Origin of the sequence: Siccirubricoccus sp. G192, from assembly GCF_019084075.1 — a bacterium.
In the GTDB taxonomy this organism is placed as follows: domain Bacteria; phylum Pseudomonadota; class Alphaproteobacteria; order Acetobacterales; family Acetobacteraceae; genus G192.
Genome location: NZ_JAHREN010000001.1, coordinates 3,760,721 through 3,870,385, shown reverse-complemented (window position 1 = coordinate 3,870,385; position 109,665 = coordinate 3,760,721). Strand labels below are relative to the sequence as shown.

Here is a 109,665-nt window from a genome sequence, read left to right as displayed (position 1 = left end):
CAGAGGCTGTCTTCGGGATTGGCTTACGAGGTGGCCCGCAACGCAGGGCGGCGCCGCCCAACAACAGCCGATGGCTTTTTTTCCGGAACAGCGGGCGAAGGTCGGTAGGGCTGCCCGCCCCCAGAATGGAGGCGAGAATGCGTGTCTTACGCGCGGCGCTGGCAGCCGCCGCCTTGCCGCCGCCCGCCCGTCCGCAGGATTGAGCCGGACCGAAGGCCCAGAGCTCAGGGCGGGTACGATCCCGGTTCTCGTTGTCGCTCGCCCAAGCGCAAGCAGCCGCTCCGCAGTGGCGTCAGGGCGGCCGGGCTCGGAGCACCGACTACCTCCAGCAACTCCTCCGCGGCACCGCGTAACAAACTCACCCGATTGCCCTGGGTATCAGACATATGCGCGCCTTCGTGCTCCCGAGGGAGCGCTCCTTTTCGCTGTGCGGGAACGCAGCCATGAGCAGGCAGGTCGGGCCTGTGCGCGGCGGCGATGCCAGGGGAGTGGCACCGATGGTGTGTAAGCGCGGCGTCGAGGCCCGTCTTCCTGCGGGGTGGGTAGATGTGCTGGTTCGGCGTGGAGCATGGAGCTTCGGGCCGACATTATGGTCGACATTAACGATGGCGCGAAGGACGGCGGCTATCGGCGTGTAGAGGTTCTGACCGGGCCTGGCCGACGGCGGAAGTGGTCTGAGGACGACAAGGCGCGGATCGTGGCGGAGACGCTGCGGCCGGGCACGGTGGTGGCCGATGTGGCGCGACGCTGGCAGGTCAGTTCGCAGCAGGTGTTCACGTGGCGTCGGGAGATGCGGCGCGCGGCGGTGGCGCCGCTGAGCTTCGTGCCGGTCGTGGCGGAGACGCCGGTGCGTGCGCCCGAGGCGGCTCTGCCATTGCCTGCGCCACCATCAATCGAGGTGGGGGTGGCCGGCGCGGTTCTGCGCGTCACGCCCGGCACTGACGTCGACCTGCTGACGGCGGTGTTGCGGGCCATTCGAGCGTCAGCGGCATGATCGCGCCGCCCGCCGGGGCGCGGATCCTGCTGGCCACCAAGCCGGTCGACTTCTGCAAGGGCGCGCACAGCCTGGCCGCGCTCGCCGTCGAGGTGCTGGGCGCCGATCCCTTTACGGGCGCGGTGCTGGTGTTCCGGTCGCGGCGCGCCGACCGGATCAAGATCCTGCTTTGGGACGGCAGCGGCCTGGTCCTCGTCTGGAAGCAACTGGAGGCCTCCACGTTCCGCTGGCCGGTGATCGTGGACGGCGTGGTCCGCCTGACGCCGGTGGAGTTCGCCGCGCTGTTCGACGGCATTGATTGGCGACGCGTCCAGGCCACGCGGGAGATTCCCACGCCGAGCGTCCCTGCATAGAATCGGCGGCACGATGCGCGCCGCGGATGACGACACGCCGAGCCTGCCGGAGGATGCTGCGACGCTGCGCGCGCTGCTGATCGAGGCGCTGGCGAGGTGCGACACGCTCAGCACCGAGCTTGGGAGCATTACCGCCGAGCGTGATGCACTGGCGAGCCAGAATGAGCGCCTGCAGCACCTGCTGCTGAAGCTCAAGCGCCGTCAGTTCGGCACGAAGTCCGAGCGTCTCCCGGAGGAGCAGTTGCTGTTCGCGTTCGAGGAGATCGAGGCGACGCTGGCTGGCAACGCGGCCGAGGCGGGCAAGCGGTCTCCGACGCTGCGCGATAACCAGACCAAGCGTCGCCGCGAGGGCCGCGGCGGCCTGCCGGCGCATCTGCCACGGGTCGAGCAGGTGCTGGCGCCGGAGGCGACGACCTGCCCCTGCTGCCAGGGCCCGCTGGTCGAGATCGGCAGCGACACCGCCAGGCGGCTGGACGTGATCCCCGCCCAGTTCCGCGTCGTCGTGACGAAGCGGCCGAAGCTGGCGTGTCGCGCCTGCCCCGGCGTGGTCATGCAGGAGCCCGCGCCGGCCCGCCTGATTGAGGGTAAGCGGCGGCTACGGACCCTTGGCGCCCTCAGCTGAGGAGGGCGGCTCCTGCGAGTCGGCCTAGCACCAGGGCATCAGCTCGTCGATACGGTCGTTGGGCCAGCCATTGACCAGGCGGGTAAGCAGGTCGGTGAAGTAGCGCTGCGGGTCGACGCCATTCAGTTTGCATGTCTCGACGAGCGAGGCTGCCGCGCACCACCGCGTTCCGCCGTCATCGCCGGACGCAAAGAGTGAGTTCTTTCTGCTCAGGCACACGGGCCGGATGGCGCGCTCGACCACATTGGTGTCGAGCTCGATCCTGCCATCGTCGAGGAACTGGATCAGGCCCTCGCGGTGGTTCAGCGGATAGCGGATCGCCTTGGCGGTCGGGCTGCCGCCGGGCAGGCGCGCGAGCTGGTCCTCGAACCAGGCGAACAGCGCATCGACCAGTGGCTTGGTCTTTGCCCGGCGGACGGCCTGCCGGGTCTCCGGCGGCTTGCCGCGGATTTCGGCCTCGATGGCGTAGAGCGCGGCGATGCGCTGCAGCGTCTCGGTGGCGATCGGCGCGGTGTTGCCCTTGGCCAGCTCGATGAACCCCCTTCGTACATGCGACCAGCAGAACGCGAGGGTGATGCCCTCCTTGGCCGCGGCCAGCGTCTTGTAGGCGGCGTAGCCATCGCATTGCAGGATGCCCTGGTAATCGGCCAGCAGCGCCTTCGGATGCTTGGCGCCGCGGCCTGGCGCGTAGTGGAACACGACAGCCGGTGGATCGGTGCCGCCCCAGGGCCGGTCATCGCGGGCGATTGCCCAGGCATAGCCCTTCTTCGTCTGACCGCGCCCCGGGTCGAGCACCGGCATCGTGGTCTCGTCCGCAAACAGGCGTGGCGAGGTCTGCAGGAGCTCGTGCATACGTCGCGCCACGGGCGCGATCTCGCGGGCTGCCGTGCCGAGCCAGTCGGCAAGCACCGCGCGGCCGATCTCGATCCCCTGGCGCGCCAGGATCTGCGCCTGCCGATACAGGGGCAGGTGATCCGCGTAGCGCGACACCAGGACATGCGCGACCGTCGCCTCGGTCGGCATGCCGCCCTCGACCAGGCGGGCGGGTGCTGGCGCCTGCAGCACGACGCCGGGACAGGCCCTGCAGGCCAGCTTCGGGCGCCTGGTCACGAGGACCCGGAACTGGGCGGGGATCACGTCCAGCCGCCTGGCGGTGTCGCTGCCGATCTCGACCAGCGGGCCCTGGCAGCAGGGGCAGGTCGTCGCCTCCGGCGCCAGCACCTGCTCGATCTCCGGCAGGTGCGCGGGCAGGCGGCCGCGGCCGGCCCGGCGGCGCTGCTTCTGCTGCTCGCGGGTCGCCGGCGACTGCTTGCCCGCCTCCGCGGCATTCTCGGCCAGCGTCGCCTCGATCTCCTCGAAGGCGAACTGCAGTTGCTCGTCGGTCAGCTGCTCCGACTTCCGCCCGAACTGCCGGCGCTGCAGCTTCAGCAGCAGGTGGCGGAGACGCTCGTTCCGCTCGACCAGCGCGTCGCGTTCGGCGGTCACGCTGCCGCATCTGGATGACAGCGTGTTGCGCTCGGCAGTCAGCGTGTCGACCAGCACCCGTGTCTCGACCAGCAGCGCGCGCAGTGCTGCGGGATCCTCCGGCAGTGTCGGCGTGTCGTTGTCCGCGGCGCGCATCGTACCGCCGATTCTATGCGGGCACGCTCGGTTTGGGAATCTCCCGTGTCGCCTGCACGCGTCGCCAATCGATCCCGGAGAACAGCGCGGCGAACTCGACCGCGGTCAGGCGCAGCGTGCCATCCACGATCGGCGGCCAGCGAAAGGTGTTTGCCTCCAGCTGCTTCCAGATCAGCACCAGGCCGCTGTCATCCCAGGTCAGGATCTTCACCCGGTCGGATCGCTTCGAGCGGAACACCAGCACCACGCCCGAGAATGGATCGGTGCCGAGTTCCGCGGCTGCCAGCGCTGCCAGGGAGTGGGCGCCCTTCCGGAAATCCACCGGCTTGCTCGCCAGCAGGATCCGCACACCGGCCGGCAGCGCGATCATGCCGCCGAGGCCCGGATCGCGCGCAGCACCGTCGTCAGCAGAGCCTCATCGGTGTCAGGCGCAATGCGCAGCACCACGCCGGCCAGCTGCAACTCGATCGAGGGCGCCTGGCGCACCGTTGCACCCCCCGCTTCAAGAGTTGGGGCCGGTGGTCCGGAGACGACCGGCACGAAGCTCGGTGTCACCGGCGCAGTGGCCTCCGCCAGCGCACGACGCGCTTGCCGGCGCCAATCGAAGACCTGCTGCGGGCTTACCTGCCAACGACGGGCAACCTCGGTCACCTTCGCGCCGGACTCCGCCGTCTCAGCGACGATCCTCGCTTTCTCGTCGTCAGACCAACTCCGCCGCCGGCCAGGCCCCGTCAGAACTTCGACCCGCCGATAACCGACACCCTTCGCGTCGTCCTTAACGCTATCCATAACGTCACCCGGAAGCCTGCTGCTCCAGACTGACCCAGCACATTCACCCACATCGCGGGAAGACGGGCCTCAAACGGCCGCTTACGATTGAGGGGGGCATGCCGACCGAGGCAACGGTCGCGCATGTGCTGGTCTCCCGCTACGCCGACCACCTGCCGCTTTATCGCCAGTCGCAGATCCTGGCGCGGCAGGGGATCGAGATCGGCCGCGAGGTGCTCGCCGACTGGGCCGGCACGGGTGCGACGGAGATCGTCCCCGTGGTCCGGCGGATGCGCGAGATCCTGCTCGGCTCGTTGCGGCTGTTCGCCGACGAGACCACCATGCCGGTCCTCGACCCAGGGCGCGGTCAGACGAAGAAGGGCTATGCCTGGGCAATCGCCCGCGATAACCGGCCCTGGGGCGGCACCGATCCACCGGCGGTGGTGTTCCACTACGCGCCGGGCCGCGGCGCCGAGCATGCAAAAGCACTGCTGGCCGGCTACCAGGGCATCCTACAATGCGACGGCTACGGTGCGTACAAAACGCTGGCCGCGGCGGATGGCGGCATCACGCTGGCATTCTGCTGGAGCCATGTGCGGCGGGAATTCATCGAACTGGCGAGGGGCAAGACCGCGCCGATCGCCCAGGAGACGTTGAAGCGCATCGCTGCCCTCTACGCGGTCGAGACGGAGCTGCGCGGCAAGCCACCTGACCTCCGTCGAGTGGGCCGGCAGGAACAGAGCCGTCCCCTCGTCGAGGCGCTGTTCGCCTGGCTCTCGGAGCAACTGGCACGCCTGCCCGGCGGCAGCCCCACCGCGGGGGCCATCCGCTACGCGCTGAACCATCGCGACGGCTTGGTGCGGTTCCTGGATGACGGCAGGATCGAGCTCGACAACAACACCGTGGAACGCGCCATTCGGCCGATCTGTCTCAGCCGAAAGAACGCGTTATTCGCCTCCGGCGACGATGGCGGGGCAAGATGGGCGGCCGTGGCCTCCCTGGTCGAGACCTGCAAGCTGAACGGCGTCGACCCGCAGCGCTACTTCACTGACGTGCTGACCCGCCTCGTGAACGGCTGGCCCAACGGCCACATCGACGAGCTCATGCCGTGGTGCTGGGCGCCCAACCACAACGGCTGACCGTCAAACGCGAGCCACACGGGCCTCGTCGCCGCGCTTACGATGGTGTAGCCGGGCGCGAGCGTAGGCCTTCAACGCCTTCGTTGCCCGCGGAAGGACACACAACGTCGCGGCCCGATTGCCACAGGAACCAGGCAAACGGGCCGAGCCTAGCTGTCGTTGCTATGGAGGTTGTCCCTCCGGGGCTGGGCTGGGAAGCTGCGGTTGCGAAGCCAGCAACCCCCAGCCCGGAGCCCCGGATGGACGCGCATGAGAATGCCCGGGCGACGCCGCATAGTCGAATGCTCATCGTGGCCCGGCTGCGCGGTGGCCAAAGCGTGGCACAGGTGGCCGCCAGTTTCGGCATTACTCCGCGCACCGTCCGCAAATGGCGCGATCGGCATGCCGCCGAGGGCGAGGCTGGCCTGCGGGACCGCTCCTCCCGCCCCAGCACCAGCCCGCCCCGCCTGAGCGCCGAGCGCACCGCCCAGATCGAGGCGCTGCGCCGCCAGCGCCGCTCCGGCCCGGCCATCGCCCGTCAGCTTGGCCTGCCTGGTTCCACGGTCGGGCTCGCGCTCCGCCGCCTCGGCCTCAACCGCCTGGCCGCGCTCGACCTCAAGCCCGAGGTCATCCGCTACGAGCGCGCGCACCCCGGCGAACTGATCCACATCGATATCAAGAAGCTCGGCCGCATCGATGGCATTGGCCACCGCATCACCGGCGACCGCACCGGCCAGAGCAATGGTCGCGGCAAGGGCTGGGAATACCTCCACGTCGCCATCGACGACGCCTCTCGCCTCGCCTTCACCGCCATGATGCCCGATGAGCGCAAGGACAGCGCCGTGGCCTTCCTCGATGCCGCCCTGGGCTGGTTCACCGCCCATGGCGTCACCGTCCAGCGGGTCATGACCGACAACGGCTCCGCCTACAAAAGCCACGCTTTCGCCAAGGCTATCGCCAGCCACGCCCTGAAGCACAAGCGCACCCGGCCCTATACGCCCAAGACCAACGGCAAGGCCGAGCGCTTCATCCAGACCAGCATCCGCGAATGGGCCTACGCCACGCCCTTCCAGACCTCAGCCGATCGAACCAAGGCCATGCACCCCTGGCTGCACGGCTACAACACCGCCAGGCCGCACGCCGCCATCAAGGGCAAACCGCCCCTCAGCCGGATCCCCAAGGACAACCTCCTTGGCAATGACAGCTAGAGCGGATCGCGGCACGCTGGGCTATGGCGCCGGTCCATGCGTGCGCCAGTTTGGAAGGTACTGCGGCAGGGCAAGGTGGTGTCGGCCGGGCGAGCTGCGGCCTCGGGCGGCCGGGGCCCCTGCGCCTGGCTGGCGCAGGGGCAGGCGCTCACCGGGAGAGCGGTTCGACGGCGATGGCGAGGGACTCCGTGTAGGCGAGGTCAACGCGGTCGCCGACCTTCAGCGTGTCCACGAAGCGCTGCATCTCCGGGTCGCGCACCGCGACGGTTTGCGCGCGGTTCGCCGCCCCACTGAAGGTGACCGTATGCGCCGCCTTGTCGATCGCGTCGATCGTCACGGTGGAGCGGACCTGGCCACCGACCGTGCCCGTGGGCGCCGAAGCGCCCGGCGCATGCCGGGCGACGCCGGCCTGCCCGGTCGCGGTGCCGCCGCCACCCTGCCCGGGCCGGGCGAGGCTCGCCGCGAGCGCCTCGACATAGCGCACGACGACGCGGTCGCCCTGCTTCACCCGCGCGAGGTTCTCCACAGCGGGCCCGGCGTGCACCTCGAAGGTGTTCCCCCCCGGGGCCACGTAGCACGACCTTGCGCGCCTGCTGGTCGATCGACTCCACGGTCGCGACCGCCTCTGTGGTGTAGGCCACCGTGGCGCCCTGCGGCTGCCGCGCCTGGGCCAGCGCGTCCGAGGGCACTGCCTGGGCGACGAGGAGCGCCCCTCCGACGGCCAGCACGGGAATCAGTCGGGCGGTGTTCATCTGCATCCCTCCTCCGGGGCTTGGGTGTGTCGCGAGCGAGGCCAGGTCCTGTCCTCGCGCGAGGTCATCCGTTCGCGTGGCGTCCTGCCCTGGCTGGATCGCCGGATGGTCCAAGTGGAACGCTGGGCCTCGCGCTTCGCCCAGCCGCCGCCAGGCCCCCGCGCATCGCCCGGCCAGACGGTATATCGACCCCGACCTGCGGCACATCCCACTACGCTATCGATAATCCGCTCTTCTCCGCGGCAGGGATCCGATGTGCGCCCGGGAAGGGCACGCCTGGGGCGGTTGCATGAGGGTCGTCCTCGGCCTGCGGATCGGGCCGCCAAACGCCGCCGCTCCTGGCCTTCGCCGACCCGCTTGCGCCAATGCCCGGCATTCGCCGCGCCCCTCGATCGTGGCACTGGCGCGTGGTCGAGGCTGCCGGCGGGCGTGGCGCGGGCAGCGATCCGCATCGTCCCGGCGGGAAATGGCTTCAACGTGGTTTATTGACACCGTCTGCACTTCGCGTGGCGCTCGAGCATGCGTAGCCTCGGGAATGGGCACGCGCCTGGCCGGCGCAGGAGCACCGGTGCCGGCCACGGACCGCGACGGGGATCTCGAGCGGTGTCGGTGGGCGCGGGGCTGGGTTTCTTCGTCGGCCGGGCCCGGGCCCATGCGTGGAACACAAACGACAAGGGGAGCGAGCAATGAAGCGGAGGCTCGTGGCGCTGGGCGCCTGCGCGGCCCTTATCCTACCGGCCACGGCCGGCGCCGCGGTGACGGAGGAGAACTTCCACCTGCGGACGACCAGCGACCTGGTGGCGCTGTGCTCGGCGGACGCCTCCGACCCCCTGGCGGCCGCAGCGGTCAACTTCTGCCACGGCTTCGGGGTAGGGGTCTACCAGGTACTGCGCGAGGAGGCCGCGGCACGCCCGCAAGGTCCGCAGCTCTTCTGTGTCCCGAACCCCACGCCGAGCCGGAACAGCGTCGTCGTCGCCTTCGTGCGCTGGGCGGGGGCGAACTCCGGCGAGATGAGGCAGCCGCCGGCCGAGGGCTTCGTCCGCTTCCTGGCGCAGCAGTACCCGTGCCGTGCTGGCAGCCGGTAGCGGAAAGGGAGGTCGAAGCATGAGGTCCCTGACAGCCGCGATTCTCTGCACGGCGGTGCTACTCGGCGGGTGCGCCGGGATGTCTGACACACAGCAGCGGGCGCTGACCGGCACCACCGGCGGCGCAGCGGCAGGCGCCGTGCTCGGCGCGATCGGCGGCAACGCTGGCCTCGGCGCGGCGGCGGGTGCCGCGGCGGGCTTGGCCGGCGGGCTGCTCTACGACCACAGCAAGAAGTCGCAGGAGGCAGCCTACCAGCAAGGCTACGCCACCGGACGCCAGCAGCGCTAGGCCGCCCCCGGCGCGCGATTTCTCCGCGCCGGGCGGCGCAGCCGCGGCACGATTACGGCGGGGCATCTTGCGCCGGTTGCGACACGCCCTGGATCAGGGACAGCGTGCCCGTCCAAGGAAGGAGTGGAACGACGGCGCCGGACGGGGCCGCACCTCTGTGCCCGATCACCCAGGCATGCCTTCTCCGACGATGGCGGCCATCCGGCACGCAACCGGCGCCGGAACGCGCGCCCGGTACACGCAGGGCATTCCGCCTGCCTGTAAGGACGGGACGCACGCACGCCGGAGACCTGACGGACCGCCGGACGGCGGAGATTATTGACATCATCCGGCCTTGCCGCGCGATAGCGGCGAACCGATGCTGTGCCCCGGCTGGATCGAAGGCCCTTCCTTTGGTGGGCCGACACCGAAGTGCGGAGGACCGGCGAACTCGGCGGCAGGCCGATGGCCGAATACGCGGGCTGCCGGCCCGGTCGCCAGGTCAACCGCCGGCTTGGCAGGGGCATACCGCGGCCGGGCCACGAAGCGTCACCACGTCGAACCAGGCGTGGCATCCAGGAAGAGGGCAGAGCTCATGGGCACCAGGAATGACCCGGCCGAGCAGCTCGTCGGCCTCTCGCGCGACCAGGCCTTCGTCGGCCTGACGACCTCCGCCGAGCACACGCTTCAGGAGCGCGCATTCGACCTGGTCGCGGCGCTGTCGGGTACCCCCGACCTGGAGCGGGACCGCCTCCCCGACGCAGCCTATGCGCTCCTCATCCAGGGCATGATCCTGGACTTCACCGCCCGCCGGCTGCCCGGCCCCGGTTGCGAGGTGCTGTCCGAGGAACTGCACTTCGTGTCCGACCCCACTCCGGGGGACCGGATCACCATCACCGGGACGGTGATCTCGCGGCCGAGCGAAGACACCGCGACGGTCGCGCTCATGCTGGACTCCCAGCGGGGCCGTCTTGCCGAAGGCGCCGTAACGGTGCGCCTGCCGGCAGATCCTGTGACGCTGCGGCCCGAAGCGCGGCCGGACATCATCATGCATCGCCACCGCCACCTGGAGCGCCTGCTGGCACGCAGCAACGATGCGCCGCCGCTGACCGCGGCGGTGGCCTGGCCGTGCGACCGCGACAGCCTTCTGGGCCCGATCGAGGCCCGGGCGCAGGGTGCGATGCGGCCGATCCTGGTGGGCCCGCGGGAAACGCTCGAGTCCATCGCCGCCGCGGCCGGGGCGTCCCTTGTGGGGTGCGAGGTGGTCGAGGCCGACACGCCGCACGCGGCCGCGGCCGCGGCCGTCCGGCTCTGCCGCGAGGGTCGCGCCGGGGCGCTGATGAAGGGCAGCCTGCACACAGACGAGCTGATGGCCGCGGTGGTCGCACGTGACGGTGGACTCCGCAGCACGCGGCGCATCAGCCACGTCTTCGCCATGGACGTGCCCTCGTACCCGAAGCCGCTGTTCATCACGGATGCCGCCATCAATATCGCGCCCGACCTGGCGACCAAGGCGGACATCATCCAGAACGCGGTCGACATGCTCAGGGCGCTGGGCGTGGCAGAGCCGAAAGTTGCGATCCTCTCGGCCGTCGAGACCGTGAACCCCAAGATACCCAGTACGCTCGACGCCGCCGCGCTCTGCAAGATGGCTGACCGGGGGGCAGATCACCGGCGCGGTCCTGGACGGCCCCCTGGCCTTCGACAACGCCATCAGCCGCGCGGCCGCGGCAGTCAAGAAGATCGTGTCGCCGGTAGCCGGCGATGCCGACATCCTCCTCGCCCCGGACCTCGAGGCCGGGAACATGGTTGCCAAGCAGCTCAGCTATCTCGCCGGTGCGGACAGCGCGGGGATCGTCCTCGGCGCCCGAGTCCCGATCATCCTGACCAGCCGCGCCGATAGCGTGACCTCGCGCCTTGCCTCGGTCGCGGTGGCGCGGCTCCTGGCGGAGGCGCGCGCATGAGCGATGGCGGTCCCCTGGTCGGTGTCATCAACGCCGGCTCCTCCTCGCTGAAGTTCTCCATCTTTGAGGAGGACGGATGCGTTCTCGCCGGCCAGGTGGACGGCATCGGGGTGAGGCCGGGCATGAGGATGAAAGATGCCGCAGGCAACCCGGTCCCCGGCCCCGATCTGGCGCAGGCGCCGCCGCAATCCCCGGCCGAGGCGCTGCTGATGCTGCTGCCCTGGCTCCGCGAGTGGCTGGGCGGGAGGGTGCTCGCGGGCCTCGGGCACCGGGTCGTGCATGGCGGCCCCCGGTACGACCGGCCGGAGCGAGCGTCCTTGTCCCTCCTGGACGAACTCGAGACCCTCTCGCCGCTCGCGCCGCTGCACCAGCCCCACAACCTGGCGCCGATCCGTGCCGCGCTCGAGAAGGCGCCCCACCTGCCGCAGGTGGCCTGCTTCGATACCGCCTTTCACCACACCATGCCGGAGGTCGTCCAAGCCTTCGCCATCCCGCTCGCGCTCGCCGAGAAGGGTATTCGCCGCTACGGCTTCCACGGCCTCTCCTACGAATACATCGCCTCCGTCCTGCCCACGGCCGCCCCGGAGATCGCGGACGGGCGCGTGGTGGTCGCGCATCTCGGCAACGGCGCCTCGCTCTGCGGCATGCGCGCCGGGCGGAGCGTCGCGACCACCATGGGCTTCTCCGCGCTCGACGGGCTACCGATGGGGACGCGGTGCGGCGAGCTCGATCCCGCCGTCGTGCTGCATCTGCTGCGGCAGGAGGGCATGGACCCGGCCGCGGTGGAAGACATGCTGTACCGCCGCTCCGGCATGCTCGGCCTCTCTGGTGTCTCCTCGGACTTCCGGGATCTGTTGGCGAGCTCCGATCCCCGTGCCCGCTTCGCCATCGACGTCTTCGTGCACCGCGTGGCGCGCGGCGTGGGTTCGCTCGCCGCGGCCCTCGGGGGCCTCGATGGTCTGGTCTTCACCGCCGGCGTCGGCGAGAACGCTGCCCCGATCCGCGCCGCGGTGTGCGAGGCCTGCGCCTGGCTGGGCGTGGAGCTCGACCCCGTGGCGAATGCCGCGCACGGCCCGCGGATCACCGGCGGAGCCAGCCGCGTGCCCGCCCATGTCATACCGACGGACGAGAACCGGATGATCGCGCGCCACACGCGCGCCGTCATCGCCAAATGAGGAGGTCGCCATGGCCGACCGTTCGCCGACAGATCGCCTGCCGCCGGTCCTGACCGGGCGAAAGGCGCTCGTCGTCGGCGTCGCCAATGACCGGTCCATTGCCTGGGGCTGTGCGCAGGCCATGCGCCGTGCTGGCGCCGAGATGGCTATGACCTATCTGAACGAGAGGGCGCGACCGCATGTCGAGCCGCTCGCAAGGGCGGTTGGGGCACCGATCTTCATGCCGCTCGAGGTGCGCGACCCGGCGCAGGTCGACGCCCTGTTCGAGGCGGTGGCGGCGACCTGGGGCGAGCTCGACATACTGGTCCACTCGATCGCCTTTGCGCCGCGCGAAGCGCTCCAGGGGCGCGTGACGGACTGCCCCCGGGACGGGTTCCTGGCCGCGATGGAGGTCTCCTGCTGGTCCTTCATCGACCTGGCGCGCCGCGCCGAGCCGCTGATGCGGAACGGCGGCACGATGCTCACGATGTCCTATCTCGGCGCCTCGGAGGTGGTGGAGAACTACGGCATCATGGGGCCGGTCAAGGCCGCCCTCGAGGCCTCCGTCCGCTACATGGCGACCGAGCTTGGGCCAAAGGGCATCCGCGTGCATGCCGTGAGCCCCGGTCCACTTGCGACGCGTGCGGCCTCGGGCATCCGCGACTTCGACGAGTTGATGGAGAAGGTCTCGGCGCGGGCGCCGGCGCGGCGGCTGGTGACGATCGAGGAGGTCGGCGCGGCCTGCGTGTTCCTGGCGAGCGACTACGGGACCGCGATGACGGGAGAGACACTCTACATCGACGGCGGCTACCACATCCTCGGGTGACAGCCCGGGGCTGGATCGGGAGATCTTGGCATGAGCTTCACCGGCAACACCCTGAGCGCGGATGCCGTGCGCGCCTACCTCCGTTCCAGGAAGGAGGAAGAAGCGGCCAAGCAGCGGGCCCACGAGGGAGTGGTCAAGGCCGAGCGCGAAAAGCTGCACCAGGCCTTCCTGGAGCGGGAGGTGCAGCCCGAGGCCATGGACCGGATCGCCACCCTGGTGCGGAAGACGGTCGAAATCGGCGAGAAGCAGGCCCTCGTTCTCCAGTTCCCTTCGGACTGGCTGCCCGACCAGGGCCGCGCCATCACCAACCACGACAAGAACTGGCAGCAGAAGCTCGATGGCTTCCCGAAGAGGGCCTATGATTTCTTCGCCCGCGAGCTGGAACCGCGCGGATTCCAGATCCGGGCGGAGATCGTGAGCTGGCCCGGCGGCATGCCGGGCGACGTTGGGTTCTATCTCACCTGGAAGCGGCCGGACGAGGCGTAACCGATGATCCGCATACCGGTCTTCTCCGACTTCGCCGACTACCTCGTCGACGCGGCGCAGCGTAATGCCCTGTTCTGGGACACGCTGCGCGAGCGGGGCAACGAGTACCTCCGGCACGAGGCTGCCGGCAGTCCGCCGCTCCTCAAGTTCGGGCACGAACTGCTGCTCGACGGGCGCTCCCTCGAGAGACCCTGCAACTACGCACTGCTGCGCATCCTCCCGGGCAGGGGAGACCTGCCCACCGACCCGGCCATGCGCCCCTTCGTGGTGGTGGACCCGCGCGCCGGCCACGGGCCGGGCATCGGCGGCTTCAAGGAGGACAGCGAGATCGGCAATGCGCTCAGGCTCGGCCACCCCGTCTACTTCGTGACGTTCTTCCCGGAGCCGGTGCAGGGGCAGCGCCTGGTGGACGTGATGCTTGCCGAGGCGCGCTTCCTGGAGCTGGTCCGCGAGCGGCACCCGGAAGCGCCGGGTGGCCCTTGCGTGATAGGCAACTGTCAGGCGGGTTGGGCCATCATGGGCCTGGCCGCTGTGCGGCCGGATCTGCCCGGGCCGATCCTGATCGCCGGCTCGCCGCTTTCCTACTGGGCCGGCGCGCCCGGCCTGAACCCGATGCGCTACGCCGGCGGCCTGCTCGGCGGCAGCTGGCTCTCGTACCTCGCCGGCGATCTTGGCAACGGCCGCTTCGACGGCGCGAACCTGGTCCTGAACTTCGAGGCGCTGAATCCGGCCAACACCTGGTGGTCGAAATACTACAACCTGCTCGACAAGGCCGACACGGAGCCGCCCCGCTTCCTCGAGTTCGAGCGCTGGTGGGGCGGGTACTTCCTGATGAACCGGGAGGAGATGACGGCGATCGTCGACCAGCTCTTCGTGGGGAACAAGCTCGCCCGGGGCGAGGTCGTGTCCCATGACGGTTCGCTCCGCGTCGATCTCCGCAACATCCGCTCGCCGATCTGCGTGCTCTGCTCCTGGGGCGACGACATCACGCCGCCGCAGCAGGCGCTCAACTGGATCCTGGACCTCTACGCATCCGATGACGACCTGATCACGCAGGGTCAGACCATCGTCTACTCGGTGCACCCGAGGGTCGGGCACCTTGGGATCTTCGTCTCGGGGGCCGTCGCGCGGAAGGAGCACGCCGGCTTTGTCGAACTGCTCGACCTGATCGAGGCGCTGCCGCCCGGCCTCTATGAGATGCTCATCGAGGACAAGCAGCCCGAGATGCGGGCAGTCGAGCTCGTCCCGGACCGCTACGTGACGCGGTTCGAGCAACGGAGCGTGGTCGATATCGCCGCGCTCTGCGGCGACCGCGAGGGGGAGCGCCCGTTCGAAGTCGTCCGCCGCGTCTCGGAGGTCAATGCCGGCCTGTACGAGCGGCTGGCGGCCCCGACGGTGCGCGCCATGGCGAATGAGCCGGCGGCGGAGGCGATGCGGCGGCTGCACCCCCTGCGGGCGCAGCGCTGGGCGCTGTCGGACCTGAACCCGATGCTCCGGCCCGTCGAGGCGCTCGCGTCGGCCGTCAGGGTCAACCGGCAGGCCTGCAGCGCAGATAATCCCTTCCGCGCGATGGAGCGCAATTCGCGAAGGCAACCGAGCAGGCGATCGAGGCCTGGTCCGAGGCCAGCCACAAGGCAGCGGAGCAGGTCTTCGGCGCCCTCTACGGAACGCCGCTCGCGCGCGCGGCCGCGGGGCTGGCCTCTGACCCGTCCCACCACCCGCTCGGTGCCGACCCCGCCCGGCACGAGCTCGCCCGGCGCGAGGTCCAGGACCTCCTGGCCAGCGCGGGGACGGGGACCCTGCGGGACGGGATCGTGCGCATACTGCTGCTGTTGATGAACGAGCAGGGGGCCGTCGACGAGCGGACCTACCGCGCCCTCCTGGCCGTCCGGGAGGAGTTGCCGATGCGGCAACGGCCGACGCCGGCCGAGGTACGCGAGATCGCCCGCAGGCAGGCCCTGCTGCTGCGGGCCGACCGCGCCGCCGCCGTGCGCGGCCTGGCCATCATCTTTGCGGCGCCGAAGGACCGTGCGATGGCCGAGGCGGTGCTCCGCAAGGCGGCCGAGATGGTGGGGTTCCGCATCGACCCGAGCCCGAGGGGGCCGCTTGCCAGGCTGCTGAGTCCGGAGGAGGAGGCCGCCGGGGTCGCCTAGGCCCGGCATCCGCAGGTGGCGAAGCGGCATGCTCCGGCGGGCGATCCTCGTTCAGTCGCGCATCCACGAATGGGCCGTCCACCTCAGCAGGGAACATTCGGTCCTGCGCGGCTCCGGCACCGCCGGCAACCTTGGGCTCCAGAGCCTGCCTTGCCAGTAGTACGGGCGGAGGCCGTAGGTGTCGCCAAGGCAAACCGCTACCGTGCGGCTTTCAGCGGCCCGGGTGCCCACGGTGTTTGCCTGGTCGCCGCCTGGCCCAGGCGGCGAACCGGCGGCGCATGCGCTCAGGGCGCCTGCCGCCAGGCAAGTGGCCAGGACCACCGAGGTGTTCCGCAGCGGTACTCCCCAGCTCCGCTCAAAGGTCATCGCGTCCTCCGGTCAGAGATCCGTCTGCTGCACGGGGTTAGGTGCGCCCGGCGGACGACTTCGGGCGCTGCCGTCGCCCCCGCTAGAGCGTGATCGCTTGAGGTGCTCGCACCGAAAAGCGCGAATCACGCGATCAAACAAAGGCCTGGAGCATGATGCGTGAACGAAGGTGAATGCATCATGCTCTAGGCGGCTGTTCGCGACCGACTGGGCGTCGGTTTGGCGCTGGCTTCCGGCGCTTCCGTGCCGTGGGCACTGGAGCCGAAGGTCCGCATCGCCGCCGTCATGCTTTGCATGACGGTTTCCATGCCCATGCGCGTGAGATCCGCGAAGCCGGCCTCTGGTGGCGGGCGCGGCGCCGCATTGGAGGCCAAGCCCCGGAGCAGCGCGGCGATGGCCTCGTCCTGCGCCCGCCGGACCACCTCCCTGCCGATGTCGTTCAGGCTGCGGTTCAGCTCCAGCGCCGCCCTCATCGCCTCCAGGATGGCGCGCGCGCCCACCGCATACCAGAGCATCATGATGTCCGGCGCGCCGGGGACGGGCAGGAAGTCGCTCTCCACCGCCGGCCCGGATTTCGTTTGCGTGGCCTCGTTCATTCCTCGTCTCCTGGCACCCTATCCCACGGGTCCCGACACCGCGTCCGGCATGAGGCGCATCTCGGGCACCGGGCCTTCGACGCGCAGCGGCGCGCCGGTCGCCGCGAGAATCTGCTCGACGGTCACGCCCGGGGCGCACTCGCGCAGCACAAGGCCACCTTCCGTCGGCTCGACGACCGCCATGTCGGTCACCACGAGCGTGACCGGGCGCGCGGCCGTCGGAGGCAGCGTCAGGTCCCGTACGATCTTCGCCCCGCGCCGTGTGCTGCATCGCCACGGCCACGCGCCGTGCGCCGGTGACGAGGTCCATGGCGCCGCCCATGCCCGCAACCATCCGGCCCGGCACCATCCAGTTCGCCAGCCACCCGCGCGCGTCCACCTGCAGCCCGCCGAGCACGGTCATGTCAAGGTGTTGCCCAGCCTAGACGCGGTGGTCGCCAGGCGTCGCCGGGAAACGCTATCGGAAATTGCCGGGCTTCCGGCGCGTCCCGGACGGGCCGGTGTGGAAATCCGATAGCGTCCGTCGGCGCGAGGCCTCGCCACTGGTCTATGTTTCTCCGCAACGGCGCCATCGGCCGGGGCGGGTGCCCCGGCGTCCGGCTCGGGGCCGCCGTTGGGAGGGGTGACATGGCACAGACGGCCGAGCATCGGCGGCTTGCCGAGTGCCGCGATCAAGGGGCGCCATGGCGGCGCTGGGGCCCCTACCTTTCCGAGCGCCAATGGGGAACGGTGCGTGAGGACTACAGCGGCGGCGGCGATGCCTGGGATTACTTCACCCACGACCAGGCCCGTTCCCGTGCCTACCGCTGGGGTGAGGACGGTCTGGCTGGCATCAGTGACGACAGGCAGGTTCTTTGCTTCGCCCTCGCGCTCTGGAATGGCCAGGACCCGATCCTGAAAGAGCGTCTGTTTGGCCTGACCAACACCGAGGGCAACCACGGCGAGGACGTGAAGGAGTACTACTTCTACCTCGACAGCACGCCTACGCACTCGTACATGCGCTACCTCTACAAGTATCCGCAGCAGGCATATCCCTACTCGCGGCTGGTGATGGAGAACCGCTGGCGCGGGCGGCGGGATCTCGAGTTCGAGCTGATCGATACGGGCATATTCGACGAGAACCGCTACTTCGACGTCTTCGTCGAGTATGCGAAGGCGGATCCCGAGGACGTGCTGATCCGGCTGACGGTCTGCAACCGCGGGCCTGAGCCGGCCAGCCTGCACCTCCTCCCTACGCTGTGGTTCCGCAACACCTGGTCCTGGCCCGACGGCACGCCGAAGCCCGTGCTGCGCGGGGCGCGGGGCGATCGCCGGGACGGCGTCCTCGTCGAAGCGTTCCATGAGGAGCTCGGCCGGGCGGCCCTGCAGTGCGAGCGCCCCGAGCTGCCGGTGCTCGTCGTCGAGAACGAGACCAACGAAGCCAGGATCTTCGGCCGCCAGGGTGGTTCCCCCTACCCGAAGGACGGCATCAACGACTACCTGCTGCACGGCCGGCACGACGGGGTGAACCCGAACATGACGGGCACCAAGGCAGCCGCGCTATGGCAACCGACCGTGCCGGCGGGCGGCGAGGTTGCCCTCCGCCTGCGGCTCCGCATGGGCGATGGCGCGGTTGCCGGCGGCTTCGGCCTCGACTTCGACCGCATCTTCGCGGCGCGCCGCGCCGAGGCCGACGAGTTCTACAAGGCGGTCGCGCCCGCCTCTTTCACCGAGGACGAGGCGCGCGTCTACCGCCAGGCCCTCTCCGGCATGCTCTGGAGCAAGCAGTACTACCTGTACGATGTGCGCCGCTGGACGCGGGAGCGGGGCGGCAGCGCGCCACGCAATGGCGACTGGTCGCACATGTACAACGCCGATGTATTCTCCATGCCGGACAAGTGGGAATACCCCTGGTACGCGGCCTGGGATCTCGCCTTCCACACGCTCGCGCTCGGCCTGGTGGATGAGGACTTCGCCAAGGAACAGCTCGCGCTCACGCTGCGCGACCGCTACCTCCACCCCAACGGCCAGATGCCGGCCTACGAGTGGGATTTCGGCGACGTGAACCCGCCGGTCCACGCCTGGGCGACCGCCTTCCTCTACCAGCTCGACCGGACGCGGCGGGGCGGGACCGGGGACCGGCGCTGGCTCGCCCAACAGTTCAGCAAGCTCCTCCTCAACTTCAGCTGGTGGATCAACCGCAAGGACCGCTCCGGGCGGAACCTGTACGAGGGCGGATTCCTCGGCCTCGACAACATCGGCGTCTTCGACCGCTCCGCCCCGCTGCCGACGGGCGGGTATCTCGAGCAGGCCGACGGCACCGCCTGGATGGCGGTGTTCTGCCAGCACATGGTGGAGATCGCGACGGAGCTCGCACGCGAGGATCCGCTGTACGAGGACATGGTGCTGCGCTTCGTGCAGCAGTTCCTGTCCATCGGCTCGGCCATGGTGCGCTCGGGTGACGACGGGATGTGGGACGAGCAGGACGGCTTCTTCTACGACGTGCTGCGCCGGCCCGACGGGCGTGCGGAACGCCTCAAGGTGCGCTCCGTGGTGGGCCTGCTCCCGATCTGCGCCTGCGCCGTCTTCGAGCCGCAGTTCCGCGAGAGGCTGCCGGAGGTCGTGGACCGGGTACGCTGGTTGCTGCAGGACCGTCCCGAGCTTCGGCGCTTCGTCCACCCGCTCGACAAGCCGGGCCACAACGGCCGCAGGCTGCTCTCGATCGTGAACGAGGAAAAGCTCCGCCGTATCCTGGCCGTTATGCTGGACGAGGACGAGTTCCTCGGGCCATACGGCATCCGCTCAGTGTCGCGGCGGCACGCCGACCAACCCTACGTCTTCCGCACCGAAGGCCAGGAATTCCGGGTGGCGTATGTGCCGGCTGAGTCCGACTCCGGCATGTTCGGGGGCAACTCGAACTGGCGCGGGCCGGTCTGGATGCCGGTCAACGCCATCCTCATCCGGGCGCTGCTGATGCAGTACCTCTACTTCGGTGACGAGTTCCGGGTGGAATGCCCGACCGGCTCGGGCCGGATGATGACGCTGTTCGGGGTGGCACAGGAGATCGCGCGGCGGCTTGAGGCCACCTTCCTGCGGGACGCGAATGGCCGCCGGCCGGTGTTTGGAGGCACGCGCAAGTTCGCGGAGGACCCGCACTGGCGCGATTGCCTGCTCTTCTACGAGTACTTCCACGGCGACAACGGCGCCGGGCTCGGCGCCAGCCACCAGACCGGCTGGACCGGCGTCGTCGCGACGCTCATGCAATTCTTCGCGTCGGTCTCTCCCGAGAGCCTGCTGGAGGGCGGGCGAGGGACGGTCTTCGGCGACATGGCGGGCCGCCGCGGGCCGTCGGCACCGGAAGGCGGCGCAGCAGCAACGGGCGGGCCGCAGCGGCCGGTCGTGGAGCCCGCCGCTTCCACACCGGCGGCCTGATCCGCGCCGCAGGGGTGCGGAAAGCACCGGCGACCCGTGAGCGGGCCGCCCAGCGAAAGGGATGAAAGATGCCTACCGTCGCGCCGCCCGTCCCAGCCGGTGAGTTGGCCGCGGGCGAGGAATTGGCCCGCGAATTGCCGCGCCTGCCGGCCTATCCTGCACTCTTCCAGCTCAACACGCGCGTGCGCCTGCGTGCCCTTGAGGGCGAACTCGGCCGGACGGCGATGCTGGACGACATCCCGGATGCCGAGCTCGACGGCATCGCCGCGCAGGGTTTCGACTGGGTGTACTTCCTCGGTGTCTGGAGCACCGGCGAAGCGGGACGGAATGTGTCGCGCACGAATCCCGACTGGCACCACGGCTTCGAGGCACTCCTGCCCGACCTCGATGAGCGGGACATCTGCGGATCGAGCTTCGCCATCACCGCCTATGCCGCGCATCCAGCCATGGGCGGCAACGAGGCGCTGGCGCGGCTCCGGCGCCGGCTGCACGCCCGCGGCCTGCGGCTGATGCTCGATTTCGTCCCCAACCACATGGCGCCGGACCACCCTTGGGCCTGGGAGCGGCCGGAGCTGTTCGTGCGCGGGAGCGAGGCGCAGCTGGAGCGGGAACCGGGGAACTACCTCCGGATCGAGACCGCGCGCGGCACCATGGTGCTGGCGCATGGGCGCGATCCCTACTTCCCGGGCTGGCCCGACACGCTGCAGCTCGACTACGGCAATCCGGCGACCGGGGAGGCCATGCGCGGGGAACTCCTGGCCGCGGCTTCGCTCTGCGACGGGCTCCGCTGCGACATGGCCATGCTGATCCTGCCCGATGTGTTCCAGCGCACCTGGGGCATCGCGGCGGAGCCATTCTGGCCCGGTGCGACCCGCGCCGTCCGCGACCGCAGCCCAGGTTTCGTCTTCGCGGCCGAGGTGTACTGGGACCTCGAATGGACGATGCTGCAGCAGGGGTTCGACTACGCCTACGACAAGAGCCTCTATGACCGCCTGGCTGCCCGCAACGGCCGGGCCGTGCGCGAGCACCTGCTGGCCGGCCTCGACTACCAGCGCCACCTCGTCCGGTTCCTCGAGAACCACGACGAGCCCCGCGCGGCGGGCACCTTCCCGTGGGACGTGCACCAGGCCGCGGCGGCCGTGGCGTTCCTGTCCCCGGGGCTGCGCTTCTTCCACCAGGGCCAGTTCGAGGGCCGCCGCGAGCACGTTTCGATCCACCTCAACCGCGCCCCTGTCGAGCTGCCCGATTCGGCCGTGGGAGAGTTCTATCGCCGGCTGCTGGAGGTGCTCCGGACCCCGGTGCTGCGCAATGGCGACTGGCGCCTGCTCGCGCCGATCGAGGCCTGGCCGGGGAACTGGACCTGGGCCGGCTTCGTCCCCGCCCTGTGGGAGGGCAATAACGGCGAATGCCTGATGGTGGTCGTCAACTTCCAGCCGAACCAGGCCCAATGCTACATCCGTCTCCCCGTAGGCGAGTTGGCTGGGCGTCCGCTCGACCTGATCGACCTGCTCGGCCCGGCCCGCTATCGGCGCGAAGGTGACGACCTGATGGGGCGTGGCCTCTACCTCGACCTTCCGCCCTGGGGCTTCCACCTGTTCCGCATTGAGGCGGCGGAGTGAGTGCCACAGCCGCCTCGGTGCGACGGAGGTGGCCGCCGGCAACCACTGGACCGATGGCCGTCGGCGGTCCTGGCCCGATCCAAGCGGTGCGTGGCCGCCTCATCGCCCCGGCGGCGGTCGCGCCAGCCGCCCGAGCGGCGGCGACCGCAGGACGGGTCGGGCGCGCCGCCAACCCCGGACAACGGACCGACGGAGAGATCACGTGTCCCTGCTCGCCGAGATCGCGCGCCAGAGCCTCCTGGCCTTCGCCGCGGTCCTCTTCGTGCTCCAGATCGCCGCGCGCGAGGCCGGCTACGTCATCGGGCGCCGCCAGGCGCGCCCTGAGGCACCCCTGGAGGGTGTCGGTGTCGTGGTCACCAGCATGCTCGGCCTGCTCGCCTTCGTGCTGGGGCTCACGCTGGCCTACGCGAACACGCGATTCCAGGAGCGACGCCTGGGTACCCTGTCCGAGGCGCAGTCCATCGGGACGTCCTGGCTTCGCGCACAGGCGGTCGGGCAGCACCAGGGGCAGGAGATCGCCAGGCTGCTCGAAGACTACACGCGCGTCCGCATCGAGTTCATCCGGCTGCCCGCCGACGGTGATGCCGCCGGGGTCGAGCGGCGGACCGGCGCGCTTCAGTCCCGGATCTGGGAGCAGGTCGTGGACCTGGCCCGGGACAGGAAGGACCCGGTGCTGGCCTCGCTGGCGGCCTCGCTCAACGAGACCTTCGACCTCGCGATGGCGCAGCGCTTCGCCTTCACCTCGGGGCCCGCGGCCCAACTGGTGATGCTTCTGCTCCTCATGACGATGGCGAGCATGGGCGGGCTGGGCTACCAGTTCGGACTGCGCGGGCGGCCGCTGAGGGCGTTGACCCTCATCCTGCTGTCCATGTGGACCGCCGTCCTGGTCGTCATCATCGACCTTGGCGCCCCGAGGCTCGGGCGGATACTAAGGGCTCGTCCGCCGATAAGTGAATCGGCTCGGGGCTGGGATTGCGAGACGGGGATTCTCCTCTCGGGCGTGGCGCCGTAGCGTTCTGGGATGGTTGATGTTGAGGCGATCCGGGCGCGCTTCCTGGAGTTGTCGGTACATTTGGACGAGCGTGGTCGTCGGCTGTTAGCGGCATCGGAAGCCCGCGCTTCGGGCTATGGCGGGATCGCGGCGGTGTCGCGGGCAACAGGACTGGCGGCGAGCACGATTGGCCGTGGCCTGAAGGATTTGGCAGACGAGTTACCGCCGGGACGGGTGCGCCGGCAGGGCGGTGGCGGCAAGTCGGCAGTGAAGCGCGACCCTGGGCTGCTGCCCGCGCTGTTGTCGCTGGTGGAACCCGAGGCTCGGGGCGACCCGATGTCGCCCTTGCGCTGGACCTGTAAGAGCTTGCGGCGGCTGGCGGCGGAGCTGACGAAGCGTGGCCATCCGGTCAGCCGCACGGTGGTGGGCGAGTTGCTGGCGCAGGAGAAGTTCAGCCTGCAGGCCAACCGCAAGACGCGCGAAGGCAGCGAGCATCCCGACCGGGATGCGCAGTTCGCCCATATCAACGCCAGCGTGGCAGCGGCGCTGAGGGAGCAGCAGCCGGTGATCTCGGTCGACACCAAGAAAAAGGAGCTTGTCGGCGACTTCAAGAACGCGGGCCGCGAATGGCGGCCGCAGGGCGACCCGGAGGAAGTGCGGGTACACGACTTCCTGCAGCCCGAACTCGGCCGCGCGGTGCCCTACGGCCTCTACGACCTGGCAGCCAACGCAGGCTGGGTGGGTGTCGGGATGAACCACGACACGGCCGCTTTCGCGGTGCAGACCATCCGCCGCTGGTGGCACGACCTTGGCCAGGTACGCTATCCCGCCGCCGAGCGTCTGGTGATCACCGCCGATGGTGGCGGCAGCAACGGCTGGCGCCTGCGGCTGTGGAAGACCGAGTTGCAGAGCCTGGCCGACGAGATCGGGCTTGCCATCGAGGTGCACCACCTGCCACCCGGCACCAGCAAATGGAATGCCATTGAGCACCGCCTGTTCTCGTTCATCAGCATGAACTGGCGGGCCAGGCCGCTGGTCAGCTACCGAGTCATCGTTGACCTGATCAGCGCCACCACTACGCGCACCGGCCTGACCGTGCATTGCGAGCTCGACGCGAGCCATTACCCCAAAGGCATCGTCGTCTCCGACGAGCAGATGGCGTCCCTCAACATCACCCGCCACAACTTTCATGGCGAATGGAACTACACCATCCACCCTCGCAACAACTCAGATCGAGCGGTTATCCCCTGACGGGTCCTAACCGACCCCGGGCCGCTGCTGTGGACGTTGGAGGGCTTCGCCGCTCCAGCGGCGGCGCCCCGTTGAGCCTGGGCCGGCCGGCGCGGTTCCCGTCGGCGCCGATACCGGCCCGACGGCTGCCGTATCCGAGGGCAGCCTGGCCGCCGATTTCCGATACAGGTTGGCCTTCCGTTTGTCGCCGCGGCCGCGCATCACCGTTGCAGGACGGCCGCCGGGGCGGCCGCGGGTCTAGGCCGGCGTCCGTTTCCGGGCGCGGGGCGGACCCGACCGTCCATCCCGCCGCGTCGTGAGGTTTGCGATGTCCCAATTCCGCCCGGAGCCCCACCCGGCACCGCGATCCCGGCGCTCCCTGCTGGCACTCGCGGGCTGTGGCGCGCTGGCCTCCGCTCTGCCGGCCTGCTCTCTCCCAACGCGGCTCGCGGCCGTACCGCGCGGGCGCACCAGCGCCGCAACGGTGCTCGGCGTCCCGAACGAGCGGTTCTACCCGACCGAAGCCGCGGGCCAGGCGGCGCTGCAGCGGGAGTTCGTCGCCGCCGTCCAGCGCCAGCTCGTGTCGCGCGGCCTGCCCCCGGACGTGCCGGACCTGGAGCTGGACCTGCTCGGCATCTCGGGCGGCGGCGAGAACGGGGCTTTCGGCGCCGGGCTGCTCAACGGCTGGACGGAGCGGGGCGGCCGGCCCACCTTCTTCCTGGTCACCGGCATCAGCACCGGCGCGCTGAGCGCCCCCTTCGCCTTCCTCGGCAGCGCCTGGGACGCGAAGCTGAAGAGCGTCTACACCGACATCACCCTGGCGGACGTGCTGATCCGGCGCGGCTACACCGCGGCGATCTGGGACGACGCCATGGCGGACAACAGCCCTCTGTTCCGCACCATCTCCCGCTATCTCGACGAGGCGATGCTGGCGGAGATCGCCCGCGCCTATGACGGCGGCCGGCTGCTGCTGATCGCCAGCTCCAACCTGGACGCGCAGGTGCCGGTGGTCTGGAACATCGGCGCCATCGCGCGGAGCGGCCATCCGAAGGCGCTGGAGACGGTGCGGCGGATCCTGCTGGCCTCCTCGGCCATCCCTGGCGCCTTCGCCCCGGTGCTGTTCGACGCGACGCTGGATGGGCAGCCTTACCAGGAATTGCACGTGGACGGCGGCGCCTTCGCCCAGGTCTTCCTCTACCCCGCCAGTGTCTCCCGGTTCCGCCGAGAGCGGATGACGCGGCGCCTGCCCGTTGCGCCGGCCCGCGCCTGGGTGATCCGCAACAGTCGACTGGACCCCGAATGGGCATCAGTGGACCGCCGCACGCTCGGCATCACCGGCCGGGCAATCACCTCCATGATCTCCGCCAGCGGGCTCAATGACGTGCTGCGGATCCACAATGCCACCGAGCGCGACGGGGTGGACTTCAACCTGGCCTATATTGGGCGGGACTTCACGGTGGAGTACGACAAGCCCTTCGAGCAGTCCTACATGCGCCCGCTGTATGAATACGGGCGGGAGCGCGCGCTGCGGGGCGACGCCTGGGTGAAGCGGCCACCGGTCTGAGGGCGGACGGAGGCAAGCCGGTTCCCACCGGCGCGGGGTAGGGCACCGGATTTCCGTGGGGAGGGAGCCCGGGGCCTGCCGCCTGGGCTGGAGGGAAGCACCATGGAGGCGGCGAACTATTCTGCGGCGGAGGTGCTCCGCGACGGGCGCCGGATCGAGATCCGTGCCCTCAGGCCGGCCGATCGCGACGGCCTCCTGGCGGCCGTGGGCCGCACCAGTGCCGAATCGCTCTACCGGCGCTTCTTCTCGATGCGCAAAAGCTTTTCCGAGCGGGAGATCGCGGGCTTCCTCGACATCGATTTCGGCGATCATGTTGCCCTGGTCGCGATGATCCGGGAAGGCGAGCAGGCCGTGATCGCCGGTGGGGGACGCTACGCCGTGATCCGGCCCGGGACGGCCGAGGTGGCGTTCGTGGTCGTCGATCAGTATCAGGGACAGGGCATCGGCGCCACGCTGATGCGGCACCTCGTAGTGATCGCCCGTAGCGCCGGGCTTCGGGAGCTGGTCGCCGAGGTCCTTGCGGGCAACGCCGCAATGCTGAAGGTGCTGCGGAAGAGCGGGTTGCCCCAGACCACCGAAACCGAGTCCGGGGTCGTGCACGTGACGCTCCGGCTTTGAGCCCCGGGGGCCTGGTGCTGCCTTTCTTGCGTTCCGGCGTCGGCATAGGTGACCAGCCGCGGCGCCACAGGCAGCACTGCTGCCTCCCTCGAATGTCATAACGGACACGGGCGGCATTGGCGGCACGATGGGCACGAGGACCGGATCCAGGCCAATGCCCGATGTCAGCGAGAGCCCGCGGTTGCGCACCAGTCCATCCAGACCGAATGTGCGGCGCTGCCGACTGCGGCGGCTCCCCTGTGAGCATGTCCGCCAACCGAGCGCCTTGTGATCCGCCGGGCTCCCCCGGTCGCGCGGGAACGCCCGTCGTGCCGCCCCGCTTGGCCATCGCCACCATGCTCGTCGTGCTCGCCGTCACCGCCTGCACTCGGCCAGACTATACGTCGGTGCGGGACTGGGCCAGCACCGCGAACCTTGCCGTGGGCTACCCGGTTGCCACGGAGCCTTGCCAATTGCCATCGGGGTACGTCGCCGCGCCGAGGCCGCCGGACCCGCGGGGCGACGGCGTGCGTGCCATGCAGGAGGCGCTGGCGACCTACCTCTCGGCCCTGTCCACCCTCGCGGCGGACGGCGTCCTGCCCTACCGCGAGGATCCCTTTGCCGAGCTGGCGTCGCAGGCCGCAGGGGCGAACCAAGCCGGCGCCCAGGCCGTCACGGGACTCGGCGCCCTGCTGCGGAAAGCGACAATTGACAACGCCCAGGCGCCACAACTGGCTGGCACGATCAAGCAGGCGGACGGAAACCTGCAGGCACTGGTCGCTGCCCTCGTTGCGGCAGTGCCGGAGACCGATGCAGGCCTGACGGAGGACCGCCGGACGATGGCGGCCACCTACGCAGCGCTCGAGCAGGAGGCCCGCGACCCGGCGGCGCGGCAGGCCGCCCGCGATGTCGCAGCGCTACGCGACCGGGAGTTTGCGGCGCGCGTGGCCGCGCGCCATACCTATCTCAGCATCCTGGCGCAGGTCGCGGTGGGCCATGTCCTGCTCAAGGAGCGCGCCTCCCACCTCTCGCAGGAGGAGACGGCGCGACAGGTCCGCACTGCGCGGGATCGGCTGCTCCGCGCGGCGGCACCGCTGCCGGCCCTCCTCGTCGTCGCCCCGGGTGGCATTGCTTGCCCATCGACGCCCATACCCGAGCTCCCGTGGCGGACCGGCGTCGGCGGCCAGTCCTCCGTGACCTCTCCCCGGTAATGCGGCCGCCCCACCGCCGGCTGGTCGCTCTGTGGCTGGCCGTGGTGCTGGCCTGCGTCGGCCGGAGCGAGCCCGCGGCGGGGCAGGCAGCCCCGGGCGAGGCCGCGGTCCGCCTTCAGGCGGCCGCCGACCTGCAACCGCGGCGGGGCGCCCTGCTTGGCCTCATGGGCTACAACATGACCCCAGACGGGTCCGCCAATGCGATCACTGTGAACCGCGGCTCAACCAGCCCAGGCCACGGCGAGGCCGCCCCGACGCTCACCCTCGGCCAGTTCGGCTTCGGCTTCACCCTGAGCGAGTCCTTCCCCCTCTTCCTCGAGAGCTACCTCGGCTATGCCCGCTACGACCCGCGCACGCTCCTCACCGGCTCCGGCGCGCGTCAACTGCCGCTGCGGTGGAACAACGTCGCTGCGACCATCGGCATCGGCTGGGACATCCGCCTGACGGACTACTTAGTCCTGCGGCCGATCCTGAACGGCGCGGCCGGCTACGCGGCCGGTGACTCAGCGCTGTTCGGGGCGTTCGTCAAACACCGCACCGACGTCGAGCTTTCGACGCTGACAGACTTGCACGCCAACGTCGCAGGCTATGGTGGCTCGCTGATGCTCGCCTATTACGACCACCGCCCAGCGCGGGACATCGACGTCGAACTTCGGTACACGCAGATTCGACTGGAGACCTTCGGCGATACCCTCCAGGCCGTGCGCGGTGGCGCGACGGCGCGGACCCTGGGACTGTGGGCACGGTACCGCTGGCCGACCGGGCGGGAGGCCTTTGGCCGCCCGATCCGTTGGGTGCTGGACGGGTCGGCGACGAGCTACCTGGGCGACCAGCGCGAGGCGCTCGGCTTCGCCTGGGCACTGAAGATGGGCGGCGGGATCGAGTTCGACGTGGGCCGCCACGAGGTCGGAGCGGCCGGCATCAATCTGTCGCGGGTGCGCCTGATCGGCCGCTATATGGTCGGCGACCGCGGCGTGACCGGCGCCTCCTTCGGCATCGGCATCAGCTTCTGAGCTCAAGTTTGGCCATTCATGCAGCGTGGCAGGGCGTGTGGGCGATGCCTTCGCGGAGTGCCGGGTGACGGATTCCTCGCCTGAGGTGTCCCCCGGATTTTGGACAGGCGGTTGAGCTTGGTCTGCCTGCGACAAGAACGGACCCGGATGACGGGCAAGCGGAAGCGATACACGGCGGAGTTCAAAGTGAAGGTGGCGTTGGATGCGCTGCGGGGTGAGCTGACGACGGCGCAGCTGGCTGCCAAGCACGGCATTCACCAGACGATGGTCGGTGAGTGGAAGCGGCAGGCCATGGAGGGGCTGACGGCGGTGTTCTCCGGCAAGGCAGCGGCGCAGGAGAGCGCGAAAGCGGCCGAGGCGGATGTCGAGAAGCTGCACGCCAAGATCGGGCAGCTGGTGGTGGAACGGGATTTTTTGGCGAAAATGTCCGGTCGATGAGCCTCGATCAGCGCCGCCAGATGATCGAGCCGGAGCACCCGCGGCTGTCGGTGGTGCGGCAGTGCGAGTTGGTCTCGATCAGCCGGTCGGGGCTCCACCATCGGCCCGCGGGCGAGACGGCGCTGAACCTCGAGCTGATGCGGCTGATCGACGCGCAGTTCCTGGAGACGCCCTGGTATGGCTCGCGGCAGATGGCGCGGCATCTGTGCCGGGAAGGTTATGGGGTCGGCCGCAAGCGCATCCGGCGGCTGATGGCGAAGATGGGCCTGGCGCCGATCTACCAGCGGCCGCGGACGAGCACGCCGCAGCCCGACCACCAGGTGTTTCCCTACCTGCTGCGGGAGCTGGTGACCGGCCGCCCGAACCACGTCTGGTGCGCCGACATCACCTATCTGCCGATGCGGCGCGGCTTCCTCTCCCTGGTCGCGGTGATGGACTGGGTGACGCGGAAGGTGCTGTCTTGGCGGGTGTCGAACACCCTGGATGTGGAGTTCTGCCTCGAAGCCCTGGAAGAGGCGCTGGCGCGGTTCGGGCGGCCGGAGATCTTCAATACCGACCAGGGCAGCCAGTTCACCTCGCCGCGCTTCACCGGCCTGCTGCAGCAGGCTGGGGTGCGCGTCTCGATGGACGGCTGCGGCCGCTGGATGGACAACGTGTTCATCGAACGGCTGTGGCGTAGCCTGAAGTACGAGTGCGTCTACCTGCATGCCTTCAAGACCGGCTCGGAGCGGCGGGCCGGACTGGCGAAGCGGATCGGCTACTACAACGCCGGACGCCGACACAGCACCCTGGCGGGGCAGACCCCCGACGAGGCGTATGGGATGGGTGAGATGGAAAGATGGGCGGCCTGACGACAACCAGGACCGAGTTTACCCAGGCCGTCAAACTGTCCGGAGAATGGGGACCACCGCAGAGTAAGCGGCGGTTTTCAGTTGAGTGAATCCACCTACTCAACGAACTCTCCTCGATGTCATCGCTTCGTCATCTCGGGATAGCGAACAGCAGCCGGGAGCGGGGGCGCGCTGCGCAGAACAAAGGGCTGCGCATGGATGTGCTTGTGGTCGAAGACGAGGTGCTCCTGCGGGAGGTCCTCACCGAAAGCCTTGAAGCTGCCGGTCTACAAGTCGCTGGGGCTGCCAGCGCTGAAGCCGCGCTCGAGGCCATGCTGGCACATCCTGGTCAGCCACCTCCGCCAGTGCTGGTAACGGATGTGAACCTTGGCCGCGGATGCATGGATGGTTTCGCGCTCGTGGCCGAGCTGCGCCATCGGTGGCCTGCGCTGGGTGTCGTAGTCATGAGCGGCTACGCGCCGAATCTGGCCCGCTGTGTCGCTCTGGCACCTCACGAACGACACCTGCTGAAGCCCTTTGCGCCAGGCGCGCTCGTCCGAGCCGTCCACGAGCTCGTATCCCCAGTGATCGCATCATCACGTTAGCTGTCCGTCTTGGAGGTGTCCCGATGAACAAGCTCCAAATGGACCCGCCCCTTGGAGGCGGAACGCCGCCGCAGTTCATTGTCAGGGCGCAGCGCGTGGCTCGACCGCTTGGGAAGGCCCAGCGTTGGCATTGTGCCGGAACGTCAGCCAGGCGCGGACCCAGATCGCGGGGTTGGATTGCACCGACTCATTACCCGCTGGCCGGTGTTGGGTTGGTAGAGTGGTTCTCCCTGCAGCCGGCGGCTGCCGCTAGGGTGCCGCGGATTTCCTCCGAGGGTTGGTCGCGGTGGCCTATCCTGCCGGCGTCGGAGGACGGGGCAGGGCACCCAGGCCTTCCTGTCGTGCAAACGCCGGAGCGCATCGAGCAGGAACCCAGTGAAGTGCCGGCACGAAGCTGGTGTGGAGGAAATCGATGACCGATTCCGTGACCAACACTCCCGAGGTGCAGCAGTTGCTGAACCATGCCGCCGGGCTTGATCAGCCAGGCGGGAACGAGCGCCTGAAGCACATTGTGCATCGCATTGCGACCGACATGTGCCGCGTGATCGAGGAGTTCGACATCACCCCCACCGAGTTCTGGACGACGGTGAGCTACATCACCCGACTCGGCCAGGCCAATGAGGCCGGGCTGCTCGTCGCCGGGCTGGGCATTGAAGCCTTTCTCGACATGGTGATGGACGAAAAGGAACGCCGCGCCGGTCTGCAGGGCGGCACACCGCGCACCATCGAGGGGCCGCTCTACATCACCAACGCGCCGCTCTCGAAGGGCGAGGCCCGGCTGGACCAGGACCCGGAGAAAGGCGAGGTGCTGTTCATGGAGGGGCAGGTCAGGGACACGGAGGGCAAGCCCATCCCCGGTGCCATCGTGGACGTCTGGCACGCCAATACCAAGGGCGGCTACTCATTCTTCGATCCATCGCAGAGCCCCTACAACCTGCGCCGGCGCATCGAGACCGACGCCGAGGGCCGCTACCGCTTCCGTACCATCATGCCCTCGGGCTACGGCTGCCCACCGGAGGGGCCGACGCAGCAACTGCTCGACGCACTCGGCCGGCATGGCAAGCGCCCCGCGCACATCCACTTCTTCGTCGAGGCGCCGGGCTACCGGAAGCTGACCACGCAGATCAACATCGCGGACGACCCGTACCTGCACGACGACTTCGCTTTCGCCACCCGCGAGGGGCTAATCCCGGAGCTGATCCGCCACACCGATCCGGCGGAGATCAAGGCCCTCGGCCTAAAAGAGCCCTTCGCCACGATCCACTTCGATTTCGAGCTGAACCGGGAGGCCGCGAACCTGCCGGAGGCGGTGGTCGTGCGCGAGCACGCCAAGGCCGCGTAACCCGGGGAAGCAGTGCTGCCCTGCGGGGCGGCGCGACCCTAGCCACATCCAAGCCGGAGGCTTCCATGCCAGCCCCCTGTCCCGAGGCAAACAGCCCCACCCGCGACCTCGCCGTCGCCTCCGTTCGCAGCACCATCGTGGACGTGCCGACGGTGCGCCGGCACAAGCTGTCCCAGACCTCCGTCACCGCCCAAAGCTACGTCATCGTGCAGCTTCGTCTCGCCAACGGCGCCGAGGGCATCGGCGAGGCGGCCACGCTGGGCGGCCCGCGCTGGAGTGAGGAAAGCGTCGAGGCCATGAAGGCCAACATCGACGCCTACCTCGCCCCTGCCATCCTGGGCCAGCGTGCCGACCGCTTCGAGGCGGCCGGCATCCGCCTGGACCAGGCGGCCAAGCGCAATAATGCCGCCAAGGCCGCCATCGAGACAGCGCTGTTCGACGCCGTGGGCAAGACCCTCGACCTGCCCGCCGCTGCCCTGCTCGGCGGCGCGGTGCGGGACCGCTTTCCCGTGCTCTGGACGCTGGCCTCCGGCGACCCGGCGCAGGAGGTGGAGGAGGCCGAGCGCAAGCTGGAGGCCCGCCTGCACCGTACCTTCAAGGTCAAGATCGGCGCGCAGCCGCCCGAGGCCGACATGGCCCGGATGCGCCAGCTCGCCCGCGCGCTGGAAGGCCGCGCCGAGCTGATCGTGGACGCCAACCAGGCCTGGGACGAGACGGTGGCGGCGCGCTGCCTGCCCCAGCTCGCGGAGATGGACATACGCCTGGTGGAGCAGCCCGTGCCGGCCTGGAACATCGGCGCCATGGCCCGGCTGCGCGCGCGGTCCGGCACGCCGCCGCTGCTGGCGGACGAATGCGTGTTCGACGCGCACGACATGCTGGCGGTGGCGCAGGCGGCTGCGGCCGATGCGGTGTCGCTCAAGCTGGTGAAGCATGCCGGGTTGCTCGGGGTGCGCAAGGTGGCGGCGGTGGCGGAGGCGGCCGGCATCGGCCTCTATGGCGGCTGCCTGCTGGAGAGTTCGGTGGGGGCTGCGGCGCACCTGCAGGTCTTCGCCACCTTCCGCGAGCTGGAATGGGGCTGCGAGCACTTCGGGCCGCAGATCCTGACCGGCGAGTACGTGGCGGAGCCGCTGCGCTTCGAGGATTTCCATGTCCACCTGCCGACCGGACCCGGCATCGGCGTCGTCCTGGATGAGGACAAGCTGCGCCACTACGCGCGGCGATAGGAGAGACACCATGCTCTACCATGTCAGGATGGACGTGCGGCCGCCGCACGGCATCGACCCGGCGGAGTTCGAGCGGCTGAAGGCGGAGGAGAAGGCCCGCGCCCAGGATCTGCAGCGCCAGGGCAAATGGGTGCACCTGTGGCGGATCGCCGGGCAGTACTCGAATATCTCGGTGTTCGACGTGACGGATCACGACGAGCTCCACGGCATCCTCTCCTCGCTGCCTCTTTTCCCCTTCATGGAGGTCGCCGTCACCCCGCTCGCCCGGCATCCCTCGGCGGTCGCGTAGGGGCCCGGTGCCGTCGGGAGCATAGGCAGGCAGCATCATCTGGATCATTGGTGATGCGCGTTGACAGTGGCATCGGGCGGCCTGCCGTGCCTCTATGCAACCCGCTGGGCGGCTGCGCAGGCACCCAGGGAGGCAGTGTCCCGCCCCCAGCCAGCCGGTGCGCCAGCCTTCGGGAGGTGACCCATGCAGCGACGTTTCCTGGTCTTCGGCCTCGCCGCAGGACTGCCGGCGGTGGCTGCGATTTCGCCTGTGACGGGCAGGGCCCAGTCCGCCTCCTGGCCCGACCGGCCGTTGCGGATCATTGTGCCCTTCCCGCCGGGCGGTGCGATCGACGCCATGACCCGGCTGCTCGCACCACGTCTGTCGGATGCCTTGGGGCAGCCTGCGGTGGTGGAGAACCGCACCGGCGCGGGCGGCACCATCGGCAGTGCCGCCGCCGCCCAGAGCACGGACGGCCACACGCTGTTGATGGTGTCGATCGCGCACGCCGTGAACCCCGCGCTCTACCCCCGGCTGCCCTACGACAGCATCGCCGACTTCGCTGCTGTGGCGCCGGTCGCGATCGTGCCGAACCTGCTGGCAGTGCCGGCGGCCCGACCCTGGCGCAGCCAGGCCGATCTGGTCGAGGCCGCCCGCAAGCAGCCCGGCGAGTTGACCTATGGCTCGGCCGGCAGCGGCACCTCGATCCATCTGGCCGGGGCGCTGTTCTGCGCAATGGCAGGGATCGAGATGATCCATGTGCCCTATCGCGGCTCGGGCCCGGCGGTCGCCGACCTGGTTTCCGGACGGCTGGATGCGATGTTCGACAGCGTCACCTCCGCCTCGCCACACATTGCTTCGGGCCGGCTGCGGGCGCTGGCGGTCACCACCGGGCGACGCATCGCCGCCTTTCCGGAACTGCCCACCGTGGCCGAGGCAGGGGTGCCCGGCTACGCCGTGGATCCGTGGTTTGTGATGCTGGCGCCACGGTCGCTGCCAACCGCTGCGCGGGAGCGCGTCGGCGGCATCGTAGGGCAGGCGCTGCAGGATCCCCCCGATCCGCGAACGCTTCGCGGCGATCGGTGCGGAGCCGATGACGGGAGACGCGGCTTCGCTGGAGAGCCTGATTGCCAGCGAGACCGCGAAATGGGGCGACCTCATCCGCCGGCTCGGTATTCAGCCTGACTAGGTGTTTGGTCCTGGGATGAGATGGTGTGGGTTGATCCCGAAGATGGTGGGCTTCATTGCCCAGGCATCGCAGATCGCCTGGAAGGCGTCCGCCGTAATCGGGGCGGATTCCCGGGCTGATCAGGCCGGTGCGGCGGGTGAAGATCCGGTCAAACCGCGCCCGCAGCGCCGCCGCCTGGCTGGGGCAGGGCTCGTGCTGCCAGGCCTTCAGGTCGGTGTAGAGCCACCAGATCAGGGTTCGGGTGAGTTCGATGGCGCGGCGTTGCTCGTCGGTGGTGGGCACCAGCTTGTGCACCAACCGCTCGGCATGGATCCAGCAGAGCGCATGGATGCCGCTTGGGCCAGTCCCGCCGCCGTCGGTTGCCTGCTCCATCCCGGAAGGCCGCGACGGTGGCCGCGGCGGAAGCCCCGTAAGCCGAGCTACCTCGCCCCGCAAGGCTTGGTTCTCAGCCTTCAGGCTCGTCATCGTCGCTTGCTGCGCCTCACTGGCGACCTTCAACCGTGCGACCTCCGACGCCAGCCCACCGATGAGGTCCCGCAGTTCAGCGAGCGAGAGGGTCTCCAGCGACGCGGCATCCGGCGGTGACATGCTCAGCGTGAATCACGCCGCCGCCCCTAGCGCAACCACCATGCCCAGTGATTTGCCCCGGTTACCCAGTGGTGATGACGCCGAGCGTGTAGCCATCGGCCGGCGATTTCGCCATCTGCTCGGTGCCGATATTGCCGCCCGCGCCGGGCCGGTTGTCGATGACGATCTGCGGTGCCCCCGGCAGTTCCTGGATGGCGGACACCAGCAGCCGCGCAACCATGTCGGCGCCGCCGCCGGGCGGGTAGGGCACGATCAGCCGCGCCGGCCGGGCCGGTCAATTGGGATCGGCGCGCAGGGGTTGCGGCAACGCTGCGCCGGCCAGCAGGCTGAGTGCAGCGCGGCGGGTGGTCCTGACGCATTCTGTCATGTTGTTCCGCCTCGCGGCTTCCATCCCCGGGATGCAGCATGTATCCGTCCGGCTTCGGGCTCAATGGAGAGGAACAGACCCATGCCGGCCGCCCCCAAGATCAGCAGCTTCCCCATCCCGACGTTGGAGGAGGTGCCCGAGGATATCCGCGCCCGCATGCTGGCGGTGCAGGAGAAGGCCGGCTTCATCCCCAATGTCTTCCTGCTGCTGGCCCGCCGGCCGGAGGAATTCCGCGCCTTTCTGGCCTATCACGACGCCCTGATGGACAAGCGCGAGGGGCTTACCGCGGCGGAGCGGGAGATGATCGTGGTGGCGATCAGCAGCGCCAATCAGTGCCAGTACTGCGTAGTGGCGCATGGCGCCATCCTGCGCATCCGGGCCAAGGAGCCGGCCATTTCGGAACAGGTTGCGGCGAATTGGCGCAAGGCCGACATCACCCCCAGGCAGAAGGCGATGCTCGGCTTCGCCATGAAGGTGTCAGAGGCAGCGCATCTGGTGGGCGAGCCGGATCGCCAGGCGCTGCGCGAGGCCGGCTTCGAGGAGGAGGAAATCTGGGACATCGCCGCCATCACCGCTTTCTTCTCGATGTCGAACCGCCTGGCGAATGCGACCGACCTGCGTCCCAACCGCGAGTTCCACGCCATGGGCCGAGGTTGAGCGGGGGCCAATTTGGCGCCGCGCGCGGCCCGCGCTAAGACCGGAAGCCCGCCAGGAGGTCCAGGATGCCCAATCATAGGGGCGCGCCCGCCGCATGAGTGCCGCTTTCCACGAATTGCTCCATTCCATCGAGGCGACGGAGCGCGGGCTGGAGGATGCCGGCTATATCGCCAGCCGGCCGATCTCCACCGCCGTCTACCTGGCGCATCACCTGCGCAAGCCGATCCTGGTGGAAGGGCCGGCCGGGGTCGGCAAGACGGAACTGGCCAAGGCGGTCTCCGCCTGGCTCGGCATCCCGCTGGTGCGAATGCAGTGCTATGAGGGGCTGGACGAGTCCAAGGCCCTCTATGAGTGGAAATACGGCAAGCAGCTTCTCTATACCCAGATCCTGAAGGATCGGCTGGGCGCCGTGCTGGGCGAGGAGCCGGGGCTGGAGGCGGCATTGAGCCGGCTGCACGGATTCAGCGACCTGTTCTTCTCCGAGCATTTCCTGGAGCCGAGGCCCCTGTTGCGGGCGCTGCGGGAGCCTGGCGGCGCGGTGCTGCTGGTCGATGAGGTGGACAAGGCCGACCAGGAATTCGAGGCCTTCCTGCTGGAGATCCTCTCCGACTACCAGGTGAGCATCCCGGAAATCGGCACCGTGCACGCCACCGTGCCGCCGATTGTGCTGCTGACCTCGAACAGCATGCGCGACCTCGGGGATGCGCTGAAGCGCCGCTGCCTGCACCTGCATATCGGCCTACCCGATGCGAAGCTGGAGGGCCGCATCGTCGCCACCCGCGTGCCGGGGATCGAGGCCGGGTTGCGTCGGCAATTGGTGAGCTTCGTGCAGCAATTGCGCACCCTGGACCTGAAGAAACTCCCCTCGGTCAGCGAAACCATCGACTGGGCCCGCGTGCTGGTGCTGCTGCATGCCCATGATCTGGACCCCGACCTGGTGCGGAATACGCTGAACGTGCTGCTGAAATTCGAGAACGACATCGAGGTGGCGGAACCTCAACTCGGCGCCATGCTGCAGAAGGCGCGGCGCGAGGTGGAGTCGGTGCGCTAGAGCCGGGCCATGCGCGGTCCCCTCCTTGACTTCTTCCGTGCCGCGCGCAGTGCCGGGCTGCGCATCTCTCCGGCCGAGAGCATCGATGCGGTGCGCGCGGTGGAGGTGGTGGGCTTCGACGAGCGCGAAAGGCTGCGCGACACGCTCGGCCTGGTGCTCGCCAAGACGCTGGAGGAGAAGCGGCAGTTCGAGTCCTGCTTCGATCTGTTCTTCAGCCGCGACAGCTTCCGCGCCGAGGTGCCAGCCGGGCCCGACAGCTCGCCACCTGCGCTGCCAGGCCAGTCCGGCGGCGAGAGCGCCGGCGGAGGTGGCGGCGGCGCGCTGGCGCGGATGCTGCTGGAAGGCGACCAGGCCGGCCTTGCCGCGGTGATGGAACGCGCTGCGGTGGCCATCGGCCTTTCCAACATCACGCTGTTCACCCAGGTGAACCTGTTCACCCGCCGCATCCTGGAACAGATGGGGCTGCAGGCGCTGGAGCAGGAGATCGCCCGGCAGGGCGAGGCCGCCGGCCGCCTGCGCCAGGGGCGCGACTGGCTGCGGGGGCAGGTGCGCGACTTCGTGCAACAGAACCTGCAACTCTTCGCCGAGGGCGAGAACCAGCAATACCGTGAACGCCGCTTGCAGCAGACCCGCCTCACCGCCATCGACCGCCGCGACCATGCGCGGATGCGCCTGCTGGTGCGCGCCATGGCGCGTCGCCTGGCCACGCAATATGGCCGCAACCGCAAGCGCGAGCGGCGCGGCGTGCTCGATACCCGCCGCACCCTTCGCCGCAACATGGGCTGGGACGCGGTGCCCTTCCTGACCGTATGGAAGCAGGAGCGGATCGAGAAGCCACGTCTGGTGGTGCTCTGCGATGTCAGCGGCTCGGTCGCTGCGCTGTCGCAATTCCTGCTGCTGTTCCTCTATTCGCTGAACGAAGCCCTGTCGGGTCTGCGCTCCTTCGCCTTCGCCGGAGAGCTGATCGAGGTCAGCAACATCCTGGAGCGGGAGCCGATCGAGCGCGCCATCCCTGCGGTGCTGGAAAAGATCGGCTTCGGCTCCTCCAATTACGGCAATGCGCTGGCGGATTTCGAGCGTGGCTGGATGCAGATCCTGGACAGCCGCACCACCGTCATCATCCTCGGCGACGGCCGCGGCAACCGCAACGATCCGCGCGTCGAGATCCTGAAGCGCATGGCGGACCGGGCGAAGCAGATCATCTGGCTCAATCCGGAGGTCCGCACCGTCTGGGGCACTGGCGATTCCGACATGCCTCGCTACGCGCCACATTGCCGCATCACCGCCGTCTGTAACACATTGCAGCATCTGGAGCGGATCATCAGCGACCTGCTGCGCGACGGCGCCTGAGCTACCTCAACCTGAATCCCATCCCGTCCAGCGCGGCACGCATCCGGTCGCGCCCGGTCAGCGCCGCGGTGGTGCCGATGCGAGCCATGACGCGCGGCGTCCAGGCCTGGTCGCCCATGCCGTTGCGCTGCGAGAACTCGCGCATCGCGGCATCATAGGATTCCACCGCCCCGGCCTCCGCAGTCGCGTCATACTGCTCGCGATGCAGCACGGCGGCTTGCGGAAGCCGCGGCTTCACCTCCGCCTGCACCGCGGGATCGGGCCAGCCGATGCAGAGACCGAAGACCGCCATGACATTGGGCGGCAGGCCGAGCTCCGCCGCGACCTCCTCCGGCTTGTTGCGCATGGCGCCGATATAGACGCCGCCGAGGCCGAGCGATTCCAGCGCCACCACCGCATTCTGCGCCGCCAGCGCGGCATCCAGCGCGGCGACCAGGAAGGCCTCCATGTAGTCCAGTCCTTCCAGCGTCTTCCCGCGCGCCTCGCCGAGCCGGGCCAGGCGCGAAAGATCGGCCAGCCAGACCAGCAGCAGCGGGCATTGCGCCACGAATTTCTGCCCTGCCGCCAGCGCCGAGAGCCGCGCCTTGCGCTCCGGGTCCTCCACCGCCAGCACGCTCCAGGTTTGCAGGTTGGAGGAGGTGGCGGCGGACTGCGCGGCCGCCACCACCATCTCCAGCGCCCCCGGCGGCAATGGCCGCGGCAGGAAGGCGCGCACGGAGCGGTGCGAGAGCAGCAATTCCAGCACTGCGTTCAGCGGCCCCTCCGCTGGTGGCGCATCCGCCCCGTAGCGGGCGCGCAGCAGATCGGTGGCGGGGGTCTCAAGCAAGGCGGTTCTCCGAAGGGCAGGCGTCATGGGGTCATGCCTCGGCCAGGCGCCGCCGCGGCGCTTCCGGCAGCGCGGCATTGCCTGGCGGGTCGAAGTGAATCGCGTTGGGATGCAGCACGGTGGCGCGCATCGCCTCCTCGACCGAGCGCACGCCGCCCTGGCCGAAGGTGCCGCGGATCTCCTCCTGGAAGGCCGCCATGGCATGGTCGCCGCCCGCCGTACCGAGCGCAGCGACGGACCACATGAAGGCGCGGCCGGAGAAGGTGAAATCGGCCCCCACCGCCAGCGAGCGGAATACATCGAGCCCGGAGCGGATGGAACCGTCCAGCAGCACCTTCGCCCGCCCGCCGAGTGCCGCGGCGATGGCCGGCACGGTATCGATCGCCGCCGGCGCGGCATCGAATTGCCTGCCGCCATGATTCGACACCCAGATGCCGTCCACCCCCAACGCTGCGGCGCGCTCGGCATCCTCCGGGTGCTGGATGCCTTTCAGAACCAGGGCGCGCGGCCAGATTTCGCGGAACCGCGCGATGTCCTCCCAGGTGATGCCGGTGGTCATGCGCGCATGCACGAAGCCGGCAAGCTCCGCATTGCTGGCGCTCTCGCCCACATATTTGCGCAGGTTTTCGAAGCGCGGCTGGCCCTTCTGCAGCATCGACAGCGCCCAGAGCGGGGCACGCGCGATGTCGAAGACGGTACGCGGGCGGAAGCGGAAGGGTACCACCAGCCCGTTGCGCACATCATGCACGCGCTTCTGCCGCAGCGGCACGTCCAGCGTCAGCACCAGCGCATGGGCACCCGCCGCTTCCGCCCGTTGGATCAGGTCCACCGAGACCGCGTGGCTGTTGCCCGGCAGGCCGTAGAGCTGGAACCAGAAGACATCCGGCGCGAGTTGCGCCAGCCGCTCCATCCCGACATTGGCGACGGTGGAGCTGACATAGGGGACGCGCGCCGCCTGCGCCGCCGCCGCCAGGATCGCATCCGCCTCCGGCCAGATCATGCCGATATTGCCCATGGGCGCGACGCCGACCGGCATGGCGTAGTCCCGCCCGAAGAGCGAGGTGGCGGTGGAGACCTGGCTCACATCCAGCGCGTAGCGGGGCACGATCCGCACCGCATCCATCGCGGCGCGGTTATGCGCGACATTCGGCGCGCCGTCGCCGACGCCACCTTCGACGAAATCATAGGCGAAGCGGGCGACGCGCAGCTTCGCGTGGCGCTGAAGGTCGCCGAAAGCGGGGAAGCGCCGGCGCATCCGGGCCGCCGGTGTCTCGGTGGCGCCGGCGCCCCAGCCCTGCGGCTTTCCCGTGTTCCCCGTGCTGCTGCCACTCATGCTTCGCTCCCCAATGCCTCGCGCCACGCCGTGCCCGCCACCGGGTCCAGCACATCCTGCAAGCGGATGGCGATCTGGCCAGGCACGGAGATGCGCTTGAACCGCATCTCCGGCGCATTCAATGGCCGTGTCGCATCCAGCCCCATCTTGGCGCCGAACCCATCTTCCGTGGAGGGATCGAGGCGCGAGCCCTGCGCGCCCGGGATCACCAGCAGGTCGCGATCCGCCTGGAACCGCGTCGCCACCGCCCATTCCACCTCGTTGGGGTCGTGGATATCCACATCCTCGTCCACCACCACCACCTGCTTGATGTCGTAATGCCCGCCGAAGGCGCCAAGGATGACGTTCTTCGCCTCGCCCTCGGAGCGCTTCCGCATCTGCACCGTCAGGTGGTAGCGCATCACGCCGCCACGCCCGAGATGCACATCGGTCACGCCTGGGAAACTGCGTTGCAGATGCGTGAGCAGGGTCGCCTCGCGCGGGATGCCGCCCAGCAATAGATGCTCGAGCCCGCCGCCCACGATGGTGTGGAAGATCGGCCGCCTGCGCGTCGTCACCGCATCCACCTGCACCACATGGCGCTTCGCCCGCTCGCCGTAATACTGCGGGAATTCGCCGAAGGGGCCTTCCTCCTCCCGCGTATCGCGCAGGATGCGACCCTCGATGACGATCTCCGCCTCGGCCGGAACGCGCACGGCATTGGTTACGCATTGCACCACCGGCAGTGCCGCGCCATGTAGCGCGCCGGCGATCTCCAGCTCATCCGCATCGAGCGGTGCAATGGCCTGGGAGGCCAGCAGGGTCAGCGGGTCGATCCCGACCACGATCGCCACCTCCAGATCCTGCCCCATCTCCTCCGCCATGTGCAGATAGGCGAGGGTGTGGCGCGGCAGCAGCAGCACGCCGAGCCGGTCCGGCGCATTCAACTGCAACCGGTGGATCGTCACGTTCTGCACGCCGCTGCGCGGATTGCGGGAGATCAGCAGGCCGGCGGTGATGTAGGGGCCACTGTCATGCTCGTTATGGGTCGGTATCGGCAACAGCCGGGCCAGGTCCACCGGCCGGTGGACCACCTCCTGCACCGGTGCTGCGCTCACTTCCCGCCAGGGCAGGGGCGTGGCGGCGGCGTCCTGGAAGCGGCGGAGCAGTTGCGCGGGCGGCACGCCCATCGCCTCCGCCATCCAGCCGCGGTCGGAGATCAGCCCGGAGACCACGGGAACCGCATGGCCACCGGGATTCGGGAAGACCGTGGCCTTGCGCCCATCCAGCCGATTCGCCACTGCGGCGATCTCATGCACCAGCGACAGGCCGCGCCGCGCCACGGCCAGCCTCTCCCGCGCCGCGAGATGGTCCAGCCAGTCGCGCAGCCGCGTGACGGGCTTCGCGGCCTCCTGCTGGCTGCTCTCCGCTGGCATCCGATCCTCCATGCTCTGGCGCGGCCTGGGATTATGCACCCTCTGCGCCGGACGCATAGCTTGCCCACGGCCGTACCCTGATCCAGACTCGCGGCATGGAAGGGGACACGCTGCAGCCGGAGAATGCCTTCTGGCATTTTTCCCTCGCGGTCTATGCCGCACCGGGGGTCCAGGACGCCTGCCTCGCATTGCAGGACCGCTTCGGGCTGGACGTGAACCTGGCGCTGTTCTGCGCCTGGGCCGGTGCCGGGCGGGGCATGGCGCTGGCGCCGGCGGATGTAGCGGAGGCGGCCGCACTGGTGCAAGACTGGCGGGAGGAGGTCGTGGCGCCGCTCCGTAACCTGCGCCGCCGGCTGAAGCCGCGGCCGGAGGCACCGGTCAAGGCGCTCCGCCAGCGTGTGGCGGCGCTGGAACTGGAAGCGGAGCAACTGCAACAGGCGATGCTGTTCCGCATGGCGGCAGGCTGGCTGGCGGCGGCGCCAAGCCGCGGACTGGCGCTGCGCAACCTACATGCGCTGCTGGCCTGGTCCGGCGCCGGGGAGGGGACCGCCGCGGCCACAGCCCTGCTGGCCACGGCGGCCGAGGCCGCTAACGCCCCTTGAACAGCGGCGCACGCTTCTCGTGGAACGCGCGCACCCCCTCCGCGAAGTCCTCCGAGGTGCGGAGCCGGCTGTAGCAATGCCCCTCCAGCTCGATGGCGGTATTGAGCAGCGCATCCTCGGTATCATTCAGCAGCTTCTTCGCGGTGCGCTGCGCCAACGGGGCAAAGCCGATTAACTCCTGTACCAGCGCCTCCACCGTGGCTTCCAGCCTGTCGTCCGGCACCACCTCGGTGGCGATGCCCCAGTCCAGCGCCTGCTTCGCCGGAATCCGGCGGGAGCGCATGACGATATCCTTGGTGCGGGTGATGCCGACGATCTTCTGCAGCCGCGCCGAACCGCCCGAACCCGGGATCTGCCCCAGCTTCTGCTCCGGCAGCGCATATTGCGTGGTCTCCGAACAGATGCGGAAATCACAGGCGAGGCTGATCTCGAAGCCGACCCCGAAGGTGAAGCCGCGATTGGCGGCAATGACCGGCTTCGAGCAGCGCGCCGGCGCGGCGATGTTCCAGGCCAGCTTCGAGACCACCTCCGGCGAGGATTCCAGGAAGCCCTTGATATAGCCGCCGGAGGAGAAATGCTCGCCTTCCGCGCGCAGCACGATGACGCGCATCTCTTCCATCTCGTCCAGCGCCTCGAAGGCGCGGCGAAGCTGGTCACGCTGTGGCATGGAGATGACGTTCAGCGGCGGCCGGTGCAGCACCAGATCAGCCCGTGGCCCAGCCAGCTCCACCCGGAATCCGTCCAGGCCGGTCAGGCGGGGATCGTCGCTCATATACTTTGCTCCTGGTCTGTCTTGGGGGCGGCGAGGCGATAATCGCCCTCCACCAGCTTGCGGCGCAGCAGCTTGCCGACAGGCGAGCGCGGCACCTCCTGCACAAAGATGAAGCGGCGCGGCCGCTTGAAATTGCTGAGGCCGGAGTCGCGGCAATGCCGGTCCAACTCCGCCGCCGTTACCCGGCCGTGCGCGGCGACAAAAGCCGTGACGATCCTGCCCCAGCGTGTATCCGGCAGGCCGACCACGGCGACCTCGGCCACCGCCGGATGTAGCGAGAGGCAGCTCTCGATCTCGACCGGGGAGACGTTCTCGCCGCCGGTGATGATCATGTCGTCCACCCGGCCGGTGACGAAGAGATCGCCATCGGCATCCAGGAAGCCGGTATCGCCGGTGAAGTACCAGCCCTGCCGCAGGGCCTTCGCATCCGCCTCCGGGCGGCGCCAATAGCCCTCGAAGGATTCGTCGCCGGCCAGCAGCGCGATGACCTGGCCTTCCTCGCCCACCGCCGCCGCATCCTGCGGCCCCGCCGCATCCAGTCGGACCACCCGCACCATCTGGTTGATGCCGGCGCGGCCTGCACTGCCCGGCTTGCGTGGCGCCGCCTGGTCGATGGTGAAGGTGTAGATTTCCGAACTGCCATAGTGGTTGACGAACAGCTCCGGCCGGAACGCCGCCTCCAACGCGCGCAGCAACCCGTCCGTCATGGAGGCGCCGGCGAAGCCGAGTTTCCGCACCGAGGAGACATCCGTTGCCGCGAAGCGCGGATGATGCAGCAGGTCATGGTAGAGGGTCGGCACCAGATAGAGATTGCTGACCCGCTCGGCCTCGATCAGCGCCAGCGCCGCGGCGGCATCGAAGCGCGGCAGGCAGACGAAGGTGCCGCCGATCAGCGACATCGCCAGCAGGGAGCGCACGCCCATGGTGTGATAGAGCGGCATCACGCCAAGCGTCCGCTCGCCATGCGCATAGAGGTTCTGCGCCACATGCGCCACCGCCGCCGCGCGCTCCGCCCGGTGCCGCCGCGGCACGCCCTTGGGGCGGGATGTGGTGCCGGAGGTATAGAGCATCACCGACCAGTCCTCGGCCGCGGCGCGCGGCGCCACCTCCGGCGCGCTGCCCTGGACCAGTGCGTCGAAGCCGGTCTCGCCGGGCCCGGGCGCATCGAGCGCGATGCGGGGCAGGTGCAGTGCCGCCGGCGCGGCCGCAACCGCCTCCGCCGAGACCACCTCGAAGACCACGGCGCGGGCTTCGGCATCGGCTATCGCGTAGTCCACCTCGTCCACCTTGGCACGCCAGTTCAGCGGCACGATGATGAGGCCGGCAAGCTGGCAGGCCCAGTGCAGCGTCGCCGCCTGCCAGCGGTTCTGCAAGACGGTCAGCATGCGGTCGCCACGCCGCAGCCCAAGATTATCCAGCCCCGCGACCAGCGCGGAGATCTTTGCGTGCCACTCGGCATAGCTGAGCCGCAGATCGCCATCCACCAGCGCCAGGGCGTGCGGGTCGCGCGCCACGCTGGCCATGAAGCTGGTGCCGAGGTCAAGCATCCCCCGCCTCCTTCGCAAGCCGTTCGGCGGCCGCCAGCGCGGCGCGCAGGATCGGCGCATAGCCGGTGCAGCGGCAGAGATGGCCGGACAGCACCTCCCGCAAGGCAGCCTCGTTCGGGCGCCGATGCTCGCGCAGGAAGGCGTCGAGCGACATCAGGATGCCTGGCGTGCAGAAGCCGCATTGCAGCCCGTGATGCTCGCGGAACGCCTCCTGTAGAATGGAGAGCCGGTCCGGCGCCGGCGCCAACCCCTCCACCGTGCGGATTGCCGCGCCTTCCATCTGCACCGCGAGCGTCAAGCAGGCGCGTGCCGGGGCACCGTCGATCTGCACCGTGCAGGCACCACAGACGCCGTGCTCGCAGCCGACATGCGTGCCCGTCGCGCCGAGTTCGTACCGCAGGAAATCCGAGAGCAGCAGGCGCGGCTCCGCCTCGCCCTCCACCGCCTTTCCGTTCAGGGTGAGGTGCAGCCAGTGGCGCTGCCCGGCCTTCAGGCGCGGCATGCGGCGGCTTCCTCCAGCACGGCGCGGCCGAGGCGGCGCACCAAGTGGCGGCGATAGGCGGCGGTGGCGTGCAGGTCGTCGCGTGCCTCCAGCGACCAGGCGAATTGCTCCAGCGCATCCTCCAGCGCCGGGTCACTAGGCAGGGGAAGGGCCCGTGCGACTGGGCGGTCCGCGACTCCGCCCACGGCCAGCCTGGCCGAGCGCGCGTCCACCACCGCGGCGCAGGCGGTGATGGCGAAGTCGCCATGCCGGCGGCCGACCTCGCGGAACGCATGGCCGCTGTCTGGCGCCGCATGGGGCAGGGTGATGGCTTCGATCATTTCCTCCTCCGCCCGCGTGGTCGCCATCATGCCGGTGAAGAATTCCTCCGCCGCCACGCGCCGTGCGCCGCGCCGGGAGCGGAGATGCACATGGCCCCCCATCGCCACCAGCACCAGCGGGATTTCCGCACTGGGATCGGCATGCGCGACCGAGCCGCAAAGCGTGCCGCGGCTGCGCGTCTGGGCATGACCCACCCAGGGCAGGGCTGCGGCCAGCAGCGGCTGCTGCCGCGCTAGCCCGGGCCGAGCCTGCAATGCCGCCTGGCGGATGCCGGCGCCGATCCGCAGCGCCCCCGCCGCATCGGCCACCTCGCGCAGCGCGGCGATAGGCATGATATCCACCAGCAGCGCCGGTCGCGCCAGCCGCATGTTCAGCATAGGCAGGAGGGATTGCCCACCGGCCAGCACCCGCGCCTCCGTCCCCGCCTGGTGCAGCGCCTCCAGCGCCTCCTCCAGCGTCTCGGCGCGCAGATAGTCGAAGGGCGCTGGCTTCATCGGCGCCAGCCGAGCAGCCGCAGCAACCGGGCGAAAATCCCCTCGCGCGGGGCGCTGCCACCGCCGGCATGCGCGGCGAGGGCGGCGAAGAACTGCCGGATCACCAGCCGCGCTGCGCCATCCAGCAGTCGGCCGGCGATGCTGGCCACCTTGCCGCCGATCTCCGCCTCGTAGCGGTAGCCGATGCGCGTGCGTTCCGGCCCATCCTCCGCCAGGGTGACGCGGCCGGTGCCGCGGCCGAAGCCGAGCGCGCCCTCGGCACCGCCGCTGAGCGTCACCGCCTGCGGCGCATCCAGATCCGAGAGGGTCAGCGCCACGCGATACCGGCCTTTCACCGGTCCGACTCCCAGCGTGACCTCCGCCCGGAATTCCGTCTCCGAGACCCGCTGCACGTCATGCGCGCCAGGCACCACCGCCGCCAGGGTGGTGGGGTCGAGCAGCATGGCCCAGACTCGCTCCCGCGGCGCGGCGACCATGGCGCTGCCCTCGCCGAACAATTGCCGCCCGCCCGCAACAGGCACGGCGCCGCCGCCTGGCCGCGCCGCTTCTGGGCCATGGATATGTGCCGCCAGCCGTGCCGGCAGCAGCGGCAGGGTCACATCCTTGAGGCCCAGCGCATCCGCCACTGCATTGGCGATGCACACGGGGGTGGACATGCAATTGCCCTCGCCCACCCCCTTGGCGCCGAGCGGCGTGAAGGGGGAGGGAGTCTCGTGATGCAGGGTCACCGGCTCCGGTACTTCCATCGCGGTGGGCACCAGGTAGTCGGCGAAGGTGCCGGTGGCGAAGCTGCCATCCGCGCCGTAGCTATGCTCCTCGAACAGCGCGGCACCGAGCGCATGCGCGAAGCCGCCCGTCACCTGGCCGGCGACCATGCCGGGATGCAGCACGCGGCCGCAATCATGCATGGTGACATAGCGGTCGATCCGCACCTGGCCGGTGGTGCGGTCCACCTCCACCCCGCAGAAATCGAAGATGAAGCCGTGGCAGAGCGAGGAGTTCACCGCATCAGCCTCATCCGGCGCGGTGAGTTCCGGGGGTGTCCAATACGCCGTCTCGCGCACTGCCTGGTCCATATCGGCGGGCAGCGTGCCAGGCGCCCAGTGGCTGGCGGAGGCGACACGGGCGAAGGGCAGGGCATTGTCTGGATTGCCGCGCGCGAAGATGCGGCCGCCGGCGAAAACCACATCCTCCGTCGCCACATTCAACTGCGACGCGGCGATACGCGCGAGCCGCCCGCGCAAGCGCTCCGCCGCGAGCTTCGTCACCCCTGCCACCGCCGGTGCGAAGCGGCTGGCGTAATTGCCCGAGGCAATGGACCAGGCGTCCTTCGCCGTGTCCATCTCCGTCACCACCCGCACATCCTGCGGGTGCAGGCCAAGCTCATCCGCCACCACCTGCGCCAGCACCGTGCGATGCCCCTGGCCTTGCGGGGTCGAGGCAACATGCACCGTCGCCGAACCGACCGGGTCGAGGTTGATCGTCGCCGTCGCCTGCGCGCCGTTCTTCGGCCCGGCCCGCTGCCGCTCCGCCGGCGTCAGCACCGCGGAGATATAGCCCATATTGGAGACGCTCGGCTCCACCACGGCGGTATAACCGATGCCATAGAGCCGCCCCTCCGCCCGCGCCGCATCGCGCCGCGCCAGCAGTTCCGCATGGCCGCCCCCGGCCAGCGCCGCCTCCAGCGCCGCGCGGTAGTCGCCGGAATCGAGCAGCGCGCCGCTGGCGGTGCGGTAGGGCATCGCCGACGCCGGCACCAGGTTGCGGCGGAGGACCTCCAGCGGATCGAGGCGCAATTCCAGCGCGATCCGCTGCACCAGCCGTTCCAGCGCAAAATAGACCTGCGGCCCGCCGAAGCCGCGGTTGAGCCCGGTCGGCGCCTTGTTGGTCAGCACCACGCGGTTGCGGATGGCGACATGCCGCACCGTATAGGCGCCGGTCATGTTGCCATGCATGCGATACAGTGTGGCCGGTTCCGGCGCCCGGAGATGCGCGCCGCAATCCTCGATCTGGTCCCAGTCGAGCGCGGTGATGCGGCCATCCGCCTCCACCGCCGCCGCCAGCCGCGTCGCACGGTTGGTGGCGACCGAGGAGGCCGCCAGATGCTCCAGCCGGTCCTCGATCCATTTCACCGGGCGGCCCGCCACGCGTGCCGCGGCGGCGATCAGCACGATATAGGGAAACACCCCCTGCTTCACGCCGAAGCTGCCGCCCGAGTCCGGCGGGGTGCGCAGCCGCAGCCGGTTGCCCGGCACCCGCAGCGCGCGCGCGATCACCGCGTGGATGCTGAAGGGGCCCTGGAAATTCGCCAGCACGTCATAGGCATCGGCGCCGGGCTCGTATTCCGCCACCACGCCATAGGTCTCGATCGGCGTGCAGGCGTTGCGCGGATAGTCGATCTCCACCGCAATCCGGTGCGGCGCCGCGGCGAAGGCGGCCTCCGGGTCGCCGTAGCGGAAGCTGCGGTCGCTGGCGAGATTGCCTTGGAGCCCGGCATGCAGCACCGGCGCATCCGGCTCCAGCGCCGCACGCGGCGCCACCACGGCGGGCAGCGGCGCGTAGCGGATCTCGATCAGGTCGAGCGCGTCCTCCGCCAGGTAGCGGTCCCGCGCTACCACCACCGCCACCGGCTCGCCGACATAACGCACGCGGTCGGCAGCGATCGGCCAGCATTCCATCGGCGCCTTCACGCCCACCACCAGGCTGCTGGTCAGCGCCTGGATATCGGCGCCGGTCAGCACCGCGGCGACGCCGGGCAGGGCGCGCGCGCGCTCCACTTCCACGCGTTCGATCAGCGCATGGGCATGCGGCGAGCGCAGGATGGCGGCGTGCAGCGTGCCGGGCGGGGTGCCGCAATCATCCATGTAGCGGCCACGGCCGGTGAGCAGCGCGGCATCCTCGACCCGTGGCAGGGACTGCCCGACCCAGCCCGATTGCTTCGCCTGCGTATCCAGCCGAGCCTCCCCGCCTGTATCAGTCGAGCTGCGCCCCGGAGGCGCGGACGATGTCGCGCCAGCGCGGGATCTCCGCTGTGATGAAGGCGCGGAACTCGGCCGGCGGCAAGGGCATCGGCTCCGCCCCCATGCCGGCGAGCCTTTGCCGCATGTCCCTGTCGGCCAGCACCGCCGCGACCTCCCGCGCCAGGCGCTCCACCGCCGCCGGTGGCGTGCCGCGCGGCGCGACGATGCCGAACCAGCCCGCCGTCTCGAAGCCGCTCACCCCCGCCTCGGCCATGGTCGGCACGTCAGGCAGGGCTGGCAGGCGCGCGGGGGTGGCGACGGCCAGCGCCCGGATCTGCCCGGACCGCACCTGCTCCACCACATTCGGCACCAGCTGGAAACTGGCATCGAGCCGGTCGCCGGTCATGTCCAGGATCACCGGCGGCACGGCGCGATAGGGCACATGCGTCAGGCGGAGGCCCGTGAGGTGTTCGAACTGCGTGCCCGCCAGGTGCTGGCTGCTGCCATTGCCGATGGAGCCATAGGTGACCTCGCCCGGCCGCGCCTTCGCATAGGCGATGAATTCCTGCACGCTGGTCGCCGGCAGCGCATTGCGCACCACCAGCATGTTCGGTACCCGCACCAGCCCGATGACAGGGTCGAAGTCGCGCAACGGATCATAGCCTAAGTTGCGGTACAGGGCGAGATTGGCGGCATGGGTGCCTGAGGAGGCCAGGCCGAAAGTGTAGCCATCCGGCTCCGCGCGCGCGACGTGCTCGGTGCCGATATTGCCGGCGGCGCCGCCGCGGTTGTCCACCACCAGGCGTTGGCCGAGCGGCCCTGCCAGCCGGTCCGATACCATGCGGGCGATGGCGTCGCTGATGCTGCCGGGCGGGAAGGGCACGACCAGCCGCACCGGCTTCGTCGGCCAATCCTGGGCCGTCGCCGGGGCGGCAAGCAACAGCAGCGCCAGCAGGCCATGAAGCATCCGCATTCCGGCAGCCTCCCTTGTATCCTTGGCACGGCCCCGCCCGTGGCCGGCGATGCTGGTCTTACCCGAACCGGCACGGCGCCGCTACGGCATCGCTTGCTCTCACGCTCACGCCGAGGTGACGGCGGTGAGTCGCTTCGTGGACCCCATCTTGGGGCTTGGCGCCAGCCAGAGGGCAGGGAACAACCATGACCGATCATGCAGTCCATTGCGCCGGGCCTGGGTTGCGGAGCCCGGTGCTGGCCGCCACGCTGCTCGCCGCCACGTTGCTGGCCGGCTGCGTCGCGGCGGGGCCGCCGGTGCCCTCCGTCACCCTGCCGCCCGACGCCGTGCAGGGCGCCGGCGACCCGACCCGGGCGGCAATCATCGGCACTGCCTATGCCTTCGGCAATCCTGCCAGCCTGGCAGGCCACCCGGCTGAAGCGGCGCAGGCGATCGCGCAATACGAATATCTGACGGTCGAAATCCCAACCGGCCCGCGCTGGGTTGGCTTCTCGCCGGTGGTCGGGCTTGAATTGCAGAAGGGTCGGGAGAGATGCACGCCGCGCTCGGCATCCCGCCTGCGGCGCCACCACAGGCGGTGGTGGATGCGCTCTACGCCGCCTCCCGCGCCCTGCGGGTCGGGGATACCATGGCGGCCGAGCGCATCCTGGCGCCGCCGCTCTTCACAGCCGGCGGCGGCGCGACGCTGCAACGGCTGGCGGCCCTGCCGCCGCTGCCAAGCGCGAATTTCGCCACCTCCCTGGCCGGCAGCGAGATGAACCGGCAGGACCAGGACGGCGGGCGCCGTGGCGGCGGCGGCTTCGGCAGGCGGTTCTGAGCTTATTCCGCCGCCTTCCGCGCATAGATGCCCATGGTGTTGTAGGGCGCATAGGGCGGGAAGGCGCCGATCGCGGTCATGTCCACCTCGATCAGCGAGGGGCCGGGCGTCGCCACCGCCTTCGCCACGGTGGCGGCCAGGTCCTCGGCGCGGGAGACGCGGAAGGCGGGCAGCCCCGCCACCGCCGCGAGCTTCTGGAAATCCGGTCCCTGCAGGTCGCCGAAGAACATGCGGCCGTCCTGCAGCGCCCCCTGGATATGCTTGATGACGCCATAGCCGCGGTCGTTCATCACCATCACCACCAACTCGGCACGTTCCTGCACGGCGGTCCAGAGCTCGGTCTGGTTCAGCGCGAAGCCGCCATCGCCGACCATGGCGACGGTCTTGCGGCCCCCTCCCGCCATTGCCGCGCCGATGCCCATGGGCAGGCCCGGCCCGATCGCCGCACTGATCGGGTGCACCGCATCGCGCGGGCCGAGCACCGGGAACACCCGGTTGCCCCAACTGCTGTTGCTGATGGTGATGTCGCGCACCCAGAGCGCATCGCGCGGCAGGGCGCCACGCAGCGCCGCCGGAAATTCGGCATAGGGGCCGAGGGTGTCGCAGTATTCCGCCACCGCGCGGCGCTTGGTTGACTGGAACTCGTCGGCGAAGGCGGGATCGACCGCCATGCGGCCCTTCAGCCGCTTCGCCAGCCCCGCCATCACCAGGCCCGCATCGCCGCAGACGAAGGCGGTATTGGCATAGGTGCGGCCATTGGCGCGCGGGTCCACATCCACATGGATCAGCGTCTGAGGCAGCTTCAGGGAGAAGTCCATCGTCTCATGGCCGCGCAGCCGGCTGCCGACCACGAGCATGGCATCCACGGACCGGTAGAATTCCTGGATGCGCGGCGCGCCATTGCCCTGCAAGCCGCCGAAGCTCATCGGATGGTCTTCCGGGATGATGCCGCGGCCATTCCAGGAGTTCACGGCGCCGAAGCCGAGATCGAGCAGCGCCATGGCCTCCGCCCGCGCCGATTTCGCGCCATTGCCGAGCCAGAGCATGGGCCGCTTCGCCCGCAACAGGATCTCCGCCGCCTCGTCCAGCGCAGCCTCGGAGGGCGGCAGGGGCGGCGGCACCGGCAGCACCAGCGTGTCGAGCAGGGAGGGGCGGGGGATCACGGTGCGCTGGATGTCGATCGGCACCTCGACGCTCACCGGTCCCATGGGGGGGGCGTCAGCGCCAGGGTCGCCGCGCGGGTCAGCACGCCCAGCGCCTCCTGGGCCGAGCGGATGCGGAAGGCGGATTTGCACACGGCCGCAAGCATCGCCGTCTGGCCGGGCACGTCATGCACCGTGCCCATGTCGCGGTCGATGAACTTCGTTGCCGTCTGGCCGGTGATGTGCAGCACCGGGCTGCCCGCGAATTGCGCCTCCACCAGCCCCGGCACGGTATTCGCGGCCCCCGGCCCGGTGGAGGAGAACATCACGCCGAGATGGCCGGAGATGCGGGCATACGCATCCGCCATATGCGCGCCCCCCCATCTCGCCGCGCGCCATGACGTAGCGGATGGCGTTGCGCCGCCCGATCCCGTCCAGCATCGGGATGTTGTGGACCGAGACGATGCCGAAGCAGGTGGTGACCCCGATGCGCGACAGGAATTCCGCCACCAGGTCGCCGACATTGTAATTGCTGTCCGTCATCCTCTCCCCCGATTTCCTGTTTGGCTCTCTGGCCGGTCGGGGCAGTCTGGCACAGGCGGCGGCGGTTGCATCCCCCTCGGGATTCAGTGCAGCCGGGGTGCCTTCAGGAAGGCGCGGCGGTCGATCGAGGTCACCACCAGCTCGCGCGGGCTTGCCTCCCGGCCGATGGTCAGCCGCAGCCTGGTGCCGGCGCTGCCCGAGGCCCAGACCGCGCGCCACAGCCCGGCCAGGTCGCTGATGCGGGTGCCGCCTACCGCCAGCACCCGGTCGCCCTCCTGCAGCCCGGCCTTCTGCGCCGGCCCGCCGCGCGCCATGGAACTGGCGATGACGCCCTTCTCATCCTCGGTGGCATAGAGGCCGAGCCAGGGTCGGGCCGGGCGGTTCGGCCTGCCATAGGCCAGCATGTCCTCCAGCACCGGCGGCAGCAGGCTGGCCGGCACCACCATGTTGAGGTCGACCCGCTTGCCCTTGCCGTCCTGCTGCTGCATCACCAATGAGCCGATGCCGAGCAGCCGGCCATCGCCGCCGATCAGCCCCGCCCCGCCCCAGGAGGGATGCGCGGGGGCGGTGAAGATCGCCTCCTCCAGCATGTATTCCCAATAGCCGGCGAATTCCTGCCGCGCCGCCACGGTGCAGCGCAGCGCGTGCTTGCGGCCGCCGGCGCTGGCCAGCACCGCGGTATCGCCCGGCTGCGGCGCCTCGCCGGTCTCCACGGGCAGGGCCGGCAGGTCGAGCCGGCCCAGCGCCTGGATCAGCCCGAAGCCGGTCTCGAAGTCATGGCCGAGCGCATGGCCCTGCACCACCCGCCCGTCATGGGTGGTGAGCCAGATCGTCTCCGCTTCAGTGACAATATAGCCGATCGTGGCGATCAGCCCATCCGGCCGGATCACCACGCCGCTGCCGATCCGCTCGGTGCCGAGGGTCTGGGCGGTGAAGGCATCGGCCGGCACCATGGCCTTCACCGCCACGATGGAGCGGAGCGCCCGGTCCAGGTCGAAGCCAAGCTCGGCCGGGTTCGGCTGAAGTTCGTTCGGGATCTCCCATTCGCTGGTCGCCATGCCTTCCTGTCCGCTCCGGCGGTGGGGTGGTCTTGCCATGAATATCGGCTGGGAACGCGGCTGCGCCAACGCCGGATGCAGGATTCAGGCGCCGAGCCGTCGCAGCAGCGCCTTGGTAAGCGGTCTTGCCGCCGCCGCAAACCCCTCCCATGGATCGGCGCCGCGCAACCGGGCCGGAGCGGAGCGGAGCGTGAAGGCGCGCGGGTCCAGCCCCGCCGCCACCTCCGCCCAGTCCAGCGGCATAGCCACCGTAGCGCCGTTGCGCGCACGGGGGGACCAGCCGGCGATGGCGGTGGCCAGTCGGTCGTTGCGGAGATAGTCGAGGAAGATCCGTCCCTCCCGCACCTCCCGCACCGGGCTGGTGGTGTAGCGGCCGGGCTGCGCCGCTGTCGCAGCCTCGCAGATCATTCGGGCCAGGGCCTTGGCTTCCGCCCAACCGGCGCGGGGCTGCAGCGGCACCACCACATGCAGCCCCTTGCCGCCGGTGGTGCGGCAGAAGGGGACCAGGTCCAGCGCCGCCAGCCGCTGCCGCAACTCCTGAGCCGCGGCAATTACGGCGGCGAAGGGGAGGCCAGGGGCGGGGTCGAGGTCGAGCACCAGCCGGTCTGGCCGCTCGAAATCCCGGGCGGTCGAGCCGGTCGGGTGGATTTCCAGCACATTGGCCTGGGCCAGGGCGCGCAGCCCCTCGGCATCCGCGACGCCGAGATAGGGGCGGGACTCGCCAGGCAGGGGCAGGCTCTGCACCGCGGCGCCGAAGACCGCGGCCGGGTGGCGCTGCACGAAGCGCGGGCCGGAAAGGCCGCGCGGCGCCCGCACCAGGGTCAGCGGCCGCCCGGTGATCTGCGGCAGCAGGCGCGGCGCCACGGCCACCATGTAGTCCGCCAGATCCTGTTTGGTGATGCCATCCTCCGGCCAGAGCGGCCGGTCCGGATGGGTCAGCACCACCGGCGCCGCCGGCTTCGCGCGGGTCCGCGCCGGGCGGGGCTTGGGTTCGGGGGCGGCTTCTGCGGCCGCGTCCCGGCCCTTCACCAGCATCCAATTGTGCCGCTTCGCTCCGGGCTTTTCGCGCATCCGCAGCAGGTGCCAGGCGCCGTGGAGCCGCTCGCCCTCCAGCGTGAAATCCAGCCGCCCCGCCTCCAGCCCGGCCCGCGCCGCCGCGACCGAAGGTGGCTGCCAGGTGCCGCTGTCCCAGATCTCGACCTTGCCGGCGCCACAATTGCCGGGCGCGATCTCGCCCTCGAATCCGGCATAGTCGAGCGGGTGGTCCTCCACTTCCACCGCCAGGCGCCGCACCGCGGGGTCGAGGCTCGGCTCCTTGGTCACCGCCCAGGATTTCAGCACGCCATCCAGTTCCAGCCGCAGGTCCCAGTGCAGCCGGCGCGCCGCATGGCGATGCACCACGAAGCGCAGCGCCCGGGCCCGGCTGCGCCTCGGCGTTGCGCCCTGCGGTTCGGCGGTGCGGGCGAAGTCGCGCTTCGCGTGGTAGCGGTCCAGCGGGGTCTGCTGCGGTGATGGCATGGCCGCGTAACAACGCGGCATGGTCGGGCGGGTTCGATGGCCCGGGGAATGCCGGCAGGGGATGACGGCGCCGGGCCGATCCGGCAGCATCCGGGCGGAGCAGGGGGGGGCTGATGGCGGAACGGCTGGTGATCCTGGGTGCCGGCGGGCATGGCCGCGCGGTGATCGAGTTGCTGCGCGACCTCGGCGGGCCGGAGCCCGTGGGGCTGGTCGATGCGGCGCCGGGCGCCGGGGCGATGCTCGGCCTGCCGATCCTCGGCACCGAGGCCGCGCTGCCGGGCCTGCTGGCGGCGGGGGTGCGGCTGGCCTGCATCGCGATCGGCGACAATGCGGCGCGGGCGGCGGCGGCGGCGCGGCTGACGGAGCTTGGCTTCGTCCTGCCGGCGCTGCTGCATCCTTCCGTCATCCGCGCCGGCAGCGCGGTGGTGGGTGCGGGGGCCGTGGTGCTGCCGCGGGTGGTGCTCGGCGCCTGCGTGCGGGTGGCGCTGCTCGCCATCGTCAATACCGGGGCGATCCTGGAGCATGACGTGGTGCTGGGCGAAGCCGCGCATTGCGGCCCCGGCGCGGTGCTGGCCGGTGGCGTCCGGGTGGGCGCGCGCGCCCTGATCGGCGCCGGCGCCGCCTGCAAGCCCTATGCCTGCATCGGCGAGGGCGCGGTGGTCGGCACCGGCGCGGCGGTGACGCGGGATGTGGCGCCGGGCGCCGTGGTGGGCGGGGTGCCGGCGCGGGTGCTATGAGCACGCGCCGGCGGGAATGCGGAAGGAAAGACGGACAGCATGGATGGAGTGAGGATGGCCGAGGCCATGCGCGAGGGCCGAAGGGAGGCCCTGGTGCCCGAAGGCTTCGTGCCGCGGCCGGTCAGCGGCGGCTTCCTGCGGGCGGCCGGGCCGCTCTGGACCCGCCCCGGCGAGGATGGCAGCCGCTTCGGCCTGCTGGTGCAGGAGCAGCATTGCAACGGCATGGACATGTGCCATGGCGGGATGCTGGCGACACTCGCCGATGTCGTGCTGGGCATCGGCGGGCTGGAGCGGGCGGGCCTCAGCGGCTTCTTCACCACCATCAGCCTGAACAACGACTTCCTGGCGCCGGTCCCGCTTGGCGCCTGGGTGGAAGCCAGGGTGGAACTGCTGAAGCTCACCCGGACCATGATGTTCGTGCAGGGCGTCTTCACCGTGGCGGGCAAGCCGGTGCTGCGCTCGAGCGGCGTGTTCCGGCTGCCGCGCCAGGTGTAATGGCGGGGGCGGCATGGTGCCGCCCCCGACTTTCCTCAGCCCTCGGCCCGCACCGTATTGCGCAGCCGGCCGATGCCGTCGATCTCGCATTCGACCACATCGCCCGGCTTCAGGGTCTGCGGCGGCTGCATGGCATAGCCGACGCCCTCCGGCGTGCCGGTGATGATGACGTCGCCGGGCTTCAGGGTGAAGCCGAGCGAGAGCTGGTGGATGATCTCCTTCACGTCGAAGATCATCTTGCTGGTATGGCTGTCCTGGCGCTTCTCGCCATTCACGAAGCAGCGGATGCCGGTGTTCAGCGCGTCCAGCTCATCCGCCGGGACGATCCAGGGGCCGAGCGGGCAGGAGCGGTCGAGCGACTTGCCCTTGAACCACTGGCCGTAGCGGCGCTGCAGGTCGCGTCCGGTCACGTCGTTGCCGATGCTCCAGCCGAAGACATGGTCGAGCGCCTGGTCCTTCGGGATGTCGCGGCCTTCCCTGCCGATGATGGCGGCGAGCTCCACCTCATAGTCCAGCCACTTGGTCACACCGTCATGCGCCGGGATCCAGTCCTCATGGGCGATGACGGTATCGGGGGCCTTGGTGAAGAATTGCGGGAATTTCGGCAATTCGGGATTGGTGATGCCGCGGGTGCGGTCGCCCTCCGCCACATGGTCCATGTAATTGCGGCCGACGCAGAAGACATTGCGGCGGGGGCGCGGGATCGGCGCCAGCAGCCGCGCCGCGCCGGCATCGAGCACCGCGCCGGCGGGCGGGTTGGCGGCCAGCGCCTTGACCGCCGCGAGCACCGAGGGGCCGCCCTCGATCAGCGCCAGCATATCCGCGGTGCGGCCGGCCAGCGCGGCGCCGCCGGCGGCGGTGAGGTCGAGCAGGCGGCCGCCCTCCAGCATGGCGCCGAGGCGCTGGCCCTTGGCATCGGCGAAGGTGACGAGTCTGGTCATTGCAGGCTTTCCCCCCAGGGGTGTTCAGGCCGGCGCAGCGGAGCGCGGTTGCGGGGTGCTGGCAAGCCCCTGCGGCGGTGGGGGAATGCTTGCGCCAGGTCGAAGGCCGGAAACGCCCGCGGAACAGCGCGATTGCGCCATGCCCCGGGGCTCGTCCGAGCGTCCGCCGGATGCGGATGCCCGCCACGCACGATTCGCCATGCTGCCGGCCGGGCCGGCTCGCGTCCTACCCCGCCGGATCGATGTCCTGGTTCACCCGGAACAGGTTCCCCGGATGGTAAGTCCGCTTCACCGCGACGAGCGGTCGTAATTCTCGCCATGAGAGGCCTTGATGCGGTCCTGGCCCCCGTCGTCAGGCATGAAATTCGCGTAATCACCGCCGGGGTTGTGCGAATGCACGGCGTTCAAGGAGAAGGGCGGGCGCGCGCGGAGCGGGCCCGCCTCGCCTTCAGCTAAATCGGCTGCGATGTGGGGTCCTTCAATCCGCTGCTCGATGCACTACCGGTGGTTATCCATGCGCCTGGCTAGGCCGGCAGCACCGGCTGGGCGGGCCAGTTGATCCGCGCGGCCCTCGACGAGAGCCGCGCCGGGCAGCCATGCGCTGAGCCGAGGTGCCGCCACGCAGCCCGGCGTCAGGTGGCCTGCCGTGCCGTCTCCTCCGCCACCTCGGCCTCGATCGCGGCCAGCAGCCGGGCCGGGAAATGCCGCGGAATTCCCTGGCCGATCAACATGATGCGGCTGCGGCGGTCGGCGGAGGGCCAGGCTTCCAGCCATTCCGGCGGATGCACGACATGCTGGATGGCATGGATCGCGGCCGGCCGCTCCGGCGCCTCGGCGATCCGCACCAGCCCCTTGAGCCGCAGCAGCCGTGCCCCCCGCATGTTCCGCCAACCCCTGCATCCAGAGCGTCAGCGCCAGGGCCGGAATTGGCGCCTCGCGTTCGAGCGAGATTGCGGCGAGCCCGGTGCTGTGCCGCGCGGCATGGCCCGCCTGCTCCAGCCAGGCGGCCAGCGCGGCCGGGTCCGCGGCGTGCTGGCCGGGGGCGAAGAGCCAGTCCGGCGGCACCGCGCCCTGCACCGCGCTGCGGAGGGGCGCGGTGCCGTTGAGGGTGCGCAGCCTGGCCTTCAGCGCGGCGTGGTCCGAGGCCAGATCAGGCTTGGTCAGCAGGATTCGGTCGGCGAGCATCGCCTGGCGGGCCGCTTCCGGGTGCCGGTCCAGCGCCGCGCCGCCATGCAGCGCATCTACCAGCGTCACCACGGCATGCAGCCGGTGCGTCGCGGCCACCGCCGCATCCGTCATCAGCGCGTGCAGGATGGGGGCCGGGTCGGCGAGGCCCGAGGTTTCGACCAGCACCCGCGCATAGGCCGGCACCTCGCCCGCCGCGCGCCGCCGCCGCAGGTCCAGCAGGGTCGCGGTGAGGTCGGAGCGCACCACGCAGCAGAGGCAGCCGGTCGAGACGCTGAGCAGCATCTCCTCGCTGGCGGCGATGAGGTCGTGGTCCAGCGCGATCTCGCCGAACTCGTTCACGATCACCGCGCTGTCGGCGTAGCCGGGATCGCGGAGCACCTGACGCAGCAGCGTGGTCTTGCCGGCGCCGAGGAAGCCGGTGACGATAGCAATGGGAAGGCGCGCCTCCGGCGCGACGGGTATCATGCCTCGGGCAGTGCCACCCGCAGGCGCCGCGCCTCGCCCTCGCCGGCGCCCACGGCATTCCGCAACCCGCGCAGCAGGCCGAGAACCGAGGTGCAGGGCCGCCGCTGCCCCGGCCGTTCCAGCCACCAGCGCAGTGGGCGCTCGGCCGGGGCGGCGGGTTGGATGCGCAGCGGCGTGCCGTCCGGCGCGACCAGCACGACACCCTCATCGGCGACCGTGACGCGGCCGGGCACGCCCCAGAGCGCCAGGCTATCGGCAACCAGGTCGCGCAGTTCCGGCGGAGTCACAAGGCGGCGCCGGCGCGGATCTCGTCCGGCACACGGCGGTGCAGCCATTGGCCGCCACGCTCGTCGCCGACCCAGCGTTCATTCTCCACCATGACCTTTCCGCGCAGGATGGTCATGGCGGGCCAGGCCGTCACCTCGCGGCCTTCCCAAGGGGTATAGTCGCTCTCATGCAGGGCCTCGGCCCGCACCTGGCGCCTCAGCCCGGGGTCGAGGATGCAGATATCGGCATCCGAGCCTGGCGCGATGGCGCCCTTCCGTGGATACAGCCCCATGATCCGCGCCGCATTGGTGGAGACCAGGTCGACGAAGCGCCGCAGCGAATAGCCGCGCCGGCCAACCATCTCGGAATACATCACCGCGACCCGCGGCTCGACACCGGAATTGCCGCCGGTGGTGTCGTCGATCCGCTTGCCTTGGGTCTTCACCGCCAGGCTGCAGCAGAGTTCATCGGTGGCGACGCAATTGATGGCGCCGTCCAGGGTGCCACGCCACAATTCATCCTGGTCTGCCTGCGATTTCAGCGAAGGGTAGGTGTGGTAGATCTGCCCGTTCGGGCGTTTGTAATCCTCCTGCGTATAGAGCATGTACTGGTGCAGGGACTCGCCATAGATCGGCAGGTTGCGGGCCCGCGCCTCGCGGATGGCGCGCACGCCGTTGCCGGCCGAGACATGCATCATGTAGAGCGCGGTGCCTGGCACATGCTCCGCCAGGCGCAGCACGCGGCGGAAGGAGAGGTCTTCCGAGAGGGTATTGTGCACCTCCGCCATGTTCTCGAAGCCGGCGCGGCTCTCGCGGAACAGCTTGGCATACATGTGCATGACGATGTCGTTGTCCTCGGCATGGATGACGCCGAGGCCGCCCTTGCGCGACAGCATCTGGAAGACTTCCCAGATATCGCCGAAATCCACCATGCGCCCCTTGCGGGAGGGTGTGATGTCGGTGGTGAAGATCTTCACCGTGGGATGCCCGGCCTCGATTGCCTCGGCCAGTTGGGCGGGAAGCTCGGGCGGCAGGTCGCCTTCCACCATGGTGTGCAGCGCCCAGTCGCAGGCGCAGCCATCCGCGCGCCAGGCGGCCATGCGCGCCTCGATGGCGCCCTGCACGCTATGGCCATGGGTCCAGCGGGTGAAGTCGATGAGGGTGGTGGTGCCGCCGTGGAGCGCCGCCCTGCCCACCACCGAGGGCCCCTGGGTGCTGCCCACCGAACCATCCGGGTTCGGCACCGGCCAGAGGCAATGCGTATGCGGATCGATCCCGCCAGGGATCACGACCTTGCCCACGGCATCCACCAGCCGCGCCCCGGCCGAGAGCGGGAAGGCACCACGCGCCGCCACCGCCACCACCTTGCCGCCGGCGATGGCGATATCCGCCGGACCGGCCGCATGCGGCGTGACCACGCAATCCCCGGTGATGACCATGTCCACCATCGCCGATCCCTTCCCCGTTCCGCACCATCAAGGGTGCGCCGCGGTGGTGGGAGAGGCAAGATGCGCCGGCTTGATCCCGAACCTGTTGCGCTCGGATTGTCAGGCGTGGTGCGGACTGGGGAATGCCGGGTGGGGTCGGGCGCTTGGTGCTTCCCGCCTGGCGCCCCATCTTCCCCTGACGACCAGACGCGGCCAGCATGGGAAGGAGGCGACACCCTATGAAACGACGTGCCGTGAGAATTGGGCTGCTGGTGCTGCCGGTGCTGCTCCTGCTCGGATTTGCCGTCTACGCGGCTTGGACCGCCTGGAACGCGGCAGGGGATACGGAGGTGGGCGGCCATGGCATTGTGGCCATGGTGCTCGGTGTGCTCCTCACCATGGCGCTTACCGGCGTGCTGGTTGGATTGCTGCTCTATAGCCGGAGACATGGCTACGATCGGTAGGTGCCGGCCATGCCGGGCCAGGCATGCCTGCCAGCGAATCTCAGCGGGCGTGCCACCCCGACAGCCGCGCAGCTTACGGCATGGATGCGAGGCGCCTGGCCGGCGCAGCTAGGTTGCCATGGGCCGCCCGAAAGCCGCGGCCCAGCGTTCGGCGAAGCGCGGCACGACCGCCGGATTGATCACCCGCGGCGGCAGCCTGCCATTCGCCGCATCGGCGAAGGCCAGCGCCGCGATACGGGTGATGTTGGAGCGGCTTTCATGGGTCACGCCGGCGGTGTGCTGCGTCACGATCACATTCGGCATGTTCAGCAGGGGATGGTCGGGCGGCGGCGGTTCCTGCTCCCAGACATCGAGGCCGGCGGCGGCGATGTGGCCGGAGGCGAGGGCGGCGTGCAGCGCGGGCTCGTCATGGATATTGCCGCGGGCGGTGGTGACGAAGATCGCGCCCTTGCGCATCTGCGCGAAGGAGCCGGCATTCATCAGGTCGCGGCTGTCCGGCGTCAGGGGAAGGTGCAGGCTGACCACGTCGCTCTCGGCCAGCAGCCGCGGCATCTCCACCTTCTCGGCGCCGCGCGCGGCGATGGTCGCGGCATCGAGATAGAGATCGCAGGCCAGGACCGGGCAGGAGAAGGCCAGCCGCACGATCTCGGCGACGCGGGTGCCGACATTGCCGATGCCGACGATCCCCACGGTCCGCCCGCGCAGCTCCCGCCCCATCAGCGCGTTGCGGTCGCGCGCCTGGCCGGCGCGCATCGCCGCCTGCGCTTCCGGCATGCGCTTCAGCAGCGCCAGCATCATGCCGACGGCATGTTCCGCAACCCCCTCCGCGTTGCCGCCGGCCTGGTTCACCAACAGCACGCCTGCCGCCGTGCAGGCCGCCGGGTCCACCGTGTCATAGCCGGCGCCCGTGCTCCCCACCATCAGCAGATCAGGCAACCTGGCCAGGAGCGCCGCATTGACATGGAAGGGCTTCGGCAATTCGTCGCGGGAGGCCATGACGTAATAGGCGTCGCAAGCCGCCAGCGCCTCGATCACCGCCGCTTCCGGCTGGTCCAGCGGAATGCGGACCACCTCCATCTCCGGATGCTGCGCCGCGGTCTCCAGGAAGGAGGGATGCGGCACATGCGAGAGATAGCCGACGCGGAAGCGGCGGGCCGGGGCCTCATTGGCAGGCATGGCGGGGTCCTTTCCAGGGAATTCCTGCGGCTTGTATCGCGGGCCGGCACAGGCGGGAACCCGCGCCGTGCAGGGAGGCGGGGAATGCCCATGAGGACGCTGCTGCTCCCGCGCCGCTTCCCGGAGGTGCTGGGATTCCGGGCTAGAAATTCACCGCCACCTCTCCCTGCATCAGCCGGCGCGCGGTGCGGAACACCACCGCGCTCTCGGCAAGCCAACCGGCATTGTCCCGCCGTACTTCCGCACCCACCGTCAGCGTGCCGGAAGGATGGGCGACGCGGATTTCCTCCGGCCGCGCGCCCGGCCTTGCCAGGGCATGCGGGATGCTGCCGGTGATGCGGCAGGCGACGGCCAGGCCCATGGCGCCGGTCATTGGCACGGCGCGGTGCGGCCTTTCCATGGACAGCATGCGCACGGTGATGTCGTGGCCGGCCGGGTCCAGCACCTGCCCGTCCAGCCTGCGCGCGGCCAGCGGCCCGGCCACCAGCGCCACGCGCGGGCTGGCGAGGCCCACCGCCTCGGGTGCTGCGGCCAGGCCCATGGCCACCCCGGCGGCGCGGCGGATGCGGTCGAGCAGTGCCATCAGCGCGGCATCGGCCTCGATCGCCTCGGGAGATTCCGCGCCGGTGAGGCCGAGATCGGCGGCGGCCACGAAGACCGCCGGATTGGCGGCATCCACCAGCGTCGCGCGAAGGCGGCCGATCCCCTCCACCTCCAGCATATCCACCACATGGCCGGTCGGCAGCAGCGCCTCGGTCTGGGTGCCGCCGGGCGAGAGAAAATCCAGCCGGATGCGCGCCCCGGTGCCGGAAACCCCGGCGATGGCGAAATCGCCGCGCACCTCCGCACGCCCATCCCGCACCGGGAAGCGCGCATGAATGAGCTTCCGCGTATTCACCTGGTGGATGCGGACCAGAGCCTCGCCATCGGCAACGCGCACCAGCCCTTCATCCACGGCGAAGGGGCCGACCGCGGAGGAGAGATTGCCGCAATTGCCCTTCCAGTCCACCACCGGCCGGTCCACCGCCACCTGCGCGAAGGTATAGTCCACATCCGCCTCGGGATGCGTCGGCGGCCCGATGATGACGCCCTTGGAGAGCGAGGAGATCCCGCCGCCCATGCCATCCAACTGCCGCCCATAGGGGTCCGGGCTGCCCAGCACCGAGAGCAGGATGCGGTCCACCGCGGCGCGCTCGGCCGGGAGGTCCCGGGCATGGAAGAACACGCCCTTGGAGGAGCCGCCGCGGATGAAGGCGGCCGGGATGAAAGCCTGATTCATGGCGCATCTCCGATGCGACGGCTCATGCCGCCCGCCGCTGCCCGGCCAGCACCCGCCACACCTTCTCCGGCGTCACCGGCATGTCGATATGCGCGACCCCCAGCGCATCGCAGATGGCGGAAACCACGGCCGGCGGCGCGCCGCAAGCGCCGCCCTCGCCGGCACCCTTCACGCCGAGGTCGTTGTTCGGGCAGGGCACCACGTTGAAGCCGAGGTCGAAGCTTGGCGCATCCGAGGCACGCGGCATGCAGTAATCCTGGAAGGTGGCGGTCAGGAACTGGCCGCTCTCCCGGTCATAGACCGCGTGTTCCAGCAGTGCCTGGCCGATGCCGGACATGATGCCGCCATGGGATTGCCCGTGCACCAGCATGGGGTTGATGACATTCCCCACATCATCCACGGCGGCATAGCGGGTGATCTCCACCTGGCCGGTTTCCTCGTCGATCTCCACCTCCGCCACATGGCAGCCATTCGGGAAGTTGCATTCGGTATTGCGGGTATAGAGAAGCTGCTCGTCGAGGCCGGGACTCTCGCCTTCCGGCGGGTTCCGCGCCAGTTCCAACACCCGGTCCCAGCCGGTCTGCAGATCGGTGCCGGCGACGCGGAAGGTGCCGTCCTGGAATTCCACGTCATCGACGCCGGCTTCCAGCAGATGCGCCGCCAGCCGCCGCCCCTTGGCGATCACCAGTTCCGAGGCGCGGGCGATCGCCACGCCGCCCATCTGCGAGGAGCGTGAGCCGCCGGTGCCGCCGCCCTTCTCCACCACCTCGGTATCGCCCTGGATGAAGCGCACCCGGTCGAAGGGGATGCCGAGCTTGTGGTGCAACACCTGCGCGAAGGCCGTCTCATGCCCCTGACCATGGCTGAAGGTGCCGACGGTGAGTGCCACCGTCCCGTCCGGCTCGAAGCGCACCCGCGCCCATTCGCTGGGCTGGCCACCCGAAGCTTCGATGAAATAGCCGATGCCGATGCCGCGCCGCTTGCCACGCCGCGCGGCCTCCGCCCGCCGCGCCGCGAAGCCGTTCCAATCGGCGAGGCGCAGCGCCATGTCCTGGGTCTCGGCGAAATGCCCGCTGTCGATCGGATTGCCGGCGGCATTGGTATAGGGGATCTGCTCCGGCCGGATGTAGTTGCGCCGCCGGATCTCGTCGCGGTTGAGGCCGAGGGCCAGCGCCGCCTGGTCCAGCAGCCGTTCCAGTACATAGGCCGTCTCCGGCCGCCCGGCGCCGCGATAGGCATCGGTGGGGGAGGTATTGGTGAAGACGCAGCGCACCTGCGCGTTCAGCGCCTGGATGTCATAGACGGTCCCGTTGATACGGCCGCCGGCCACGGTCGGGATGCGCGGGCCGAAATCCTGCAGGTAGGCGCCCATGGCGGCGAAGGTGCGGATCTTCACGCCCAGGATCCTGCCCTGCTCGTCGAGCGCCATTTCCGCCTTGGTCACGTGGTCACGGCCATGCGGGTCGCACATGAAAGTCTCGCTGCGGCCGCTCAGCCATTTCACGGGCCGGCCGACCCGCTTCGCCGCCCAGAGCACCATGCCGCTTTCCGGGTGCACCTTGCCGCGCAGGCCGAAGCCGCCGCCGACATCGGGGGAGATGACCCGCAGCTTCTCGTTCGGCACCTTCAGGATCAGCTTGGCCAGCATGTCCCGCACCCGGATCACCCCCTGGGTCGGGGAATGCAGGGTGTAGCGCCCCGTCGCAGCGTCGTATTCGCCGATCGCCACGCGCGGCTCCATCGGGTTGCCGACCAGACGGTTGTTCACCAGCTCGATGGATACCGTGCGGGCGGCGCGGGCGAAGGCCTCCTCCGCCTCCTGCTCCCGGCCGCTGTCCCAATGGACGCAGAGGTTGCTGCCATGCTCCTCCCAGAGCACCGGCGCATCGGGGTCGAGCGCCGCGGCGGTATCGGTGACGCTTGGCAGGATGTCGTAATCCACCATCACCAGCTCGGCCGCGTCCTGCGCCTCGGCGCGGCTTTCCGCCACCACCAATGCCACGGGGTCGCCGACGAAGCGGACCTTCTTCGTCTGCAGCATCTCGCGCGGGGTCGGGAAGAGGGTGCTGCCGTCCTTGCCCGGCACCTCCACCATGACAGGGAAGTGGCCGATGCCATCGGCATTCGCATCCTGCCCGGTCAGCACCGCGACCACGCCCGGCGCCTCCCGTGCCGCCGCGGTATCAATCGAGAGGATGCGGGCATGGGCGTGCGGCGAGCGGAGGACGAAGGCATGGGCCTGGTTCGGGCGGTGGATATCGTCGGTATAGGTGCCGCCGCCGGTCAGCAGCCGCACATCCTCCTTGCGCCGAACCGGCTGGCCGATCCCGAATTTATCCATGGCGCCAATTTCCCCGATCACGCTTCGCGCCGCAGCAAAGCGGGGCCGGCGCCCCATGTCGAGGGGGTGGCGCGCCGGCGCGGAATGGGCCACTCAAGGTGGTGGCAAGCATTGGGAGGATGGGCAGGATGGCCGGTTTGCGCTTCGACCTGCGGGACACGCCCGAGGGGGCGCCGGCACTCAGGGCCGAACTCCGCGCCTTCCTGGCGGAAGCGGGAAAGGATTGGTCGCCCAGGGTCCGGGCCTATTCCTGGATGGGCTTCGACCGGGACTTCTCGCGCGAGGTCGGAAAGCGCGGCTGGATCGGCATGACCTGGCCGAAAGCCTATGGCGGCCAGGAACGCACCGCCCTGGAGCGCTACGTGACCCTGGAGGAGATGCTGGCGGTCGGCGCCCCGGTCGGCGCCCATTGGATCGGCGACCGGCAGTCCGGCCCGCTCATCCTGCGCCTCGGCACGGAGGAGCAACGGCGGGAATTCCTGCCCCGGATCGCCCGCGGCGCGCTGGCCTTCGCGATCGGCCTGTCCGAGCCGGATTCGGGCTCCGACCTGGCCAGCCTGCGGACCCGGGCGGAGAAGGTGCCGGGCGGCTGGCGGATCAATGGCCGCAAGGTCTGGACCACCAACGCGCATCTCTGCGACTTCATGATCGCCCTGCTGCGCACCAGCCCGATCACCGACCCCAGGCAGAAGCACCAGGGGCTGTCGCAATTCCTGGTGGATTGCCGGCTCTCCGGCATCACCATCCGGCCGATCCTCGACCTGGTGGGCGAGGAGGGCTTCAACGAGATCACCTTCGACGATGTCTTCGTGCCCGATTCCATGCTGGTGGGGCAAGAGGGCGCGGGCTGGGAACAGGCCACGGCCGAACTCGCCTTCGAAAGGTCCGGGCCGGAACGCTACCTTTCCTCCCTGCCGCTGCTGACCGCCGCGCTGGACGACCTCCGCGCCGAACCGGCCGCCCCCGAGGCGGTGGGCCGGCTGCTCGCCCGGGCCGGGACGCTGCGGCAGATGTCGCTGGCGGTGGCGGGTATGCTGCAGGAGGGCAAGACCCCGGCGCGGGAGGCGGCGTTGGTGAAGGACGCCGGCAACGACTACGAGCAGGCCCTGCCGGAGCGGCTGCGCGAGTTCTTTGATCCCGGCCGCACGCCACCGGAGGTGCAGGAGATGCAGGGCTACATGACCATGGTCGCCCGCAGCTACAGCCTGCGCGGCGGCACCCGGGAGATCCTGCGCGGCATCATCGCCCGCCAATTGGGGCTGCGCTGAGCCATGAGCGACACGAACGAGGACCTGCGCGGCATCCTGCTGGAGCAGGTGGAGCGGCTGCTGACCGACCGGTCCAGCCCCAACCTTCTGCGCGCGACGGAGCGGGGTGAATGGCCGGCGGCGCTCTGGGCCGAGGTGGAGGCGCTCGGCCTGCCGCTCGCCCTGGTGCCGGAGGCGATGGGCGGTGTCGGGCTCGGCTGGGCCGATGCGGTGGCGGTCTGGCAGGTGCTGGGCCGCCACGCCGCGCCGCTGCCGCTGGCCGAGAGCATGGCTGCCGCGGCACTGCTGGCCGCCGCCGGCATCACCCCGCCTGCCGGATTGATCGCCCTGGCGCTGCCCGGCGAGGCCACCGCCTGGGGGCGCCAGGCTGGACATGTGGCCGCGGTGCAGGGTGGCGAGGTGACGCTGCACGCTGCCGCGGACCTCACCTGGCAGCCAGGCCGCAGCCTGATCGGCCGGGAGCCGGCGGACCAGGCCATGCTCGGCGAACCGCTCGCCCGGGGGCGCGTGCCGGCAGGCTGGGGCGCCGATGCCGGGCTGCTGGCGGGTGCCCTGCTGCAGGCAGCGAAGATCGCCGGCGCGCTGGAGGCGGCGCTGGACATGACGGTCGACTATGCCAAGACCCGCAAGCAATTCGGCCGGCCGATCGGCGGCTTCCAGGCGGTGCAGCAGCAGCTTGCCGTCTGCGCCGCCGAGGTCGCGGCCTGTGGTGTCGCGGCGGCCCAGGCCGGGCGTGCGGCGGACCGGCGCGGGTTGGCTGGCGCCGAGTTCCGAGATCGCCTCGGCCAAGGTGGTGGCGGGCGAGGCAGCCGGGACCGGTGCCGCCATCACCCACCAGGTGCATGCCGCCATCGGCTTCACCGATGAGCACCAGTTGCACCTCTTTACCCGCCGCATCTGGTCCTGGCGCGATGCCTGCGGCGCGGAACGCTTCTGGGCCCGGCGGATCGGCCAGGCGGCGCTGGCGCGTGGCGGCGCGGCGCTCTGGCCGGACCTGACCGGACGCGACGAGACCCAAGGGGAGAGCGAGCCATGAGCGACTACATCCGCTACGAACAAGGAAGGGCCCATCGTCACCCTGACCCTGAACGCGCCCGAGCGGCGCAACGCCATCTCCACCTTCGCCGATTGCGACGCGGTGGTGGATGCCTGCCACCGTATCAACCGTGACCGTTCCGTGCGCGCCGTGATCCTGACGGGGGAGGGCACCGCCTTCTGCGCCGGCGGCGACCTCAAGGCCATGCGCGATCGCCGCGGCATCATCGAGGGCAGCCATGCCGATCTCCGGGAGAATTACCGGCGCGGCGTGCAGCGCATGGCGCAGGCATTGTATGAATGCGATGCGCCGACCATCGCCGCGGTGAACGGGCCGGCGATCGGCCTCGGCCTCGATGTCACCTGCATGTGCGATATCCGTATCGCCAGCGAAAAGGCCAGCTTTGCCGAGAGCTTCGTGAAGGTCGGCATCGTGCCCGGCGATGGCGGCGCCTGGTTGCTGCCGCGGGTAGTGGGCATGTCGGTGGCCTGCGAGATGAGTTTTACGGGTGATATGCTGGATGCGCAGGCGGCACAGGCCGTGCGGCTGGTCTCACGGGTGGTGCCGCATGAGGGGCTGATGCAGGCGGCGCGCGACCTCGCCGGCCGGATCGCCACCAACCCGCCGGAGGTGCTGCGGATGACCAAGCGCCTGCTGCGGGAGAGCGAACATGTCCGGCTCTCGACCCTGCTGGAGATGTCGGCCGCCTACCAGGCCCTGGCCCATAGCACCGAGGACCATAAGGAAGCGGTGTCTGCCCTGCTGGAAAAGCGCAAGCCGAGCTTCACCGGCCGGTGAGATCATTCACGGCGGCGCCCGGCTGAGGGAGCCAGGGGCGGTGTCATGCGTTCCGGCGCAGGTCGTCGGAAGGAAAGGCACCGCCAATGGAACATCTGCAGGAGATGCTGCGCAGCCAGCCGCATCAGCCCTCGGCCCTCGACACCATCCGGCGATGCATCGAGGCCTGTTTCGACTGCGCCCAGGCATGCACCCTCTGTGCCGATGCCTGCCTCTCCGAGGACAACGTGGCGGAGCTGCGCTACTGCATCCGCCTCGACCTTGATTGCGCGGATGTCTGCGGCACCACCGGCCGCATCGTCTCCCGCCTCACCAAGCCGAACCGGGCCTTGATGGAGGCGGTGCTGAATGCCTGTGCCGATGCCTGCCGGGCCTGCGCCGAGGAATGTGAGCGCCACGCCGGCATGCATGCGCATTGCAAGATCTGCGCCACTGCCTGCCGGGCCTGCGAGCAGGCCTGCCAGGACCTGCTCGGCGCCATGCCCTGACGGAACCGCCTAGCCGCGGCCGATGAAGGGCATCTTGGCTGCGGTGACGGTGACGAACTGGATATTCGCTTCCAGTGGCATGTTCGCCATCATCAGGATGGTCTTGGCCACGTGCCGCACATCCATCACCGGCTCCACTGCCACCGTGCCATTCGCCTGCTTGACCCCGCGCTGCATGCGTTGGGTCATCGGCGTGGCCGCGTTGCCGATATCGATCTGGCCGCAGACGATATCGTATTTCCGGCCATCGAGCGAAAGCGACTTGGTCAGGCCGGTGATGGCATGCTTGGTCGAGGTATAGGCGATGCTGTCCGGCCGCGGCACATGCGCCGAGATCGAGCCGTTGTTCACGATCCGGCCGCCCATCGGCGCCTGCGCCTTCATCAAGCGGAAGGCCTGCTGCGCGCAAAGGAAGGAGCCGGTGAGATTGATCTGCACCACCCGCGCCCAGTCCGCATAGGCCAGATCCTCAAGCGGCCCAGCCGGGACATTGCCGCCGGCATTGTTGAACAGGAAGTCCAGCCGCCCGAACCGTTCCTTCACGGCGGCGAAGAAGGCATTCACCGCCTCCGGGTCGCCAACATCGCAGGGCAGGGGCAGGGCACGTGGGGCAGCATCGCCGGCCATCCCCATCGTTTCCTCCAGCGCCTCCTTCCGCCGACCCGCCAGGGCGACGGACCAGCCATCCGCGAGCAGGGCGAGGGCCGAGGCACGGCCGACGCCGGAGCCGGCGCCGGTGACGACCGCGATCTTGCTGGCCATGGTCCTTGCTCCTTCTAGCTGTTCGGGCCGCGGCCCATGCCGATGGGCTGCCAGCGGCGCAGCGTCGTGTTCTGCAGCACGCCCGGATTGACGCAGCTCATCGGCCATTTGCCGGAAAGCACCAGCGCCAGCTCATTTCCGACCCGGCGCTTCCGCGCCTCGTCGAAACGGGCGGAAGCGGAGGCGACATGCGCGGTCAGCGTGACATTCTCCATCCGCAGCAGCGGGTTGTTGTGGGAAGGCGGCTCGGTTTCCAGCACATCCAGCGCCGCATGGGCGATCCAACCCTCCTGCAGGGCGCGGATCAGCCCCTCTTCCTGGACGGTCGGGCCACGGCCGGTATTGATGAAGATCGCGGTCGGCTTCATCTGCCGGAAGTGCTGCTCCTTCAGCATGTGGTGCACCTCCGGCCGGGCGGGCGCATGCATGGAGACGAAGTCGGATTGGCTCAGCACTTCCGAAAGCGTCGCCGGCTGCACGCCGTATTCGGAGATCAGCATCTCCTCGATGAAAGGATCATAGGCGATCATCCGCAAGCCGAAGGGCGCAGCGCGTTTCGCCACGGCGCGGGCGACCCGGCCGAAGGAGACGAAGCCCAGGGTCTGGCCCATCAGCCGCGGGATCTTCAGCAGTGCTGGGCGGCCTTCCTTCCAGCGGCCCTCCCGCACCATGCGGTCCTGCTCGATCAGCCGGCGGAAGCCGGCGAGCAGCAGCATCATGGCATGGTCCGCCACCTCCTCGATGAAGGTGTCGGGCACGTTGGTCACCGGGATGCCACGCGCGGTGGCCGCCTTCACATCCACCGAATCGACGCCGACGCTGCCGAGCGCGATGATCTTGCAGCGCTCCAGGCTGTCGATGATCGCCTTGGTCATCGGGATGCCCTTGGCATAGATCGCATCGGCCTGCCGGGCAGCGGCGATGAAGGCAGCCTCCTCCACCGGCGCCTCGACGATCTCAGCATCCATGCCCTCCAGCGCCTCGCTTTCCAGCGCGTAGCCGCCGCCGGCCACGGTGAAGCTGGCGCCGGCCGGCGTCACGATCCTGAACTTCGCCATCTGTCTCTCCTCCCTCAATGCTTCGGTGGCCGCGCCCGGATGGCGGCCTCGTTCACCTCGACACCCCAGCCCGGCCCGGTGGGCAGCACCAACTCGCCATTCTCGATCACCGGCGGGGGCGTGAATTCGTCGCGCCAGGAGACGCTGTCGATATCGATTTCCATCACCCGGAAATTCGGGATCGTCGCGCTGAAATGCGCGCTGATCATGCTGCACAGGTTTCCGTAGAAATTATGCGGCGCGCAGTTGACCTCATAGACATCGCACATCGCGGCGATCTTCATGGATTCCGAAAGCCCGTTCCAGATGACGTCGACGATGCCAACATCCATGGCGTAATTCTCAAGAAAAGGCCGGAATTCGCGCCGCCCGTGCAGCGTCTCGCAACTGGCGATCGGGCAGGGCGCCTGGCGCTTGATGGAGGCCAGCGCCGGTGCGTCATGCGTGTCGATCTCGAGCCAGGTGAGATTGAAGGGCGCCACCGCCTCCGCCACCCGCAGGAAACCCTCCGTGCGGAAGTGGAAATTGACGTCGAGATGCAGGTTCATCTCCGGCCCCACCGCCTCGCGGATGGCGGCCAGGTGGTCCCGCAATTGGGCCAGGGTGCGGTTGTCCCAGTTCAGTTCCGGCCAGCCGGCATGGCGGGCGAAGCCGGGCGAGAACTGGTAGAGCTTCCCATCCGCCCCGGGGATCAGGATATTGGTCTTGAGACCGTGGAAGCCACGCGCCTTCACCTCGGCCGCATGGCTGGCGACCTGGTCCCGGTCCAGCAGGGGCGGCACGCCCATATGCGCGGCATTGCGCACCCGGTAGCTGCCGAAATGCGACCAGTAGACCGGGATCCGCTCCCGGATCGGGCCACCGAACAGCGCATAGACCGGGATATTGCGGGCCCGGGCGGCGATATCGAGCAGCGCATTCTCGATCGCCGCGATCGCCTGCTGGTTCAGTCCGCCGCGTGATTGCCGGGTCATCACGTGCAGGAAGGCCGTGACCTCCTCGAAGCGGGTCGGGTCGCGGCCGATGAGCAGGGGCGACAGCCCCTCGATCACCGCGGAAAGCCCGGTCGAGCCGAAGCTTTCATTGTATTCGGACCAGCCCACCAGCCCATCGGAGGTGGTGACTTTCAGAAAGGAGAATAGCCGCCAGCCGGCATCGGCGCGCAGCGTCTCGATTCTGGCGATCTTCATGGTTTCCCCCCGCCTGCTGGACGTGGCGGGAGCGAAGCATGACCGCCGCCGCTCCACAAGCCGCTGCGGGGGCGCTAGCTTGATGTGTTGCAGAAACCCGGAGGGGAAACGCATGGGTCAATTGCAGGGCAAGATCGCCTGGATCACCGGCGCCGGCAGCGGCATCGGCGAGAGCGCGGCGCTGAAACTGGCGGAGGCAGGGGCGTTGGTGATCCTCACCGGACGCCGGCGGGAGCCGCTGGAGGAGGTCGCCGGCCGCATCCGGGCGGCGGGCGGCACCGCGCATGTGCAACCGGCCGACCTGATGAAGTCGGCCGAGGTGCAGCGGGTGGCCGACTGGATCAGCAAGGAGCTTGGCCGGCTCGATATCCTGGTCAGCAATGCCGGGCTCAACATCACCGAGCGCGACTGGAAGCGCCTCAGCCCCGAGGGGGTGGATGAGCTGATCCACGGCAACCTCTCCTCCGCCTTCTATTGCGCGCAGGCGGTGCTGCCGATGATGCGAGCGCAGGGCGGCGGGTTGATGATCCACACCGCCTCCATGGCCGGGCGCAATATCGGCGGCATGAGCGGCGCCGGCTATACCGCCGCCAAGCATGGCGTGGTGGCGATGAGCCACAGCATCAACATGGAGGAATGCACCAACGGCATCCGAAGCTGCGCCCTGCTGCCGGGCGAGGTGAATACGCCGATCCTGAAGAAGCGGCCGAACCCGCTGAGCCAGGAGGACCTGAACCGGATGCTGCAGCCCGAGGATTGCGGCGAGATGATCCGCCACATCGCCGGCCTGCCGCCGCATGTCTGCGTGAACGAGATCTGGCTCACGCCGACCTGGAACCGCGGCTATGTCGCGGCCCAGTCGCGCAAGCTGTAGGACGGTGAGGGGGGGGCCGGGCGGCCCCCCCCTTATTCCTTCACCGCGCCGGTCAGCGACGAGACGTAGTAGTCCACGAAGAACGAATAGAAGATCGCCACCGGCAGTGAGCCAAGCAGGGAGCCCGCCATCAGCGCGCCCCACTGGTACACGTCGCCCGACACAAGCTCCGTCAGGATCGCCACCGGCACCGTCTTGTTCTCGCTCGACTGGATGAAGGCGAGCGCATAGATGAACTCGTTCCAGGAGAGCGTGAAGCTGAAGATGCCGGCGGAGATCAGCCCCGGCACCGCCAGCGGCAGGGTGATCTGGGTCAGGATCTGCAGCCGTGTCGCGCCATCGATCAGCGCGCATTCCTCCAGCTCATAGGGGATCGACTTGAAGTAGCCGATCAGCAGCCAGGTGCAGAAGGGCACCAGGAAGGTCGGGTAGACCAGGATCAGCGCCAGCGGGCTGTCGAAGAGGCCGAGCTGCACCACCATGGTCGCCAGCGGGATGAACTGGATCGAGGGCGGCACCAGATAGGCGAGGTAGATAGCCAGCCCGACATACTGGCTGCCGCGGAAGCGCAGCCGCTGGATCGCATAGGCCGCGAGCGTGCTGGAGAGCAGCGACAGGAAGGTGGCGCAGATCGCGACCGTCATGGTGGTCAGCAGCCAGCGCGGATAGGCGGTTTCGAAGAGCAGCTTGTAGATGTGGTCCAGCGTGGGCGAGGCGATCCAGAACGGATTGTAGGTCTTGTAGTCGTAGAGTTCGGCATTCGGTTTGAAGGCCGTTACCGCCATCCAGTAGAAGGGAAACAGCAGGATCACCACGAAGCAGGCGAGCGGCAGGTAGATCGTCACCACGCGCCGCGCGCGGCTGTCCCAGGACATGGTCTCGGGCGCGACGGTGGCGGTGGGGCGCGGCTCGGGCGCGGCGAGTGTGGCTTCGCTCATGGGCGTGGCTCCTGCGCCGGGCGCGCGTGTCTCGCGGGCCGGTCAGTCATTGCCTTCGCCCTGCTGCCACTTCCGCCGGGCGAGTGCGAAATAGCTGAACAGCGTGGCGAAGACGAGGAAGGGGATCATCGAAACGGCGATTGCCGCGCCCTCGCCGAGCTGGCCGCCGGGGATGCCGCGCTGGAAGGCGAGTGTCGCCAGCAGGTGGGTGGAGTTCACCGGCCCGCCCCGGGTGATGGCATAGACCAGCTGGAAGTCCGAGAAGGTGAAGATGATGGAGAAGGTCATCACGATTGCCAGGATCGGCAGCAGCAGCGGGAAGGTGATGAAGCGGAAGCGCTGCCAGGGCGTGGAACCGTCCAGCAGCGCGGCCTCATAGAGCGAGGGCGAGATGGTTTGCAGCCCCGCGAGCAGCGAGATCGCCACGAAGGGGATGCCGCGCCAGATATTGGCCGCGATCAGCGACCAGCGCGCCGGCCAGGTGGAGCCCAGGAAGTCGATGTTGTGGTCGAGGATGCCGAGCCTATCGACCAGGATATAGGAAATGATCGAGAATTGCGGGTCGTAGATCCACCAGAAGGCAATGGCCGAGAGCACGGTCGGCACGATCCAGGGCAGCAGGATGATGGCGCGCAGCAGGCTCTTGAAGGGCAGGTGGTTGTTCAGCAGCAGTGCCAGCCAGAGACCCAGCCCGAATTTCCCGACGGTTGCGACCGCGGTGTAGAAGACACTGTAGAAGACCGCGCTCCAGAAGATCGGGTCCCCCATCAGCCACTCGAAATTCTCGAGGCCGACCCATCGGCCGCTGCGGCCGATGGTGGTGTCAGTGAAGGCCAGCCAGATGCCGAGCCCCAGCGGATAGGTCAGGAACACCAGCAGCAGGGCCGCCGCCGGCAGCATGCAGATGAAAACGAGGAAGGGTTTCCAGTCGAACAGGCGCGCCAGCGCAGAAGGCTGCGGCCTGACCCGGCTCCAGTCGGTTGCTGCGGTGACGGACATCGGGGTTCCTTCAGGGTTCCGCCCGGGGAAGAGGCGCGATGGCGGCACCGCGCGTGCGGTGCCGCCGGCCGGGCCTCAGCCGCGGAAGTAGCGGCGGGCGCGGCGTTCGGCCTCGCGCGCCGCCTGTTCCGGCGTGGACTGGCCAGCGGCAACGGCAGCGCACATCTGCACCATAATGTAATCGGCCGTGGCCGCGCCGGACGCCTCGCTGATCGGCCCCTTGTAGCCGTTCCAGAAGCGGTTATCCATCGTGTCGCGGAAGATCTCGATCTTGGGGTCGGATTTCCAGACGGCGCTCGCCGAATAGGCGCGCAGCGGATGCGCCCAATAGCCGGAATTGGCGTTCAGCCAGCGATCGTACTGCTCGGACTCCAGCATGAATTGCAGGAAGGCCTTGGCGGCATTCGGATAGCGGCTGTGCTTGAACACCATGGCATTCAGCGTGAGGCCCGCCTGCGGCGCCTGGCCGATCAGGCCGAAGGGCATCAGCGTGTGCTGGGTGTCCTCGGCGATCGGCGCCGTCGCCGGGTCGTTCTTCAGCGCGAAATAGAGCGAAACGCCATTCGCGGTGAGCCAGCATTCATTGGCCGCATAGGCGCGGTTGTTGCTGACATCGCCCCAGGACAGCGTGCCGGAAATGAAGGTGGGATAGAGCTCCTTCAGGTAGTTCAGCGCGGCGATGGTCTCGCGGCTGTTGATAGCCACCTTGCCGGCCTCATCCACGAGGTAGCCGCCATGCGACCAGATGAGCCAGTTGGCGAAGCCATTGCCGTCGCCCACCGCATTGCCGAGCGCGAAGCCGGCCGGCTTGTTCATCTGCTTCAGCTTGCGGCAGAGCGCCAGGAACTGCCCGAGGTCATTCGGCGGCCCTTCGAAGCCGGCCTCCTTCACCGCCGACTGGCGCCATACGATCGGCCCGCTGGAAGCGCCGAAGGGCAGGCCGATCCAGTCGTTGCTGTTGTTCCGCTTGCCGTATTTCTCGGCCATGAACATCCAGCCGCCATAACGCTTGCCGAGATACTCGGCTACGTCGGTCAGCTCGATCAGCTTGTCGACATAGATATGCGGCGCATCGCCGAAGCCGATGATCATGTCCGGCCCGGCGCCGGTGTTGGCAGTGACAGCGGTCTGCTGAGTGATGTCTTCCCAGCCCACGAAATCGACCCGGATCTGAACGCCGGTCTGCTGCGTGAAGCGGGCGGCGTTGTCGCGGAACACCTCCTCGTCCGGCTGCACGAAACGCACCGGGCGCAGCATGCGGAGCGTCGCGCCACTCTCGATCGGCAGGCGCGGGGCCTGCGCCTCGGCGCGCTGGATCTGCTGCCCCATGGCGCCCTGGCCAAGCGTCGCGGCGGCCAATGCGCCGGCGCCAAGCCCGATCGTGCCGCGGCGGGTGATGATGTTCGGCATGCCTTGCTTTCCTCCCCGTGGTGATTGCTGGTCCCGGATGATCCCCGGGTTCAAAGCCTCTGGCCGGTCTGTTGGTCGAACAGGTGCACCAGCGCCGGATCGGGCGAGATCGGCAGCGCTTCCCCCGGTCGCGCCGAGACACGCTCGCGGAAGGCGCCGGTCATGGCGGATTCGCCGAGCCGCATCAGCACCTGGGTCTCCGACCCGGTCGGCTCCACCACCTGCACGGTGGCGCGGATGCCGTCGGGGTCGAGGCGCAGGTGCTCGGGGCGGAAGCCATAGACGGCCTCGCGTTCCGACACCGGCTTGCCGTTCAGCGGCAGCGGCCAGGCGGTGCCGTCGGCGCTGCGGAACACCCCGCCTTCGACCCGTCCCGGCAGCATGTTCATGGCGGGCGAGCCGATGAAGCCGGCGACGAAGAGGTTGGCCGGCCGGTCGTAGAGTTCCAGCGGTGGCCCGGCCTGCTCGATATTGCCGCCATTCATGACCACGATCTTGTCGGCCATGGTCATGGCCTCGATCTGGTCATGGGTGACATAGACCGTCGTCACCTGCAGCCGCTGGTGCAACTCCTTGATCTCGGCCCGCATCTGCACCCGCAGCTTGGCGTCGAGGTTGGAGAGCGGCTCGTCGAAGAGGAAGACCTGCGGGTTGCGCACGATCGCGCGGCCCATCGCCACGCGCTGCCGCTGGCCACCGGAAAGCTGGCGCGGGTAGCGGTGCAGCAATTCCTCCAGCCCGAGAATGCGGGCGGCGCGCAGCACTTCCCGGTCCATGACCTCCTTCGGCGCCTTGGCCAGTTTCATGGAGAAGGCCATGTTCTGCGCCACCGTCATATGCGGGTAGAGCGCATAATTCTGGAACACCATGGCGATGTCGCGATCCTTGGGCGGCACGGTATTCACCACCCGGCCGCCGATCGCGATCTCGCCGCTCGTGATGTTCTCGAGCCCCGCCAGCATCCGCAGCAGCGTCGATTTGCCGCAGCCGGAAGGGCCGACCAGCACCACGAATTCGGCATCCTCGATATCGACGCTGACGCCGTGCAGCACTTCCACGGACCCGAACGCCTTCCGCACATTGCGGATCTCGACCGTCGCCATTCAGCCTCCCTGCAAGGGGCGATGGACTCGCCCTCAGATTCTACGGCCAGGCATCAGAGCCTGGAGACGGCGGTCTCCTTGGAGGTGATGAACTCCAGCAGCACCGGCACGCCCTTTTTCGTCTGCTCGATGCCGCGGCGGATGGCGGGCACGATCTCCGCCGGGTCCGTCACCCGCTCGCCATAGCCGCCGAAGGCCCGGGCCATGGCGGCGTAGTCGCCGGAGATGTCGGTGCTGCGGTATTTCTCCGTGCTGATCGGCATCACCTTCAACTCGATCGCCATGGAGAAATTGTTCAGCAGGATGGACATGATCGGGATGCGCTCGCGCACCGCCGTCTCGAAGTCCATGCCGGTGAAGCCGATCGCGGCATCGCCCCAGACATTGATGCAAAGCTTGTCCGGCGCCGCCAGCTTGGCACCCATGGCCAGCCCCAGCCCATAGCCCAACTGCGTCGTCTTGCCCCAGCCGAGATAGCTGAGCGGCGTGGTGGATTTCCAGAAGGGCGAAAGCTGGTCGCGCGGGCTGCCGGCGTCATGGGTGATGATCGTATTGTCCCGATCCACCGTGTGCTGCAGGTCCCAGAGCACGCGATAGGGGTTGAGCGGCGCGTCCTTGCTGGAGAGCTTTGGCATCCACTGGGCCAGCCAGGGCTCGTATTGCGCCTGGATCTCGGCCGCCACCGGCGCCGGGTCGCGCGGCGAGCCGACCAGGGCCGAAAGCTCCTCCAGCAGCGCGTCGAGCGTCAGCGCCGCATCGCCGATCAGGCCGATCTCCGCCCGCACGTCCTTGTTGAGGTGCATGGGGTCGAGGGTGCTGTGGATGATCTTCGGGCCCTTCGGCATCTTCACGCCGAAATTCGTCTCGGTGAAGCTGCAGCCGATGCCGAAGATGACATCCGCCTTGTCCAGGAAATGCCGCACCGGCTGCGGGATCGCCAGGCCGCCGGAGCCGAGCGAGAGAGGATGGGTCTCCGGGAAGCTGCTCTTGCCGCCGAGGCTGGTCGTGACCGGCGCCGCCAGCAATTCCGCCAGCGCCCGCAGTTGCGGCCAGGCTTCGGCCCAATGCACGCCGGTACCGGCATAGATCACCGGCCGCTTCGCCCCGGCCAGCATCGCCGCGGCGCGCTTCACATCCGCCCGGTCGGGGCCGTAGCGGGTGGCGAAGACCGGCTGGTAGTCCAGCGGCTCCGGCACCTCCTCGTTCCACATGTCGGTCGGGATCTCGACCAGCACCGGGCCGCCGCGGCCATTGCGCAGCCGGGTGAAGGCGCGGCGCAGGATGTTCGGCACCTCGGCCGCGAGGGTGATCGGCTCGGCGGATTTGGTGATGCCCTTCATGGCGATGGAGGAGTTGAAATTCGGGTCGATATGCGCGATCCGCCGCGGATAGCCCATCGGCAGCACCAGGATCGGCACCGATTCGCCATAGGCCTGCGCCACGCCGCCATAGGCATTCTCGGCGCCCGGCCCGTGCTGCATGCAGAAGGCGCCGATCTTGCGGCCGGAGGTGACGCGCGAGATCGCATCCGCCATGTGCAGGCCGATCCGCTCCTGCCGCACCATGACGGGGCGGATATCCACTGCGGCCGCGAATTCGATCAGATGGTTCACCGGGTAGCCGGTGAGGATCTCGATCCCCTCGCGCTTCATGATCGCCGCAATGGCCTCGCCGACCTTCATGCCCGTATCCTCCATGCGGGCTGCGAAGGCCCGGTGCGTTCCAGGGCGCCATTCAGCGCCACCGCTTTTCTGCCGGGCAGCCTAGCCTTGGGCTGGTGGCGCTGGCAACCAGGCCCGGCCGGCTGTCCCATGGGCGGTTCCCCGCCGCGTGAAACCCGCCATACTCGGTGCCGCCCCACCGTGCAGGAGAAGGCGCCATGCCACCCAGGACCACCGAAGCCGAGTTCGAGGTGCTGCTGCGCCGCGCCGGTCTGGCGCTGACCCCAGCCCAGATCGCCGGCATCCATGCGGTCTTCGGCGCGATCGAGGCGATGCAGGATCGCGTCCGCACCCCCGCCCTGCCAGCCGAGGCGGAGCCCGCCACCTGCTTCGCCGCGGAGCCCGGCCGATGAACGCCATTCCCAGCATCACCGAGGCGGCGGCGCTCATCGCCACGCGGAAGCTCTCGCCGCTCGAACTCACCCGGTCCTGCCTCGACCGCGTCCATCGCCTGGACAACACGCTGCACGCCTTCATCCGGCTGGAGGAGGAGGCCGCGCTCGCCACCGCCCGTGCCGCCGAGGCGCGCATCATGCGCGACGGGCCGCGCGGCCCGCTGGACGGCATCCCCTTCGCGCACAAGGACATCTATTGCACCGCCGGCATCCCGACGACCGCGCATTCCCGCGTGTTGCAGGACCATGTGCCGAAGGAGGATGCCTTTACCGTGCGCCGCCTGGCCGAGGCGGGGGTAGTGATGCTCGGCAAGCTGGCGACCCATGAATTCCGCATTCGGCGGCCCCTCCTTCGACCTGCCCTGGCCGCCGGCGCGCAATCCCTGGAACCCCGAGCACTTCACCGCCGGCTCCTCCTCCGGCACCGGCGCGGCGGTGGCCGCAGGGATGATCCTGGGCGGCACGGGATCCGATACCGGCGGCTCCATCCGCGGCCCGGCGGCGCTCTGCGGCATCACCGGCATCAAGCCGACCTATGGTCTCTGTTCCCGCGCCGGCATCCTGCCGCTGGCGCAGTCCCTCGACCATGCCGGGCCGATGGCCTGGACGGTGGAGGACTGCGCCCTGCTGCTCCAGGCCATGGCGGGGCACGACCCGGCCGATCCGGCCAGCGCCGATCGCCCGGTTGCGGATTTCCGGGCGGAGCTTGGCCAGGGGGTGAAGGGGCTGCGCATCGGCGTGATCCGGCACTTCCATGAGCGGGACAACCCGGTCAGCCCGGCGACCCTGCGGGGCATCGAGGAGGCTGCCGGCTTCTTCCGTGCCGAGGGGGCGACGGTGCGCGACGTGACCTTGCCCCCGCTCGCCGATTTCAACGCCTGCGGCTGGCTCATCCTGCTGGCGGAAGCCTACGCGGTGCATGAGACCTGGATGCGGCGCGACCCCAACCTCTATGGCGAGATCATGCGGGACCGGATGGTGCTGGGCAGCCTGCTCTCCGCGGCGGACTACATGCAGGCGCAAAGGCGGCGGCGGGAGCTGATTGCCCGGACCGACGCCGCCGCGGCGGATTGCGACATCCTGCTTACCGCCGCGCAGCCCGGCGAGGCGGCGCGGATCGACGCCGTCTCCAAATGGGCCTTCCTGGAGGCGCCGAATTTCACGATTCCCTTCAACGTCACGGGCTGGCCGGGCATCACGCTCTGCACCGGTTTCGGCACCGGCGGGCTGCCGGTGGCAATGCAATTAGTGGCGAAACCCTTCGCCGAGCCCACCCTGTTCCGCGCCGCCCATGCCTATGAGCGTGCGCATCCCTGGCGGGCCAGGCGGCCGGCCATGACGGAGAGCTGACCATGGTGCTGCTGCCCGCCCCGGAACCCCGCGCCCCGGCCAGCATGATCGGCGGCCGCATGCCCCTGCTCGATGCCGGCCCGACCCTGCGCGGCGAGGTCGGCGCGTTGGAGGCCCTGGCCGCCGAGCTTCGCTTCGCACTGGAGCACGTGGGGTTCTACCTGCTCACCGGCCACGGCATCCCGGAGGCGCTGATCGCGGAGACCTACGCCGAAGCGGCCCGCTTCCACGCCCAGCCCCTGGAGGAGAAGCTGAAGCTCCGCATCAACGGGCACAATATCGGATACATGCCGATGAAGGGCTCGCTGAACCGCACCAGCGCCTATAACCCGAACGGCAAGCCAAGCCTCAACGAGGCCTTCTTCCTGCGCCGCCAGCGCGCGCCGGATGACCCCGATGTGCTGGCCAAGAAGCCGCTCCGCGGGCTGAATCAATGGCCCGCCAGCCTGCCCGGCTTCCGCGAGGGGGCGCTCGGCTACATGGCGGCCATGGAGGCGCTGGGGAAGCGGCTGGTGCCGGTCTATGCCCGCGCCCTCGGCCTGCAGCCCGATTATTTCAGCCGGGCCTTCGCCGAGCCGAACATGATCCTGCGCATGACCCACTATCCCGCCGTGCCGGGCTTCGAGGAGGGCGAGTTCAGCATCGCCCCGCATACCGACAGCGGCTTCATGACCCTGCTGCCGCCGAACCCGGTGCCCGGCCTCTCGATGCGCCTCACCGACGGCACCTGGTTCGATATCCCGCATGTTCCCGGCGCCTATACGGTGAACAGCGGCGACATGCTGCACCGTTGGACCAACGAGGTCTTCCTCTCCACCCCGCATCGCGTGCTGAATGGCGGTCGGGAGGCGCGCTACGCAATCCCCTATTTCTTCGACCCGCATCCCGACACCATGATCGAGTGCCTGCCGAGCTGCCAGGGGCCGGGCCGGCCGGCGAAGCACCCGCCCATCCTATTCGACGACTACATCATCTGGTTCGCGAAGCGGAACTACCAACACCAGAAGGACACGGCCGCCTGACGCAGCAGGAGGGACAGTGGGAGGGCTGGATGGCGGCGGCGCAGGCCGGCGACCGCCGCGCCTATGACGCGCTGCTCCGCGCCTGCCTGCCGCTGCTCCGCGGCATCGCCCGCCGCCGCATTCTGAATCCTGCCGAGGCCGAGGATGCGGTGCAGGATGCGTTGCTGACCATCCACCAGCTCCGCCACAGCTACGACCCGGCGCGGCCGATCCGCCCCTGGCTGGTGGCGATCACCGAGCGCCGGGCGATCGACCGGCTGCGCCGCCACGGCCGCCGCGCCGGCCGCGAGACCTCCATCGAGGATTTCGGGGAAACCCTGGCGGCGCCCGGGGCGAATACTGGGGAGGCCAGGGTGGCCGCCACCGAATTGCGGGCCGCCGTGGCGGAACTGCCGCCGGCGCAGCGCACCGCGCTAGGCCTGGCCAAGCTCGAGGACCTGTCGCTGGCCGAGGCGAGCGCCCGGTCCGGCATGTCGGTAGGGGCGCTGAAAGTGGCCACCCATCGGGCTGTGAAGGCGCTGCGGCGGCGCCTCGGCGTGGAGGACTAGGTGCGGACCGAAGACCTGATCGGCGATCTGGCCACCGAGCTGCGTCCGGTCCGGCGGCTGCCCTCGCCGGCCGCGCAGGCGGCGCTCTGGCTAGGCCTTGCCGTGGTGGTGATCGCGATCGCGGTGGCGCTGCATGGTCTCCGGCACGACCTCGCCGCGCGGATGCTGCTGCCGCATGAGGTGGCGCAGTGGCTGGCCTCGGTGGCGACCGGGGTTGCGGCGGCCTTCGCGGCGGCCATGCTGGCGCGGCCGGACCGCAACTGGCGCTGGGCGCTGCTGCCGCTGCCGCCGCTGCTCGCCTGGGGGCTCAGCCTCGGCTGGGGCTGCCTTGCGGACCTGGCGCGGATGGGGCCGGAGGCGCTGACGCTCGGCACCAGTTGGGGGTGCCTGCGCTTCATCATCCTGCTGGGCGCGCCGCTCACCGCGTTGCAGCTTTGGCTCTTGCGGCATGCGGGGCCGCTGCGGCCGATGCCGGTGCTGCTGCTGGGCGGCCTGGCCTCGGCGGCGCTCTGCTCGGCCGGGTTGAGCCTGTTCCATCATCTGGATGCGGCCGTGATGGTGCTGCTCTGGCATGGCGGCGCCACGGCGGTGCTGGTGCTGCTGGGCTGGCTGCTCGGCCGGCCGCTGCTGCTGCGCGCGCCCCGGCTTCCCTGACCCGGCCTTCTTGACGCCGCCCGCTTCCTGGCGGTTGCTAGGCGCCGAATGAAGGCCCGGCGCGCACGCCAGGGCGGGAGGAGATTCAATGCCGGATGCCGCCGCGCCCACCAGCGCCGGGAATGCCACCGTCGCGCTCCGTCTGGCCGAGGCTTTCGCCCGCCATGGCGTGACGCTGACCTTCGGGCAGAGCCTGCCCTCCGCCTTCCACTTGGCTGCGCCGCATGTCGGGATCGACCAGAAGGTCTACCGGCAGGAGAATGCCGGCGGCGCCATGGCGGATGGCTATGCCCGGATCTCGCGCAAGGTGGGCATCGTCACGGCGCAGAACGGCCCTGCCGCGACCCTGCTGGTGGCGCCGCTGGCGGAGGCGCTGAAAGCCTCCATCCCCGTGCTCGCCCTGGTGCAGGAAGTCGGCCGCGATACCGTCGACCGCAACGCCTTCCAGGAATTGGACCATCTCGGCATGTTCGCGCCGGTGGCGAAGTGGGTGCGCCGGCTGGACCGTGCCGACCGGCTGGATGACTACGTGGACATGGCCTTCACCGCCGCCACCTCCGGCCGCCCCGGCCCCGCCGTGCTGCTGGTGCCGGCGGACCTGCTGACCGAGACGGCGGCACCGGTTTCCGCCCTGCTGCGGCCGCGGCAACTCTCCCTCGGCCAGGCGCCGCTCGACCGCTGCCTGGCCGACCCCGCCGCCATCGCCGCGGCAGCCGAGGCGCTGGCCACGGCGAGGCACCCGCTGGTGGTGGCCGGCGGCGGCGTGCACCTCTCGGATGCCAGCGCCGAGCTGGCAGCGCTGCAGGAGGCGGCGCATCTGCCGGTGGCGACCACGGTGATGGGCAAGGGCGCGGCGGATGAGGCGCATCCGCTGACGCTCGGCGTCATCGGCTACGTAATGGGGCAGGGGTCCCGCACCCAGGCGCTGCGCCCGATGGTGGAGCGCGCCGACCTGGTGCTGCTGGTCGGCAGCCGCACCAACCAGAACGGCACGGACAGTTGGAAGCTGTTTTCCGGGGATACCCGGTTCATCCATCTGGATGCCGACCCGATGGAGGTTGGCCGCAACTACGAATCCATGCGGCTGGTGGGCGATGCCAGGCTGACCCTGGCGGCGCTGACGGCGGAGATGCAACGGCGCGACCTCGCCGCCCGCGCCGCCGCGCGGCCTGCCATCGAGTGGGAGATCGCCGGGGCGGTGGCGGACTGGCGCCGCACCATCGCGCGCATCACCACCGAGGATGCCCCGCTCTGCCGGCCGGAAAGGATCATGGCGGAACTGGACCGGCTGATCGGGCCGGAGGATATCGTGGTGGCGGATGCCTCCTATTCCTCCATCTGGGTGGCGAATACCTCACCGCCCGGCGCGCCGGGCAGCGCTTCCTGACGCCCCGCGGCATCGCCGGCCTCGGTTGGGGCCTGCCCATGGCGATCGGCGCGCAGATCGCGGCGCCGGAGGCGCGGGTGGTCTGCCTCTGCGGCGATGGCGGCTTCGGCCATAGCTGGGCGGAGCTGGAGACGCTCCGCCGCATGGAACTGCCGATCACCCTGCTGGTGCTGAACAACGGCATCCTCGGCTACCAGAAACACGCCGAGGAGGTGAAATTCGGCGAGCACACCAAGGCGGTCTTCTTCGCCGAGACCGACCACGCCATGATCGCCCGCGCCTGCGGCGTGGAGGGCCTGCGGGTGGAGGGCGGCGCCGCCATCCGCCCGGCGCTGGAGGCGGCGCTGGCGGCGCGCCGGCCGGTGCTGCTCGACCTCATTACCGACCCGGAGGCCAAGCCGCCGATCTCCGTCTTTGCCGGCCACTACCCGGAGCCCTTCTAGGATGCTCGCGCTCCGCAAGACGCAACCTGCCTTCGGCCTGGTGCTGGAGGATGTGGCGGAGGCGCATCCGCCTGGCCCCGGCGAGGTGGTGGTGCGGGTCGAGGCCGCGGGCATCTGCGGCAGCGATGTCCATGCCTATGAATGGACCGGCGGCTATGAATTTATGGTGCCGAAGCTGCCGCTCACCATGGGGCATGAATTCGCCGGCCGGGTGATCCGCAGCGGCACCGGCAGCGGGTTGGCGGAGGGCACGCGCATCGCCGCCATCCCCTTCGTCGCCTGCGGCACCTGCGCCGCCTGCCGCGCCGATGACGCCCGCAACTGCACCTGGCGGGAGGGCATCGGCCTGACCCGCGACGGCGGCTTCGCCCGCGAGGTCCGCATCCCCGCCCGCTGCTGCGTGGCGCTGCCCGATGCCGTGGATGCCGAGATCGGCGCGCTCGCCGAACCGCTCGGCGTCGGCTGCGAGGCGGTGCTGACCGGCGAGGTCGGGCTCGGCGACACGGTGCTGGTGCTCGGCCCCGGCACCATCGGCCAGGCGATCGCGCTGATGGCGCGGCAGGCCGGCGCCGCCCGCGTGCTGGTCGCCGGCCGCGCCGATGCGCCGCGCTTCGACGTGCTGCGGAGGCTCGGCTTCAGCGAACTCATCGATGTGGCGGAGGCGCCGCTGACCGAGCAGGTGCTGGCACTCACCGGCGGTCGGCCGGTGGATGTGGTGCTGGAGGCCACCGGCGTGCCCGCCAGCTTGAATGAGGGGCTCTCGGTGCTGCAGAAGGGCGGCACCATCGTCGCTGCCGGCATCCATGCCGCCTCGCTCACCCTGCCGCTGACGGAATTCGTCCGCATGCGGCACCAGCTTCGCGCCACCCACGGCGCCAGCCGCCGGACCTGGGACCGGGTGGTCGCCTTCCTCGGGCGTGACCCGGAGGCCTTCCGCCCAATGATCACCCATCGCCTGCCGCTTGCCCGCGGGATCGAGGGCTTCGAACTGGCGCGGCAGCGCGCCGCCAGCAAGGTGATCCTGACGCCATGAGCCCGAATCACGACCGGGTCGCCCTGGTCACCGGCGCCGCCCGCGGCATCGGCGCCGGCATCGCCGCCAAACTCGCGGCGAACGGGCATCCCGTGGTGCTGGCGGATGTGCTGCCCGAAGTGGAGGCCACGGCCAGGGCGCTCCGCGAAGCCGGGCACCAGGCCCGCGCCATCCGCCTCGATGTTTCGGATGAGGCCGCTGTCGCCGCCCTGCCACGCGCCATCGGCGACTGGTGGGGCAGGCTCGGCGTGGTGGTGAACAATGCCGGCATCTCGCCAAAAGCCAAGGGCGGCCGGCCCCGGAAGATCCGTGACATGCCGGCCGAGGAATGGCGCCGGGTGCTGGCGGTGAACCTGACCGGCGCCTTCCTGGTCTCCCAGGCCTGCATCCCGCCGCTGCGGGCGCGCGGCTGGGGCAGGGTGGTGATGATCACCAGCCAGGCGGCGCGGGCGAAAAGCATGATCGCCGGCGCGCATTACGCCGCCTCCAAGACCGGGCTGATGGGCTTCGCGCGCAGCCTCGCCACGGAACTCGGCCCGGATGGCATCACCGTGAACAGCGTGGCGCCCGGCCGGATCGACACGCCGATGGCGCAGGGCGCCGCCGCCGGGGTGAACGACGCCTTCCTGGCCAATATCCCGCTCGGCCGCACCGGCAGCCCGGCGGAAGTGGCGGAGGTGGTGGCCTTCCTCGCCTCCGACGCCGCTGCCTATCTGAGCGGCGCCACCCTGGATGTGGGCGGCGGCAGCTTCATGCCTTAGGATGCGGCCCCCCCTTCCTTGACACCCCCCGTCCCGCAGGCTTCATCCCGCCGCCAGACCGCGTCCCGCGGCCGCTGCACAACGGTTCCGGTGGGTCCTGAATTGAGTACTTCCATGGCGAAGAAGAAATCGGGCGGCTGGCTCGAGAGCGTCAAGACGATCGTCTATGCCGGTCTTATCGCCATCGGCATCCGCTCGATCGCCTTCGAGCCCTTCAACATCCCCTCCGGCAGCATGATCCCGACCTTGCTGGTTGGGGACTATCTGTTCGTCTCCAAATACTCCTACGGCTATTCGCGTTATTCGGTGCCCTTCGGTGCCTACCTGCCGAGCCTGGGTGAAGGGCGGATCTTCGGCTCACTTCCGGCGCGCGGCGATGTCGCGGTCTTCAAGCTGCCGCGCGACCCCAGCCAGGACTACATCAAGCGCATCATCGGCCTGCCGGGCGACCGCATCCAGGTCCGCAATGGCGTGCTGCATGTGAACGGCACGGCGGTGCGGCGCGAGCCGATCGGCCCCTATACGGTGGAGGGCGACGGCCCCCGCATGATCGTGCGCCTGTTCCGGGAGACGCTGCCCGTGGGTGGCAGCGGCCAGGTGCACCAGATCATCGAGCAGTCCGATGACGGCCCGCTGGACAATACCCAGGAATACCGCGTGCCGGAGGGCCATGTCTTCGCCATGGGCGACAACCGCGACAACAGCCTGGACAGCCGGGTGCAGAATGCCGTCGGCTTCATCCCGGTGGAGAATCTGGTGGGCCGCGCCGAGATCATCTTTTTCTCCGTGGACGGCTCCGCCGCCTGGTGGGAGGTCTGGGCCTGGCCCATGGCCATCCGCTGGAGCCGCCTGCTCAGCGGCGTGCGCTAGGCCGAGATGGCCAGGAAGCGGGCGGAGGAGGTGCCGCCCCCTGATCTCGAAGCCTTCGCCGAGCGGGTCGGGCACCGTTTCGCGCGGCCGGAATTGCTGCGTCAGGCACTGACCCATCGTTCCGCCGCCGATCCCCGGCGCGACCAGCTCGACAGCAATGAGCGCCTGGAATTCATCGGCGACCGGGTGCTCGGCCTGCTGATGGCCGAATGGCTGGCCGAACGCTTCCCGGAGGAGCGGGAGGGCGAGCTTGGCCGCCGCCTGAGTGCGCTCGTCGCCTGGGACAGCCTGGCGAAGGTGGCCGAGGCCCTTGATATCGGCGCCGTGCTGCTGGTGCCGGCGGGCGAGAACCGGGCCGGACTCACCACCCGCCAGAACGTGCTGGCCGATGCGCTGGAGGCGCTGCTCGGTGCCCTCTACCTCGATGGCGGGCTGGATGCGGCGCGCATCCTGGTCCGGCGGGAATGGGAGGCAATGGTCGGTGCCGACCTGCGTCCGCCCAAGCCGGCGAAGAGCCGGCTGCAGGAATGGATGCTCGGGCGCGGTCTCGGCCTGCCCGAATATCAATTGGTATCCGCGGCCGGGCCATCCCATCTGCCCCTGTTCGTTGTTTCCGTCAGTGTCGCCGGAAGGGAGGCGGAAGGCATGGGCGCCAGCAAGCGGGCGGCGGAGGAAATGGCAGCCGAGGCCTGGCTGGCCGGCCTGGCAAAGCCCGGGCCGACAAAGCCATGAGCGAAACTCCGCCGGGCACGACCGCCAGCGCCACGCGATGCGGCCTGGTCGCCGTGGTGGGGGCGCCGAATGCCGGCAAGTCCACCCTGGTGAATACCCTGGCCGGCACCAAGGTGAGCATCGTCTCGCCCAAGCCGCAGACCACCCGCTTCCGTATCCGCGCCGTGGTGATGCGGGGCGCCTCCCAGATCATCCTGGTGGATACGCCCGGCATCTTCGCGCCGCGCCGCCGGCTGGACCGCGCCATGGTGGCGGCGGCCTGGGGCGGCGCCCAGGATGCCGACCTGACCCTGCTGATCGTCGATGCGCGGGCCGGGCTGACCGACCCGGTACGGGCCATCCTGGAGCGCCTGGCCAAGGGGCAGGGGGGGAAGCAGGCCCGCATCTGGCTGGCGCTGAACAAGGTGGACCTGATCCCGCCGCAGCGCCTGCTGCCGCTCGCCGCCGAGATCAATGCCATGCTGCCGCTGGAGGAGACCTTCATGATCTCCGCCGAAACCGGCAGCGGTCTCGACCGGCTGATGGACCGCGCGGCGGAGGCGATGCCCCCCAGCCCCTTCCTCTTCCCGGAGGACGAGCTTTCCGACCTGCCGAACCGCATGCTGGTGGCCGAGATCGTGCGCGAGCAGATTCTGCGCCAGACCCATGAGGAAGTGCCGCACCACGCCACGGTGGAAACCGAAAGCTGGCAGGAACGCAAGGATGGCAGCGTCCGCGTCGACTGCACCATCTATGTCGGCCGCGCCACCCAGAAGGCGATCCTGATCGGCGATGGCGGCGCCCGCATCAAGGAGATCGGCCAGAAGGCCCGGCGCGAGCTGGAATCGCTGCTGGAGCGCCGGGTGCACCTGTTCCTGAACGTCAAGGACCGGCCGGGCTGGGACGAGGAGCGCGGCCGCATCCGCGCGCTGGGGCTCGAGGATCTCGGCTGAGCGTGCCTGGATTCAGGGCGCCGCCACGCCGGCCAGGCTTGCCGGCAGCGGCTTCGCCGCCGGTGCGGCTTCCGGGGCCTCGGCAGCCGGTTCCGGCGCCAGCGATGCCGCCAGCGCCAGCACCCGCTCGGCCGAGGCGCGCCAGGTGGCGATCCGCTCCATGCTGGTGACCGGCCAGGTGAGCGCGGCGGCCAGTTGCTGGAAGGCCTGCGCCGACTGCATCAGCCCGCCCAGCGTCACCACATCCTGCAGATAGGCCGGCAACCCGGCCAGGATGGGGAAGGTGGTGGTCAGCCGGGCATGCCCGGCATAGAACATGGCCAGCCGGGCCATGCTGCGGCTCTGCCGGGCCCAGGTCGCCGCGATACCGCCGAACAGCCCGCCCAGCCGATGCTGCCCCTCCTGCCGGCCGGCCGGCGAGGCCCCGCCGAGATGCACCAGGGCGGCGCGGAATTCCGCCTCCGCCGCCTGCCGCGCATCGGTGGCGCGGACCAGCGGCCGGCCGAGCAGGGCGGCGATCGCCGCACTGACCGCGGCGTAGAACACCGCCAGCCAGACCATGTAGCCCGGCACCGTCACCGCCTGGCCCCAGACCCGGAAGGTTGGGCTGCCGGAAAGCTGCCACAGGATGCCGCCGAAACAGACCAGCAGCAGGGTTGCCTGCCAGAGCGAGCCGCCAAGCTCCACCGCCTCCTCGGTGGCGATGCGGATGTCCTCGGCGATGCGGCCATCGGTATTCGCCCGGCCTGCCGCGCTGGCGCCGGCGCTGCCCTGCGCCAGCCAGGACGCGGCCAGGCGCGCGGTGAGCCAGCGCCGCCAGCGCAATTGCAGCATCCGCCGAACCCGGAGGTGCAGCCCGGATTGCAGCGCCGTGCCCGCCACCAGCCCGGCCAGGACAGCGCATTGCATGGCCAATTCGCCGACCGCGCGGCGCTCCAGCACGTCGAACAACTCGCCGAGCCAAGTATTGAAGCGGATCAGCAGCAGGATCTCGGCCCCGGTCAGGGCGAATAGCGTGAAGGTCAGTGCCCAGGCCTGCCAGAGGGTCGGGCCGGTCCAGAAGCTGCCGGCGAGGGCGGCGAAACGGCGCAGCAGGCCGCGGCGCGGGCTGGCCGGGGAGTCAGGCATGGACTGGCCAGGGGAGCGGGCCGGGAGAAGGCGGGCCGGCTGTCATCGCGGCATCCTCGCGCAAGGGCTGGACCGGGCTGCGCCAGACCAGGGCACAACAGGCTTCCTCCGGGGCAATGGCCGGGCCCGTCGCAGAACGTCCCGGCGGGGGACCGGTTGCGCCGGGTGCCACGGCCCGCTGGAGCCTGGCGGCCTCACCCCCCTATGATGGCGGAATGGAATGGCAGGCCCCCGCTATCGTGCTCGATGCCCGCCCGCTCGGCGAAAGCGGCGCCGTGGTGAGCCTGCTGACAGAGGCGCATGGGCGCCATGCCGGCCTGGCCAGGGCCGGCACCTCCCGGGCCCAGGCGTCGCTCTGGCAGCGCGGCAACCTGGTGGAGGTGCGCTGGGTGGCGCGGCTGCCGGACCAGCTTGGCAGCCTGACCGGGGAATTGGTGCACCCGGCCGCCGCCCTGGCGATGGAAGACCCTCTGGCGCTCGCCCTGCTCTCCGCCGCCTGCGCCGTGGCGGATGGCGCGCTGCCGGAGCGGGAGGCGCATCCCCGCAGCTTCCAGGGCCTGCTCTCGTTGATCGCCCGGCTGCCGGGCGGCGCGGCGCCGCTGCTGCCCGACTATATCCGCTGGGAAGCGGAACTGCTGGCCGAGCTCGGCTATGGCCTCGATCTCGGCCGCTGCGCCGTGACGGGCGGCACCGAGGACCTGGTCTGGGTCTCGCCCCGCACCGGCCGGGCGGTGAGCGCCGCGGCCGGCGAGCCCTGGGCCGCGCGGCTGCTGCCGCTGCCGGGGCTGCTGCTGGGGCAGGGCGGGGCGGTCGGTCCTTCCGGCCCCGCGGAATGGCTTGCGGGATTGCGCCTGACAGGGCATTTCCTGGGAAAAGATGCCTTCGGGCACCAGCACAAACCCCTGCCTGCCGCCCGCGAAAGGTTGTTCGACCGGGTGGCGGCGCTGGCCGGCGCCGACCCGGTGCCCGCCGAGAGAGGATCCGATGCCTGACGACGTGAAGCTCCCGCCCGCTGGCACCCCTGGCAGCGGCAATATCCGCGACACCCATCTCGCGGATGCGCTCTCCGAGCGGTATTTGGCCTATGCCATGTCCACCATCATGTCCCGCAGCCTGCCGGATGTGCGGGACGGGCTGAAGCCGGTGCATCGCCGGCTGCTCTGGGCCATGCACCAGTTGAAGCTGGACCCGGCGGCGGGCTTCAAGAAATGCGCCCGCATCGTCGGCGACGTGATGGGCAAGTACCACCCACATGGCGACGCCGCGATCTACGACGCCATGGTGCGGCTCGCCCAGGAATTCGCCGCCCGCTACCCGCTGGTGGAGGGCCAGGGGAATTTCGGCAATATCGACGGCGATAACGCCGCGGCCATGCGCTACACCGAGGCGCGCCTCACCGAGGTGGCGCAGGCGATGCTCCAGGGCATCGACGAGAACACCGTCGATTTCCGCGCCACCTATGATGGCGAGGAGCAGGAGCCGGTGGTGCTGCCCGCCGCCTTTCCGAACCTGCTGGCCAATGGCGCCAATGGCATCGCGGTGGGCATGGCGACCTCCATCCCACCGCACAATGCCGGCGAGCTTTGCGCCGCGGCGCTGGAACTCGTGCGCAACCCGGCAGCCACCACTGCCGACCTGCTGCGCCATGTCCCCGGCCCGGATTTCCCGACCGGCGGCATCCTGGTGGAGCCGAAGGAGGCGATCGCCGAAGCCTATGAGACCGGCCGCGGCGGCTTCCGCGTGCGGGCGAAATGGGAGCAGGAGAAGGGCAAGACCGGCACCTGGCAGATCGTGGTGACCGAGATCCCCTACCAGGTCGCCAAGGCCAAGCTGGTCGAGCAGATCGCCCAGCTCATGGAGGAGAAGAAGCTGCCGCTGCTCGGCGATATCCGCGACGAGAGCACCGACGTGGTGCGCCTGGTTCTGGAGCCGAAGAGCCGCGGCGTCGATCCCGCCGTGCTGATGGAGACGCTGTTCCGCGCCACCCAGCTCGAGACCCGCTTCTCGCTCAACATGAACGTGCTGGATGCCGACCGCACGCCCCGCGTCATGGGGCTGCGGGAGGTGCTGCGCGCCTGGCTCGACCACCGCCATGTCGTGCTGGTGCGCCGCACGGAGCACCGGCTGGCGGCGATCGCCCGGCGGCTGGAGATCCTGGACGGCTACCTCATCGTCTACCTGAACCTCGATGAGGTGATCCGCATCGTCCGCGAGGAGGAGGACCCGAAGGCGGCGCTGATCGCCACCTTCACCCTCACGGAGATGCAGGCCGACGCGATCCTCAACATGCGGCTCCGCAGCCTGCGGAAGCTTGAGGAAATGGAGATCCGGCGCGAGCACAAGAAGCTCAGCACCGAACAGAAGCGCCTGCAGGGGTTGATGAAGTCGGATGCCCGGCGCTGGGAGGCCATCGCCGAGGAACTGGAGGCGACGCGGGCGAAATTCGGCGAGGGCGTTTTGGGCAGGCGCCGCACCGAAACCGGCCGCCTGCTGCCCGCCGTGCTGGTGGACGAGGCCGCCTTCGTGGAGCGCGAGCCAGTCACGGTGATCCTCTCCGGGAAGGGCTGGATCCGCGCCCAGAAGGGGCATCTACCGGAGGATGCCGAGCATCGCTTCAAGGAGGGGGATGCGCTGCACACCTGGGTGCATGCGGAGACCACCGACCGCATCGTGCTGTTTGCCACCAATGGCAAGGCCTATACGCTGAAGGTCGATGCCATCCCGCGCGGCCGCGGCGACGGCCAGCCGGTGCGCCTGCTGCTGGACCTGACGAACGAGGACCACGTCGTGGCGATGTTCGTCCACCGCGATGGCGGTCGGCTGCTGGTGGCCACGAGCGACGGCAAGGGCTTCCAGGTGAAGGCCGAGGACCTGCTGGCGGAGCGCCGCACCGGCAAGCAGGTGCTGCTGCTGGATGCCGGCCGCGAGGCCGCGCTCTGCGTGCCCGCGGAGGGCGATACGGTGGCGGTGATCGGCGAGAACCGGAAGCTGCTGCTCTTCCCGCTCGACCAGGTGCCGGAGATGGCGCGCGGCCGCGGCGTGCAGCTGCAATCCTACAAGGATGGCGGCCTGGCCGATGCCAAGGTCTTCACCCGCAAGGAGGGGCTGAGCTGGCGTCTGGGCGAGCGAATCAGGGTGGAGGTCGACCTCGCCCCCTGGCGCGGCAACCGCGCCGGCGCGGGCAAGATGCCGCCGAATGGCTTCCCGAAGTCCAATCGCTTCGGCGACTGAAGCAGCCGGAACCCCCGGCACGCCCGGCCGTTACGGGGCCGTGCACAGGCAGGGATGGATGGGAATGGCGGAAACGCGACGTGGGTTCCTGACGGGGTTGCTGCTCGCCCTGGTTCCCGCCGCCGCGGTGCGGGCCGCACCGGCGGAGGCGAAGCTGGTGCCGGCGCAGTATGGCAATCCCTATCGCCCGCCGCCGCCACCCGATGCCTATCGCGGCCCGCCACGCCATCCTTATCGCGGGCCATGGCGTCACCGCCGGCGGTGCTGGATCGAGCGCCGGCGTGTGATGGTGCGCGACCGCTTCGGCCGGCTGCATCCCCGTATCATCGAGCAGGAGGTCTGCCGCTGAGACCTGCCGGGCGGCGCCCGCCAGGCTATTCGGCGGGCTGCGACACCGGTTCGGGCAGCAGCATCTCCGCCGCCGGCTCCTCCAGCACGCGCCAGATGCCGCCGGTCAGCACCTCGCTCGGCCGGAAACGGCTCTTGTAGGACATCTTGCGGCTCTCCGGCACCCAATAGCCGAGATAGACGTAGGGAAGGTTGAGCGCCCGGGCCCGCGCCACCAGCCACAGGATGGCCCAGGTGCCGAGCGACCGCCGCGCTTCCTCCGGCGCGAAGAAGGAATAGACCGCGGAAAGCCCGTCCGAGAGCCAGTCGGTCAGGCAGGCGCCGAGCAGCCGGTCCGCGGAATCGCGGAACTCCACCATGCCGGTGGTGATGGGCGTGTCCTCCACCATGGCGCGGTAGTCGTAGAAACCCATCGCCGCCATGTCGCCCTCATTGTGGCGCGCCTGCTGGTAGCGCTGGAACAGGGCGTATTGCTCGGCGGTGGCGCGGGCCGGCATCTCGAAGCCGGCGATATCGGCATTGATCCGCTCCAGCTTCCGCTGCGCCCGGTTGGGCTCGAAGGGCTGCGCCAGGATGCGGATGGGGATGCAGGCGGAGCAGCCCGGGCAGACCGGCGAATAGGCGATGTTGTGGCTGCGGCGGAAGCCGGCGCGGGAGAGGCGGTCGTGCAGCGCCTCGGCATCCGGGCCGGTCAATTCGGTCACGATCTTCCGTTCCGTCCTGCCCGCCAGGTAGGGGCAGGGCAGGGGCGCGGTGGTGTAGAAGAATTGCGGCCTTCGGTTGGGGCGGTGGAGCATTGCTACCCGGCAGTGTCGGTGGGGACGGCCCGGGAATCAACCTCCGGAATGCGGCCGGGTTCGCCGGGCCTCAGGGATTCAGCCGAAGCCGCCCCGCCACGGCCTCCGCCTGGCGCCCGAGCACCAGCATCCCACCCTCCCGCCAGGGCCGGAGCAGGTCGCCCCAATGCGGCGACAGCGGGTGGCCGGACTGGCCGGTGGCGATCATGGCCAGTGTCCGGTCCGGATCGGCAAGATCCGCCACCAGCCGCAGCCCGGGGCCATGCACATGCGCCCAGGGGTTCGCCGCCCCGGCACCGCGGAAGCCGCCGCGGAACACCGTCCATTCATCGCCGCCGGTCACCGCCTCCAGCCGCGTGAGGGCGCCAAGCCCGGGAATGAAGCGGAGCAGCGGATGCTCGAACCGGGCACGATGCACCGCACCCCAGCGCCAGGCGGCGGGGTCGGCGCCCTGGCTTGCCTGCAATCCCGCAATGGCCTCGGCCAATGCCCGCGCGGCGAGGCCAGGACAGTCGCCACCGCACCAGGCGGCGCCGCGCCCATCCGGCGCCAGGACGAAGCGGATGAAATTCGCCCTGGCAGTCCAGGCACCCTCCGGCACGCCGCCGGCGGCGAGCGCCATCTCGCCCAGCTTCTGCACCCAGGCATTGAAGATCAGCGGCTGCGGCAGATCCGGGGATATATTGCCATCCCAGTCCAGCAGCAGGTCCCGCGCCGCCCCGGCGGCCCCTTCGGGCCGGGGCAGGGCGCGCAGCATGGCATCGGGCGGGAGCAGCAATTCGCGCGCCAGCAGGGAGAGCGTGTCCATCTGCATGGCGGCGAAATCCGTGGCCGCATGGGTCGGACGCGCGCCGAGCATCTGGCCGATCCGGCGGAAGCGCCAGTCGCCGAACCAGTCGTGGCCGAGGAAGACCGGATACCCCGGCGGCGCCACCCGATTATTGGCATTCACCAGGGCGCCGCTATTGGGCGCCGTGACATGCGGCAGGCTCTCCCAGGGCACCCAGCCGGTCCAGTCATGGCTGCCATCCCAGCCGGGGGCGGGCAAGGTCCCGTCGCCGGCCCGGCGCAGCGGCGTCCGGCCGGTGAGCAGCATGGCGATCCCGCCCGCCGCATCGGCCAGCATCAGGTTCTGCGAGGGGCTGGTGATGAGCGCCGCCGCCTTCCGCGCCTCGGCCAGCGATCCCGACCGGTTCAGCGCCAGCAGCCCGGCGGCGGCGGAGTCGCCCGGCGTCAGGTTGGCCATGGCGACGGCGAGCACGGTATCGTCCGGCCGCGCCGGATCAAGGTCGGAGATCACCGGCCCGTGTCGCGTTTCCCTGACCCGCAGCACCACGGGCTCGGCACCACGCACCCGGATCACCTCCTCGGTGACGGTGAAGGGGCGGGGACCGTCCGGGGTCTGATAGGCATCCGGGCCCGCCAGCCGTTCCACGAAGACATCCTGCGTGTCCGAATGCGTGGTGGTGAAGCCCCAGGCCAGGTGCCGGTTGCGGCCGATCACCATCAGCGGCACGCCCGGGCTGGTGGCGCCGGCCAGCATCCGCCCATCCGCGAGGTCGATCCGCGCCAGGTACCAAAGGATCGGCGCCTGGAAGCCGAGATGCGGGTCATTGGCCAGCAAAGGCGCCCCGGAGGATGAGCGTGAGCCCGCCACAGCCCAGGCATTGCTGGCGGAGTCCGGCAGGGTCCCCGGCTCCGGGAAGCGCGGCAGGGCGGCGGCGAGGCGTGCCAGATGCCCGGCCTCCACGGCCGGCACCAGCGCCGCATCCGGCCGGCCGGCGCTGGCGTCCTCGGGCCAGAGTTCGGCCATGCGCTCCGGCGGCAGGATGCCGGCCAGCCGTGCCCGGTCCAGTTCCACCCGCCAATTGCCGGAGAGCCAGAGCCCCATCACCTTGGCCCAGAGCAGGCTATGCTCCGGCGCCCAGGGTTCCGGCTTCCCCAGCGCCAGGAATCCCGGCGCGGCGAAGCGGCCGCGCGCGGCGATCCAGGCATTCACCCCGGCCGCATAGGCTTCCAGCGAATCCCGCGCCTCCGCCGGCAGGGTGGCGAAATCCTCCCGCGCGCGGCGCGCCAGGCCGAGGACGCGGACGAAGCGGTCGCTCCGCAGCAGCCCGGCGCCGCCGATCTCGGCCAACCGGCCCGAGGCGCCGCGCCGCATCATCTCCATCTGGAACAGCCGGTCGCGGGCATGCAGCCAGCCGAGCGCCATGGTAGCGTCACGCTCCGTGGCGGCGGCGATGCGCGGCACCCCTTGGGCATCAAGCGTGATCTCCACCGGGGCGGAGAGGCCGGGCAGGCGCAGCACCTGGTCCCGCGCCGGCAGGCTCCACCAGGCGAGGCCCAAGGCGCCTGCCAGGCCGAGCAGCAGCAGGGTGGTGAGGGCAAGCAGCCCGCGTCGCAGCCAGCGCCAGGCGGTCATGCGAGCGGGCTTCCGGGTGAGGCGGGGGGGGCAGCGGGCATGGCCATCCGTGCGGATCAGGGCGCGGAGAATGCGCAAGCCGCGCCCCGGCGTCCATCTGCCCGGCGCGGTCGCACCGGGATGCTGTTGCCTTCACGCGGATCGGGCCTAGCATCACCTGCAACCGCTTAGGCGAGGGAGGAAACAGGCATGCGTGGCGTGGTGTTCCTGGGCGACCGCGAACTGGATCTCATGGGATTCCCGGACCCGGCCCCCGGGGCGGGCGAGGTGGTGTTGGAGATGAAGGCCTCCGGCATGTGCGGCAGCGACCTGAAGCACTACCGGCGCCCGAGGGGCGTGCGGCAGAACAACGGCCTGCCCGCCGCCAGCGGCCCGGTGATCGCCGGGCATGAGCCCTGCGGCGTGGTCGCCGCTGTCGGCCCCGGAGTCGATCCGCGCCAGGCGCGCATCGGCGACCGGGTGATGGTGCACCACTACCAGGGCTGCACCACCTGCGGCCATTGCCGCACCGGCTGGCAACAGCTTTGCCAGCGCACGGCGGTGAAGGTCTATGGCAACAACAGCCATGGCGGCCATGCGCGCTACATGGCGGTTCCCGCGAATACGCTGGTGCCGCTGCCGGAGGAACTGAGCTTCGCCGCCGGCGCCGCCATTTCCTGCGGCACCGGCACCGCCTATGGCGCGCTCAGGCGGATGAACATCTCCGGCAACGATACCATCGCAATCTTCGGCCAGGGACCGGTCGGGCTCTCCGCCACGCAGCTCGCGGCGGCCATGGGGGCGCGCGTCATCGCCCTCGACATCAGCCCGCAGCGGCTGGACCGCGCCCGCGCCTTCGGGGCCGCCGAGACCATCGACCCGGGCGCCACCGACCCGATCGCCGCGATCAAGGACCTCACCCATGGGCTCGGCGCCGACCTGACGCTCGATACCTCCTCCGCGCCCGAGGCGCGGCTGGCGGCGATCCGCAGCACCAAGGTCTGGGGCACCTGCTGCTTCGTGGGCGAAGGCAACGAGGTCACCATCGATGTCAGCCCGGACATGCTGCGCAAGCAGCTCACCCTGATCGGCAGTTGGACCTTCTCCACGGTCGGCCAGGCGGAATGCGCGCAATTCGTGATCGACCGTGGCATCCGGGTGGACGACCTCTTCACCGAGCAGTGGCGGCTCGACCAGGCGGCGGAAGCCTATCGGCTCTTCGACCGGCAGAGCAGCGGCAAGGGGGTCTTCCTGCTGTAGCGGCTTGTATCCTGCCGGCCGGTTCACGCCCTCGGGCTTCGCCTCCGGACGACCGGGCGGTTCACCCGGCGCTGAAGCGGTACAGCGTGCGCGAGCGGAACACCTCGCCCGGCCGCAGCACGGTGGAGGGGAAGGCCGGGTGATTCGGGGATCCGGGAAGTGCTGGGTTTCCAGGCAGAGCCCGGCGTGGCGGCCGAGCGGCCTGCCGTCGCGGCCGTGGCGCGAGCCGTCCAGGAAATTGCCGCTGTAGAATTGCAGTCCCGGCTCGGTGGTCAGCATCTCCATCGTGAGGCCGGGCACCGCAAGCCGGGCGGCGAGGCGCAGCCCCATCGCGTCCGCGGCGCCGTCGAGCACGAAATTATGGTCGTAGCCGCCGGCGATCCGCAATTGCGCATCGGCCTCGCCGATGCGCGTGCCGATGCGGCGGGGTGCCAGGAAATCGAAGGGCGTGCCGGCCACCGGACGCAGCTCCCCGGTCGGGATCAGGGTCGGATCCACGGGCGTGAAGCGTCCGGCGGCAAGGGTGAGCGCATGGTCCAGGATGTCGCCGCTGCCGGCCAGGTTGAAGTAGCTGTGGTTGGTGAGGTTGAGCACGGTCGGCCGGCTGGTGCTGGCCTCATAGTCGATCGAGAGCGCGCCATCCCCTGCCAGCGCATAGCGCACAGAAACCCGCAGCGCGCCGGGGAAGCCCTGGTCGCCGTCCGGGCTGAGATGCGTGAGGGTCAGCGCACTGCCGCCCGCCTCCGGCGCCGCCTGCCACAGCGCCCGGTCGAAGCCCTGCGGCCCGCCATGCAGCGCATTCGGCGGGTTGTTCACCGGGACCCGGTAGTCCTGGCCCTCCAGCGTGAAGCGGCCATTGGCGATGCGGTTGGCGAAGCGGCCGATGGTGGCGCCGAGATAGCCGTCATCGGCCAGGTATTCGGCGGGGGTGGCGAAACCCAGCACCACCTCCACGGGGGCGGCATCAGATCCCGGCACCCGCAGCGACAGTAGCCGAGCGCCCTGGGCGCCGATGCGGGCCTCCATGCCCCGGCCATCCGTCAGCGTGAATTCCGATGCCGGCATCGCGCGCCCTACGCCGCCGCCCATCGCATCCGCTAATTCTTGCCGCCGCCACCGCCGCCGCCGTTGCCGCCGCCACGGTCGCCCATCCGGCCGACGCGGTCGAGTTCGGATGCGGCGCGGCTGGTCGCCTGGTTGGCGATGGGCAGCGGCGGCAGATTGGCCAAGCGCTGCAGGGTCTGCTGGCCCGCCGGGAAGACCGGCGGCGCGAGGAGGCTTTGGGCCGCCGCGGGGTCGCCCGCCCGTAACGCGCGGGAGGTGCCATAGAGCGCATCGATCACCGCCTGGGGCGGCGCCTGCGGCGCGATGCCGAGGACGGCGCGCTCCTCCCGCCGCGCCTGCTCCAGTTCCAGCCCCACCGTCGGGTCGAATTCGCGCCAGCGCGGCCCGGTGGGAATCTCGGTGGCAAGGTATTCGAGCTGCGCGACGGCGCGGGCCGCATCGGCCGGGCGGCCGGCCAGCGAGGCCGGCGTGCCGAAGGCATAGGCGGTGTTCAGGATCGCGGCCCGGGTCGGGTCGCCCGCGCCCACCACCGCATCCGGCGGCAGGGAGGCCCAGACCGGGCCTGAGCCCGCTCCTTGGGGGCCGGGCTGGACGCATCCGGCCAGCAGCGTCACCAGCAATGCGGCGCCGGCGGATCGGATCGGGTCAAGCATACGCGGAGATCCTTGGTCCTGTCGGTTCACGCTCGGTCGGTCCAGCCGGCCCGCGAGCCAGGGACCGGAGCATCCTCAAGCATGAAGTCAAGCAGCAGGGCATCGGTTCCATGGACCGGGCATTACGGCCGCGGTCCGAGGATCATCATCCAGTTTCATGAATTTGCATAATGACTCCGGATGGGGCCGGGTCCCGCAAGGGCCAGCGGCTCGATCGATCGTGCGGTGTCCGGCGGGACCGCACGGCCGTTGGATCGGCATGACCCATGTCATTCTTGCCGGGCGTCCCTTCGTCTTCCTGCTGCTGGCCATCCTGGCCGGCTTCGTCATCGGTGCCGCGGCGGCGCGGCAGGGCCTTGGCCAGCAGCAATCCCTGAGCATCGGCGCGGCCGTCCTGCTGGCGCAGGTCGGAGTGTGCATCGGACTGGTCGGGCTTGGGGCGCCTCCGGTTGTCGCCCAGGGCGCCGCGCTCGGCCTCGGCGTCATGGCCACGGCCATGGCCACCAGCCCGGCGTGGCCGCCCCTGCTGCGGAACCTGGCCGGCGACCGCCAGGGGTAGCATTCGCCGGGCCAGCCTACCCGGCTGGTCGCCGGGCGGCATCGCGGCGTAACCTCGCTCCGGCCCGAGCCCCAGGAGCGATCGGATGAGCGACCGGATGAGAGAGATACACCGCAGCGACGCCGAGCTGGCGCTGATGGAGCGGGCACGCCGCGTGTTGCCGGCCGGCGGCTTCGGCAACATGGCCGCCGACATCGTCGTCCGCGAGGGTCGCGGCGGCCGCGTGCGGGATGTCAGCGGCAACGAATACGTGGATTTCCTGCTCGGCTCCGGCCCGATGTTCATCGGCCATGCCCATCCGGAGGTGGTGGAGGCGGTGCAGCGGCAGATCCCGCTCGGCACCACCTTCTTCGCCAACAACGAGCATGGCATCCGGCTGGCGGAGGAGATCGTCGCCGCCTTGCCCTGCGCCGAGCAGTTGCGCTTCGTCAGCACCGGCACCGAGGCCGATCTCTATGCCATGCGCGCCGCCCGCGCCTTCCGCCGCCGCGACCGCATTCTGAAATTCGAGGGCGGCTATCACGGCATGAGCGATTACGGGCTGATGAGCCTGGCGCCGAAGCGGCTGAACAACTTCCCCGTGCCGGTGCCGGATTCCGCCGGCATTCCGCGCAGCGTGCGGGATGAGGTTCTGGTCGCGCCCTATAACGACGCCGAGACCGCGGTGCGGCTGATCGAGACGCATCACGACGAATTGGGCGGCGTCATCGTCGAGCCCTTCCAGCGGCTGATCCCGCCGCAGCCCGGCTTCCTGCAGGCGCTCCGCGAGGTGACGGCGCGTTTCGGCATCCCGCTGATCTTCGATGAGGTGGTGACAGGCTTCCGCTTCGCCTATGGCGGAGCCCAGACCTATTACGGCGTGACACCCGATCTCTGCACGCTGGGAAAGATCATCGGCGGCGGCTTCCCGCTGGCCGCCATCGCCGGGCGCGCCGACATCATGGCGCATTTCGACCGCGGCCTGGTCGGAGATGACGGGTTCCTGATGCAGATCGGCACGCTTTCCGGCAATCCCGTCGCCGCCGTGGCCGGGCTTGCCACGCTGGAGGTGCTGCGGCGCCCGGGCGCCTATGAGCAGGTCTTCGCCACCGGCCGCAGCCTCTGGGACGGCATCGACCGGCTGCTGAAGCAGGCCGGCCTGCCGGCGCAATTGGTGGGCGAGCCCCCGCTCTTCGACGTGGTCTTCACCGATGGCGAGGTGCGGGACTACCGGGCGACGCTCCGCGCCAACCAGGCGATGCAGCAGCATTTCAACCGGCACCTTCGCGCCGGCGGCGTGCTGAAGGGCGAGAGCAAATACTACCTGTCGTTGGCGCATACGCCCGAGGACATCGCGCAGACGCTGGAGGCCTTCGCCACCGCGACCGCCGCGCTCTAGGAGCAGACATCATGGCCCAGCCCTCGCTGCTGCTCTGGATCGACGAAGCCGGCGCCTATCGCGATGCCATCGCCGCTGCCGGCCTCGCCGACCGCCTGCGCGTCACCACCCTGCCGCGCGGTGCCACGCCCGATGCGGCGATGCTGGCGGAGACCGAGGCGCTGCTCGCCTGGGGGGCGCCACCGGGCCTGCTTGCCCGGATGCCGCGGCTGCGTTGGGTGCAGGCGCTGACCGCCGGGGTGGAGGCCTGGCTGGCGCGGGACGACCTGCGGGACGGCATCACGCTCACCTGCGCCCGCGGCACGCATCGGGTGGCAATGCCGGAGAATATCCTCGGCGCGCTGTTCCATCTGACTAAGCCCTACCACGCTGCCGCCCTGGCGCAGCGGGAGCATCGCTGGACCCGACGGGTCGGCGTGCCGCTGGCGGGCCAGACGCTCGGCATCCTCGGCCTCGGCGCGATCGGGCAGGAGGTGGCGCGCAAGGCGGCGGCGCTGGGAATTGCGGGTGATCGGCACGCGCCGCCATGAGGGACCGCTGCCGGGGGTGGAGCAGGTCTTCCCGCCGGAGCGGACGCCGGAGGTGCTGGCGCAATCGGATTTCGTGCTGCTGCTGCTGCCGGTCACGCCGGAGACCACGGAGATCATGGACGCGCGGTGCCTCGCCATGATGAAGCCCACGGCCTTCCTGCTGAATTTCGGCCGCGGCCAGCTCATCGTGGATGCCGACTTGGTGGCGGCGGTGCGGGACCGCCAGATCGCCGGCGCGGTGCTGGACGTTTTCCGCCAGGAACCCCTGCCGCCGGAGCACCCCTTCTGGAGCACCGAGGGCATCACCGTGCTGCCGCATATCGGCGGCATGCACCCGACGCGCGACGCCCTGGTGGCGGCGCTGCTGGTGGAGAATCTCCGCCGCTTCCTCGATGATGCGCCGCTCACCGCCGTGGTGGACCGCGCCGCGGGCTATTAGGCGGCCATGTCGCCGCAGGGCTGAGGCACCGCGCGGCCCATCCGGGCGCCGCGCGAAGCCTGCCCCTCTCGTGGGCCAGGCCAGTGCCGGCTGCCTCGACAAAGCCATGCTTCACCGGAAAAAGCCGGGGGTTCAGCACCGGGAAGCAGGAGTCGCCATCCATGCCGCCAGCCGTTACCGAATCCGCCGGCCGCACGGCCCTGCGGCTGCTGCTGGTCGTGCTGACGGGTGCCCTCTCGGTCGGCTTCTTCTTCCGCTACCAGATCGCCAACGGCTTCACCCTGCTGTTGGGCGACCGGCATGACGCGGTGATCGAGATCTCGATCCTGGAGCACTGGTACAATGTGCTGCGCGGGCTCTCGCCCTGGTCGCAGACCGGCTATTTCCACCCGGTGCCCGGCACGCTCGGCTACAACGACGGCTATCTGCTCTTCGGCCTGCTGCATGCGGGCTTCCGCGCCGCCGGGGCCGATCCCTTCCTGAGCGGCGAGCTGGTGAACCTCACCACCCGGGTGATCGGCTTCGGCGCCGCCTTCCTCACCGGCCGGCGGGTACTGCGCCTGGGATTCGGCTGGGCGCTGCTGGGCGCCGTGCTCTTCACCATCAGCAACAACCTCTTCATCCGGGCCAGCCACGCCCAGCTTTTCAGCGTCTCCTTCGTGCCGGTGCTGGCGCTGCTGCTGCATGGCGCACTTGGGGCCTTGCTGGAGGGGCGCCGCGCCGCGCTGCTGGGCTGGGGTGCCGGCTGCTGCCTCGGCTTCGCCGCCCTGCTGATGACCGGCTTCTACATGGCCTGGTACAGCCTGTTCTTCGGTGGCGCCGCGCTGCTGGCCTGGCTCGCGGTGGCGGGAAGGGAAGGGCGGCGGGCGCTGTTCCTGGCCTTGCGGGCGCAGGCCCTACCGCTGGTGGCGCTGCTTGCCCTGGCGGTGGTCTGCAATCTGCCCTTCCTGATCCTCTATCTCCCCAAGGCGGCCGAGACGGGCATGCATCCCTGGGCAATGGTGCTGAGCCATACCCCCTCGCTGCTGGATGTCGTGCATGTCGGCGAGCGGAACCTGCTCTGGGGCTGGCTCGTCACCCTGCTGAACGACGGCTTCCGCCCCGGCTTCCCGGCCTGGAGCGAGCGCATGACCGGCCTGCCGCCCCTGCTGCTGCTGGGCTTCGGCGCCGCCCTGGCCTGGCTCTGGCGCGGCGCCGGCGGCATGGCGCCGGCGCGGCTGGCGCTGCTGCGGGCGTTGGGCCTGGCCAGCCTGGTCACCTGGGCGCTCACCCTCCAGGTCGGCGGCGTGACCGGCTGGTCCCTGGTCTATCAATGGGTGCCGGGCGCCAGGGCGGCGCGGGTGGTGGCGCGCTACCAGATCTTCATCACCCTGCCGGTGATCGGCCTGGCGCTGGCTTGGCTTGCCAGCCGGGTGCGGCGCTGGCCCCGGCCCGTCATCGCCCTGGCCTGCGCCCTGCTGCTGCTGGAGCAGGTCAATCTCTACGCACCGCTGTTCCTCGACCGGCCCTATGAACTGGCCAGGCTGAATGCCGTGCCGCCGCCGCCCGCCGGATGCCGCGCCTTCTACGTCACCGCCGCCCGCGCCGAGAGCCGCTTCGGCGAGGCGGTGGAGGATGCCTACAACCACAATGTGGAGGCGATGCTGGTTGCCGCCGTGCTTCACCTGCCGACGGTGAACGGCATCTCCACCTTCAACCCGCCGGGCTGGCCTGCCGCGCTGCCGGGGCAGCCGGCCTATGCCGCCGAGATCCGCGCCTGGGCGGCGGCGCATGGGCTGGAGGGGCTCTGCGGGCTCGACCTGCGGCGCATGGCATGGAGCCCGCCGCTGGCCTGAGGGTCGAACCCTGGCTTTCCCTCCGCGTTGCCGCCTGCTGCATCGGAGGCCGCAGCATGGACAGGAAGCACAAGCCGCCAGAGGACGAACCAATGGAAACGGGGGCACGGGAGGGGCCGGCCGCCGGCACGGTCGATCGCCCGATCCCCCCCAGATCAGGCGCAGCCGGGCGACCGTTCGGAACTCGGCGCCAATCTTGGCGGGCCGGTGGATGTCTTTCCGGGGCCGCAGAGCGGGGCGGTGGACCACCGCACCCCGGACGACGCGACACGGCAGAACCGGCCCGGCCCGGCGAAGCGGCGCCGCTGAGGGAGGCCACGGCCGGATGCGGCTGTTCCTCGACCTCGATGGGGTACTGGCGGATTTCGACCGCGGCGTACAGGCGGTGACCGGCAGCCGGCCGGAAGCCTTGCCGCTGCGCGCCATGTGGCAGGCCCTGGCGCGCGAGCCACGCTTCTTCGAGACCCTGGAGTTCATGGCGGATGCGCTGGATCTCTGGCGTTTCTGCGAACCGCACCAGCCCACCATCCTCACCGGCCTGCCGCTCGGTGCCTGGGCGCCGGAGCAGAAACGGCGCTGGGTCGTCCGGATGCTCGGCGCGCATGTGCCGGTCATCACCTGCATGAGCCGCGAGAAGGGGCGCCATTCCGGCCCCGGCCATGTGCTGGTCGATGACCGTGCCAGCGCCCGCGAGGGCTGGGAGCGGGCAGGGGGCGTCTTCGTGCATCACCGGGACGCGGCCGGCTCCATCGCCGCGCTGCGTCGGCTCGGCTTCACCGGCACGCCGGCCGAAGGCGCCGCGCTGGACCCCACGGGGTGAGCCTGGCGGCCCCGCCGCAGGCAGAGGTGCTGGATGCCCTCATCATCGGCGGCGGCCCGGCCGGCCTGACCGCCGCGCTTTATCTCGCGCGCTTCCAGCGGCGCTTCCTGCTGGTCGATGCCGGCGCGCCCCGCGCCGCCTGGATTCCCGGTCAGCCACAACATCCCGGTCTTTGCCGAGGGGATCGCCGGGGCCGAGATCCTGGCGCGGCAGCGGGTGCATGCCGAACGCTATGGCGCCCGCATCCTGGCCGGCACGGTCACGGCGCTGGATCGGAGTCCCGGTCATTTCAGCGCGATCATTGAGGGACCCGAAGCGCCCACCCGACCCACCTACGCGCGGCGGGTGCTGCTCGCCACCGGTGCCGAGGATATCGAGCCGGATCTGCCCGACCTGCCGGACGCGGTGCGGCGCGGCCTGGTCCGCTACTGCCCGATCTGCGACGGGTATGAAGCCCGCGGCCGGCGCATCGCGGTGATCGGCCATGGCGACCGCGGCATGGGGGAGGCGATCTTCATCGCCCGCACCTATTCCTCCGATGTCACCCTGCTGACGCTCGGCCAAAGGATGGAACTGTCGGATGAACAGCGCGAGAGGTTGGCGCAGCACGGGGTGAAGCTGGTCGAGGCGCCGATCCAGGCGCTGGACGTGCAGGATGGCCGCATCACCGCGCTGCGGCCGCGGCAGGGCGAGGAATACCGATTCGACATCCTCTATTCGGCACTCGGCCTGCAATGCCGCTCCGGGCTTGGCAGCGCGCTGGGGGCGCGGCTGGATGGTTCGGGTGCCCTGCTGGTGGATGCGCATAACCGCACCACGGTACCGGGCCTCTACGCCGCCGGCGGCACGGTGCGGGGGCTGGATCAGATCGTCGTCGCCATGGGTCATGCGGCGATCGCCGCCACGCATATCCACAATCACTGCGAAATCCCGACCGAGGACGAGCCGCGGGAGGAGGCGTGACCGGCCGGCATCAGCCCTTTTTCGCGCGGCTCCGCCTGGGGGCCGGCGCGGGTTCCGGCTCCGGCCCCGCCATTCTCTGCGCCACCCGGAGCAGCGCCTGTTTCGATTGCAGGTCGAGCCGGCCATAGGCGCTGAGCAGTGCCTCCTGGTCGGCGGCCAGCAGGCCGAAGGACTTCTGGTCCTCCTCCAGGAATTCGGCCGGCGGCATTACATCCGGGTCGAGTCCGACCAGGTATGAGACGGAGCATTCCAGCACCTCGGCCAACCGCACCAGCCGGCTGCCGCGCGGCACCGGTGCGCGCCCGGCCAGGATGCGGTCGATCCCGTCCGCCGGCAGGCCGGCGCGGCGGGAGGCCTCGACCGCGGAGAGGTCCATCCGCTCCAGCCTCGCCTGGATGATCTCCGCCATTGGCGGGGGCGACTGTTCCGGCATCTGCACTTCCTTGTTCCTGCCGCGGAACCCGGAGCGCGGCAAATGCTTATCCTGCCCGGAACGGAGCGGAGGACGGGCGCATGGGTTTCATCTGGAGCATCATCATCGGCTTCATCGCCGGCGTGGTGGCGAAATTCCTCATGCCGGGGCGGGACCCGGGCGGCTTCATCATCACCACCCTGCTTGGCATTATCGGCGCGGTCGTCGCCACCTGGCTGGGGCAGGCACTGGGCTGGTACCGGGCGGGCGAGGGGGCCGGGTTCATCGGCGCCGTGGTCGGGGCCATCATCCTGCTGGTGATCTACCGCATGGTGGCCGGACGCGGCGCGGGGCACACCTGAAGGCGGCCAGAACAGGGAGTTCAGGGCATGGATGCCCAGGCGATCAAGGCACTTATCGCCCGCGAAAGGCCGGGTTGGCAGGTGGTCGAAGTCACCGAGGTGAACAACGAATCCGGCCCGTCCTTCACCGTGGTCGTGAAGCAGGGCGGCCAGCGCCGCACCCTGCTGGTGCGTGAAGGTCAGATCCTGGGGGACCGCGGGTAACGCCCCGACGGTCCCCAGGAAAATCCGTCAGTCGCCGCGGACCGAGGCGGCTTCCGGCCCCTTCTTGCCCTGGACGACGGTCATCATCACCGACTGGCCCTCGGCGAGCGGCTGCATGCCGCTGCGCTCCAGCGCCGTCGCATGGACGAAGACGTCCTTGCCGCCGCTATCGGGCGTGACGAAGCCGAAGCCCTTCTGGGCATTGTACCATTTCACGGTGCCGCGCATCTCCTGGCCATCGCCCATGGGCATGGAGGAATAGCCGCCGCGTGGCGCGCTGGAGCGGGAGGGGGGGCGGTGCGTCGCCTTCCTTGATCTCCAGCACTTCGGTGACCTGCTGCCCCTTCTGCCCGGGACCGACCCGGACCCGGAGGGTCGCGCCCGGGTTCACCGCATCGACGCCGGCACGCTGCAGCACGCTCACATGCAGGAAGGCATCGCCCGACCCGCCGGAGACCTCAACGAAGCCGAAGCCCTTCTCCGCGTTGAACCATTTGACCACCGCGCCGACCTCGGGGCCGGCGAAGGTCGATAGCGGCCGGGAGGAGGGGCCGCTCGAGGGCGGCGGCGACCAGCCACCACCTTCCTGCGGGAAATCATCATCGAATCCACGCTTGCGGGGCCTGCGTGAGCGCCAGCTATCCTTGTCGGCCATGTCCTGAACTCGTCGGTCCTCTTGCGGCCGAGGCGGGTTGTCCCGCACCGGCCTGCCCATCCGAACGCCCCGACGGAATGCCGGCGGGACGCCTGGGTGGCCACATCGTGGCGAGCGGCAACCACCCGGAACTTGCTTTGAAGAGCATTAGCCGCCCCGCGGCAAGCTTTCCTGTGTGAAAACCGCGCCACGCCCGGTTCCGTAAGCCGTTCCGCCCACGGCACGGGCTCGTCCAGGTTGCCCGGCGGGGCAGGGCGGCCCTAGGGTTCAGGCCAAGAAATGCCTTGGAGGGTCGCCATGAACATCCTCGCAACCTCGGCCGGCCTGCGGCCGGTTTCCGGCCCGGCCGCTTGGCATGGCCCGGAGATGGCCCGGCGAAGGGATTGGATTCGGCCCCTCTCGGTCGCCGAGATCGCCGAATTGGAAGCGGCGGTCGCCCGGCTGGACGCCACCGGCATCGATATCGCGCGTATCGGTCCGAAGGATCTCGCCGCCCCCGGCCTCGAGCCACTGGTGGAGCAGATCCGCCAGGCGGTGCTGCATGGCAGCGGCTTCATCCTGCTGCGCGGCCTGCCGGTGGAGCGCTGGAGCCTCCGGCAATGCGCCATCGCCTATTTCGGCCTCGGCGCCATGATCGGCGAGCCGGTGTCGCAGAATGCCATGGGCCATATCCTCGGCCATGTGAAGGATATCGGCACGGATTACGCCAAGCCCACCGGCCGCGGTTACCAGACGGCGGCGCGGCTGCCCTACCATTGCGACAGTTCCGATATCGTCGGGCTGCTCTGCGTGAAGCCGTCGAAATCCGGCGGGCTCTCCAGCATCGTCAGCTCCGCCGCACTCTACAACGAGATGCTGCGGCGCGACCCCGCGCTGCTGGCCGAGCTGCTGCGGCCGGTATATCGCGATCGCCGCGGCGAGGTGCCGGAGGGCGCCGAGCCCTGGTACGCCGTGCCGGTCTTCAACCCGATGCCGGATGGCGGGCTGGTCGCCACCTATGTCCGCAGCGCCATGCGCAAGGCGCAGCGTTTCCCGGAGGTACCGCGCATCACCCCGGCGCTCGACGCCGCCTGCGACCTGCTGGACAGCCTGGCGGACAGCCCGGAATCCCATCTCGACATGGAATTCCGTCCCGGCGACATCCAGTTCCTGAGCAACCACTGGATCATGCATTCCCGCACCGAATCGAGGACTTCCCGGAGCCGGAGCGCCGCCGCCACCTCTTCCGCCTCTGGCTGGCCTGCGCCGATGGGCCGGCCCTGCCGGAGGTCTATACCCGGGCCTGGCAGGGCGCGACCGCCAGCGGCCGCCCCGCGGGCATCCGAGTGCCAGGCGTGCCGCTGGTGGCGCCGCTCGACGCCGTATAGGAGCCGG

108 protein-coding genes and 9 pseudogenes are annotated in these 109,665 nt (G+C 69.9%); 70 read left to right on the top strand and 47 right to left on the bottom strand.

The genetic code is table 11. The features are described from left to right. Positions 1–568 precede the first annotated feature (568 nt). Genes tnpA (KSF81_RS18655) through KSF81_RS18645 form a run of 3 tightly spaced genes read left to right on the top strand, consistent with a single transcriptional unit; the run spans position 569 to position 1,969 of the window. Positions 569–994, top strand: coding sequence for an IS66-like element accessory protein TnpA (gene tnpA / locus KSF81_RS18655; protein WP_217377327.1), 426 nt, complete (start codon positions 569–571; stop codon positions 992–994). After that, positions 991–1,347, top strand: coding sequence for an IS66 family insertion sequence element accessory protein TnpB (gene tnpB, locus KSF81_RS18650; RefSeq protein WP_217377328.1), 357 nt, complete (start codon positions 991–993; stop codon positions 1,345–1,347). Before tnpA (KSF81_RS18655) ends, tnpB (KSF81_RS18650) begins: the two co-directional genes overlap by 4 nt. A gap of 13 nt (positions 1,348–1,360) precedes the next feature. Then, positions 1,361–1,969, top strand: coding sequence for an IS66 family transposase zinc-finger binding domain-containing protein (locus KSF81_RS18645; protein ID WP_217380250.1), 609 nt, complete (start codon positions 1,361–1,363; stop codon positions 1,967–1,969). A gap of 24 nt (positions 1,970–1,993) precedes the next feature. On the opposite strand, the gene tnpC (KSF81_RS18640) is transcribed toward KSF81_RS18645, so the two are convergent. Genes tnpC (KSF81_RS18640) through tnpA (KSF81_RS18630) form a run of 3 tightly spaced genes read right to left on the bottom strand, consistent with a single transcriptional unit; the run spans position 1,994 to position 4,378 of the window. Next, entirely contained in the window at positions 1,994–3,589 is a 1,596-nt protein-coding gene (tnpC, locus tag KSF81_RS18640) for an IS66 family transposase (RefSeq protein WP_254453374.1), read from the bottom strand. A 13-nt stretch (positions 3,590–3,602) separates the two neighbouring features. Then, a complete protein-coding gene (gene tnpB, locus KSF81_RS18635; RefSeq protein ID WP_217378046.1) occupies positions 3,603–3,959 on the bottom strand; it encodes an IS66 family insertion sequence element accessory protein TnpB in 357 nt (118 codons plus the stop codon). After that, positions 3,956–4,378, bottom strand: a complete 423-nt coding sequence (gene tnpA, locus KSF81_RS18630) for an IS66-like element accessory protein TnpA (protein ID WP_217378047.1) — start codon at positions 4,376–4,378, stop codon at positions 3,956–3,958. Before tnpA (KSF81_RS18630) ends, tnpB (KSF81_RS18635) begins: the two co-directional genes overlap by 4 nt. An 86-nt stretch (positions 4,379–4,464) precedes the next feature. Between tnpA (KSF81_RS18630) and tnpC (KSF81_RS18625) the strand changes: the two are divergent. Both tnpC (KSF81_RS18625) and KSF81_RS18620 read left to right on the top strand, forming a co-directional pair. Further along, positions 4,465–5,496 (top strand): annotated as a pseudogene (gene tnpC / locus KSF81_RS18625) (IS66 family transposase); the annotation flags it as partial. A 239-nt stretch (positions 5,497–5,735) separates the two neighbouring features. Next, the gene (locus KSF81_RS18620; protein WP_217377582.1) at positions 5,736–6,683 is read left to right on the top strand and encodes an IS481 family transposase; all 948 of its coding nucleotides are present in this window, start codon (positions 5,736–5,738) and stop codon (positions 6,681–6,683) included. Positions 6,684–6,831: 148 nt separating this feature from the next. Here KSF81_RS18620 and KSF81_RS18615 read toward each other — a convergent pair whose 3' ends face one another. Next, positions 6,832–7,191, bottom strand: a complete 360-nt coding sequence (locus KSF81_RS18615) for a hypothetical protein (RefSeq protein WP_217380249.1) — start codon at positions 7,189–7,191, stop codon at positions 6,832–6,834. Positions 7,192–8,121: 930 nt separating this feature from the next. On the opposite strand from KSF81_RS18615, the gene KSF81_RS18610 reads away from it, so the two are divergent. From KSF81_RS18610 to KSF81_RS18575, 9 genes and pseudogenes are all read left to right on the top strand, one after another. Then, complete coding sequence (locus tag KSF81_RS18610) at positions 8,122–8,520, top strand: Rap1a/Tai family immunity protein (protein ID WP_217380248.1); 399 nt, start codon at positions 8,122–8,124, stop codon at positions 8,518–8,520. A gap of 79 nt (positions 8,521–8,599) precedes the next feature. After that, positions 8,600–8,809 (top strand): glycine zipper family protein, encoded by a 210-nt coding sequence (locus KSF81_RS18605; RefSeq protein WP_254453612.1) that lies wholly within the window; start codon positions 8,600–8,602, stop codon positions 8,807–8,809. A gap of 358 nt (positions 8,810–9,167) precedes the next feature. Then, positions 9,168–10,394: pseudogene (locus KSF81_RS30005) on the top strand (bifunctional enoyl-CoA hydratase/phosphate acetyltransferase); the annotation flags it as partial. 46 nt (positions 10,395–10,440) lie between these two features. Continuing rightward, positions 10,441–10,752, top strand: coding sequence for a phosphate acyltransferase (locus tag KSF81_RS30000; RefSeq protein WP_309139732.1), 312 nt, complete (start codon positions 10,441–10,443; stop codon positions 10,750–10,752). Beyond that, positions 10,749–11,927, top strand: a complete 1,179-nt coding sequence (locus KSF81_RS18595; RefSeq protein WP_217380246.1) for an acetate/propionate family kinase — start codon at positions 10,749–10,751, stop codon at positions 11,925–11,927. The genes KSF81_RS30000 and KSF81_RS18595 overlap by 4 nt, the downstream gene beginning before the upstream one ends. Positions 11,928–11,937: 10 nt before the next feature. After that, the gene (gene fabI / locus KSF81_RS18590) at positions 11,938–12,732 is read left to right on the top strand and encodes an enoyl-ACP reductase FabI (RefSeq protein WP_217380245.1); all 795 of its coding nucleotides are present in this window, start codon (positions 11,938–11,940) and stop codon (positions 12,730–12,732) included. A gap of 30 nt (positions 12,733–12,762) precedes the next feature. Further along, the gene (locus tag KSF81_RS18585) at positions 12,763–13,218 is read left to right on the top strand and encodes a hypothetical protein (protein WP_217380244.1); all 456 of its coding nucleotides are present in this window, start codon (positions 12,763–12,765) and stop codon (positions 13,216–13,218) included. Positions 13,219–13,221: 3 nt separating this feature from the next. After that, positions 13,222–15,054, top strand: coding sequence for a DUF3141 domain-containing protein (locus KSF81_RS18580; RefSeq protein ID WP_217380243.1), 1,833 nt, complete (start codon positions 13,222–13,224; stop codon positions 15,052–15,054). Then, positions 15,033–15,371 (top strand): hypothetical protein, encoded by a 339-nt coding sequence (locus tag KSF81_RS18575; protein ID WP_217380242.1) that lies wholly within the window; start codon positions 15,033–15,035, stop codon positions 15,369–15,371. Before KSF81_RS18580 ends, KSF81_RS18575 begins: the two co-directional genes overlap by 22 nt. Before the next feature lie 551 nt (positions 15,372–15,922). Here KSF81_RS18575 and KSF81_RS18570 read toward each other — a convergent pair. The 3 genes and pseudogenes from KSF81_RS18570 to KSF81_RS31150 form a co-directional block, all read right to left on the bottom strand. Beyond that, positions 15,923–16,333 carry a hypothetical protein gene (locus tag KSF81_RS18570; RefSeq protein ID WP_217380241.1) on the bottom strand — a complete coding sequence of 137 codons (411 nt, stop codon included), beginning with the start codon at positions 16,331–16,333 and terminating at the stop codon, positions 15,923–15,925. Between the two features lie 18 nt (positions 16,334–16,351). Beyond that, on the bottom strand, positions 16,352–16,516 hold the full coding sequence (locus KSF81_RS31155; RefSeq protein ID WP_305801260.1) for a hypothetical protein: 165 nt from the start codon (positions 16,514–16,516) through the stop codon (positions 16,352–16,354). 124 nt (positions 16,517–16,640) lie between these two features. Beyond that, positions 16,641–16,736: pseudogene (locus KSF81_RS31150) on the bottom strand (succinyl-CoA--3-ketoacid-CoA transferase); the annotation flags it as partial. A 224-nt stretch (positions 16,737–16,960) separates the two neighbouring features. Between KSF81_RS31150 and KSF81_RS18560 the strand changes: the two are divergent. The 14 genes from KSF81_RS18560 to KSF81_RS18495 all read left to right on the top strand — a co-directional run bounded on the left by KSF81_RS18560 (position 16,961) and on the right by KSF81_RS18495 (position 33,860). Then, on the top strand, positions 16,961–19,744 hold the full coding sequence (locus KSF81_RS18560) for an MGH1-like glycoside hydrolase domain-containing protein (RefSeq protein WP_217380240.1): 2,784 nt from the start codon (positions 16,961–16,963) through the stop codon (positions 19,742–19,744). A gap of 68 nt (positions 19,745–19,812) precedes the next feature. Beyond that, the gene (locus KSF81_RS18555; RefSeq protein WP_217380239.1) at positions 19,813–21,363 is read left to right on the top strand and encodes an alpha-amylase family glycosyl hydrolase; all 1,551 of its coding nucleotides are present in this window, start codon (positions 19,813–19,815) and stop codon (positions 21,361–21,363) included. Positions 21,364–21,565: 202 nt separating this feature from the next. Then, complete coding sequence (locus KSF81_RS18550; protein ID WP_217380238.1) at positions 21,566–22,375, top strand: hypothetical protein; 810 nt, start codon at positions 21,566–21,568, stop codon at positions 22,373–22,375. 9 nt (positions 22,376–22,384) lie between these two features. Continuing rightward, positions 22,385–23,605, top strand: coding sequence for an ISAzo13 family transposase (locus KSF81_RS18545; RefSeq protein ID WP_217380237.1), 1,221 nt, complete (start codon positions 22,385–22,387; stop codon positions 23,603–23,605). A 463-nt stretch (positions 23,606–24,068) separates the two neighbouring features. Then, complete coding sequence (locus tag KSF81_RS18540; RefSeq protein WP_217380236.1) at positions 24,069–25,148, top strand: patatin-like phospholipase family protein; 1,080 nt, start codon at positions 24,069–24,071, stop codon at positions 25,146–25,148. 102 nt (positions 25,149–25,250) lie between these two features. Next, positions 25,251–25,766, top strand: a complete 516-nt coding sequence (locus KSF81_RS18535; protein ID WP_217380235.1) for a GNAT family N-acetyltransferase — start codon at positions 25,251–25,253, stop codon at positions 25,764–25,766. A gap of 320 nt (positions 25,767–26,086) precedes the next feature. After that, on the top strand, positions 26,087–26,956 hold the full coding sequence (locus KSF81_RS18530) for a hypothetical protein (RefSeq protein WP_217380234.1): 870 nt from the start codon (positions 26,087–26,089) through the stop codon (positions 26,954–26,956). 44 nt (positions 26,957–27,000) lie between these two features. Further along, positions 27,001–27,969, top strand: a complete 969-nt coding sequence (locus KSF81_RS18525; RefSeq protein ID WP_217380233.1) for a hypothetical protein — start codon at positions 27,001–27,003, stop codon at positions 27,967–27,969. A 147-nt stretch (positions 27,970–28,116) separates the two neighbouring features. Continuing rightward, positions 28,117–29,258, top strand: a protein-coding gene (locus KSF81_RS18520) for an IS3 family transposase (RefSeq protein WP_254453610.1) whose coding sequence is annotated in 2 segments (ribosomal slippage) — positions 28,117–28,393 and positions 28,393–29,258 — 1,143 coding nt in all. Because the reading frame shifts where the segments join, the coding sequence is not laid out codon by codon here. 194 nt (positions 29,259–29,452) lie between these two features. After that, the gene (locus tag KSF81_RS18515) at positions 29,453–29,842 is read left to right on the top strand and encodes a response regulator (RefSeq protein WP_217380231.1); all 390 of its coding nucleotides are present in this window, start codon (positions 29,453–29,455) and stop codon (positions 29,840–29,842) included. 412 nt (positions 29,843–30,254) lie between these two features. Further along, the gene (catA, locus tag KSF81_RS18510; RefSeq protein ID WP_217380230.1) at positions 30,255–31,184 is read left to right on the top strand and encodes a catechol 1,2-dioxygenase; all 930 of its coding nucleotides are present in this window, start codon (positions 30,255–30,257) and stop codon (positions 31,182–31,184) included. A 65-nt stretch (positions 31,185–31,249) separates the two neighbouring features. Continuing rightward, complete coding sequence (locus tag KSF81_RS18505; RefSeq protein ID WP_217380229.1) at positions 31,250–32,407, top strand: muconate/chloromuconate family cycloisomerase; 1,158 nt, start codon at positions 31,250–31,252, stop codon at positions 32,405–32,407. 10 nt (positions 32,408–32,417) lie between these two features. After that, positions 32,418–32,696, top strand: coding sequence for a muconolactone Delta-isomerase (catC, locus tag KSF81_RS18500; protein ID WP_217380228.1), 279 nt, complete (start codon positions 32,418–32,420; stop codon positions 32,694–32,696). A 183-nt stretch (positions 32,697–32,879) separates the two neighbouring features. Continuing rightward, on the top strand, positions 32,880–33,860 hold the full coding sequence (locus KSF81_RS18495) for a tripartite tricarboxylate transporter substrate binding protein (protein ID WP_217380227.1): 981 nt from the start codon (positions 32,880–32,882) through the stop codon (positions 33,858–33,860). A gap of 653 nt (positions 33,861–34,513) precedes the next feature. On the opposite strand, the gene KSF81_RS18490 is transcribed toward KSF81_RS18495, so the two are convergent. Then, positions 34,514–34,702, bottom strand: a complete 189-nt coding sequence (locus tag KSF81_RS18490) for a tripartite tricarboxylate transporter substrate-binding protein (protein ID WP_217380226.1) — start codon at positions 34,700–34,702, stop codon at positions 34,514–34,516. 198 nt (positions 34,703–34,900) lie between these two features. Between KSF81_RS18490 and KSF81_RS18485 the strand changes: the two genes are divergently transcribed. The 3 genes from KSF81_RS18485 (at position 34,901) to KSF81_RS18475 (ending at position 37,877) form a co-directional block, all read left to right on the top strand. Next, positions 34,901–35,476: a peroxidase-related enzyme gene (locus KSF81_RS18485; protein WP_217380225.1), complete on the top strand. Its 576-nt coding sequence runs from the start codon at positions 34,901–34,903 to the stop codon at positions 35,474–35,476. Between the two features lie 94 nt (positions 35,477–35,570). After that, the gene (locus KSF81_RS18480) at positions 35,571–36,527 is read left to right on the top strand and encodes a MoxR family ATPase (RefSeq protein ID WP_217380224.1); all 957 of its coding nucleotides are present in this window, start codon (positions 35,571–35,573) and stop codon (positions 36,525–36,527) included. Between the two features lie 9 nt (positions 36,528–36,536). After that, the gene (locus tag KSF81_RS18475) at positions 36,537–37,877 is read left to right on the top strand and encodes a VWA domain-containing protein (protein WP_217380223.1); all 1,341 of its coding nucleotides are present in this window, start codon (positions 36,537–36,539) and stop codon (positions 37,875–37,877) included. Between the two features lies 1 nt (position 37,878). On the opposite strand, the gene KSF81_RS18470 is transcribed toward KSF81_RS18475, so the two are convergent. From KSF81_RS18470 to KSF81_RS18460, 3 genes are read right to left on the bottom strand one after another with little or no spacing between them, the layout of a single operon-like run. Then, on the bottom strand, positions 37,879–38,703 hold the full coding sequence (locus tag KSF81_RS18470; RefSeq protein WP_254453609.1) for an NADPH-dependent oxidoreductase: 825 nt from the start codon (positions 38,701–38,703) through the stop codon (positions 37,879–37,881). 31 nt (positions 38,704–38,734) lie between these two features. Continuing rightward, positions 38,735–40,036: an alpha-hydroxy acid oxidase gene (locus tag KSF81_RS18465; RefSeq protein WP_217380221.1), complete on the bottom strand. Its 1,302-nt coding sequence runs from the start codon at positions 40,034–40,036 to the stop codon at positions 38,735–38,737. After that, positions 40,033–41,451 carry a UbiD family decarboxylase gene (locus KSF81_RS18460; RefSeq protein ID WP_217380220.1) on the bottom strand — a complete coding sequence of 473 codons (1,419 nt, stop codon included), beginning with the start codon at positions 41,449–41,451 and terminating at the stop codon, positions 40,033–40,035. The genes KSF81_RS18465 and KSF81_RS18460 overlap by 4 nt, the downstream gene beginning before the upstream one ends. Positions 41,452–41,546: 95 nt before the next feature. On the opposite strand from KSF81_RS18460, the gene KSF81_RS18455 reads away from it, so the two are divergent. Further along, positions 41,547–42,053: a TIGR02444 family protein gene (locus tag KSF81_RS18455; protein ID WP_217380219.1), complete on the top strand. Its 507-nt coding sequence runs from the start codon at positions 41,547–41,549 to the stop codon at positions 42,051–42,053. Here KSF81_RS18455 and KSF81_RS18450 read toward each other — a convergent pair. From KSF81_RS18450 to KSF81_RS18420, 7 genes are all read right to left on the bottom strand, one after another. Further along, complete coding sequence (locus tag KSF81_RS18450) at positions 42,040–42,825, bottom strand: enoyl-CoA hydratase/isomerase family protein (RefSeq protein WP_217380218.1); 786 nt, start codon at positions 42,823–42,825, stop codon at positions 42,040–42,042. The genes KSF81_RS18455 and KSF81_RS18450 overlap by 14 nt on opposite strands. Further along, positions 42,822–44,372, bottom strand: coding sequence for an AMP-binding protein (locus tag KSF81_RS18445; protein ID WP_217380217.1), 1,551 nt, complete (start codon positions 44,370–44,372; stop codon positions 42,822–42,824). The genes KSF81_RS18450 and KSF81_RS18445 overlap by 4 nt, the downstream gene beginning before the upstream one ends. After that, positions 44,365–44,874, bottom strand: coding sequence for a (2Fe-2S)-binding protein (locus KSF81_RS18440; RefSeq protein ID WP_217380216.1), 510 nt, complete (start codon positions 44,872–44,874; stop codon positions 44,365–44,367). Before KSF81_RS18440 ends, KSF81_RS18445 begins: the two co-directional genes overlap by 8 nt. Further along, positions 44,862–45,689, bottom strand: a complete 828-nt coding sequence (locus tag KSF81_RS18435; RefSeq protein ID WP_217380215.1) for a xanthine dehydrogenase family protein subunit M — start codon at positions 45,687–45,689, stop codon at positions 44,862–44,864. The genes KSF81_RS18440 and KSF81_RS18435 overlap by 13 nt, the downstream gene beginning before the upstream one ends. Continuing rightward, positions 45,686–48,601, bottom strand: coding sequence for a molybdopterin cofactor-binding domain-containing protein (locus tag KSF81_RS18430; protein ID WP_256444351.1), 2,916 nt, complete (start codon positions 48,599–48,601; stop codon positions 45,686–45,688). The genes KSF81_RS18435 and KSF81_RS18430 overlap by 4 nt, the downstream gene beginning before the upstream one ends. Before the next feature lie 61 nt (positions 48,602–48,662). After that, positions 48,663–49,622: a tripartite tricarboxylate transporter substrate binding protein gene (locus KSF81_RS18425; protein ID WP_254453607.1), complete on the bottom strand. Its 960-nt coding sequence runs from the start codon at positions 49,620–49,622 to the stop codon at positions 48,663–48,665. A 193-nt stretch (positions 49,623–49,815) separates the two neighbouring features. Further along, positions 49,816–49,986: a hypothetical protein gene (locus tag KSF81_RS18420; RefSeq protein WP_217380214.1), complete on the bottom strand. Its 171-nt coding sequence runs from the start codon at positions 49,984–49,986 to the stop codon at positions 49,816–49,818. A gap of 168 nt (positions 49,987–50,154) precedes the next feature. Between KSF81_RS18420 and KSF81_RS18415 the strand changes: the two genes are divergently transcribed. Beyond that, positions 50,155–50,439: a hypothetical protein gene (locus tag KSF81_RS18415; protein ID WP_217380213.1), complete on the top strand. Its 285-nt coding sequence runs from the start codon at positions 50,155–50,157 to the stop codon at positions 50,437–50,439. Between the two features lie 2 nt (positions 50,440–50,441). On the opposite strand, the gene KSF81_RS18410 is transcribed toward KSF81_RS18415, so the two are convergent. The 5 genes and pseudogenes from KSF81_RS18410 to ligD form a co-directional block, all read right to left on the bottom strand. Beyond that, the gene (locus KSF81_RS18410; protein ID WP_217380212.1) at positions 50,442–51,647 is read right to left on the bottom strand and encodes a thiamine pyrophosphate-dependent enzyme; all 1,206 of its coding nucleotides are present in this window, start codon (positions 51,645–51,647) and stop codon (positions 50,442–50,444) included. After that, a complete protein-coding gene (locus tag KSF81_RS29995) occupies positions 51,635–51,949 on the bottom strand; it encodes a thiamine pyrophosphate-binding protein (protein ID WP_254453606.1) in 315 nt (104 codons plus the stop codon). Before KSF81_RS29995 ends, KSF81_RS18410 begins: the two co-directional genes overlap by 13 nt. A 25-nt stretch (positions 51,950–51,974) precedes the next feature. Next, positions 51,975–52,124: pseudogene (locus KSF81_RS32305) on the bottom strand (thiamine pyrophosphate-binding protein); the annotation flags it as partial. Positions 52,125–52,207: 83 nt separating this feature from the next. Then, entirely contained in the window at positions 52,208–53,182 is a 975-nt protein-coding gene (locus KSF81_RS18400; RefSeq protein WP_217380210.1) for a S1C family serine protease, read from the bottom strand. 84 nt (positions 53,183–53,266) lie between these two features. Next, positions 53,267–54,700, bottom strand: a complete 1,434-nt coding sequence (gene ligD / locus KSF81_RS18395; RefSeq protein WP_217380209.1) for a non-homologous end-joining DNA ligase — start codon at positions 54,698–54,700, stop codon at positions 53,267–53,269. Positions 54,701–54,813: 113 nt separating this feature from the next. On the opposite strand from ligD, the gene KSF81_RS18390 reads away from it, so the two are divergent. Beyond that, the gene (locus KSF81_RS18390; RefSeq protein ID WP_217380208.1) at positions 54,814–55,437 is read left to right on the top strand and encodes a NeuD/PglB/VioB family sugar acetyltransferase; all 624 of its coding nucleotides are present in this window, start codon (positions 54,814–54,816) and stop codon (positions 55,435–55,437) included. Between the two features lie 39 nt (positions 55,438–55,476). Next, complete coding sequence (locus tag KSF81_RS18385; protein ID WP_217380207.1) at positions 55,477–55,932, top strand: PaaI family thioesterase; 456 nt, start codon at positions 55,477–55,479, stop codon at positions 55,930–55,932. A gap of 35 nt (positions 55,933–55,967) precedes the next feature. Here the strand turns inward: KSF81_RS18385 and KSF81_RS18380 are convergent, their stop codons facing one another. From KSF81_RS18380 to KSF81_RS18365, 5 genes and pseudogenes are all read right to left on the bottom strand, one after another. Next, positions 55,968–56,873: a fumarylacetoacetate hydrolase family protein gene (locus KSF81_RS18380; RefSeq protein ID WP_217380206.1), complete on the bottom strand. Its 906-nt coding sequence runs from the start codon at positions 56,871–56,873 to the stop codon at positions 55,968–55,970. A 632-nt stretch (positions 56,874–57,505) separates the two neighbouring features. Continuing rightward, positions 57,506–57,754, bottom strand: coding sequence for a GTP-binding protein (locus tag KSF81_RS32300; RefSeq protein ID WP_375293373.1), 249 nt, complete (start codon positions 57,752–57,754; stop codon positions 57,506–57,508). A 220-nt stretch (positions 57,755–57,974) separates the two neighbouring features. Then, positions 57,975–58,526, bottom strand: a pseudogene (locus KSF81_RS32295) (CobW family GTP-binding protein); the annotation flags it as partial. Then, complete coding sequence (locus KSF81_RS18370; protein ID WP_217380204.1) at positions 58,523–58,813, bottom strand: hypothetical protein; 291 nt, start codon at positions 58,811–58,813, stop codon at positions 58,523–58,525. The gene KSF81_RS18370 and the pseudogene KSF81_RS32295, both read right to left, overlap by 4 nt. Then, entirely contained in the window at positions 58,810–60,240 is a 1,431-nt protein-coding gene (locus KSF81_RS18365) for an amidohydrolase family protein (protein WP_217380203.1), read from the bottom strand. Before KSF81_RS18365 ends, KSF81_RS18370 begins: the two co-directional genes overlap by 4 nt. A 218-nt stretch (positions 60,241–60,458) precedes the next feature. Between KSF81_RS18365 and KSF81_RS18360 the strand changes: the two genes are divergently transcribed. Then, positions 60,459–60,683, top strand: coding sequence for a hypothetical protein (locus KSF81_RS18360; protein WP_217380202.1), 225 nt, complete (start codon positions 60,459–60,461; stop codon positions 60,681–60,683). 108 nt (positions 60,684–60,791) lie between these two features. On the opposite strand, the gene KSF81_RS18355 is transcribed toward KSF81_RS18360, so the two are convergent. The 3 genes from KSF81_RS18355 to KSF81_RS18345 all read right to left on the bottom strand — a co-directional run bounded on the left by KSF81_RS18355 (position 60,792) and on the right by KSF81_RS18345 (position 65,479). Further along, positions 60,792–61,859 (bottom strand): D-isomer specific 2-hydroxyacid dehydrogenase family protein, encoded by a 1,068-nt coding sequence (locus tag KSF81_RS18355; protein ID WP_217380201.1) that lies wholly within the window; start codon positions 61,857–61,859, stop codon positions 60,792–60,794. A gap of 142 nt (positions 61,860–62,001) precedes the next feature. After that, positions 62,002–63,138, bottom strand: coding sequence for a 2-methylaconitate cis-trans isomerase PrpF family protein (locus KSF81_RS18350; protein ID WP_217380200.1), 1,137 nt, complete (start codon positions 63,136–63,138; stop codon positions 62,002–62,004). Positions 63,139–63,160: 22 nt separating this feature from the next. Then, complete coding sequence (locus KSF81_RS18345) at positions 63,161–65,479, bottom strand: xanthine dehydrogenase family protein molybdopterin-binding subunit (protein WP_217380199.1); 2,319 nt, start codon at positions 65,477–65,479, stop codon at positions 63,161–63,163. A gap of 128 nt (positions 65,480–65,607) precedes the next feature. On the opposite strand from KSF81_RS18345, the gene KSF81_RS18340 reads away from it, so the two are divergent. The 5 genes from KSF81_RS18340 to KSF81_RS18320 all read left to right on the top strand — a co-directional run bounded on the left by KSF81_RS18340 (position 65,608) and on the right by KSF81_RS18320 (position 69,069). Beyond that, on the top strand, positions 65,608–66,747 hold the full coding sequence (locus KSF81_RS18340) for an acyl-CoA dehydrogenase family protein (RefSeq protein ID WP_217380198.1): 1,140 nt from the start codon (positions 65,608–65,610) through the stop codon (positions 66,745–66,747). Between the two features lie 3 nt (positions 66,748–66,750). Further along, positions 66,751–67,614 (top strand): acyl-CoA dehydrogenase family protein, encoded by an 864-nt coding sequence (locus tag KSF81_RS18335; protein ID WP_217380197.1) that lies wholly within the window; start codon positions 66,751–66,753, stop codon positions 67,612–67,614. After that, positions 67,586–67,783: a hypothetical protein gene (locus KSF81_RS18330; protein ID WP_217380196.1), complete on the top strand. Its 198-nt coding sequence runs from the start codon at positions 67,586–67,588 to the stop codon at positions 67,781–67,783. Before KSF81_RS18335 ends, KSF81_RS18330 begins: the two co-directional genes overlap by 29 nt. Positions 67,784–67,816: 33 nt before the next feature. Further along, positions 67,817–68,581, top strand: a complete 765-nt coding sequence (locus KSF81_RS18325) for a crotonase/enoyl-CoA hydratase family protein (RefSeq protein WP_217381757.1) — start codon at positions 67,817–67,819, stop codon at positions 68,579–68,581. Positions 68,582–68,667: 86 nt separating this feature from the next. Then, positions 68,668–69,069, top strand: coding sequence for a four-helix bundle copper-binding protein (locus KSF81_RS18320; RefSeq protein ID WP_217380195.1), 402 nt, complete (start codon positions 68,668–68,670; stop codon positions 69,067–69,069). A gap of 9 nt (positions 69,070–69,078) precedes the next feature. Here the strand turns inward: KSF81_RS18320 and KSF81_RS18315 are convergent, their stop codons facing one another. From KSF81_RS18315 to KSF81_RS18305, 3 genes are read right to left on the bottom strand one after another with little or no spacing between them, the layout of a single operon-like run. Then, on the bottom strand, positions 69,079–69,831 hold the full coding sequence (locus tag KSF81_RS18315) for an SDR family oxidoreductase (RefSeq protein WP_217380194.1): 753 nt from the start codon (positions 69,829–69,831) through the stop codon (positions 69,079–69,081). A gap of 14 nt (positions 69,832–69,845) precedes the next feature. Next, entirely contained in the window at positions 69,846–70,889 is a 1,044-nt protein-coding gene (locus tag KSF81_RS18310; RefSeq protein WP_217380193.1) for a C-terminal binding protein, read from the bottom strand. A gap of 14 nt (positions 70,890–70,903) precedes the next feature. Continuing rightward, positions 70,904–72,079, bottom strand: coding sequence for a mandelate racemase/muconate lactonizing enzyme family protein (locus tag KSF81_RS18305; protein WP_217380192.1), 1,176 nt, complete (start codon positions 72,077–72,079; stop codon positions 70,904–70,906). A gap of 112 nt (positions 72,080–72,191) precedes the next feature. Here KSF81_RS18305 and KSF81_RS18300 point away from each other — a divergent pair, with 112 nt between their 5' ends. Further along, positions 72,192–72,953, top strand: coding sequence for an SDR family oxidoreductase (locus KSF81_RS18300; RefSeq protein WP_217380191.1), 762 nt, complete (start codon positions 72,192–72,194; stop codon positions 72,951–72,953). A gap of 32 nt (positions 72,954–72,985) precedes the next feature. Here KSF81_RS18300 and KSF81_RS18295 read toward each other — a convergent pair whose 3' ends face one another. The 5 genes from KSF81_RS18295 to KSF81_RS18275 all read right to left on the bottom strand — a co-directional run bounded on the left by KSF81_RS18295 (position 72,986) and on the right by KSF81_RS18275 (position 79,100). Next, a complete protein-coding gene (locus KSF81_RS18295) occupies positions 72,986–73,891 on the bottom strand; it encodes a carbohydrate ABC transporter permease (protein ID WP_217380190.1) in 906 nt (301 codons plus the stop codon). A 42-nt stretch (positions 73,892–73,933) separates the two neighbouring features. Beyond that, complete coding sequence (locus KSF81_RS18290) at positions 73,934–74,890, bottom strand: carbohydrate ABC transporter permease (protein WP_217380189.1); 957 nt, start codon at positions 74,888–74,890, stop codon at positions 73,934–73,936. 75 nt (positions 74,891–74,965) lie between these two features. Continuing rightward, positions 74,966–76,300, bottom strand: a complete 1,335-nt coding sequence (locus tag KSF81_RS18285) for an ABC transporter substrate-binding protein (protein WP_217380188.1) — start codon at positions 76,298–76,300, stop codon at positions 74,966–74,968. Between the two features lie 50 nt (positions 76,301–76,350). Next, the gene (locus tag KSF81_RS18280; RefSeq protein ID WP_217380187.1) at positions 76,351–77,403 is read right to left on the bottom strand and encodes an ABC transporter ATP-binding protein; all 1,053 of its coding nucleotides are present in this window, start codon (positions 77,401–77,403) and stop codon (positions 76,351–76,353) included. A 53-nt stretch (positions 77,404–77,456) separates the two neighbouring features. Continuing rightward, positions 77,457–79,100, bottom strand: coding sequence for a thiamine pyrophosphate-requiring protein (locus tag KSF81_RS18275; protein WP_256444266.1), 1,644 nt, complete (start codon positions 79,098–79,100; stop codon positions 77,457–77,459). 182 nt (positions 79,101–79,282) lie between these two features. Here KSF81_RS18275 and KSF81_RS18270 point away from each other — a divergent pair, with 182 nt between their 5' ends. The 13 genes and pseudogenes from KSF81_RS18270 (at position 79,283) to era (ending at position 89,251) form a co-directional block, all read left to right on the top strand. After that, complete coding sequence (locus KSF81_RS18270) at positions 79,283–79,477, top strand: DUF4089 domain-containing protein (protein ID WP_217380185.1); 195 nt, start codon at positions 79,283–79,285, stop codon at positions 79,475–79,477. Beyond that, positions 79,474–79,791: pseudogene (locus KSF81_RS32290) on the top strand (amidase family protein); the annotation flags it as partial. The gene KSF81_RS18270 and the pseudogene KSF81_RS32290, both read left to right, overlap by 4 nt. 52 nt (positions 79,792–79,843) lie before the next feature. Beyond that, positions 79,844–80,869 carry an amidase gene (locus KSF81_RS18265; RefSeq protein WP_217380184.1) on the top strand — a complete coding sequence of 342 codons (1,026 nt, stop codon included), beginning with the start codon at positions 79,844–79,846 and terminating at the stop codon, positions 80,867–80,869. 2 nt (positions 80,870–80,871) lie between these two features. Next, positions 80,872–81,891, top strand: a complete 1,020-nt coding sequence (locus KSF81_RS18260; RefSeq protein WP_217380183.1) for an isopenicillin N synthase family oxygenase — start codon at positions 80,872–80,874, stop codon at positions 81,889–81,891. A 29-nt stretch (positions 81,892–81,920) separates the two neighbouring features. Next, a complete protein-coding gene (locus tag KSF81_RS18255) occupies positions 81,921–82,439 on the top strand; it encodes a sigma-70 family RNA polymerase sigma factor (RefSeq protein ID WP_217380182.1) in 519 nt (172 codons plus the stop codon). Then, the gene (locus tag KSF81_RS18250; RefSeq protein ID WP_217380181.1) at positions 82,440–83,093 is read left to right on the top strand and encodes an NrsF family protein; all 654 of its coding nucleotides are present in this window, start codon (positions 82,440–82,442) and stop codon (positions 83,091–83,093) included. A gap of 88 nt (positions 83,094–83,181) precedes the next feature. Next, positions 83,182–84,480 (top strand): thiamine pyrophosphate-binding protein, encoded by a 1,299-nt coding sequence (locus tag KSF81_RS18245; protein WP_217380180.1) that lies wholly within the window; start codon positions 83,182–83,184, stop codon positions 84,478–84,480. Next, a complete protein-coding gene (locus tag KSF81_RS18240; protein ID WP_254454116.1) occupies positions 84,432–84,923 on the top strand; it encodes a thiamine pyrophosphate-dependent enzyme in 492 nt (163 codons plus the stop codon). Before KSF81_RS18245 ends, KSF81_RS18240 begins: the two co-directional genes overlap by 49 nt. Before the next feature lies 1 nt (position 84,924). Next, positions 84,925–85,956: a zinc-binding dehydrogenase gene (locus KSF81_RS18235; RefSeq protein ID WP_217380179.1), complete on the top strand. Its 1,032-nt coding sequence runs from the start codon at positions 84,925–84,927 to the stop codon at positions 85,954–85,956. Next, positions 85,953–86,717, top strand: coding sequence for an SDR family NAD(P)-dependent oxidoreductase (locus tag KSF81_RS18230; RefSeq protein ID WP_217380178.1), 765 nt, complete (start codon positions 85,953–85,955; stop codon positions 86,715–86,717). The genes KSF81_RS18235 and KSF81_RS18230 overlap by 4 nt, the downstream gene beginning before the upstream one ends. A gap of 114 nt (positions 86,718–86,831) precedes the next feature. Then, positions 86,832–87,587 (top strand): signal peptidase I, encoded by a 756-nt coding sequence (gene lepB / locus KSF81_RS18225; RefSeq protein ID WP_217380177.1) that lies wholly within the window; start codon positions 86,832–86,834, stop codon positions 87,585–87,587. A 6-nt stretch (positions 87,588–87,593) separates the two neighbouring features. Continuing rightward, entirely contained in the window at positions 87,594–88,319 is a 726-nt protein-coding gene (rnc, locus tag KSF81_RS18220; protein ID WP_217380176.1) for a ribonuclease III, read from the top strand. Then, complete coding sequence (era, locus tag KSF81_RS18215) at positions 88,316–89,251, top strand: GTPase Era (RefSeq protein ID WP_217380175.1); 936 nt, start codon at positions 88,316–88,318, stop codon at positions 89,249–89,251. Before rnc ends, era begins: the two co-directional genes overlap by 4 nt. A gap of 12 nt (positions 89,252–89,263) precedes the next feature. Here era and KSF81_RS18210 read toward each other — a convergent pair whose 3' ends face one another. Further along, positions 89,264–90,379: an SbmA/BacA-like family transporter gene (locus KSF81_RS18210; protein ID WP_217380174.1), complete on the bottom strand. Its 1,116-nt coding sequence runs from the start codon at positions 90,377–90,379 to the stop codon at positions 89,264–89,266. 215 nt (positions 90,380–90,594) lie between these two features. Between KSF81_RS18210 and recO the strand changes: the two genes are divergently transcribed. From recO to KSF81_RS18195, 3 genes are all read left to right on the top strand, one after another. Further along, on the top strand, positions 90,595–91,371 hold the full coding sequence (gene recO, locus KSF81_RS18205) for a DNA repair protein RecO (RefSeq protein WP_217380173.1): 777 nt from the start codon (positions 90,595–90,597) through the stop codon (positions 91,369–91,371). Further along, entirely contained in the window at positions 91,364–93,610 is a 2,247-nt protein-coding gene (parC, locus tag KSF81_RS18200) for a DNA topoisomerase IV subunit A (protein ID WP_217380172.1), read from the top strand. Before recO ends, parC begins: the two co-directional genes overlap by 8 nt. Positions 93,611–93,674: 64 nt before the next feature. Continuing rightward, entirely contained in the window at positions 93,675–93,959 is a 285-nt protein-coding gene (locus KSF81_RS18195; RefSeq protein WP_217380171.1) for a hypothetical protein, read from the top strand. A 25-nt stretch (positions 93,960–93,984) separates the two neighbouring features. Here the strand turns inward: KSF81_RS18195 and KSF81_RS18190 are convergent, their stop codons facing one another. Next, complete coding sequence (locus KSF81_RS18190) at positions 93,985–94,755, bottom strand: arginyltransferase (RefSeq protein WP_217380170.1); 771 nt, start codon at positions 94,753–94,755, stop codon at positions 93,985–93,987. 70 nt (positions 94,756–94,825) lie between these two features. Further along, positions 94,826–97,177, bottom strand: coding sequence for a penicillin acylase family protein (locus KSF81_RS18185; RefSeq protein ID WP_217380169.1), 2,352 nt, complete (start codon positions 97,175–97,177; stop codon positions 94,826–94,828). 189 nt (positions 97,178–97,366) lie between these two features. Here KSF81_RS18185 and KSF81_RS18180 point away from each other — a divergent pair, with 189 nt between their 5' ends. Then, positions 97,367–98,416 (top strand): zinc-binding dehydrogenase, encoded by a 1,050-nt coding sequence (locus KSF81_RS18180; RefSeq protein WP_217380168.1) that lies wholly within the window; start codon positions 97,367–97,369, stop codon positions 98,414–98,416. Between the two features lie 207 nt (positions 98,417–98,623). Here KSF81_RS18180 and KSF81_RS32285 read toward each other — a convergent pair. Both KSF81_RS32285 and KSF81_RS29985 read right to left on the bottom strand, forming a co-directional pair. Continuing rightward, a pseudogene (locus KSF81_RS32285) lies at positions 98,624–99,442 on the bottom strand (aldose epimerase family protein); the annotation flags it as partial. Positions 99,443–99,513: 71 nt separating this feature from the next. Next, positions 99,514–100,134: a hypothetical protein gene (locus KSF81_RS29985; protein ID WP_254453604.1), complete on the bottom strand. Its 621-nt coding sequence runs from the start codon at positions 100,132–100,134 to the stop codon at positions 99,514–99,516. Positions 100,135–100,393: 259 nt separating this feature from the next. Here KSF81_RS29985 and KSF81_RS18170 point away from each other — a divergent pair, with 259 nt between their 5' ends. From KSF81_RS18170 to KSF81_RS18140, 8 genes and pseudogenes are all read left to right on the top strand, one after another. Beyond that, complete coding sequence (locus KSF81_RS18170) at positions 100,394–100,693, top strand: hypothetical protein (RefSeq protein WP_217380167.1); 300 nt, start codon at positions 100,394–100,396, stop codon at positions 100,691–100,693. 97 nt (positions 100,694–100,790) lie between these two features. Then, complete coding sequence (locus KSF81_RS18165) at positions 100,791–102,071, top strand: aspartate aminotransferase family protein (RefSeq protein ID WP_217380166.1); 1,281 nt, start codon at positions 100,791–100,793, stop codon at positions 102,069–102,071. 11 nt (positions 102,072–102,082) lie between these two features. Beyond that, complete coding sequence (locus KSF81_RS18160; RefSeq protein ID WP_217380165.1) at positions 102,083–102,601, top strand: NAD(P)-dependent oxidoreductase; 519 nt, start codon at positions 102,083–102,085, stop codon at positions 102,599–102,601. Continuing rightward, complete coding sequence (locus KSF81_RS18155; protein WP_309139609.1) at positions 102,579–103,040, top strand: NAD(P)-dependent oxidoreductase; 462 nt, start codon at positions 102,579–102,581, stop codon at positions 103,038–103,040. The genes KSF81_RS18160 and KSF81_RS18155 overlap by 23 nt, the downstream gene beginning before the upstream one ends. Positions 103,041–103,201: 161 nt before the next feature. Further along, positions 103,202–104,875 carry a hypothetical protein gene (locus KSF81_RS18150; protein ID WP_217380163.1) on the top strand — a complete coding sequence of 558 codons (1,674 nt, stop codon included), beginning with the start codon at positions 103,202–103,204 and terminating at the stop codon, positions 104,873–104,875. 325 nt (positions 104,876–105,200) lie between these two features. Further along, positions 105,201–105,695: a hypothetical protein gene (locus tag KSF81_RS18145; RefSeq protein ID WP_217380162.1), complete on the top strand. Its 495-nt coding sequence runs from the start codon at positions 105,201–105,203 to the stop codon at positions 105,693–105,695. Beyond that, positions 105,692–105,784: pseudogene (locus tag KSF81_RS31585) on the top strand (hypothetical protein); the annotation flags it as partial. The gene KSF81_RS18145 and the pseudogene KSF81_RS31585, both read left to right, overlap by 4 nt. Before the next feature lie 28 nt (positions 105,785–105,812). After that, a complete protein-coding gene (locus tag KSF81_RS18140; RefSeq protein ID WP_254453603.1) occupies positions 105,813–106,658 on the top strand; it encodes an NAD(P)/FAD-dependent oxidoreductase in 846 nt (281 codons plus the stop codon). Positions 106,659–106,668: 10 nt separating this feature from the next. On the opposite strand, the gene KSF81_RS18135 is transcribed toward KSF81_RS18140, so the two are convergent. Beyond that, a complete protein-coding gene (locus tag KSF81_RS18135; protein WP_217380161.1) occupies positions 106,669–107,091 on the bottom strand; it encodes a helix-turn-helix transcriptional regulator in 423 nt (140 codons plus the stop codon). Positions 107,092–107,171: 80 nt separating this feature from the next. Here KSF81_RS18135 and KSF81_RS18130 point away from each other — a divergent pair, with 80 nt between their 5' ends. Next, positions 107,172–107,432: a GlsB/YeaQ/YmgE family stress response membrane protein gene (locus tag KSF81_RS18130; RefSeq protein WP_217380160.1), complete on the top strand. Its 261-nt coding sequence runs from the start codon at positions 107,172–107,174 to the stop codon at positions 107,430–107,432. Between the two features lie 27 nt (positions 107,433–107,459). Then, positions 107,460–107,636 carry a hypothetical protein gene (locus KSF81_RS18125; RefSeq protein ID WP_217380159.1) on the top strand — a complete coding sequence of 59 codons (177 nt, stop codon included), beginning with the start codon at positions 107,460–107,462 and terminating at the stop codon, positions 107,634–107,636. A 27-nt stretch (positions 107,637–107,663) separates the two neighbouring features. Here the strand turns inward: KSF81_RS18125 and KSF81_RS18120 are convergent, their stop codons facing one another. Further along, a complete protein-coding gene (locus KSF81_RS18120) occupies positions 107,664–107,888 on the bottom strand; it encodes a cold-shock protein (protein ID WP_305801206.1) in 225 nt (74 codons plus the stop codon). Continuing rightward, positions 107,803–108,291: a cold-shock protein gene (locus KSF81_RS18115; protein ID WP_217380157.1), complete on the bottom strand. Its 489-nt coding sequence runs from the start codon at positions 108,289–108,291 to the stop codon at positions 107,803–107,805. Before KSF81_RS18115 ends, KSF81_RS18120 begins: the two co-directional genes overlap by 86 nt. Positions 108,292–108,570: 279 nt before the next feature. Between KSF81_RS18115 and KSF81_RS32280 the strand changes: the two are divergent. Next, positions 108,571–109,476, top strand: a pseudogene (locus KSF81_RS32280) (TauD/TfdA family dioxygenase); the annotation flags it as partial. Positions 109,477–109,665: the final 189 nt, after the last annotated feature.

What these genes read in the sequence shown, in the direction of transcription:
- tnpA (WP_217377327.1), top strand. Translation starts at nt 569, where the DNA reads ATGGAGCTTCGGGCCGACATTATGGTCGACATTAACGATGGCGCGAAG.
- tnpB (WP_217377328.1), top strand. Translation starts at nt 991, where the DNA reads ATGATCGCGCCGCCCGCCGGGGCGCGGATCCTGCTGGCCACCAAGCCG.
- KSF81_RS18645 (WP_217380250.1), top strand. Translation starts at nt 1,361, where the DNA reads ATGCGCGCCGCGGATGACGACACGCCGAGCCTGCCGGAGGATGCTGCG.
- tnpC (WP_254453374.1), bottom strand. Translation starts at nt 3,589, where the DNA reads ATGCGCGCCGCGGACAACGACACGCCGACACTGCCGGAGGATCCCGCA.
- tnpB (WP_217378046.1), bottom strand. Translation starts at nt 3,959, where the DNA reads ATGATCGCGCTGCCGGCCGGTGTGCGGATCCTGCTGGCGAGCAAGCCG.
- tnpA (WP_217378047.1), bottom strand. Translation starts at nt 4,378, where the DNA reads ATGGATAGCGTTAAGGACGACGCGAAGGGTGTCGGTTATCGGCGGGTC.
- KSF81_RS18620 (WP_217377582.1), top strand. Translation starts at nt 5,736, where the DNA reads ATGGACGCGCATGAGAATGCCCGGGCGACGCCGCATAGTCGAATGCTC.
- KSF81_RS18610 (WP_217380248.1), top strand. Translation starts at nt 8,122, where the DNA reads ATGAAGCGGAGGCTCGTGGCGCTGGGCGCCTGCGCGGCCCTTATCCTA.
- KSF81_RS18605 (WP_254453612.1), top strand. Translation starts at nt 8,600, where the DNA reads ATGTCTGACACACAGCAGCGGGCGCTGACCGGCACCACCGGCGGCGCA.
- KSF81_RS18595 (WP_217380246.1), top strand. Translation starts at nt 10,749, where the DNA reads ATGAGCGATGGCGGTCCCCTGGTCGGTGTCATCAACGCCGGCTCCTCC.
- fabI (WP_217380245.1), top strand. Translation starts at nt 11,938, where the DNA reads ATGGCCGACCGTTCGCCGACAGATCGCCTGCCGCCGGTCCTGACCGGG.
- KSF81_RS18585 (WP_217380244.1), top strand. Translation starts at nt 12,763, where the DNA reads ATGAGCTTCACCGGCAACACCCTGAGCGCGGATGCCGTGCGCGCCTAC.
- KSF81_RS18580 (WP_217380243.1), top strand. Translation starts at nt 13,222, where the DNA reads ATGATCCGCATACCGGTCTTCTCCGACTTCGCCGACTACCTCGTCGAC.
- KSF81_RS18570 (WP_217380241.1), bottom strand. Translation starts at nt 16,333, where the DNA reads ATGAACGAGGCCACGCAAACGAAATCCGGGCCGGCGGTGGAGAGCGAC.
- KSF81_RS31155 (WP_305801260.1), bottom strand. Translation starts at nt 16,516, where the DNA reads ATGGCGGTCGTCGAGCCGACGGAAGGTGGCCTTGTGCTGCGCGAGTGC.
- KSF81_RS18560 (WP_217380240.1), top strand. Translation starts at nt 16,961, where the DNA reads ATGGCACAGACGGCCGAGCATCGGCGGCTTGCCGAGTGCCGCGATCAA.
- KSF81_RS18555 (WP_217380239.1), top strand. Translation starts at nt 19,813, where the DNA reads ATGCCTACCGTCGCGCCGCCCGTCCCAGCCGGTGAGTTGGCCGCGGGC.
- KSF81_RS18545 (WP_217380237.1), top strand. Translation starts at nt 22,385, where the DNA reads ATGGTTGATGTTGAGGCGATCCGGGCGCGCTTCCTGGAGTTGTCGGTA.
- KSF81_RS18535 (WP_217380235.1), top strand. Translation starts at nt 25,251, where the DNA reads ATGGAGGCGGCGAACTATTCTGCGGCGGAGGTGCTCCGCGACGGGCGC.
- KSF81_RS18515 (WP_217380231.1), top strand. Translation starts at nt 29,453, where the DNA reads ATGGATGTGCTTGTGGTCGAAGACGAGGTGCTCCTGCGGGAGGTCCTC.
- catA (WP_217380230.1), top strand. Translation starts at nt 30,255, where the DNA reads ATGACCGATTCCGTGACCAACACTCCCGAGGTGCAGCAGTTGCTGAAC.
- KSF81_RS18505 (WP_217380229.1), top strand. Translation starts at nt 31,250, where the DNA reads ATGCCAGCCCCCTGTCCCGAGGCAAACAGCCCCACCCGCGACCTCGCC.
- catC (WP_217380228.1), top strand. Translation starts at nt 32,418, where the DNA reads ATGCTCTACCATGTCAGGATGGACGTGCGGCCGCCGCACGGCATCGAC.
- KSF81_RS18495 (WP_217380227.1), top strand. Translation starts at nt 32,880, where the DNA reads ATGCAGCGACGTTTCCTGGTCTTCGGCCTCGCCGCAGGACTGCCGGCG.
- KSF81_RS18485 (WP_217380225.1), top strand. Translation starts at nt 34,901, where the DNA reads ATGCCGGCCGCCCCCAAGATCAGCAGCTTCCCCATCCCGACGTTGGAG.
- KSF81_RS18480 (WP_217380224.1), top strand. Translation starts at nt 35,571, where the DNA reads ATGAGTGCCGCTTTCCACGAATTGCTCCATTCCATCGAGGCGACGGAG.
- KSF81_RS18475 (WP_217380223.1), top strand. Translation starts at nt 36,537, where the DNA reads ATGCGCGGTCCCCTCCTTGACTTCTTCCGTGCCGCGCGCAGTGCCGGG.
- KSF81_RS18465 (WP_217380221.1), bottom strand. Translation starts at nt 40,036, where the DNA reads ATGAGTGGCAGCAGCACGGGGAACACGGGAAAGCCGCAGGGCTGGGGC.
- KSF81_RS18460 (WP_217380220.1), bottom strand. Translation starts at nt 41,451, where the DNA reads ATGCCAGCGGAGAGCAGCCAGCAGGAGGCCGCGAAGCCCGTCACGCGG.
- KSF81_RS18455 (WP_217380219.1), top strand. Translation starts at nt 41,547, where the DNA reads ATGGAAGGGGACACGCTGCAGCCGGAGAATGCCTTCTGGCATTTTTCC.
- KSF81_RS18450 (WP_217380218.1), bottom strand. Translation starts at nt 42,825, where the DNA reads ATGAGCGACGATCCCCGCCTGACCGGCCTGGACGGATTCCGGGTGGAG.
- KSF81_RS18445 (WP_217380217.1), bottom strand. Translation starts at nt 44,372, where the DNA reads ATGCTTGACCTCGGCACCAGCTTCATGGCCAGCGTGGCGCGCGACCCG.
- KSF81_RS18440 (WP_217380216.1), bottom strand. Translation starts at nt 44,874, where the DNA reads ATGCCGCGCCTGAAGGCCGGGCAGCGCCACTGGCTGCACCTCACCCTG.
- KSF81_RS18435 (WP_217380215.1), bottom strand. Translation starts at nt 45,689, where the DNA reads ATGAAGCCAGCGCCCTTCGACTATCTGCGCGCCGAGACGCTGGAGGAG.
- KSF81_RS18425 (WP_254453607.1), bottom strand. Translation starts at nt 49,622, where the DNA reads ATGCGGATGCTTCATGGCCTGCTGGCGCTGCTGTTGCTTGCCGCCCCG.
- KSF81_RS18420 (WP_217380214.1), bottom strand. Translation starts at nt 49,986, where the DNA reads ATGATTGCCGCCCGGGTCGGGTCGCCGGCGCCCTGCACGGCGTCGGGC.
- KSF81_RS18415 (WP_217380213.1), top strand. Translation starts at nt 50,155, where the DNA reads ATGCACGCCGCGCTCGGCATCCCGCCTGCGGCGCCACCACAGGCGGTG.
- KSF81_RS18410 (WP_217380212.1), bottom strand. Translation starts at nt 51,647, where the DNA reads ATGGGACCGGTGAGCGTCGAGGTGCCGATCGACATCCAGCGCACCGTG.
- KSF81_RS29995 (WP_254453606.1), bottom strand. Translation starts at nt 51,949, where the DNA reads ATGGCGGATGCGTATGCCCGCATCTCCGGCCATCTCGGCGTGATGTTC.
- KSF81_RS18400 (WP_217380210.1), bottom strand. Translation starts at nt 53,182, where the DNA reads ATGGCGACCAGCGAATGGGAGATCCCGAACGAACTTCAGCCGAACCCG.
- ligD (WP_217380209.1), bottom strand. Translation starts at nt 54,700, where the DNA reads ATGCCATCACCGCAGCAGACCCCGCTGGACCGCTACCACGCGAAGCGC.
- KSF81_RS18390 (WP_217380208.1), top strand. Translation starts at nt 54,814, where the DNA reads ATGGCGGAACGGCTGGTGATCCTGGGTGCCGGCGGGCATGGCCGCGCG.
- KSF81_RS18385 (WP_217380207.1), top strand. Translation starts at nt 55,477, where the DNA reads ATGGATGGAGTGAGGATGGCCGAGGCCATGCGCGAGGGCCGAAGGGAG.
- KSF81_RS18380 (WP_217380206.1), bottom strand. Translation starts at nt 56,873, where the DNA reads ATGACCAGACTCGTCACCTTCGCCGATGCCAAGGGCCAGCGCCTCGGC.
- KSF81_RS32300 (WP_375293373.1), bottom strand. Translation starts at nt 57,754, where the DNA reads ATGCGGGGGGCACGGCTGCTGCGGCTCAAGGGGCTGGTGCGGATCGCC.
- KSF81_RS18365 (WP_217380203.1), bottom strand. Translation starts at nt 60,240, where the DNA reads ATGGTGGACATGGTCATCACCGGGGATTGCGTGGTCACGCCGCATGCG.
- KSF81_RS18360 (WP_217380202.1), top strand. Translation starts at nt 60,459, where the DNA reads ATGAAACGACGTGCCGTGAGAATTGGGCTGCTGGTGCTGCCGGTGCTG.
- KSF81_RS18355 (WP_217380201.1), bottom strand. Translation starts at nt 61,859, where the DNA reads ATGCCTGCCAATGAGGCCCCGGCCCGCCGCTTCCGCGTCGGCTATCTC.
- KSF81_RS18350 (WP_217380200.1), bottom strand. Translation starts at nt 63,138, where the DNA reads ATGAATCAGGCTTTCATCCCGGCCGCCTTCATCCGCGGCGGCTCCTCC.
- KSF81_RS18345 (WP_217380199.1), bottom strand. Translation starts at nt 65,479, where the DNA reads ATGGATAAATTCGGGATCGGCCAGCCGGTTCGGCGCAAGGAGGATGTG.
- KSF81_RS18340 (WP_217380198.1), top strand. Translation starts at nt 65,608, where the DNA reads ATGGCCGGTTTGCGCTTCGACCTGCGGGACACGCCCGAGGGGGCGCCG.
- KSF81_RS18335 (WP_217380197.1), top strand. Translation starts at nt 66,751, where the DNA reads ATGAGCGACACGAACGAGGACCTGCGCGGCATCCTGCTGGAGCAGGTG.
- KSF81_RS18320 (WP_217380195.1), top strand. Translation starts at nt 68,668, where the DNA reads ATGGAACATCTGCAGGAGATGCTGCGCAGCCAGCCGCATCAGCCCTCG.
- KSF81_RS18315 (WP_217380194.1), bottom strand. Translation starts at nt 69,831, where the DNA reads ATGGCCAGCAAGATCGCGGTCGTCACCGGCGCCGGCTCCGGCGTCGGC.
- KSF81_RS18310 (WP_217380193.1), bottom strand. Translation starts at nt 70,889, where the DNA reads ATGGCGAAGTTCAGGATCGTGACGCCGGCCGGCGCCAGCTTCACCGTG.
- KSF81_RS18305 (WP_217380192.1), bottom strand. Translation starts at nt 72,079, where the DNA reads ATGAAGATCGCCAGAATCGAGACGCTGCGCGCCGATGCCGGCTGGCGG.
- KSF81_RS18300 (WP_217380191.1), top strand. Translation starts at nt 72,192, where the DNA reads ATGGGTCAATTGCAGGGCAAGATCGCCTGGATCACCGGCGCCGGCAGC.
- KSF81_RS18295 (WP_217380190.1), bottom strand. Translation starts at nt 73,891, where the DNA reads ATGAGCGAAGCCACACTCGCCGCGCCCGAGCCGCGCCCCACCGCCACC.
- KSF81_RS18290 (WP_217380189.1), bottom strand. Translation starts at nt 74,890, where the DNA reads ATGTCCGTCACCGCAGCAACCGACTGGAGCCGGGTCAGGCCGCAGCCT.
- KSF81_RS18285 (WP_217380188.1), bottom strand. Translation starts at nt 76,300, where the DNA reads ATGCCGAACATCATCACCCGCCGCGGCACGATCGGGCTTGGCGCCGGC.
- KSF81_RS18280 (WP_217380187.1), bottom strand. Translation starts at nt 77,403, where the DNA reads ATGGCGACGGTCGAGATCCGCAATGTGCGGAAGGCGTTCGGGTCCGTG.
- KSF81_RS18275 (WP_256444266.1), bottom strand. Translation starts at nt 79,100, where the DNA reads ATGGAGGATACGGGCATGAAGGTCGGCGAGGCCATTGCGGCGATCATG.
- KSF81_RS18270 (WP_217380185.1), top strand. Translation starts at nt 79,283, where the DNA reads ATGCCACCCAGGACCACCGAAGCCGAGTTCGAGGTGCTGCTGCGCCGC.
- KSF81_RS18265 (WP_217380184.1), top strand. Translation starts at nt 79,844, where the DNA reads ATGAATTCCGCATTCGGCGGCCCCTCCTTCGACCTGCCCTGGCCGCCG.
- KSF81_RS18260 (WP_217380183.1), top strand. Translation starts at nt 80,872, where the DNA reads ATGGTGCTGCTGCCCGCCCCGGAACCCCGCGCCCCGGCCAGCATGATC.
- KSF81_RS18255 (WP_217380182.1), top strand. Translation starts at nt 81,921, where the DNA reads ATGGCGGCGGCGCAGGCCGGCGACCGCCGCGCCTATGACGCGCTGCTC.
- KSF81_RS18245 (WP_217380180.1), top strand. Translation starts at nt 83,182, where the DNA reads ATGCCGGATGCCGCCGCGCCCACCAGCGCCGGGAATGCCACCGTCGCG.
- KSF81_RS18235 (WP_217380179.1), top strand. Translation starts at nt 84,925, where the DNA reads ATGCTCGCGCTCCGCAAGACGCAACCTGCCTTCGGCCTGGTGCTGGAG.
- KSF81_RS18230 (WP_217380178.1), top strand. Translation starts at nt 85,953, where the DNA reads ATGAGCCCGAATCACGACCGGGTCGCCCTGGTCACCGGCGCCGCCCGC.
- lepB (WP_217380177.1), top strand. Translation starts at nt 86,832, where the DNA reads ATGGCGAAGAAGAAATCGGGCGGCTGGCTCGAGAGCGTCAAGACGATC.
- rnc (WP_217380176.1), top strand. Translation starts at nt 87,594, where the DNA reads ATGGCCAGGAAGCGGGCGGAGGAGGTGCCGCCCCCTGATCTCGAAGCC.
- era (WP_217380175.1), top strand. Translation starts at nt 88,316, where the DNA reads ATGAGCGAAACTCCGCCGGGCACGACCGCCAGCGCCACGCGATGCGGC.
- KSF81_RS18210 (WP_217380174.1), bottom strand. Translation starts at nt 90,379, where the DNA reads ATGCCTGACTCCCCGGCCAGCCCGCGCCGCGGCCTGCTGCGCCGTTTC.
- recO (WP_217380173.1), top strand. Translation starts at nt 90,595, where the DNA reads ATGGAATGGCAGGCCCCCGCTATCGTGCTCGATGCCCGCCCGCTCGGC.
- parC (WP_217380172.1), top strand. Translation starts at nt 91,364, where the DNA reads ATGCCTGACGACGTGAAGCTCCCGCCCGCTGGCACCCCTGGCAGCGGC.
- KSF81_RS18195 (WP_217380171.1), top strand. Translation starts at nt 93,675, where the DNA reads ATGGCGGAAACGCGACGTGGGTTCCTGACGGGGTTGCTGCTCGCCCTG.
- KSF81_RS18190 (WP_217380170.1), bottom strand. Translation starts at nt 94,755, where the DNA reads ATGCTCCACCGCCCCAACCGAAGGCCGCAATTCTTCTACACCACCGCG.
- KSF81_RS18185 (WP_217380169.1), bottom strand. Translation starts at nt 97,177, where the DNA reads ATGACCGCCTGGCGCTGGCTGCGACGCGGGCTGCTTGCCCTCACCACC.
- KSF81_RS18180 (WP_217380168.1), top strand. Translation starts at nt 97,367, where the DNA reads ATGCGTGGCGTGGTGTTCCTGGGCGACCGCGAACTGGATCTCATGGGA.
- KSF81_RS29985 (WP_254453604.1), bottom strand. Translation starts at nt 100,134, where the DNA reads ATGCTTGACCCGATCCGATCCGCCGGCGCCGCATTGCTGGTGACGCTG.
- KSF81_RS18170 (WP_217380167.1), top strand. Translation starts at nt 100,394, where the DNA reads ATGACCCATGTCATTCTTGCCGGGCGTCCCTTCGTCTTCCTGCTGCTG.
- KSF81_RS18165 (WP_217380166.1), top strand. Translation starts at nt 100,791, where the DNA reads ATGAGAGAGATACACCGCAGCGACGCCGAGCTGGCGCTGATGGAGCGG.
- KSF81_RS18160 (WP_217380165.1), top strand. Translation starts at nt 102,083, where the DNA reads ATGGCCCAGCCCTCGCTGCTGCTCTGGATCGACGAAGCCGGCGCCTAT.
- KSF81_RS18150 (WP_217380163.1), top strand. Translation starts at nt 103,202, where the DNA reads ATGCCGCCAGCCGTTACCGAATCCGCCGGCCGCACGGCCCTGCGGCTG.
- KSF81_RS18145 (WP_217380162.1), top strand. Translation starts at nt 105,201, where the DNA reads ATGCGGCTGTTCCTCGACCTCGATGGGGTACTGGCGGATTTCGACCGC.
- KSF81_RS18140 (WP_254453603.1), top strand. Translation starts at nt 105,813, where the DNA reads ATGCCGGCGCGCCCCGCGCCGCCTGGATTCCCGGTCAGCCACAACATC.
- KSF81_RS18135 (WP_217380161.1), bottom strand. Translation starts at nt 107,091, where the DNA reads ATGCCGGAACAGTCGCCCCCGCCAATGGCGGAGATCATCCAGGCGAGG.
- KSF81_RS18130 (WP_217380160.1), top strand. Translation starts at nt 107,172, where the DNA reads ATGGGTTTCATCTGGAGCATCATCATCGGCTTCATCGCCGGCGTGGTG.
- KSF81_RS18125 (WP_217380159.1), top strand. Translation starts at nt 107,460, where the DNA reads ATGGATGCCCAGGCGATCAAGGCACTTATCGCCCGCGAAAGGCCGGGT.
- KSF81_RS18120 (WP_305801206.1), bottom strand. Translation starts at nt 107,888, where the DNA reads ATGCCCATGGGCGATGGCCAGGAGATGCGCGGCACCGTGAAATGGTAC.
- KSF81_RS18115 (WP_217380157.1), bottom strand. Translation starts at nt 108,291, where the DNA reads ATGGCCGACAAGGATAGCTGGCGCTCACGCAGGCCCCGCAAGCGTGGA.